The 115343-nt window shown below is 43.1% G+C and carries 112 protein-coding genes and 1 pseudogene (1 of these 113 running past the window's edge); 76 read left to right on the top strand and 37 right to left on the bottom strand.

Going from position 1 to position 115343, the window contains the following annotated elements; genetic code table 11:
• The 3 genes from nirD to cobA form a co-directional block, all read left to right on the top strand.
• Positions 1 to 286 carry the 3' portion of a nitrite reductase small subunit NirD gene (gene nirD, locus AB4375_RS18920; protein WP_017069123.1) on the top strand. 38 nt of this gene lie to the left of the window's left edge, so the window shows 286 of its 324 coding nt (coding positions 39-324); the start codon falls outside the window, past its left edge; its stop codon occupies positions 284 to 286.
• Positions 287 to 409: 123 nt separating this feature from the next.
• On the top strand, positions 410 to 1225 hold the full coding sequence (locus AB4375_RS18915; protein ID WP_017062558.1) for a formate/nitrite transporter family protein: 816 nt from the start codon (positions 410 to 412) through the stop codon (positions 1223 to 1225).
• 277 nt (positions 1226 to 1502) lie between these two features.
• Positions 1503 to 2279, top strand: a complete 777-nt coding sequence (gene cobA, locus AB4375_RS18910) for a uroporphyrinogen-III C-methyltransferase (RefSeq protein WP_017071487.1) — start codon at positions 1503 to 1505, stop codon at positions 2277 to 2279.
• A gap of 51 nt (positions 2280 to 2330) precedes the next feature.
• Here cobA and AB4375_RS18905 read toward each other — a convergent pair whose 3' ends face one another.
• Entirely contained in the window at positions 2331 to 2828 is a 498-nt protein-coding gene (locus AB4375_RS18905) for a DUF4174 domain-containing protein (protein WP_050546503.1), read from the bottom strand.
• A 323-nt stretch (positions 2829 to 3151) separates the two neighbouring features.
• On the opposite strand from AB4375_RS18905, the gene AB4375_RS18900 reads away from it, so the two are divergent.
• From AB4375_RS18900 to AB4375_RS18890, 3 genes are all read left to right on the top strand, one after another.
• Entirely contained in the window at positions 3152 to 3625 is a 474-nt protein-coding gene (locus AB4375_RS18900; RefSeq protein ID WP_010429860.1) for an NYN domain-containing protein, read from the top strand.
• An 80-nt stretch (positions 3626 to 3705) separates the two neighbouring features.
• Positions 3706 to 4371, top strand: a complete 666-nt coding sequence (locus AB4375_RS18895) for a response regulator transcription factor (RefSeq protein WP_017062555.1) — start codon at positions 3706 to 3708, stop codon at positions 4369 to 4371.
• On the top strand, positions 4368 to 5753 hold the full coding sequence (locus tag AB4375_RS18890) for a sensor histidine kinase (protein WP_017064547.1): 1386 nt from the start codon (positions 4368 to 4370) through the stop codon (positions 5751 to 5753). Before AB4375_RS18895 ends, AB4375_RS18890 begins: the two co-directional genes overlap by 4 nt.
• Before the next feature lie 184 nt (positions 5754 to 5937).
• On the opposite strand, the gene AB4375_RS18885 is transcribed toward AB4375_RS18890, so the two are convergent.
• A complete protein-coding gene (locus AB4375_RS18885) occupies positions 5938 to 7242 on the bottom strand; it encodes a dicarboxylate/amino acid:cation symporter (protein ID WP_017069121.1) in 1305 nt (434 codons plus the stop codon).
• Positions 7243 to 7801: 559 nt separating this feature from the next.
• Here AB4375_RS18885 and AB4375_RS18880 point away from each other — a divergent pair.
• From AB4375_RS18880 to AB4375_RS18850, 7 genes are all read left to right on the top strand, one after another.
• Positions 7802 to 9898, top strand: coding sequence for a TonB-dependent siderophore receptor (locus AB4375_RS18880; RefSeq protein WP_017064548.1), 2097 nt, complete (start codon positions 7802 to 7804; stop codon positions 9896 to 9898).
• Between the two features lie 193 nt (positions 9899 to 10091).
• Positions 10092 to 10859, top strand: a complete 768-nt coding sequence (locus tag AB4375_RS18875; protein ID WP_017069119.1) for a DUF3450 domain-containing protein — start codon at positions 10092 to 10094, stop codon at positions 10857 to 10859.
• The gene (locus tag AB4375_RS18870; RefSeq protein WP_017069118.1) at positions 10859 to 12235 is read left to right on the top strand and encodes a MotA/TolQ/ExbB proton channel family protein; all 1377 of its coding nucleotides are present in this window, start codon (positions 10859 to 10861) and stop codon (positions 12233 to 12235) included. The genes AB4375_RS18875 and AB4375_RS18870 overlap by 1 nt, the downstream gene beginning before the upstream one ends.
• Entirely contained in the window at positions 12235 to 12795 is a 561-nt protein-coding gene (locus tag AB4375_RS18865) for a MotA/TolQ/ExbB proton channel family protein (RefSeq protein ID WP_010429842.1), read from the top strand. Before AB4375_RS18870 ends, AB4375_RS18865 begins: the two co-directional genes overlap by 1 nt.
• Positions 12792 to 13196, top strand: coding sequence for a biopolymer transporter ExbD (locus AB4375_RS18860; protein WP_004739212.1), 405 nt, complete (start codon positions 12792 to 12794; stop codon positions 13194 to 13196). Before AB4375_RS18865 ends, AB4375_RS18860 begins: the two co-directional genes overlap by 4 nt.
• A gap of 19 nt (positions 13197 to 13215) precedes the next feature.
• Complete coding sequence (locus tag AB4375_RS18855; protein ID WP_008219721.1) at positions 13216 to 13836, top strand: energy transducer TonB; 621 nt, start codon at positions 13216 to 13218, stop codon at positions 13834 to 13836.
• Positions 13833 to 15011, top strand: coding sequence for a tetratricopeptide repeat protein (locus AB4375_RS18850; protein ID WP_372052307.1), 1179 nt, complete (start codon positions 13833 to 13835; stop codon positions 15009 to 15011). Before AB4375_RS18855 ends, AB4375_RS18850 begins: the two co-directional genes overlap by 4 nt.
• A 129-nt stretch (positions 15012 to 15140) precedes the next feature.
• On the opposite strand, the gene AB4375_RS18845 is transcribed toward AB4375_RS18850, so the two are convergent.
• Complete coding sequence (locus AB4375_RS18845) at positions 15141 to 15461, bottom strand: hypothetical protein (RefSeq protein ID WP_017067850.1); 321 nt, start codon at positions 15459 to 15461, stop codon at positions 15141 to 15143.
• A 343-nt stretch (positions 15462 to 15804) separates the two neighbouring features.
• On the opposite strand from AB4375_RS18845, the gene AB4375_RS18840 reads away from it, so the two are divergent.
• The 9 genes from AB4375_RS18840 (at position 15805) to AB4375_RS18800 (ending at position 22486) form a co-directional block, all read left to right on the top strand.
• Positions 15805 to 16434: a PepSY-associated TM helix domain-containing protein gene (locus AB4375_RS18840; protein ID WP_372052305.1), complete on the top strand. Its 630-nt coding sequence runs from the start codon at positions 15805 to 15807 to the stop codon at positions 16432 to 16434.
• Between the two features lie 71 nt (positions 16435 to 16505).
• Entirely contained in the window at positions 16506 to 17024 is a 519-nt protein-coding gene (locus AB4375_RS18835; RefSeq protein WP_372052303.1) for a DUF2271 domain-containing protein, read from the top strand.
• Between the two features lie 111 nt (positions 17025 to 17135).
• Entirely contained in the window at positions 17136 to 17972 is an 837-nt protein-coding gene (locus AB4375_RS18830) for a DUF4198 domain-containing protein (protein ID WP_136981836.1), read from the top strand.
• 116 nt (positions 17973 to 18088) lie between these two features.
• Complete coding sequence (locus AB4375_RS18825; RefSeq protein ID WP_048608222.1) at positions 18089 to 18424, top strand: hypothetical protein; 336 nt, start codon at positions 18089 to 18091, stop codon at positions 18422 to 18424.
• The gene (locus AB4375_RS18820) at positions 18421 to 19002 is read left to right on the top strand and encodes a DUF6162 family protein (RefSeq protein WP_372052301.1); all 582 of its coding nucleotides are present in this window, start codon (positions 18421 to 18423) and stop codon (positions 19000 to 19002) included. The genes AB4375_RS18825 and AB4375_RS18820 overlap by 4 nt, the downstream gene beginning before the upstream one ends.
• Positions 19003 to 19015: 13 nt before the next feature.
• Positions 19016 to 19951, top strand: a complete 936-nt coding sequence (locus tag AB4375_RS18815) for a metal ABC transporter solute-binding protein, Zn/Mn family (RefSeq protein ID WP_372052300.1) — start codon at positions 19016 to 19018, stop codon at positions 19949 to 19951.
• Positions 19951 to 20685 carry a metal ABC transporter ATP-binding protein gene (locus AB4375_RS18810; protein WP_372052298.1) on the top strand — a complete coding sequence of 245 codons (735 nt, stop codon included), beginning with the start codon at positions 19951 to 19953 and terminating at the stop codon, positions 20683 to 20685. Before AB4375_RS18815 ends, AB4375_RS18810 begins: the two co-directional genes overlap by 1 nt.
• Positions 20685 to 21560 carry a metal ABC transporter permease gene (locus tag AB4375_RS18805; RefSeq protein WP_372052297.1) on the top strand — a complete coding sequence of 292 codons (876 nt, stop codon included), beginning with the start codon at positions 20685 to 20687 and terminating at the stop codon, positions 21558 to 21560. The genes AB4375_RS18810 and AB4375_RS18805 overlap by 1 nt, the downstream gene beginning before the upstream one ends.
• A 2-nt stretch (positions 21561 to 21562) precedes the next feature.
• Complete coding sequence (locus AB4375_RS18800) at positions 21563 to 22486, top strand: ABC transporter substrate-binding protein (protein WP_372052296.1); 924 nt, start codon at positions 21563 to 21565, stop codon at positions 22484 to 22486.
• Positions 22487 to 22600: 114 nt separating this feature from the next.
• Here the strand turns inward: AB4375_RS18800 and AB4375_RS18795 are convergent, their stop codons facing one another.
• Positions 22601 to 22810, bottom strand: coding sequence for a DUF2986 domain-containing protein (locus tag AB4375_RS18795; protein ID WP_017060973.1), 210 nt, complete (start codon positions 22808 to 22810; stop codon positions 22601 to 22603).
• Between the two features lie 97 nt (positions 22811 to 22907).
• Here AB4375_RS18795 and AB4375_RS18790 point away from each other — a divergent pair, with 97 nt between their 5' ends.
• Together AB4375_RS18790 and AB4375_RS18785 are read left to right on the top strand one after the other, a co-directional pair.
• The gene (locus tag AB4375_RS18790; RefSeq protein ID WP_372052295.1) at positions 22908 to 23423 is read left to right on the top strand and encodes a GNAT family N-acetyltransferase; all 516 of its coding nucleotides are present in this window, start codon (positions 22908 to 22910) and stop codon (positions 23421 to 23423) included.
• Between the two features lie 3 nt (positions 23424 to 23426).
• Positions 23427 to 23822: a nitrous oxide-stimulated promoter family protein gene (locus tag AB4375_RS18785; RefSeq protein WP_372052293.1), complete on the top strand. Its 396-nt coding sequence runs from the start codon at positions 23427 to 23429 to the stop codon at positions 23820 to 23822.
• A gap of 108 nt (positions 23823 to 23930) precedes the next feature.
• Here the strand turns inward: AB4375_RS18785 and AB4375_RS18780 are convergent, their stop codons facing one another.
• Complete coding sequence (locus AB4375_RS18780; protein WP_372052292.1) at positions 23931 to 25328, bottom strand: MATE family efflux transporter; 1398 nt, start codon at positions 25326 to 25328, stop codon at positions 23931 to 23933.
• 50 nt (positions 25329 to 25378) lie between these two features.
• Between AB4375_RS18780 and AB4375_RS18775 the strand changes: the two genes are divergently transcribed.
• Complete coding sequence (locus AB4375_RS18775; RefSeq protein WP_017060977.1) at positions 25379 to 26272, top strand: AraC family transcriptional regulator; 894 nt, start codon at positions 25379 to 25381, stop codon at positions 26270 to 26272.
• Between the two features lie 134 nt (positions 26273 to 26406).
• On the opposite strand, the gene AB4375_RS18770 is transcribed toward AB4375_RS18775, so the two are convergent.
• A complete protein-coding gene (locus AB4375_RS18770) occupies positions 26407 to 27558 on the bottom strand; it encodes an MFS transporter (RefSeq protein ID WP_372052291.1) in 1152 nt (383 codons plus the stop codon).
• Between AB4375_RS18770 and AB4375_RS18765 the strand changes: the two genes are divergently transcribed.
• Entirely contained in the window at positions 27530 to 27769 is a 240-nt protein-coding gene (locus AB4375_RS18765) for a hypothetical protein (RefSeq protein ID WP_017060129.1), read from the top strand. The two genes, AB4375_RS18770 and AB4375_RS18765, sit on opposite strands and share 29 nt — an antisense overlap.
• A gap of 57 nt (positions 27770 to 27826) precedes the next feature.
• On the opposite strand, the gene AB4375_RS18760 is transcribed toward AB4375_RS18765, so the two are convergent.
• Positions 27827 to 28852, bottom strand: coding sequence for an AraC family transcriptional regulator (locus AB4375_RS18760; protein ID WP_372052289.1), 1026 nt, complete (start codon positions 28850 to 28852; stop codon positions 27827 to 27829).
• 369 nt (positions 28853 to 29221) lie between these two features.
• On the opposite strand from AB4375_RS18760, the gene AB4375_RS18755 reads away from it, so the two are divergent.
• A complete protein-coding gene (locus tag AB4375_RS18755) occupies positions 29222 to 30826 on the top strand; it encodes a long-chain fatty acid--CoA ligase (RefSeq protein ID WP_372052288.1) in 1605 nt (534 codons plus the stop codon).
• Positions 30819 to 32498: a GMC family oxidoreductase gene (locus AB4375_RS18750; RefSeq protein WP_372052287.1), complete on the top strand. Its 1680-nt coding sequence runs from the start codon at positions 30819 to 30821 to the stop codon at positions 32496 to 32498. The genes AB4375_RS18755 and AB4375_RS18750 overlap by 8 nt, the downstream gene beginning before the upstream one ends.
• 102 nt (positions 32499 to 32600) lie before the next feature.
• Here the strand turns inward: AB4375_RS18750 and trxC are convergent, their stop codons facing one another.
• Positions 32601 to 33035 (bottom strand): thioredoxin TrxC, encoded by a 435-nt coding sequence (gene trxC / locus AB4375_RS18745; protein ID WP_017060125.1) that lies wholly within the window; start codon positions 33033 to 33035, stop codon positions 32601 to 32603.
• Between the two features lie 122 nt (positions 33036 to 33157).
• Between trxC and AB4375_RS18740 the strand changes: the two genes are divergently transcribed.
• The 5 genes from AB4375_RS18740 to AB4375_RS18720 all read left to right on the top strand — a co-directional run bounded on the left by AB4375_RS18740 (position 33158) and on the right by AB4375_RS18720 (position 37167).
• Positions 33158 to 34255 carry a ketoacyl-ACP synthase III gene (locus AB4375_RS18740; protein ID WP_017060124.1) on the top strand — a complete coding sequence of 366 codons (1098 nt, stop codon included), beginning with the start codon at positions 33158 to 33160 and terminating at the stop codon, positions 34253 to 34255.
• Positions 34256 to 34277: 22 nt separating this feature from the next.
• Positions 34278 to 34742 carry a GNAT family N-acetyltransferase gene (locus AB4375_RS18735; RefSeq protein WP_029235379.1) on the top strand — a complete coding sequence of 155 codons (465 nt, stop codon included), beginning with the start codon at positions 34278 to 34280 and terminating at the stop codon, positions 34740 to 34742.
• A 97-nt stretch (positions 34743 to 34839) separates the two neighbouring features.
• The gene (locus AB4375_RS18730) at positions 34840 to 36072 is read left to right on the top strand and encodes a glycosyltransferase (protein WP_372052285.1); all 1233 of its coding nucleotides are present in this window, start codon (positions 34840 to 34842) and stop codon (positions 36070 to 36072) included.
• Between the two features lie 202 nt (positions 36073 to 36274).
• Positions 36275 to 36736 carry a YeeE/YedE family protein gene (locus tag AB4375_RS18725; RefSeq protein WP_010429747.1) on the top strand — a complete coding sequence of 154 codons (462 nt, stop codon included), beginning with the start codon at positions 36275 to 36277 and terminating at the stop codon, positions 36734 to 36736.
• A complete protein-coding gene (locus tag AB4375_RS18720; RefSeq protein WP_016787649.1) occupies positions 36736 to 37167 on the top strand; it encodes a YeeE/YedE family protein in 432 nt (143 codons plus the stop codon). The genes AB4375_RS18725 and AB4375_RS18720 overlap by 1 nt, the downstream gene beginning before the upstream one ends.
• A 163-nt stretch (positions 37168 to 37330) precedes the next feature.
• Here the strand turns inward: AB4375_RS18720 and AB4375_RS18715 are convergent, their stop codons facing one another.
• Entirely contained in the window at positions 37331 to 38206 is an 876-nt protein-coding gene (locus tag AB4375_RS18715) for an endonuclease/exonuclease/phosphatase family protein (protein ID WP_017064569.1), read from the bottom strand.
• Between the two features lie 303 nt (positions 38207 to 38509).
• On the opposite strand from AB4375_RS18715, the gene nrdD reads away from it, so the two are divergent.
• The 5 genes from nrdD (at position 38510) to AB4375_RS18690 (ending at position 45333) form a co-directional block, all read left to right on the top strand.
• Complete coding sequence (gene nrdD / locus AB4375_RS18710) at positions 38510 to 40630, top strand: anaerobic ribonucleoside-triphosphate reductase (RefSeq protein ID WP_102394372.1); 2121 nt, start codon at positions 38510 to 38512, stop codon at positions 40628 to 40630.
• Positions 40631 to 40785: 155 nt separating this feature from the next.
• Positions 40786 to 41253: an anaerobic ribonucleoside-triphosphate reductase-activating protein gene (gene nrdG / locus AB4375_RS18705; RefSeq protein WP_372052284.1), complete on the top strand. Its 468-nt coding sequence runs from the start codon at positions 40786 to 40788 to the stop codon at positions 41251 to 41253.
• A gap of 265 nt (positions 41254 to 41518) precedes the next feature.
• Positions 41519 to 42703 carry an amino acid aminotransferase gene (locus AB4375_RS18700; protein ID WP_017064572.1) on the top strand — a complete coding sequence of 395 codons (1185 nt, stop codon included), beginning with the start codon at positions 41519 to 41521 and terminating at the stop codon, positions 42701 to 42703.
• Between the two features lie 11 nt (positions 42704 to 42714).
• Positions 42715 to 43401: an ATP-dependent zinc protease gene (locus AB4375_RS18695; RefSeq protein WP_229647504.1), complete on the top strand. Its 687-nt coding sequence runs from the start codon at positions 42715 to 42717 to the stop codon at positions 43399 to 43401.
• A gap of 324 nt (positions 43402 to 43725) precedes the next feature.
• The gene (locus AB4375_RS18690) at positions 43726 to 45333 is read left to right on the top strand and encodes an ABC-F family ATPase (protein WP_372052283.1); all 1608 of its coding nucleotides are present in this window, start codon (positions 43726 to 43728) and stop codon (positions 45331 to 45333) included.
• Between the two features lie 137 nt (positions 45334 to 45470).
• Here the strand turns inward: AB4375_RS18690 and AB4375_RS18685 are convergent, their stop codons facing one another.
• On the bottom strand, positions 45471 to 45995 hold the full coding sequence (locus AB4375_RS18685) for a hypothetical protein (RefSeq protein WP_017069094.1): 525 nt from the start codon (positions 45993 to 45995) through the stop codon (positions 45471 to 45473).
• A 98-nt stretch (positions 45996 to 46093) separates the two neighbouring features.
• The gene (locus tag AB4375_RS18680; protein WP_017064574.1) at positions 46094 to 46486 is read right to left on the bottom strand and encodes a YgiW/YdeI family stress tolerance OB fold protein; all 393 of its coding nucleotides are present in this window, start codon (positions 46484 to 46486) and stop codon (positions 46094 to 46096) included.
• Between the two features lie 287 nt (positions 46487 to 46773).
• Between AB4375_RS18680 and AB4375_RS18675 the strand changes: the two genes are divergently transcribed.
• Genes AB4375_RS18675 through modC form a run of 4 tightly spaced genes read left to right on the top strand, consistent with a single transcriptional unit; the run spans position 46774 to position 50857 of the window.
• The gene (locus AB4375_RS18675; RefSeq protein ID WP_372052282.1) at positions 46774 to 48240 is read left to right on the top strand and encodes a cobyric acid synthase; all 1467 of its coding nucleotides are present in this window, start codon (positions 46774 to 46776) and stop codon (positions 48238 to 48240) included.
• Between the two features lie 56 nt (positions 48241 to 48296).
• A complete protein-coding gene (gene modA, locus AB4375_RS18670; RefSeq protein WP_372052280.1) occupies positions 48297 to 49055 on the top strand; it encodes a molybdate ABC transporter substrate-binding protein in 759 nt (252 codons plus the stop codon).
• Complete coding sequence (modB, locus tag AB4375_RS18665) at positions 49056 to 49754, top strand: molybdate ABC transporter permease subunit (RefSeq protein WP_017060110.1); 699 nt, start codon at positions 49056 to 49058, stop codon at positions 49752 to 49754. It begins immediately after the preceding gene.
• The gene (gene modC, locus AB4375_RS18660) at positions 49751 to 50857 is read left to right on the top strand and encodes a molybdenum ABC transporter ATP-binding protein ModC (RefSeq protein ID WP_372052279.1); all 1107 of its coding nucleotides are present in this window, start codon (positions 49751 to 49753) and stop codon (positions 50855 to 50857) included. The genes modB and modC overlap by 4 nt, the downstream gene beginning before the upstream one ends.
• A 311-nt stretch (positions 50858 to 51168) precedes the next feature.
• On the opposite strand, the gene AB4375_RS18655 is transcribed toward modC, so the two are convergent.
• Positions 51169 to 51606 (bottom strand): DUF3069 domain-containing protein, encoded by a 438-nt coding sequence (locus AB4375_RS18655; protein WP_017060108.1) that lies wholly within the window; start codon positions 51604 to 51606, stop codon positions 51169 to 51171.
• Positions 51607 to 51737: 131 nt separating this feature from the next.
• On the opposite strand from AB4375_RS18655, the gene AB4375_RS18650 reads away from it, so the two are divergent.
• Positions 51738 to 52709: a diguanylate cyclase gene (locus AB4375_RS18650; RefSeq protein ID WP_372052278.1), complete on the top strand. Its 972-nt coding sequence runs from the start codon at positions 51738 to 51740 to the stop codon at positions 52707 to 52709.
• A gap of 78 nt (positions 52710 to 52787) precedes the next feature.
• The gene (locus AB4375_RS18645) at positions 52788 to 53798 is read left to right on the top strand and encodes a Solitary outer membrane autotransporter beta-barrel domain (RefSeq protein ID WP_029235232.1); all 1011 of its coding nucleotides are present in this window, start codon (positions 52788 to 52790) and stop codon (positions 53796 to 53798) included.
• Between the two features lie 144 nt (positions 53799 to 53942).
• On the opposite strand, the gene AB4375_RS18640 is transcribed toward AB4375_RS18645, so the two are convergent.
• The gene (locus AB4375_RS18640) at positions 53943 to 55184 is read right to left on the bottom strand and encodes a GGDEF domain-containing protein (RefSeq protein WP_372052277.1); all 1242 of its coding nucleotides are present in this window, start codon (positions 55182 to 55184) and stop codon (positions 53943 to 53945) included.
• A gap of 475 nt (positions 55185 to 55659) precedes the next feature.
• Here AB4375_RS18640 and AB4375_RS18635 point away from each other — a divergent pair, with 475 nt between their 5' ends.
• The 4 genes from AB4375_RS18635 to pntB all read left to right on the top strand — a co-directional run bounded on the left by AB4375_RS18635 (position 55660) and on the right by pntB (position 59605).
• Complete coding sequence (locus AB4375_RS18635) at positions 55660 to 56028, top strand: late competence development ComFB family protein (RefSeq protein WP_017060104.1); 369 nt, start codon at positions 55660 to 55662, stop codon at positions 56026 to 56028.
• A 39-nt stretch (positions 56029 to 56067) separates the two neighbouring features.
• Complete coding sequence (locus tag AB4375_RS18630) at positions 56068 to 56349, top strand: HlyU family transcriptional regulator (protein ID WP_004731023.1); 282 nt, start codon at positions 56068 to 56070, stop codon at positions 56347 to 56349.
• 300 nt (positions 56350 to 56649) lie between these two features.
• The gene (pntA, locus tag AB4375_RS18625; RefSeq protein WP_017069088.1) at positions 56650 to 58197 is read left to right on the top strand and encodes a Re/Si-specific NAD(P)(+) transhydrogenase subunit alpha; all 1548 of its coding nucleotides are present in this window, start codon (positions 56650 to 56652) and stop codon (positions 58195 to 58197) included.
• A gap of 10 nt (positions 58198 to 58207) precedes the next feature.
• A complete protein-coding gene (pntB, locus tag AB4375_RS18620) occupies positions 58208 to 59605 on the top strand; it encodes a Re/Si-specific NAD(P)(+) transhydrogenase subunit beta (RefSeq protein ID WP_372052276.1) in 1398 nt (465 codons plus the stop codon).
• Positions 59606 to 59670: 65 nt separating this feature from the next.
• On the opposite strand, the gene AB4375_RS18615 is transcribed toward pntB, so the two are convergent.
• Positions 59671 to 61128 carry a hypothetical protein gene (locus tag AB4375_RS18615; RefSeq protein ID WP_372052274.1) on the bottom strand — a complete coding sequence of 486 codons (1458 nt, stop codon included), beginning with the start codon at positions 61126 to 61128 and terminating at the stop codon, positions 59671 to 59673.
• Between the two features lie 120 nt (positions 61129 to 61248).
• Positions 61249 to 61491 carry a helix-turn-helix domain-containing protein gene (locus AB4375_RS18610; RefSeq protein WP_372052272.1) on the bottom strand — a complete coding sequence of 81 codons (243 nt, stop codon included), beginning with the start codon at positions 61489 to 61491 and terminating at the stop codon, positions 61249 to 61251.
• 159 nt (positions 61492 to 61650) lie between these two features.
• Here AB4375_RS18610 and AB4375_RS18605 point away from each other — a divergent pair, with 159 nt between their 5' ends.
• Complete coding sequence (locus AB4375_RS18605) at positions 61651 to 62565, top strand: hypothetical protein (RefSeq protein ID WP_372052270.1); 915 nt, start codon at positions 61651 to 61653, stop codon at positions 62563 to 62565.
• Positions 62566 to 62615: 50 nt separating this feature from the next.
• On the opposite strand, the gene AB4375_RS18600 is transcribed toward AB4375_RS18605, so the two are convergent.
• Positions 62616 to 63755 (bottom strand): hypothetical protein, encoded by a 1140-nt coding sequence (locus tag AB4375_RS18600; RefSeq protein ID WP_372052269.1) that lies wholly within the window; start codon positions 63753 to 63755, stop codon positions 62616 to 62618.
• Between the two features lie 168 nt (positions 63756 to 63923).
• On the opposite strand from AB4375_RS18600, the gene AB4375_RS18595 reads away from it, so the two are divergent.
• On the top strand, positions 63924 to 64829 hold the full coding sequence (locus AB4375_RS18595) for a DUF7014 domain-containing protein (protein WP_372052268.1): 906 nt from the start codon (positions 63924 to 63926) through the stop codon (positions 64827 to 64829).
• Positions 64830 to 64976: 147 nt separating this feature from the next.
• Here the strand turns inward: AB4375_RS18595 and AB4375_RS18590 are convergent, their stop codons facing one another.
• Both AB4375_RS18590 and AB4375_RS18585 read right to left on the bottom strand, forming a co-directional pair.
• Complete coding sequence (locus AB4375_RS18590; protein ID WP_372052267.1) at positions 64977 to 65702, bottom strand: hypothetical protein; 726 nt, start codon at positions 65700 to 65702, stop codon at positions 64977 to 64979.
• A gap of 285 nt (positions 65703 to 65987) precedes the next feature.
• Positions 65988 to 66170, bottom strand: a complete 183-nt coding sequence (locus AB4375_RS18585) for a hypothetical protein (protein WP_372052266.1) — start codon at positions 66168 to 66170, stop codon at positions 65988 to 65990.
• Positions 66171 to 67338: 1168 nt separating this feature from the next.
• On the opposite strand from AB4375_RS18585, the gene AB4375_RS18580 reads away from it, so the two are divergent.
• The 3 genes from AB4375_RS18580 to AB4375_RS18570 all read left to right on the top strand — a co-directional run bounded on the left by AB4375_RS18580 (position 67339) and on the right by AB4375_RS18570 (position 69579).
• Positions 67339 to 68346, top strand: coding sequence for a baseplate tail-tube junction protein (locus AB4375_RS18580; protein ID WP_372052265.1), 1008 nt, complete (start codon positions 67339 to 67341; stop codon positions 68344 to 68346).
• A 208-nt stretch (positions 68347 to 68554) separates the two neighbouring features.
• The gene (locus AB4375_RS18575) at positions 68555 to 68896 is read left to right on the top strand and encodes a hypothetical protein (RefSeq protein WP_372052264.1); all 342 of its coding nucleotides are present in this window, start codon (positions 68555 to 68557) and stop codon (positions 68894 to 68896) included.
• 80 nt (positions 68897 to 68976) lie between these two features.
• Positions 68977 to 69579: a hypothetical protein gene (locus AB4375_RS18570; protein WP_372052262.1), complete on the top strand. Its 603-nt coding sequence runs from the start codon at positions 68977 to 68979 to the stop codon at positions 69577 to 69579.
• Between the two features lie 33 nt (positions 69580 to 69612).
• Here the strand turns inward: AB4375_RS18570 and AB4375_RS18565 are convergent, their stop codons facing one another.
• The gene (locus AB4375_RS18565) at positions 69613 to 70173 is read right to left on the bottom strand and encodes a recombinase family protein (protein WP_372052261.1); all 561 of its coding nucleotides are present in this window, start codon (positions 70171 to 70173) and stop codon (positions 69613 to 69615) included.
• 446 nt (positions 70174 to 70619) lie between these two features.
• Between AB4375_RS18565 and AB4375_RS18560 the strand changes: the two genes are divergently transcribed.
• From AB4375_RS18560 to AB4375_RS18530, 7 genes are read left to right on the top strand one after another with little or no spacing between them, the layout of a single operon-like run.
• Positions 70620 to 70922 carry a hypothetical protein gene (locus tag AB4375_RS18560; RefSeq protein ID WP_372052259.1) on the top strand — a complete coding sequence of 101 codons (303 nt, stop codon included), beginning with the start codon at positions 70620 to 70622 and terminating at the stop codon, positions 70920 to 70922.
• Complete coding sequence (locus tag AB4375_RS18555) at positions 70922 to 71200, top strand: hypothetical protein (protein ID WP_372052258.1); 279 nt, start codon at positions 70922 to 70924, stop codon at positions 71198 to 71200. Before AB4375_RS18560 ends, AB4375_RS18555 begins: the two co-directional genes overlap by 1 nt.
• A 2-nt stretch (positions 71201 to 71202) precedes the next feature.
• Positions 71203 to 71532, top strand: coding sequence for a hypothetical protein (locus tag AB4375_RS18550; RefSeq protein ID WP_372052257.1), 330 nt, complete (start codon positions 71203 to 71205; stop codon positions 71530 to 71532).
• Positions 71532 to 72398: a hypothetical protein gene (locus AB4375_RS18545; protein WP_372052255.1), complete on the top strand. Its 867-nt coding sequence runs from the start codon at positions 71532 to 71534 to the stop codon at positions 72396 to 72398. The genes AB4375_RS18550 and AB4375_RS18545 overlap by 1 nt, the downstream gene beginning before the upstream one ends.
• A 2-nt stretch (positions 72399 to 72400) precedes the next feature.
• Entirely contained in the window at positions 72401 to 72691 is a 291-nt protein-coding gene (locus tag AB4375_RS18540) for a hypothetical protein (RefSeq protein WP_372052253.1), read from the top strand.
• 1 nt (position 72692) lies between these two features.
• Entirely contained in the window at positions 72693 to 73190 is a 498-nt protein-coding gene (locus AB4375_RS18535; protein WP_372052252.1) for a hypothetical protein, read from the top strand.
• The gene (locus AB4375_RS18530) at positions 73190 to 73369 is read left to right on the top strand and encodes a hypothetical protein (RefSeq protein ID WP_372052251.1); all 180 of its coding nucleotides are present in this window, start codon (positions 73190 to 73192) and stop codon (positions 73367 to 73369) included. The genes AB4375_RS18535 and AB4375_RS18530 overlap by 1 nt, the downstream gene beginning before the upstream one ends.
• A 182-nt stretch (positions 73370 to 73551) precedes the next feature.
• Here the strand turns inward: AB4375_RS18530 and AB4375_RS18525 are convergent, their stop codons facing one another.
• The 5 genes from AB4375_RS18525 to AB4375_RS18505 all read right to left on the bottom strand — a co-directional run bounded on the left by AB4375_RS18525 (position 73552) and on the right by AB4375_RS18505 (position 77476).
• Entirely contained in the window at positions 73552 to 74109 is a 558-nt protein-coding gene (locus tag AB4375_RS18525; RefSeq protein ID WP_372052250.1) for a hypothetical protein, read from the bottom strand.
• On the bottom strand, positions 74102 to 74824 hold the full coding sequence (locus AB4375_RS18520) for an adenylate/guanylate cyclase domain-containing protein (protein ID WP_372052249.1): 723 nt from the start codon (positions 74822 to 74824) through the stop codon (positions 74102 to 74104). The genes AB4375_RS18525 and AB4375_RS18520 overlap by 8 nt, the downstream gene beginning before the upstream one ends.
• Before the next feature lie 11 nt (positions 74825 to 74835).
• Complete coding sequence (locus AB4375_RS18515; RefSeq protein WP_372052247.1) at positions 74836 to 75102, bottom strand: hypothetical protein; 267 nt, start codon at positions 75100 to 75102, stop codon at positions 74836 to 74838.
• A gap of 8 nt (positions 75103 to 75110) precedes the next feature.
• The gene (locus AB4375_RS18510; protein WP_102277764.1) at positions 75111 to 75353 is read right to left on the bottom strand and encodes a hypothetical protein; all 243 of its coding nucleotides are present in this window, start codon (positions 75351 to 75353) and stop codon (positions 75111 to 75113) included.
• A gap of 185 nt (positions 75354 to 75538) precedes the next feature.
• A complete protein-coding gene (locus AB4375_RS18505; RefSeq protein ID WP_372052246.1) occupies positions 75539 to 77476 on the bottom strand; it encodes a recombinase family protein in 1938 nt (645 codons plus the stop codon).
• A gap of 410 nt (positions 77477 to 77886) precedes the next feature.
• Here AB4375_RS18505 and vxrA point away from each other — a divergent pair, with 410 nt between their 5' ends.
• The 5 genes from vxrA to AB4375_RS18480 are packed head-to-tail and all read left to right on the top strand — an operon-like array spanning position 77887 to position 82279.
• Positions 77887 to 79359, top strand: a complete 1473-nt coding sequence (vxrA, locus tag AB4375_RS18500; protein WP_017065947.1) for a sensor histidine kinase VxrA — start codon at positions 77887 to 77889, stop codon at positions 79357 to 79359.
• Complete coding sequence (gene vxrB, locus AB4375_RS18495) at positions 79334 to 79993, top strand: response regulator transcription factor VxrB (protein WP_017060099.1); 660 nt, start codon at positions 79334 to 79336, stop codon at positions 79991 to 79993. The genes vxrA and vxrB overlap by 26 nt, the downstream gene beginning before the upstream one ends.
• Complete coding sequence (locus AB4375_RS18490) at positions 79993 to 80880, top strand: DUF2861 family protein (RefSeq protein WP_102320802.1); 888 nt, start codon at positions 79993 to 79995, stop codon at positions 80878 to 80880. The genes vxrB and AB4375_RS18490 overlap by 1 nt, the downstream gene beginning before the upstream one ends.
• A 50-nt stretch (positions 80881 to 80930) precedes the next feature.
• Positions 80931 to 82085: a conjugal transfer protein TraF gene (locus AB4375_RS18485; protein WP_017069084.1), complete on the top strand. Its 1155-nt coding sequence runs from the start codon at positions 80931 to 80933 to the stop codon at positions 82083 to 82085.
• A gap of 41 nt (positions 82086 to 82126) precedes the next feature.
• Positions 82127 to 82279 carry a YoaH family protein gene (locus AB4375_RS18480; protein ID WP_004731009.1) on the top strand — a complete coding sequence of 51 codons (153 nt, stop codon included), beginning with the start codon at positions 82127 to 82129 and terminating at the stop codon, positions 82277 to 82279.
• A 546-nt stretch (positions 82280 to 82825) separates the two neighbouring features.
• Here AB4375_RS18480 and AB4375_RS18475 read toward each other — a convergent pair.
• The 3 genes and pseudogenes from AB4375_RS18475 to AB4375_RS18465 form a co-directional block, all read right to left on the bottom strand.
• Positions 82826 to 83314, bottom strand: a pseudogene (locus AB4375_RS18475) (GGDEF domain-containing protein); the annotation flags it as partial.
• Positions 83315 to 84344: 1030 nt separating this feature from the next.
• Entirely contained in the window at positions 84345 to 84656 is a 312-nt protein-coding gene (gene yciH / locus AB4375_RS18470; RefSeq protein WP_008221404.1) for a stress response translation initiation inhibitor YciH, read from the bottom strand.
• Positions 84657 to 84659: 3 nt separating this feature from the next.
• The gene (locus AB4375_RS18465) at positions 84660 to 85028 is read right to left on the bottom strand and encodes a DUF3319 domain-containing protein (protein ID WP_372052244.1); all 369 of its coding nucleotides are present in this window, start codon (positions 85026 to 85028) and stop codon (positions 84660 to 84662) included.
• A 100-nt stretch (positions 85029 to 85128) separates the two neighbouring features.
• Here AB4375_RS18465 and AB4375_RS18460 point away from each other — a divergent pair, with 100 nt between their 5' ends.
• Entirely contained in the window at positions 85129 to 86097 is a 969-nt protein-coding gene (locus AB4375_RS18460) for a tyrosine-type recombinase/integrase (RefSeq protein WP_372052243.1), read from the top strand.
• Positions 86098 to 86240: 143 nt separating this feature from the next.
• Here AB4375_RS18460 and AB4375_RS18455 read toward each other — a convergent pair whose 3' ends face one another.
• Both AB4375_RS18455 and AB4375_RS18450 read right to left on the bottom strand, forming a co-directional pair.
• Positions 86241 to 87236, bottom strand: coding sequence for a D-alanine--D-alanine ligase (locus AB4375_RS18455; RefSeq protein WP_017069920.1), 996 nt, complete (start codon positions 87234 to 87236; stop codon positions 86241 to 86243).
• Positions 87237 to 87415: 179 nt separating this feature from the next.
• Positions 87416 to 87979 carry an SPOR domain-containing protein gene (locus AB4375_RS18450; protein WP_017069919.1) on the bottom strand — a complete coding sequence of 188 codons (564 nt, stop codon included), beginning with the start codon at positions 87977 to 87979 and terminating at the stop codon, positions 87416 to 87418.
• A gap of 216 nt (positions 87980 to 88195) precedes the next feature.
• Between AB4375_RS18450 and AB4375_RS18445 the strand changes: the two genes are divergently transcribed.
• A complete protein-coding gene (locus AB4375_RS18445; RefSeq protein WP_372052241.1) occupies positions 88196 to 90877 on the top strand; it encodes a GNAT family N-acetyltransferase in 2682 nt (893 codons plus the stop codon).
• On the opposite strand, the gene AB4375_RS18440 is transcribed toward AB4375_RS18445, so the two are convergent.
• Positions 90869 to 91756 (bottom strand): LysR family transcriptional regulator, encoded by an 888-nt coding sequence (locus tag AB4375_RS18440; RefSeq protein WP_065584957.1) that lies wholly within the window; start codon positions 91754 to 91756, stop codon positions 90869 to 90871. The genes AB4375_RS18445 and AB4375_RS18440 overlap by 9 nt on opposite strands.
• Before the next feature lie 224 nt (positions 91757 to 91980).
• On the opposite strand from AB4375_RS18440, the gene AB4375_RS18435 reads away from it, so the two are divergent.
• Positions 91981 to 94113 (top strand): TonB-dependent hemoglobin/transferrin/lactoferrin family receptor, encoded by a 2133-nt coding sequence (locus AB4375_RS18435; protein ID WP_372052240.1) that lies wholly within the window; start codon positions 91981 to 91983, stop codon positions 94111 to 94113.
• Positions 94114 to 94471: 358 nt separating this feature from the next.
• On the opposite strand, the gene galE is transcribed toward AB4375_RS18435, so the two are convergent.
• The 3 genes from galE to AB4375_RS18420 all read right to left on the bottom strand — a co-directional run bounded on the left by galE (position 94472) and on the right by AB4375_RS18420 (position 98080).
• Complete coding sequence (gene galE, locus AB4375_RS18430; RefSeq protein ID WP_017060088.1) at positions 94472 to 95485, bottom strand: UDP-glucose 4-epimerase GalE; 1014 nt, start codon at positions 95483 to 95485, stop codon at positions 94472 to 94474.
• An 82-nt stretch (positions 95486 to 95567) separates the two neighbouring features.
• Complete coding sequence (locus tag AB4375_RS18425; protein ID WP_372052238.1) at positions 95568 to 97544, bottom strand: diguanylate cyclase domain-containing protein; 1977 nt, start codon at positions 97542 to 97544, stop codon at positions 95568 to 95570.
• Positions 97544 to 98080 (bottom strand): YfiR family protein, encoded by a 537-nt coding sequence (locus AB4375_RS18420; protein WP_102394476.1) that lies wholly within the window; start codon positions 98078 to 98080, stop codon positions 97544 to 97546. Before AB4375_RS18420 ends, AB4375_RS18425 begins: the two co-directional genes overlap by 1 nt.
• 375 nt (positions 98081 to 98455) lie before the next feature.
• On the opposite strand from AB4375_RS18420, the gene AB4375_RS18415 reads away from it, so the two are divergent.
• The 3 genes from AB4375_RS18415 to AB4375_RS18405 all read left to right on the top strand — a co-directional run bounded on the left by AB4375_RS18415 (position 98456) and on the right by AB4375_RS18405 (position 101029).
• Positions 98456 to 99199, top strand: coding sequence for a 5-oxoprolinase subunit PxpA (locus tag AB4375_RS18415; protein WP_017060084.1), 744 nt, complete (start codon positions 98456 to 98458; stop codon positions 99197 to 99199).
• A 134-nt stretch (positions 99200 to 99333) separates the two neighbouring features.
• Positions 99334 to 100086 (top strand): allophanate hydrolase subunit 1, encoded by a 753-nt coding sequence (locus AB4375_RS18410; protein ID WP_017069911.1) that lies wholly within the window; start codon positions 99334 to 99336, stop codon positions 100084 to 100086.
• Positions 100079 to 101029: a biotin-dependent carboxyltransferase family protein gene (locus tag AB4375_RS18405; RefSeq protein WP_372052236.1), complete on the top strand. Its 951-nt coding sequence runs from the start codon at positions 100079 to 100081 to the stop codon at positions 101027 to 101029. The genes AB4375_RS18410 and AB4375_RS18405 overlap by 8 nt, the downstream gene beginning before the upstream one ends.
• A 180-nt stretch (positions 101030 to 101209) precedes the next feature.
• Here AB4375_RS18405 and AB4375_RS18400 read toward each other — a convergent pair whose 3' ends face one another.
• From AB4375_RS18400 to AB4375_RS18390, 3 genes are all read right to left on the bottom strand, one after another.
• Entirely contained in the window at positions 101210 to 102664 is a 1455-nt protein-coding gene (locus AB4375_RS18400) for an FAD-dependent oxidoreductase (RefSeq protein WP_017060081.1), read from the bottom strand.
• Between the two features lie 532 nt (positions 102665 to 103196).
• The gene (locus AB4375_RS18395; protein ID WP_372052235.1) at positions 103197 to 105635 is read right to left on the bottom strand and encodes an ABC transporter permease; all 2439 of its coding nucleotides are present in this window, start codon (positions 105633 to 105635) and stop codon (positions 103197 to 103199) included.
• Between the two features lies 1 nt (position 105636).
• Positions 105637 to 106311, bottom strand: coding sequence for an ABC transporter ATP-binding protein (locus AB4375_RS18390; RefSeq protein ID WP_017067780.1), 675 nt, complete (start codon positions 106309 to 106311; stop codon positions 105637 to 105639).
• Here AB4375_RS18390 and AB4375_RS18385 point away from each other — a divergent pair.
• The 5 genes from AB4375_RS18385 (at position 106310) to mrdA (ending at position 114352) form a co-directional block, all read left to right on the top strand.
• On the top strand, positions 106310 to 106933 hold the full coding sequence (locus tag AB4375_RS18385; protein WP_017069908.1) for an arylesterase: 624 nt from the start codon (positions 106310 to 106312) through the stop codon (positions 106931 to 106933). The genes AB4375_RS18390 and AB4375_RS18385 overlap by 2 nt on opposite strands.
• 81 nt (positions 106934 to 107014) lie before the next feature.
• Entirely contained in the window at positions 107015 to 108214 is a 1200-nt protein-coding gene (fabV, locus tag AB4375_RS18380; protein WP_372052234.1) for an enoyl-ACP reductase FabV, read from the top strand.
• A gap of 179 nt (positions 108215 to 108393) precedes the next feature.
• A complete protein-coding gene (locus AB4375_RS18375; protein WP_372052233.1) occupies positions 108394 to 110301 on the top strand; it encodes an EAL domain-containing protein in 1908 nt (635 codons plus the stop codon).
• 120 nt (positions 110302 to 110421) lie between these two features.
• Positions 110422 to 112077, top strand: coding sequence for an ABC-ATPase domain-containing protein (locus tag AB4375_RS18370; protein WP_017060076.1), 1656 nt, complete (start codon positions 110422 to 110424; stop codon positions 112075 to 112077).
• A gap of 376 nt (positions 112078 to 112453) precedes the next feature.
• A complete protein-coding gene (gene mrdA, locus AB4375_RS18365) occupies positions 112454 to 114352 on the top strand; it encodes a penicillin-binding protein 2 (RefSeq protein ID WP_372052231.1) in 1899 nt (632 codons plus the stop codon).
• Positions 114353 to 114497: 145 nt separating this feature from the next.
• Here mrdA and AB4375_RS18360 read toward each other — a convergent pair whose 3' ends face one another.
• On the bottom strand, positions 114498 to 115118 hold the full coding sequence (locus tag AB4375_RS18360; RefSeq protein WP_029235437.1) for a DNA-J related domain-containing protein: 621 nt from the start codon (positions 115116 to 115118) through the stop codon (positions 114498 to 114500).
• Positions 115119 to 115343: the final 225 nt, after the last annotated feature.

Below are 115343 nucleotides of genomic sequence, written 5' to 3'. Positions count from 1 at the left end.
CCCAGGTACAGGTGTTTGTGCGTTGGTTGGTGGTGAGCAAGTAGCTGTATTCCGCCCAACGAAAGCTGAAGAAGTATTCGCGATTAGCAACACAGACCCTTACTTCCAGTCAAACGTGTTATCACGTGGCTTGATTGTTGAGCACAAAGAAGAGCTTTGGGTAGCAAGCCCACTTAAGAAGCAACGCTTTAACCTAGCAACAGGTGTGTGCATGGAAGACGAGAACTTCAACGTGAAAGCGTACAAAGCTCGTGTTGCCAAAGGCGCTGTAGAAATCTCTGCTTAATCTTCGGATGAGTAAGATTTGATAGTTCAAGGGTTCTAGTTCTCGATATTGCCTTAACTCGGCAACTAGAGCCTTTTCCTATCCAATTTTAACTTTTAATTTAAACTTTTTAAGGACAACCTTATGTCTCCTGATTACAAACCAGCTGAATTCGTTCAAACGATGATTGATGTGGGTGAAGCGAAAACGAAAACAAGTACTCGCGATCTTCTGATTCGAAGCACTATGGCTGGTATCATCCTTTCTCTAGCGGTTGTTGTTGCTATTACAGCAATGGTTCAAACCGGTATTGGCCTTGTTGGCGCACTTGTGTTCCCAGTTGGCTTCGTCATTCTAAGTGTAATGGGTTATGACCTAGTAACTGGCGTATTCGGCCTTGCACCTTTAGCGAAATTCGACAACCGCCCAGGTATTACTTGGGGTCGTATCCTACGTTGTTGGGGTATTGTTGGTCTTGGTAACCTTATCGGTTCTTTGATTGTTGCTTTCCTTGTTGCAGTATCACTAACGGGTAACTTCTCTTTAGAACCAAACGCTGTTGCTCAAAAGTTCATTGCTGTTTCTACAGGTCGTAGCCTAGGTTTTGAAAACATGGGTATGGACGGATGGATCACGTGTTTCGTACGCGGTATCTTCTGTAACCTTATGGTATGTCTAGGTGTGATTGGCAACATGACTGCACGCACAGTATCTGGCCGTGTAGCAATGATGTGGTTCCCAATCTTCATCTTCTTCGCACTCGTATTTGAGCACACAGTAGTAAACATGTTCCTATTCCCACTGGGTATGATTCTTGGCGCTGACTTCGGTATTGCGACATGGTTGAACTTCAACCTTATCCCAACAATCCTAGGTAACATCGTTGGTGGTCTATTAATGACGTGTGTTCCTCTATACCTAACTCACGCTAAAACTGCGCCTTCTCTAGGTGCTAAGTAATCCTAAGTAGGGTGAAACGTAATTTAGTATGAGATTAAGAGCCCCAACAACATGTTTGGGGCTTTTTTAGTTCGAAAGCCCTTATATCATTGCGCAAATTACTCGCAATAGACTGTTTTGTTATAATTACTTCTATCTTCGTTAGTATTTAGACTGAATATTTATATCAACACCTGATAGTCTAAGGGTTAAGGATTTGGATAAGTCATCATGAATACAGTGACTTATCACATAGATTTAAGCTTGAGATAAAACAAGCAAACCTTCGGAGCGCAGCATGTCAGAAGTATCGTCATCGAATGTTAAAGAAGTAAACAAAGGATTTGTTTCATTGGTAGGTGCAGGTCCGGGCGACCCAGACTTACTTACGCTAAAAGCCGCACGAGTGATTCAACAAGCAGACGTGTTGGTTTATGACCGCTTGGTATCAAAAGATATTTTGGCGATGGCTAATCCAGAAGCAGAAATGCTGTATGTGGGCAAAAAGCTTGATCATCACTGTGTACCGCAAGATCAGATCAACCAACTATTAGTGACCAAAGCTCAAGAGAACAAACACGTAGTGCGTCTAAAAGGTGGTGACTCGTTTATCTTTGGTCGTGGTGGTGAAGAGTGTGAAACGTTAGCTGAGAATGACGTGAGATTTGAAGTGATTCCGGGCATCACAGCTGCTGCCGGAGCAACGGCTTATGCGGGCATTCCGTTGACGCACCGTGATCATGCACAAAGCGTGCAGTTTATTACAGGTCACTTGAAGAAAGATGGCGAAGATATTGACTGGCAATCTCTTGCTCAGCACAACCATACCATCGTGTTTTACATGGGCTTGAAAGAGAGTCCGAACATTCAGAAGAATCTACTCGATAATGGTATGCGAGCTGACATGCCAGTTGCGATCATCGAAAACGGTACACGCCAAGAACAAAAGGTGTTTAGAGGTGGGTTACGTGATTTAGCTGACCTTGCGAGCGTCGCAAAGAGCCCAGCGCTGATTGTTGTAGGCAGCGTGGCTCAGCTCCATGAAAAACTTGCTTGGTTTAACAAACAAGCTTGATCGTTTGACCTTCTAATTGGATCTCTAAGCCACTACTGAGTCCATCAAGAATCAAATACTGCAGCGGCTGCCTTGTCGCTGCATTTCTTGTTGGCGCATCGGCATTTCGTCAATGATATTGGTGATCTGTTTCCAATCTGTTTTGCCACTCCATCGGTGCTTCTCTTTCCCGTCTTTACCAATCAAAACAGCGGTATGTGATCCTTTCGGGATCTCGTAAATACTGGTGACTGCTTCTAAGTTAAACTCTTCTTCTAACCAAGTTGGGACTGTGTAACCACTCTCAGCAATAACCATAATGACGACATCTCGTTCGTCCAATTGACAGTTATTGAGCAACACTTCATTCAGAAACTCTTTAACGATTGAATCTTCCTTTGGAGCGAAATAAATCACACTGCGGTGTGGCAAAGGCTTTGAGTGAGAATAAGCGGGGTAGGCGAGTACTGAATTGATGGTTAAGCTCATGATTATTACCGTGCTGATGGTCAGTAGTTTGAGCAAACTAAACCAGCTACCAGAGTTTGATGGTTGATTTAAAGTTTGCATCGCTTTGGTTGTGTCGATGCTTACGATCGAATTGTGTGTTTGTCGGTGCAGCATTGCCAACCTCCCTTTAAAAACTCTAAGCCTGAGTACGATTTGAACGCTACGTAAAGAAGAAGGTGAAGATCAGAACCACCTAAGAAACGCTCAAAACAAATCCACTTACAATAAGCATAGTTAGGATTACGTAAAGACACTTAGCTTTACGCTAAAGATATTAGATTTACGTTAACGATAGCTGGCAGGTTCATTTTTATTGAGTAAAGCGACTCGCATTTTACAATTGAATAGAATAGGGTATACGGAAAATCTAAAGGTATGAATTTATGGAAAACATAGCAATTTTGGTCGACGTTCAGAACGTTTACTACACGACGCGCGACAAATACCGTTCTAACTTCGACTATAACCAGTTTTGGTATGTTGCCACGGAAGGGCGTAACGTTATTGCAGCTAATGCTTACGCAATCTCAAGCCAAGATCCAAAGCAGCGTCAATTTCATCATATCCTTCGTGGTGTGGGCTTTAATGTGAAGTTAAAGCCGTTTATTCAGCGTCGAGATGGCAGTGCAAAAGGCGATTGGGATGTGGGTATTGCGTTAGACGCGATAGAACTTGCTGAGACGGTTGATACGATTGTTTTGGTATCAGGAGACGGTGATTTCGAAATCCTTGTAGAGCGAATCAAAGAGCGCTTTGGCAAGCCTGTTGAAGTGTATGGTGTTCCCGGGTTAACTGCTCAAAATCTTATCGATTCTGCATCAAAATTTGTACCGATTGAAAAAGATTTTCTTCTATAGAAGAAATCGGGCACTTTATAATTGAAATCAATAATAACGATAATTAGAATGCAAACAGTTCTTATTTATCGGTATGTGTAATGTCTCGCGTTTTAGTTGTTGATGATGATATTCAGTTGTGTGAATTACTGGGTGAAGTGTTAGAAAATGAGGGGTATCACGTTGATACTGTTCATTGCGGTGAATCCGCGCTTGAGTTTATTCAATCTCACCCTGTCGATTTGGTTCTACTCGATGTAATGCTTCCGAACCTAAGCGGCATTCAAGTAGCAAGACGTATTTGTCAGCGTTTTGCTACTCCCATTCTTATGCTAACCGCGCTTAACGACGATGCCTCAATGCTCGATGGCTACCAAGCAGGCGCCGACCAGTACATCGCTAAACCTTTCAATGTTCCTGAACTCTTAACCCGTATTAAGGTGATCTTGCGCCGAGTGGGTTTTGAACGCCAAAGACAATCTTTAGCTTCCTCTAATCACGGCTTGTGTGAACAACTCTCTCGTTTGCCATTAACTGGCACTGAAAAAGACTTGCTTGATTATTTGGTCAAAAATGACGGTATTGTCGTCTCAAAATCTGATCTGCAAATCCATGTACTCAAGAAAGAATTGTGTCCCTTCGATCGTAATTTAGATATGCATATCAGCAATATACGTAGAAAGCTCGTTCAGGCAGGTTTGTCTAAACAACATATAAAAACCGTTCGTGGTAAAGGTTACAGTTACCTAGAGTCGGTCGGAGCATGAGTAAAAAACTGCTGCGTTGCCCTGATTTTATTGCTAAGCGTAAAGACGGACTCACTTTCCAACTGTTCAGTTACCTGACCGTCATTTTGGTGAGTATTTTGATTCTGCAAGGTGTCGCAGAAAGAGCCTTGATGAAAGCGCTGCTTAAAGTGCCAGAATCGGTAAAAGCGGAAATGCTCGACCTTGCTTACCAAGCGAATGTGTTGATCGAAGAAGGGGACATGGATGAACTCGCGGACTGGGGTAATGCTCAGCAGTATTATCTGTTCGTCATTGATAAAGACAATCGTCCGATCACACATCGTCACATGCACCCACATTTTGAATTTAAGCTCAAATACTTAAGAACGTTAGATCACCAACTTAGTGATCGTGTGAGTAAGCCGATCTTCGGCCTACCACTGGATAACGGTAAAACACTGGTTATCCAACTACCGCACCAGTTTCATCCCGCAAAATCTTTTGCGCCATATTCCTATATGCTTAAAGCATTGATTGCATTGGTCGTATTGTCTCTGTTCTCGATTATCATGGCCAAAAGCCTTCAGCAACCGTTGGATAGATTGAGAGAAGCGAGCCGCAGACTGGCTCAAGGTGACTTCACGGTCAGTGTGGTGTCGGAGTTGAACTCCACCACGCGTGAATTCAACGAGCTTGCACACGATTTTGATTATATGACCTTTGAGATTAAATCTCTGGCTGAAAAGCAACGTTGTTTGATTCGTGATGTCTCACACGAGTTAAGAACACCATTAGCAAGGCAAAACCTCGCACTACACCTGCTGCGCAGCAAGGTTGATGATAAAAGCATTGGTTTGCTAGAACGAATGGAAAATGAAACAGAAGAGATGAATAAGCTGGTGGGTGAGATACTTGAATTTAGCCGCTTAGAAACCTCTCGCTATGACTCCAAGTTAAGTTTAATGCACCTTGAGCACTATTGTTCAATGTTGATCGCGCAGATGCAAAACGATTTAAAACCGAATCAAACTTTGATTGGTTCCCTAGAGACGCCGATATCAATGGTGAACGTTGATGAGAGGCTACTGCTTCGAGTCATTGGTAACTTGGTCGGGAATGCCATTAAATACGCGGGTGAGAACGCTCATGTGGTCGTGACGACATACGAACAGGTAATGGATAGACGTTACAGTGTAATATCTGTAGAAGATGACGGTGACGGTATTCCTGATAACAAGATTGCAGGTATATTCGACCCGTTTACTCGTATTGAATCAGCAAGAGACAAACGGTCTGGTGGCTACGGTCTGGGCCTTGCGATTGTTAAAGAAGCGATGGGTGTGATGAATGGACATGTAACTGCTGAGAATAGAGAAGGTGGGGGGCTGAGAGTGAACTTGATGTTCCCAATCGGTGATTAGCTTTCCCTATTGATAATTACCTTAAATTGATAACTGTCCCAACTCAGTAGTACTGACTTAAGCGATACCCAATAAAAACGCCACTGCATCTGCAGTGGCGTTTTTCTTTATGCGCTTTGGTATGGGCTAGGCGTAGCCATTAATTACGCCTGAGCTTGAAGACAAGAGCATAAGATAAGCGAGACTATGCCTGTTGGCGAGCTAGCTTAACTTCTTCTTCTTTCTCACCTGCTGCTGGGTCGTTGAAGCGAGACTCGTCTAGATCGCCTTCAGACTTAGCAACGATGATAGATACGGCACTATCACCTGTGATGTTTACAGCGGTACGAATCATATCAAGAAGGCGGTCAACACCCATGATTAGAGCAATACCTTCAAGCGGCAGGCCAACTTGGTTCAATACCATCGCTAGCATAACAAGACCAACACCAGGGACACCTGCAGTACCAACAGACGCCAGTGTCGCCGTTAGGATAACCATTAGGTAATCACCCATTGAAAGGTCGATGTTGTACGCTTGCGCGATAAACGCCGTCGCAACACCTTGCATGATTGCAGTGCCGTCCATGTTCACAGTTGCACCTAGTGGTACTGTGAAAGAAGCGACTTTGTTGTCTACGCCCATACGGTTCTTAGCCGTTTCCATAGTTACTGGAATTGTTGCGTTCGAAGATGCTGTTGAGAATGCAAACATGATTGCATCTTCCATCTTACGTAGGAACGTAATCGGACTAAGACCTGTGAATCCTTTAAGCATCGCACTGTAAGTCACCAAGCCATGCAACAGCAGGGTACCAGCAAGCACTAAGAAGTATTCTGCTAGGTTCCAAATTGCACCTAAGCCAAGGCCAGAGAACAGTTTCGCCATCAAGAAGAATACGCCGTAAGGAGCAAGGTTCATTAGTAGCGCAACTAGCTTCATGATCACTTCGTTTAGATCAGAGAAAACTGCAGCGATACGTTCACCGGGTTTGCCCGCTGCACTGATTGCGATACCAAACAACACTGCAAATACGATAACTTGTAACGTTTTGCCCTCAGCCATCGCCTGAATAGGGTTGGTTGGGAACATGTCGATGATTACTTGGCCCAGAGAAGGGGCATCCGCTGATTTGAAAGAGCTCGCAGCAGTAAGATCCGCACCAGCTCCAGGTTGGAACAGGTTACCGATAGTTAATGCTAGAGTGATGGCAACGGCAGTAGTACCGATATAAAGTGCAAGCGTTTTGCCACCCATACGGCCAAGAGTTGATAAGTCTTTAAGAGAACTTGTACCGCACACTAGTGAAACGAAGACTAGAGGCACAACAAGCATTTTTAAACTGGCGACAAAGATTTGTCCGCCCACTTCAAAGAGTCCGTTAACGATGTAGTTGTTAACAAATCCGTTGTCTGCAAAAAGGGATTGAATGGCGAATCCCGTTAATATACCTACGACCATACCGAGGATTACTCGACCAGTCAGAGACATAGGTTTCTTGGTATTCATTTAGAACACTCCTTATTATTTATAACTTTGATACCTTTTCAAAGTGAGCAGGAGATTAGCAGTCGGATAATCAATTCGAAAAACAAAAAATGAGTTTGGAATTATAGATGTGATCAAAATCACTGATAATTGTGTAAATTAAACAAATAAAAACAAAATAATTCACTATTAATTTACATATATCGAGGGTTTTATACATAAATTTGTCGTTTCAAAGGTAGTAAATAAGAAGAGATGATTTTCTTATCAATCTTCACGTCTTCAATTGACTGAACAAATACCGTTGTTTCAAAAAATTCGGTGAAGATAACCAGTCGATTTACGTCCATGAGCCTTAACTATTTGTATTGAATGGTTTTGTTGAACTCCTCAAATATGACTCACCGACAGGCCTTTACAAAACTTTACGAATGCAAAGAATGTAAATTTAATGCAAATGGTAATAGTTATCACTTATATTCACTCCCGAAATAATTCAGTGGTACCGGCAACGGTTCAGCGAACACATCGAATAAATAACAAAGTGTTCGTCTAAAAGAATAAAAGCGGAGTAAAGGACATGTTTTCAAAGAGCCCATTGGCTTTAGTGATCGGCGCAGTATTAGCTTCACCAGCAGTATTGGCAGAAACAGTAAAAACAGACGAGCATATGGTTGTTGAAGGTCGTGACTACGGTTATAAAGCCGACACGAACACAACAGCAATGCGCATGGAGGCGACTCAATTAGAGACTCCGGGACAAGTTTTAGTAATCGATGAGCAAATCATCGATGAACAGCGTGCAACAACGCTTGGTGACGTGCTTAAGAATGACGCGAGTGTAAGTGCTGGCGGTACAAGCCGTAACCGTGAACGTTTCTCTCTACGTGGTTTCTCGGTAGAAAGCTCTTCGGGCTTCCTTAAAAATGGCCAGCAACATTGGTCTCACTACCGTCAACCAATCGAACTGCTAGAGCGTGTTGAAGTACTAAAAGGACCTTCTGGTCTTCTTTACGGTATTTCTGCACCAGGTGGTTTGATCAACATGGTAAGCAAAAAGCCAACTTACGATACGCAAGTAAGTGTTAGCCAAGATATTGGTTCTAATGACCATTCTCGTACAACGGTAGACGTAAGTGGCGCTTTGAACGACGCTGAAACTCTACGTGGTCGCGCGATTCTATCTAAAGAAAGCTACGGCTCTTGGAGAACTTATGGTGACGGAACTGAACCACAAACAGAACGTTTTGTTGGTGGTGTATTCGTTGATTACGATGTAACTGAAGACGTGACAGTTTCTGTTCATTACGACAAAACTAACGACGAAGGTAGCGTAGATTCTGGCGCTTTATACACGCTAGACGGCAACCGAGTAGGTAGCGACAAGCACATCTGGGATGCACAGTGGTCACAGATCGAGAATGATGTTGAGAACGTTGGTTTTGATATTGCTGCTAACCTGACTGATACATGGTCATTAAAAACAGGTTTCAACTACCAAGATTTCGAACGTATTGATATGGAAAGCTACCCAAGCTTTTCAAATATGAATCCTGATGGTACGGGCACCGTGACTCAAGGCGGTAACTACCGTCATGATAAATGGCGTTTCAGAACGGCTTACGTTGATCTAACAACAACCGCTGATCTTGCGGGCACAGAGCACCAACTATTATTCGGTGCTAACTGGTTAGGCTACAGCTATTACCGTGGTATGGATCGCTTCAGCAGCGCTGAATACGCACCAGATGCAACAGTACCAGCGCCGTCAGTGGGTCCAACATCGCTAGGTAAGATGAGTACTTACGATACTTGGGGCTTCTACATCCAAGATTTGATTACTATTAATGATGAATGGCAAGTTCTTGCGGGTGCTCGTTTCGACCGTAAAGTAAGTGATGGCGTAGCAGAAGAAAATGTAGCGCCTAAGCTTGGCCTGATTTACCACCCAGCATCAAACGGTAGTATCTACGCTTCTTACTCTGAAAGTTTCGAACCACAAGGTGTTGTGTCTAGCGGAAGCCGCAACTACACCAACGATGGCGAACTTCTTGACGCAGCAACGGGCGTGTCTTATGAAGTCGGTACTAAGTGGGAACTGATGGACGAACGTCTATTCGTTTCTGGTGCGGTATTCGATATTACCCAAGAAAACATTTCAATGGATGTAGAAGACACTTCATCAGGCGATTGGACGAAGACACAAGGTGGCGAACAAGTTCACCGTGGTGCTGAGCTAGCCGCACAAGGCTTTATTTCAGAGCGCTTCTCAATGTCTGGTTCTGCAATGTACTTAGATGCTGAAATCACGAACCATGAAACATATGAAGGTAACCGTCCAGTAGACGTACCTGAGTTTGCAGCAAGCGTTTGGTCTACCTATGCAGCAACAAACGAAGTTGATGTGAACCTGGGTCTTATCTACGAAGGTTCTCGTTACGGCGATAGCGCGAACACATTCAAGAAAGACGGCTACGCACGTGTAGATATGGGTGCTGCATACACGCTTAAGTACGACGATTCTCTTGATTTCGTAGCGCGTCTAACAGTCGAGAACGTATTTGATAAAGAATACCTAGCGGGTGGCGGTTCAACATCTTCAAACCACCAATTTGCTGAAGACGTAGTAATCGGCGAAGGCCGTAACTACATGGCGACTTTACAGGTAAAATACTAATTTGTTAGTAGGGTACTATTGTTAGCCTAAATACTAAGGGGAAAGTTTCGGCTTTCTCCTTTCGTGATTCTGCTATTTCGTAAAATATCCCTAGTAATGCGAGTGACTTTTAATGATAATGAGAGTGCTTATCAATAATAGTATTTATCAATAAAATGTATTTGACCTTCTTCTATAGTAAATGACTACAATTATGAATCTTTTAAAAACTAGCCTAGCGCTTGCCATCAGTTTGGTTGCAACGTCTTCTATGGCAAACAGCTTGGATCAAGCTCAATCAATTCAAAACAAGACCAATAACGCGTCGGCTTCGAGCCAAAAGGTTATTGATAAAAGCTCACAAGCGACTTTAATGCTGCAAGCTGAGATTGAGCGTCTGCAAGAAGAAGTTAAAAACCTAGAAATCTATCACGATCACCTTGCTGCATTAGTTGAGAGCCAAAACCAAGAAGCTCAAAGCATTGAAGAGCAGATCGAAGAAATCAAATACACACGCCAAGGTGTTGTGCCATTGATGTATCAAATGATCGATGGTCTTGAACAGTTGGTAGAGAAAGACGTGCCGATTAAGAAAGAACAGCGTCTAGAAAGAGTAGAAAAGCTACAAGCAATGATGACTCGTGCTGACGTAAGTGACGCTGAGAAATACCGCCGTATCCTAGAGGCATACCAAATCGAGATGGACTACGGCATTAAGTTGGGTGTTTACCAAGGTCGTGTTGCATTGAGCAGCGACAGAACGATTGAAGCTGACGTGTTGCACTTAGGTCGTATCTCTTTGGTGGCTCGTAACCTAAATGGCAGCCAATACTGGTCTTGGAATCAAACACAAAATCAGTGGCAGGAGCTAGATTCTTCAATGAAATCTGAGCTAGATAAAGCTTACGACATTGCAAGCCAACAAGCGGCGCCAAGCCTAATTACTTTACCTGTTTCTTTAACTGTTGCGGAGGTTAAGTAATGAACTTAAAGCCATTAGCAGCATTGCTTTGCATTACGTCTATTTCATTTTCAGCTTTCTCTGCATCAGATACGACGGCTCAGCTAGTTAATAAAGCAAAATCAGAGAGTCGAACTCAAGCTTCTCACAACGTAGTGCGTGAAGCTGATTTCAAAAAGACAGAACAAGAACTGAAAGCGATCAAAGCTCAGCTTGAAGCGAAGCGTACGTCTATCCAAGGTGCGACAGATGTTCTGACTCAAACGTTCAGTGATAACGAAAACAAGCTTGCTCGCTTAGAAGAGAAGCTGCGTTTAGAAACCGGTAGCTTAGGCGAGCTGTTCGGTGTCGTTCGTCAAAACGCAAAAGAACTCGGCGCAGAGCTTAGCTCAACCGTGAATAGTGTTGATCGTGCTGAACACACTGCAACTGTTGATCAAATCATTGATGCTAAATCACTGCCTTCAATGCCACAGCTGACCGGTTTGTGGATGAGCATGGTTGAACAGATCCAAGCGAGCTCTGAGCTTAGCAAATCTCAAATTGCATTCATTAATGGTGAAGGCAATACAAACAAGGTTGACGCTTACCGACTAGGTTCGATTGGTCTTGTGACAGAGCAAGGCTATGTTAGCTGGAACACTCAGCGTGAAGATGCGATCGCTTACCTTAAGCAACCACAAAATGGTCCAACGTTAGCGTCACTTTCTTCGTTAGCGAATGGTGAAGTATCTAACGTGGTTGTCGATCCTTCTCGCGGGTTTATGCTAGAGCAATTAGCACTTACGCCAAGTTTAACTGACCGTCTACAAGCGGGTGGTGTGGTTGGTAAAGTGATTCTTGGCCTACTAGCTATTGGTCTAATCATCGCATTAGTTCGTGGTGTCTCTCTTGCTATCGCACGCCAGAAAATTCGCGCGCAACTTAAGAACCCTGAGCAAGCGGGTGATAACCCACTAGGTCGTGTTCTTGCGATGTACAACAAGGAACAAAACCAAACGGTTGAAGCGTTAGAGTTGCGACTTTTAGAAGCGGTAGTTGATGAGCAGACTCACCTAGAGAAAGGTCTATCGATGCTTAAGCTATTGGCGGCACTAGCACCAATGTTGGGCCTTTTAGGTACAGTAACCGGCATGATCGAAACATTCCAAGTGATCACTCAGTTTGGTAATGGCGACCCTAAAGTTATGGCGGGTGGTATCTCGATGGCGCTTGTAACTACGGTACTTGGTCTGGTTGCGGCAATGCCTCTTCTACTGGCACACAACATTCTTAGCACTCAAGCAGAAAACATTCGCAATATTCTTGAGAAGCAAGGTATTGGTCTTGTTGCTGAGCAGGCTGAAAAGACCGTTGAATCAAACGCTGTTGTTTCACCAGTTGGGACTGCTGCGTAATGGATATTTTGTCGGGTTCTCTATTACCAGCGAGTTGGTTAACGAGTGACTGGCTGCTGTCTTTATCAAGCTTTATGGAGCAGGGCGGTTTCGTCCTGTGGTGGCTAGCGGCTGTCGTCCTAGTGTATTGGGTGCTTGTGGTAGAACGTGTGCTTTATCTTGCGTTCTACTTTCCTAAGCAACGCCAAGCTTGGATAGCGAAATGGCATGAAAGAGAAGATCACTCTTCTTGGCATGCCAAAGCCATTCGTGAAGGTTGGTTAGGGCAAGCGAGTATCTTGCTTAACCAAAACTTGAATTTTATTAAGCTGTTAGTCGCTATTTGCCCGATGTTGGGCTTGCTAGGCACTGTAACCGGTATGATCTCTGTTTTTGATGTTATGGCGACACAAGGCAGCAGTGACCCTAAATTGATGGCTTCAGGTATCTCGTTAGCAACACTGCCAACCATGGCAGGCATGGTTGCAGCGTTAGCGGGCATGTTCGTTCACGCTCGCTTAGCGAAAGTATGTAACCGCTTAGAATTGAAATTAGAAAAATCTTTAAGGAGTCAACGATGAGACTCGGTCGACGTCATTCTAAAAACGAAGAGGCTCAAATAGACCTTACTTCGATGCTTGATATTGTCTTTATCATGCTTATTTTCTTTATTGTGACCAGTTCATTTGTTCGTGAGTCAGGGGTGGAAGTCAATCGCCCACAAGCTTCTAACGTAGTAAGCCAAAAGGATGCAGGCATCTTTGTTGCGATTACTTCTGCAAACGACATTTTCATCGACAAGCGTGTCGTAGATGTTGAACGTGTCCAAGCGACGTTAGAGCACTTGTTGCTAGAACAACCTGATGCTTCTTTGGTTATTCAAGCGGATGAACACGCTTACAACGGTACTGTTGTTAAAGTGATGGATGCCGCGAAAGGTGCAGGTGTTAAAAACATTGCGCTTGCTGCTGATAAGCGATGATCTTGGAGGATCTTCATAAATGATTCGCCTATTTCTTGCTTTACCGCTAGCGGGCGCGTTGGGCTTAGCGCTGTTTTCTTTCATGGCTTGGATGGTCGATAATGGCCACCAACGTTCACCAGACGATAGCGAGACGTTAAGTTTCAACATGGTAATGGTGGAACAAGAACAAGAAGTTCAAAGAAGACAACGTGCAGTCCCTGAAAAACCAGAAATGCCAGAGCCGCCACCGGAAGCGCAAACGTCTCAGTCACAAGCTGAAGTTACGCCTCTGAATTCGATGTCTTCTTTGCCTTCATTGGATTTGAACACATCCATTGATGGCTTAGCGATTAACGCACCGACATTCTCTGATTTTGGGTCAAACCAACAAGCAATGCCTTTGTATCGAGTAGAGCCTCGTTATCCAGCGAAAGCGCTTAAGCGTGGAGCTGAAGGCCATGTGATTATGTCTTTTACTATCGATGAAACGGGACGTCCAATTGACATTCAAGTCACTGACGCAAACCCACGTCGTATGTTTGAACGTGAAGCGATGAGAGCACTTAAAAAATGGAAATATCAACCGAAAGTCGTCGATGGAAAAGCGATAGCTCAGGTTGGTCAAACCGTGAAACTAGAGTTTAAGTTGGCAAAATGATGAAACATATATGGATATTAGTGGGCTTGTTGTTAATGCCCCTTACAACACAGGCACAAGAGCTAACCCAATATACTGCTATTCGTGTTCAAAAGGCGCATAAGCTTGCTCAAGATGAACAGGTTAAACAGGCCATTGACGTACTAGCAGGTTTAGAGCTTTCTAAGGGCTACGACAAAGCGTACGTAGCTCGTATGCTAGGTGTTTTTTACTGGCAAGATGGCAAAACCGATAAGGCGATTAAGCAGCTTACATACGCCGTCGATACCAATTTGCTGGTGGATGAACAAGCTTGGATAACGAAGCGTATGCTTGCGGATCTGTTATTAAACGATCAACAGTTCAAAAACGCGCTTCCACATTACTACGAGTTAGTAAAAACAGCGCCAGAGGCAGAAAAGAAAGACGTGCTTTGGATGCGAATTGCACAAGCGGAATACCAAATCGAAAACTGGTCAAAAGTACTGGTTGCTATTGGTAATCGCGACAAGTTCAATGCGAAATCAGAACTGTCGCCTCTTTCGCTAAAATTGGGTGCACAACTACAGTTAAAGCAATGGAAGCAATCTATTCCAACACTGGAAAGCCTGATTGAACTTCAGCCAGAAAAAGACAACTGGTGGCGTCAACTTGTGGGTATTCAGTTAAGACTAGAACGTAATCGCGATGCATTGAACACGTTAGCACTGGCTGATTTACAAGGTGTTGATCTGAAGAACTCAGATCGCCGCTTGCTTGCACAGCTTTACGCGAAACGTGGTATTCCAGAGCGCGCAGCACAAGAAATTAGTAAGCTAGATGATGCGAACAGCGACGTTCAACTTCTAGCAGAGCAAGCAACCTACTGGCAGTTAGCGAAAGAGTGGGACAGTGCTATTGAAGTATGGACGTTAGCGTCTAAAAAGGACACGCAATATCATTGGAATGTGGCTCAATTACTGGTTCAGCAAGGTTACTACGATCGTGCTCTGGTTGTTTTGGATAAAGTGAAAGACAAGAACAAGCAAGCTGATGTTGCTTTAGCGAAAGTACGTTCATGGTACAAGCTAAAGAATCTTGATAATGCTCTTGCTCAAGCGAAACGTGCGAACAACATTGAGCCTTCTTCTGAGGCAAAAGGTTGGATTAAATATCTGACTCAGCTAAGAACAGTGAGTGATAACGGCAACGTCTAACTGCGAATAGCACAACAGAAGACAAGAGAAAGTAATATAGAGAAAAGGGTGTCATTTGATGGTTCAAATGACACCCTTTTTAATTTTGGCGGTTAAAGCTTTTTGAACTTTATCGTTCCAATGCGGCAGTTAAGGCTCGCACATCGTGCCGCTGGACGTAGCACTTTGAATCACGCCGCTGGTATCAGCAACCCAATTAATGGTGCAGTCACGATAAGGGTTTTTGAATGCGTGTACTGTATAACCATTGTCTAACGGTTTCTTGGTTTCAATCCAAGCATAGTTTCGAGACGCCCAAAAACTGATAGGGCGTGACCGTTCGGTGAGATAACGTTCTTGTACATCGGTTATGTCTGAACCGATGTATTCTTGAATATGTTCTTCCGTGCTGATTATTTGGCTGGTGCACGCCGTCACTAGCGCAGCAAAAGCCAAAACAAAAATACGCATTTCAAATCCTTTTAAGCTTCATTAGCTATCATCAAACCAGTGATCAAATAGTCCCTACTTTCTATCCTTAAAGCTACGACTGTTACCTTAAACCCATCTCAATCAAGCATGTTGAGATTGAGTTTTTTTGAGCTTTGACCCTGTTATCAATAACCTCTAATAAAACGAATCAAATCCCTTTAGTACACGTTAGCAAGAATATGCATACAGTTCGATTACTTCCCATGTAATGTTATGTAAATTTCCTTACGCCACTCGGCAAACGTAAACAATGTAAATTGAATGCCAATACGAATGATTATCAACTAAATTGACGCCATAAAATTTATAGGTATTGGTTTGTATGTCGTTAAAAAGTAGGGCGGTTCAATCATGGGCTCGTCGACTTCATGTTTATATTTCAATGGCGCTTCTGTTCGTTGTTCTTTTCTTCTCAGTGACAGGTATCACCCTTAATCGACCTGAGTTATTTGAATCAACCCAACCCAATATCCAACGGTCTACGTTAACGCTTCCTGCAAGTTTATTTTCAATCCAAGACGGGCGATTAAAAGCCGACGAAACGGCCTTTGAAACATTTCTGTTTGAAGAAGCCAACCTATCTGGCGTTCCTTCAGGTTTAGACATCTACGCCGAGATTGAAGGCGGTGAGTTGCTCATCGGTGAAGTGTCTATGGACTTCAAAGGACCAGGTTACAACGCCTCTGTGTTCGTTGACGTGGCGTCTGAAATGGTGGAAGTCGAAACCACCAATTACGGCGTGATTGCACTGTTGAATGACCTACACAAAGGTCGTAATAGCGGTGAGGCGTGGAAATGGTTCATAGATATCACAGCACTCCTGATGGTCTTCTTTGTACTTACCGGCGTGTGCTTACTGTTACCTAAGAAAAAAACACTCAATACCTCCATTAAATGGACGGTGTTTGGGTCTGCAATCTCATTGGTTATCTATTTTGTCGCCGTGCCTTAACGCTTGGTTCGATTGATAAATCGGATTGAAGAACGAACTTAAGGTTAAACGGATTTAAAAGGTTGTTAAACATGAAAAAAATGAACTGGAGCAAGGCGCTTCTTGCTTTATCTATTTTGCCAAGCCTAGGTATGGCACAAGCGATTCCTGATACGGCAAAACTTGATGTGAGCTTCGAGCTTCCAAAGATTGATACCTCTATGTATGCGCGTCCTTATGTGGCGGTGTGGGTAGAGAACAGCGAACGAAAGTCAGTGAAAACCATTGAGCTTTGGGTCGGTAAAGATGAATGGCTGAAAGATCTGCGCAGCTGGTGGAGAAAAGTTGGCCGTTACGATCGCGAACTCGTTGACGCCGTGACATCCGCAACGCGCCCTGCTGGCAAGTACCGTTTCGTTTGGGATGGTAAGAGCGATGACGGTCAAGATCTAGAGCAAGGCGAATACACGGTTCATATCGAAGTTGTTCGTGAACACGGCGGCCGTAACTATCTTCGTCAAAAAGTATCACTCACAGATTCAAACGCTTCTTATGAGCTAAAGGCAACAGAAGAGACGGGTGAAATTACACTGAATTACGTCGCTAAATAGACAACGCAGCAGTGAACCCCAATTGGTTTAAGAATCAGAACAGAATCGACAGTAGTCATCGTAGGCTCAGATCGAGCGACACGGCTAAAAATTATAAATAATGGAATGAACATGATGAAACAGACAAAAATAAAGGCACTTGCTCTAGCGGGTGTTATGGCGTTCGGCCTAGCGGCTACGACAACAGCACAAGCTCACCCACGCTGGATTTTGCCATCGCACTTCACTGTATCTAAAGAAGGTGGTGATTGGCTAACGTTCGATGTGACGGCGTCTCACGGTACGTTTGTTTTTGATAAGCCTGCTGGCAGCGAAAATGCTCATGTCATCATGCCAGATGGCCGCAGCGAGCGTCCTAACTTCGTTATTCGTGGCAAGCGTCGTTCAATCTTCGACTTCTATTTTGAAGAAGAAGGTACACACAAAGTGGCGATCAACAACCAGCCGTCTTACTACACGCAATACAAAGCGGGTCGCCGTGACACGGTGAAGTGGATTAAAGCAAACAAAGCTGAGCGTGACTCAGTTCTGCCTGAAAAATCACGTGACGTGGTAACGCAGATCGGCTTCACTCGTGCAGAAAGCTACATCACGGTAGGTAAGCCAACGGATTCAGTGTTCAAAATTGAAGGCAAGCTTCTAGAAATGAAGCCTGTGACACACCCTTCAGATATCGTTGAAGGCGAACCTGTGACATTCCAGTTCTTCTACAACGGTGAAATCCAGAAAGACGTGAAAGCGGAGATTACTCGTGAAGGTACGCTTTACCGCAACCACCAAGAGCAGATTGATGTGGTGAGTGATGAGAACGGTGAAATCACGTTTACTCCAGACGTAGCAGGTCGTTACGTAATGAAAGCGAACTACAAAGGTGAGTTGATTGACAACCCACTGGCAGACAAAGCAAGCGCGAACGTTCACCTAACGTTCGAAGCGCTGCTTCAATAGTCTGTGATATCGGGGCTAGATCCCTGATTAAGAATCAAAAAAACTTAAGGGCTCATTTGAGCCCTTTATCGCTCAGTTTACTTCTGAGAATTTGCACTGTGGCTAGGGTACGAACCATGACAATAAAAACAAAACTTAACGCTTTAATGACTCCTTGCTTAGCATTGGGACTTGGTTTCGCTGCATTACCTGCACAAGCACACTTTCCACTGATGAGTTGTTGGTTTGAAGGCAAAACCGTGGCCTGTGAAGCGGGTTATTCAGACGGTAGTAAAGCGATTGATTACGCGGTTGAGATGTACGACTACGAAGACAACTTGATTGCGAAAGAGATGACGGATAAGCGCTCTATCGTTGAGTTTCCAAACCCAGACACTGAGTTCTATCTTGTGTTTGATTCAGGCCACGAGTTTCCTGTTGAAGTGGACGTTGTTGAGATCAGTGAGAAATGATGATTGAAGGTGTACGTGCAGACACGGGTGGCAGAGAGGGCAAATGGGTAGGACTGATCATTGTGTTCATCCTTTGCTTTTCAACTGTCGCAATCCCATTTCATCAGGCTGAATCCCACGTTAAAGCAGTGCTTGATCATCAAATTCTAGTGACTGATGTTGAACAAGAAAACTTGGCGATGCTATCAGAGCTGCGTTTAGCGCATGAAGAAATCCGTGACCTGCGCATGGACTCAGATGGTGAATGGCCGAGTGTTGCATCACTTAAAGATGAATGGGTTGCCCCGTTTGTAGAAGATCAGAGTTGGAAGCGCAAAGGTTCTCATGCTTGGGTACTGGACGAGCGTGGTTATTACTTTTCTACTCCAAGTGAACAAGCTACGCCTACCGATCATGGTTTTGCGGATTCCTTTATTTTAAATGCGAACAGCGTTTCTCCTGAAATCTGGATCTTCTTGGGCGGTGTAGCGAAACAGCCTGATACTTTTGACCAACAAATGCTTGAGTCTGCCGGCTGGAAAATGGTTGTGAATGAATCAGAAATTGAACTGCATCATGAAAGTGATGCTCACAAATAATAAGAGATTTACTATGCGAATTATGACTCTGTTCATGTCGTTACTAGCGGTGTTCATGGCACCGAATGCATTAGCAAAAGAATACAAGGTCGACAGCGACAAGCTGACGATTGGTATCACGCTTCAACCTTACTACAGCTATGTGAAAGCCGTAGTAGGCGACAAAGTGAACATTCTTCCTTTAGTTGACGCTGGTTTCAACCCACATAACTACCTGCCACAACCGAACGACCTGAAACGATTGAGCCAGATGGACGCAATCGTAGTAAACGGCATTGGTCACGACGACTTCGCGCTTAAAGTGATTTCAGCCGCGCAACGTGATGATTTAGTGGTGATCGAAGCAAACAAAGAAGTGCCTCTACTTCCCGCATTAGGCCAGTCTGTTGGTCAAGGTGCCGTGAACCCGCATACTTTTGTTGGCCTATCGACCACGATTCAAAAGGTTTACACCATCGCAAGTGAAGTTTCTAAGCTCGACCCAGACAATGCTGCGTTCTATCGCAAGAACGCGCGCAAATACGCCAAGCAATTTCGTTTTATGAAGCGTGATGCGATGTTGTCATTAGGTGAGCTAGACACATCTGGCATGAAAGTAGCGACAACACACAATGCGTATGGCTACATCCTCCAAGAGTTTGGTGTGGATGTGGCGGCGGTGATTGAACCTGCACACGGTGTTGAGCCAAGTGCTAGTCAACTGCAAGAGACGATCGAAAAGATCCGCGCATCGGGTATTGATGTTCTGTTCTACGAGCTCAACATGCCAAACCGTTTTGTTGACACCATTGAAGCTGAAACAGGCGTTCAGCTTTACCGTTTTTCTCACATGACGCACGGCGAATATGAAGACGATAAAGTGGAAGTTGAGATGAAGAAAAACCTAGAAACGTTAATCGAAGCCATGAAATTTGCGGCGGCGAACCAAGCTAAAAGCGGGAACGCATAATGTTAGGTCCATCAATCTCAATTAATAAACTCGGTCTGCAATACGACAACAACGTCATTCTTGACGAAATTTCACTAGAACTTAAAGCGGGTGAGTGCCATGTAATCATGGGGCCAAACGGTGGCGGTAAAACTTCATTACTGCGCTCTGTGCTTGGCCTTACGCCTTTCTCTGGCCAAATCAATATCCACTGGCCAGAAAAGCAGAGTATTGGTTACGTACCTCAAAAAGCGACCTTCGAGTCTAGCTTGCCTTTGACTGTAATGGACTTCGTACTGCTTAACCAAACACGAATCCCATTGTTTTGGCGTCGTAAATCTAAGCAATTGGATCTTGCACTCGCACAATTAGATCGCGTTGGTATGGTTACTCGTAGCGACCGCCGCATGGGACAGTTATCGGGTGGTGAGCAGCAACGCGTGCTGTTTGCCCAAGCGCTATTAGATAACCCAAGTCTACTGGTGTTGGATGAACCAACCACGGGTATGGACGAGCAGGGCGTTCGTTATCTTGAATCGTTAATTCGTGAATGTGTTAGTGAAGGTCGTACGATCCTTGCGGTACACCACGATGTCACGGCAGTGCGTCGACTCGAAGCGAACGTACATGTTGTGAATCGATTCTTGGTTGATAGTGGCCCACACGAACAAGTCTTACACCCAAGTAAAATCGAGAGCCTGTTCCAGCACTACAGCAGTGGCTCTGCGATGACCAAATCGAAGGAGGTTGCGTAATGGATTGGTTACGACAACTAGCCATTAGTGGCGTGGAAGCGGGCTGGTTATCAGACAGTTTCATGTATGCCTTCATGGTCAATGCTTTGGTTGCAGCGTTACTACTTGGTCCTCTGTTAGGTGGTCTGGGTACTTTGGTGATTGCCAAGCGTCTGGCTTTCTTCTCAGAAGCCGTCGGCCACGCAGCGCTAACCGGTATCGCTATTGGTGTTTTGCTTGGCGAGCCACCAGAAAACCCAATTATTGGTTTGTTTAGCTTCTGTATGATCTTCGCTCTGCTTCTTCACTTTGTAAGAAACAGGACCAACGTTCCATACGATACCTTAGTGGGTGTTTTCCTTGCTTTAGCACTGGCAGTGGGTGCGGCGTTACTGATGTATGTTGCTCGTAAGATCAATATCCACATGCTTGAAAACGTACTGTTTGGCTCGATTCTTACGGTAACAGACCAAGACTTAGCGATTCTCGCAGGTAGTTGCGTGATCATCATCTTGCTCTTGATACCGACATTCAACCGCATTCTCCTAACTTGTATCAGCCCTGATATAGCTAAGGTTCGTGGTTACAACACCAGCTTTTACGATTACTTGTTTGTCATGATGATCACCTTAGTGACAATTGCGGCCGTGAAGATCGTAGGTGCAGTTCTAGTGGGTGCGTTATTGTTGATTCCAGGTGCGACCGCTCGATTGTTAACTAAACGTATGGGGAGCTTTGTTCTCTTGTCGGCATTACTCGCAACCATCGCATGTTTGGTTGGAACCGTGTTGCCTATGGAACTCAAACTGCCAGTGCCATCGGGCGCTTCAATCATAATCGTTTCTGCAACGTTTTTCCTAGCAGCAACGCTATACCGAATTGTAAGAAAGGCGTAATCATGACTTGTTTAATGAATCGTATCGCTAGCTCAGTAAAAGCAACGGCTCAAGTGAGTGTACTTGGTAGTGTATTAATGGCTGGTTCTGTGATGTCACTGAACGTGAATGCAGAAGACATCCTAACCAGTACACCTGTGACTTATGCATTGGCGACAGAGCTAACCAAAGGCACAGACATTACCACCGAATATCTGCCACCAAAGCGCTACGGCATTGATCGTCTGCCAAACTGGTTTGGTACTAAAGGCGCAAGCAAAGTCCTTCAATCCGGCGAAAAGGCGACCGTAGCATTAACGCTGTCATCTATTTGGCAAGCTGATCCTACATTTGTATACGCAAGACAGGGCAATATCCGTTTGGTTGAAGTGGATGCGGCTCAAGCGATTACACCGCGCGCGCAAGGTGTAGCTGCGCTGACGTTATCAAATGGTGAAGTGTCTAAATACGCGTGGTTAAACCCAACCAATCTAACGCGTATGGCGGCGATTGTGGCTGACGACTTTAAGTTGTTGTGGCCTGCGCAAGCTGAAACGATTGATAGCAACTTACAACGTGTAATGTTGGATGTTCGTGAACTGATCAACAAGCAGCAAGCAGTATTGCTCGACAATGACGTAGATTCAGTATTGTTGCTTTCAGAAAGCTTGGAAGATTTCGCCTCTGGCAGCCAACTGTTTGTTGAAGAACGCATGTTCAAAGCTGAACTGGAATGGACAGAGCAGGACAAAGCCAAGCTTAAAGAGATGTTTTCGGAAGATGATGCTCTATGGTTAGTTACAGCGAAAAAGCCAAGCAACTTGATTAAATCATTGGTACCGAATGAGCGTATCTTGGTAGTGGATTCTGTTGATCGTTGGGGCAGAGCGGGAATCAACGCAAAAGCACCGTTTGCCCGTTGGGAAGTGCAGCCATTCAAAGGCTAACCAGCGCGATTAAAAATGGTAGGATCAAAAAAGCAGCCCAATTTGAGGCTGCTTTTTTGTTCTTGTCTGTTGGCTCTGAAAAGAGTGTCAGACAAGAGGACTGCGAGTATAAACTTACTCTGCAGCTTTTGTCTCTTCAGCTTCAACAGTTGCTTCTACTGAACCTTCAGCTTGCTCTTGAGCTGCTTTCGCTTGTTCTTCAGCTTCCATTTTTGCACGGTCAGCTTTAGAGATGTAGCGAGGCTTGTTGCTACTATGCAGTTTAGAATTCGCCTGTTTCTGCTTCTTTTTTAGAATTTGATTGATTTTTTTCTTACGGTTCATTGCTGCATAGCCTTGTATTTAGTTTAGGCGGTGGAGGATAATCATTTTAGCTCTAGAACTCAATATTTACATGGTATTCAGCAAGGAAAATATCACTATGCAGTCAGTCGAGACCGAACGTTTAAGATTAAGAATGATCACACCTCAAGATGCGGCGTTTATTCAACGACTATACAGCTCAGAAGATTTCCTGCGTTACATTGGTGATAAGGAAATCAACAACATTGAAAAGGCTGTCGAGTACATTGAAAACAACATTCTTAAGATGCATGAAGAGAAGGGTGTCTGTTTGTTGATGGTTGAAATCAAAGAAACTTCAACGCCAATTGGTATCTGCGGATTAATAAAAAGAGACACCTTAGCGTCGCATGATATTGGCTACGGGTTTGCTCCTGAGTTTTATGGTCAAGGCTTTGCCCAAGAAGCCGCGGAGGCGATAATTGAACAAGCTAAGCAGAATGCTGATATCGATCATTTAGTTGCCATCATTACCTCTGATAACATTCGAAGTATCACACTACTGACTAAGTTAGGCTTTGTGTTCGAGCGAGTTGAAGATGTGATAAGCGAAAGCGTTAATCTCAACCTGTACGGTTTCTCATTAGGTAATTAAAACATGTTCCAACATAACAATATTCTACAAGGTGAGCTCGCAACGGAGTACAAAACCGTTATTGCGATGGTGCACATCTATTGCAAAGATCACCACGGTGAAGTTCGTCAGAATAACGCGTTATGTGAGGAGTGTGAGCAACTGTTGCGTTACGCCGAAACACGACTGGATAGATGTCCTTATGGCGAAGCAAAACCGACCTGTAATAAGTGTCTGATTCATTGCTATAAACCAGACCCGAAAGAGCAAATGCGATTGGTGATGCGCTATGCCGGGCCAAGAATGCTACTTAAGCATCCGATATTAGCGATTCGACATCTGATTCATGAGAAACGGAAAGTGCCTGAAAAGCCGTTGCCGAATGTGTCGAACCGCCATATCCGAATGAACAAGAAGTAAGTGGCGCTTTAAAGTAATTTCTAAAGAAATGCAAAAGGTCTGATTTCTCAGACCTTTTTTATGTAGATACGTTTTATCTAAGTTTGAATATAGCCAGGTAACTGAAACTTACGCCGCTTGAGGCTCTTCGTAGGTCACCGTTAGGTTGTTGATCCAGCGTCGGCTCAAGTAACGGTGTGAACAGATGGTCAATTTCACGACTTCTTCTACCAACATTAGACCATAGATGTATTTAAAGTCCCATTCAGCGACAAACGCGCCGTAAACACATACTGGAATGCCCACCATCCACATCGCGATGAAATCCATGCGAAGGCAGAACGCATTATCACCACCAGCACGAATAATACCGTTAATGATCACCATGTTGAGCATACGAATGACTACTGCAAAACACATAATAGTCATTGCAGGTGCAGCGAGTGGGTACAATGCATCGGTAGAAAGGTTTAGCCATGACAGAACGTGCTCTTTACCCATAAACAATAGCAAGCCTACAACCGCACCAAAACCAACCACGGCTTTGATGAACGTCAGACCCATACTCATAGCGTCATCAAACTCATCACGACCAAGTGAGTGACCAAGCAACACGGAACACGCTACAGAAATACCAAAGAATATCGAGTAACACAGCGACTCAAAAGGCGCGAGCATAGAGAACACAGCAAGTTCCGTTGTGCCCATGTGACCGAAGATCATTTGGTACGCCATAGTGCCCATTGCCCATAACACGGCATTCATCGTTAGTGGCAAAGCAATACGACGGTAAGACAACCATAATGATGGACGATGTGGTGAACTAGGCGTGGTTAACAACCAGTGTTTACGCATACGCATGTAGCTATACATCAAGCCAACTTGAATCGCGCGAGCGAGTGTCGTCGCCAGTGCCGCACCTGCTACGCCCATAGCGGGAATACCAAAGGCACCTTTGATTAGAACGAAGTTAAGCGCAATGTTGAGTGCAATGGTCACCGCGCCCAATAGTAGTGGGGTTACGGTGTCACCTGATGAGCGCATGCTTGCTTCCACCACGACGACAATGTGAGTCAGCAGTAGAACAGGGAAGCCATACCATAGGTAAGTCGCGCCAAGTTCAATCACGGTTTGATCGCTGGTTTGCAACATCATTAAAAACTGAGAACCAAGAGTGATGATTGCAGTAACAGGCAGCAGAACTTTTAAGCCAAACACCATCGCGATAGATGATACCGTTCGCGCGCTTTTTCGGTCATTCTTTCCCCAGTATTGAGCAACCAATGTTCCGTTTGCTGAGGCCAACCCTGCCATAATCATAATAGCAACGAAGTGCCATTTTGATGCAATTCCCACAGCCGCAGCTGCTTCCATACCATAATCACTGACCATTAGTACGTCAGCAAGGGCAAGAATAGCGACAAGCGCACTTTGCAAAGCAACAGGCAAACCCAGTTTAACGATACGAGGTAAGATGCTCTCTGGCTTGTTATTCATAGATGAGTTAGGGTTGATGTTAGTTGTCATAAGCTCTCCGATTTATGGCAGAACTATAGTGATTTGAGCGAAGTAACAACATGTTTAAAAAACAACAAAACCTGTGCGAATCCGTCATTGATTCAATGAGACCAAAATCAACTTGGCATGATGATGTTTTTCTCGCTGAACAGTGCAAAGAACGTTTTTTGACCGTTGAAGATATTCCAGAGATGAAAAGCTTTGGTGTCTATATGGGCGGCATGGCGAAGCTATATGATGGCTACTGGGTTGAGCGCGAATCCGTTAATGTTCATACGTTGATTTTCACTATGGAAGGTGGCGGCATTCTAACAACCGCAACATCGGTCCAAGCGATTACACCTTATACACTCGTGGTGCTTCCTGCTGAAACCCCATTTCGTTTTGAACTCGATCCTCAATATAATTATTGGAAAATGGCGTGGATGCTGACGCCTGACACCAAGCAATGGCAGCACATAGCAAGTTTAGGACAGGGGATTGTGCCTTTTGGAGAGTGTGAGCAGATCTGGTCATTAATGAACTTGGTTTACTTTGAGATAGGCGGTAGAGCCAGTTACCGTAAGTTACTCTTGAGTGAAATTATCCGAACATTGACGGGGTTTGAGCCTAAGTCGACCAGCACCACTGCACGTGTTCAAGCGCTCTATAACGAAATTGAAAGTAGTCTGCATCAGCCATGGACAGTGGCAGGGATGGCTGAAAGAGTGTTTATCAGTGAAGAGCAACTTAATAGAGTCACCAAGACGCTATTCAACCTCTCACCACGCAGTAAATTGATTCAATTACGCATGGACAAAGCCACCAGTCTACTGAAATATCAAGATTGGTCAGTTTCTATGATTGCTAATCGCTTAGGCTACAAAGATCCTTATAACTTTTCGCATCGTTTCAAAAAGCATTTCGGTTTGTCACCCAGTCAATATCGAAAGAGCCATCGACTTCTTGGTTAGCCTTGCACGATGAAATGAGAAGTGTGGGAGAAGAAGGTTACATATAGGCATGAGTTGAAAAGAGCCCTTCGCTTAGACATAAAGTCTGAACTCGGAGCCCTAATGACACGCATCTAGTGTCTATCTATTTAAGCTTACTCGCCTGCAATCTGTAGGTGAGAGCGCTTTAGGCTAGCAATCAACATGTAGATCGTTGTAGCAAGTAGAGACGCGAACAGGTAAGTGAACAATCCTGCTTGTGAATCCATAAAGCTGTCTGCAACGATTGGTCCCGCAACAGAACCGATGCTGTAGCAAAGTAGCATGATTTGAGTCACTGACACCAAGTAGCTTGGGTCAAGGTTACGGCAACCTAAGTTAATCGCGATTGGGTATAGCGCAAATGTGGCCATGCCTAATACGAACAAGCTCATGCCTAGTACGTAGAAATCGTGATTGATAGTGAGCACACCAATGCTTGCAACCCCTAGCAGGCAGAACAGAGCCATTAATAACACTTGTCCTACGTGGTGAGATAACCAAGTCACGATCGGCTGTACAGCCATACCACCCATGATAACCAAAGCCATCAAACCACCAATGTCTTCGTGTGCAATGTTACGTTGAGCAAGTTCAACTGGCATCAAGCCGTAAATCGCACCTAGCGTTAATCCGGAAACAATGCAGCCAATTAGCGCGCTGTGGCTTAATTTGCTGATCTGCTTTAAAGACAAAGATTGCGCATCGTGGATCTGTGGTGGAGTTGCTTGTCCGTACATCAGCACAATGATCGCACCAAACAGAAGGGTGAACATTGCGATGAAAGGTACGCCACCAGTAATACCTAAGTAACCGATACCAAGCTGACCAACTGCAGAACCGCCGTACAGTGAACACATGTAGATAGCGAGACGTTTTGCGCGTTGTGACTCGTCACCGTTCATTAGCCAAGACTCTACAATCACGAAGATACCTGCAACCGCCACACCAGCCACAAAGCGAGCTAGTAGCCATACTGCTTGGTGTGGGATCAATGGCAATACAAGGATCGTTGCGATGAACACACTCAATGCGATGACGAACGCATCTTTGTGGCCAACACGCGCAATGGCACGTTCAATCAATAATGTACCAGCCAGTAGACCTGCATAGAATGCACTCGCCAACCAACTCGATAGATCTTTGTCTAAGCCATACTCAGACAGCATTAATGGTAATGAACTCATTAAGTAGCCTGAAGCGATCGCGTAAAAAGACAATGCAATAACAGGAACAGTTATGCGAGTTGTTGGTTGGATGTTGTCCAATGCAGGAGCCTCTGATAGTAAAAGAAACGATGAATTTTCCGCGACTATGGGGGAGAAACTGAATTGGGTAAAACAAATAAAAATGGTCGTTAAGATAAAAGAAATTTATCGACCAACTAAACTAAAATACGGTTGCGATATTTGGTGGTTTGGCGAGATTTTATGCGGGCAAAAAGTCGTTAAGCCGTTGTTCATTGGTGGTTTAATTTAGAAAAAGATTGCAGCGTGATTGTCTTTTTATGATTTGGATTGATTGGGATTTTAAGTGTTAGACCGTTTCTTTACGGTATTGACGTGGCGAGTTACCACTCCACTTACGAAAGGCATGACGAAAGTTAGCGCTGTCTGAAAACCCAACGCGCTCAGATATCTCTTCAATGCTCATTTGAGTTGAAGAAAGGTAGTGTCGAGAAAGGTGAAAACGAACGTGGTCCAGTATCTTCTGATAGCTCGTATCCGCTGCTTTCAGGTGACGACGCAGAGTTCGAGAAGACATGCCCAGTTCTGAAGAAATGGATTCTATAGAAGGGTAACATCCTGGCCTTTCAATCAGCATCTGAGAGACTTTCTCTTTGAGGCTACTGGGTGCACTGACTTTTGCCAACATGTCATCACACGATTTTAAGCACATCTGTAAAGTGATGGGGTTGGCGGTAGGAAGAGATGAATACAAGGTGGTTGCGTCGAACTCCCATTCAAGCCGGTCACTATTGAATTCAACCGGGCAGCGGAAAATCTCTGTGTATAGATCGCCGTATTCAGGTTTTGGATAGGGGAAGCGGATCACTTGAGAAGGAAAGGGCTGCTGTAAGACCTCTTCGCACAAACTGTGTATCGCCGAGAACCAGTATTCACAACAAAAGGGCAGTAAAGAATCGAGTTCGATAAGTTGCTCTGCGCGAAAGTAACCAATGTTGTCTTCTACAGACATGGTTTTCCTGAGGACAGGGCCAGCAAGTTGCAGATACTTAAACCCGATTAAAAAGGCATCGAGTAGTGTTTCGCTGCTAAACACCGCATAACCGAGCACGCCGAAATCGCTGAACCTCGCTTGTTGGCCAACTTTAAGCCCCAATCCGTCTTCGTTGGAATTCGCTAACGCATTACTGAACACAGCAAGCTTTTGCGCCAAAGTGATGTGTGTATCGGGTGTGTTGAGTTGGAGAGCATCGATGTTACTGCCTTCGAGCAACTCTTCGATACTGAGAACAGGCGACAGGTAACGATGCAGCAACTGAAGATCCAGAATGCCGAATGCTTGCATGTCGGGTTCGTAAACTGCGGTGTATTCCATAAGCTGCCTCTTGTTGAATATCGATATCTTAACCGAACTTTTAACATTTACGCCTGTTGCTTGTTCTCACTTTCGCAAGCTTGTTCCAAATTTTGGTTTATGTGTGCAAGGTTTTATTGGGCTTACACAGGTCGTGTCCGAATATCACCGGTTTTTGTCTTTTTGAAACCTGTTCGAAATGTTATCGAAATGTTGTTATTTATTGGGCTGCACATTGGAGCGTCTCAAACATTTTGCTCAATAACGACTCTTATCTACATGACACACCAATGTGCAGGCTCGTGATGACAAGAAAGAGACTTATTACAACGATTAGAACGTCTACGGTGACCGTCACAAACAGGTCTAAGCCGCACAAGGAGATCATGGATGCACAATCTTGCTGTTAATTTGGAGCGTAGCGCTTCGCTTTTTCCAACTAAAGCCGCTCTGCGTATGGGATCGGATGAAATCAGTTTTTCTCAGTTAGAACAACTTTCTGGAAACGTGGCTGCTAACTTGAAAAGACTTGGGTTGCAGAACGGAGATAAGGTAGCGTTGTCATGCCCGAACGTGACTTACTTTCCGATAGCCTATTACGGGATTCTAAAAGCGGGTTGTGTAGTCGTGCCTTTGAACGTGCTATTCAAGGCCAGAGAGATCGCTTATCACCTTAATGACTCTAACGCGAAGGCCTATTTATGTTTTGACGGCAGTGAAGAGCTTCCAATTGGTCGCTATGGTTTACAAGGTTTTGAGCAGGCAAACCACTGTGAACACTTTGTCGAGATGCCTATCCCAACAAACACAGACACTACTTTAGAAAGTAATGAGGAGCATGAATCAATCGCTGATTGGTTGGCACAACCTTTTACTCCTTTTGAGTCTGTGGCTTGTCATGGCGATGATACCGCTGTGATCCTTTATACCTCTGGCACGACGGGTCAACCAAAAGGGGCTGAGCTTTCCCACACCAACATGCAAACCAATGCGATGTCGTCACAGTATCTAATGAGATTGGAGTACAGCGACACCACAATGGCTACACTGCCTTTATTCCATAGCTTCGGTCAGACGGTGATGATGAACGCGAGTGTGCTAACAGGGTCCACCATGGTGTTGATTCCTCGTTTTGAACCGTCATTGGTTATTGAACAGATCATTAGCCATAAAGTCAGCGTGTTTGCGGGTGTTCCTACTATGTATATCGCGCTATTAAAGGCGGGAGAAGAGTCTTCTGATAGTTTAGAAAACACAAGCAAACGCTCTGAACAGGTTAAACACAGCTTGAGGTTAGGTGTTTCTGGCGGTGCTTCTATGCCGCTTGAGGTTATACGACAGTTTGAATCTCGTTTTGAATTACCAGTCTTAGAAGGTTATAGGCTCTCGGAAACGGCGCCGGTTGCGACCTTTAATCATATTGATGGCGATCGTTTATCGGGTAGTGTCGGTCAGCCTTTATGTGGCCACCTCATCAAGATTACTGATATACAAGGCAACTCTGTCGCTATGGGTGAACTCGGCGAAGTCTGCATTAAAAGCCCAAGTGTGATGAAAGGCTATTATCAAAGGCCAGAGGCGACAGCTGAATCTATTCGTGATGGTTGGTTCTTAACGGGAGATATCGGTCGCGTCGATGAGCATGGCAATTTGTTCATTGTTGACCGTGTTAAAGACATGATTATTCGTGGTGGGTACAACGTTTATCCACGTGAAGTCGAAGAAGTGTTGATGTGTCACCCCGATGTCGAAATGGTCGCGGTGGTAGGCGAGCATCATGAACATTTAGGCGAGGAGATCCACGCGCATGTGGTTCTTCACGAACATACGCAATGTGATAGTGCCGCCTTGATAGCATGGTGTCGTGAGCAACTCGCCGACTACAAATACCCGCGTAAGGTATTCATTCGTAAAGCCTTACCCATGACAGCAACCGGAAAAATCTTGAAGCGTGAGTTACACCCACTAGAAATAGCGGAGATGGCAAATGGATAGTTATGATTTTATTATTGTTGGCGGTGGTTCAGCTGGGTGTGTGATGGCTTCTCGGCTGTCGGAAGATCCTGATGTGACGGTTTGCTTGTTAGAAGCGGGTGGTAAAGACACCAGCCCATTCATTCACACACCCGTTGGCGTGGTGGCGATGATGCCAACCAAACTCAATAATTGGGCCTTCGAGACCGTAGAACAACCTGGCTTAAATGGTCGTAAGGGCTATCAGCCGAGGGGGAAGACACTCGGTGGTTCTAGCTCTATTAATGCCATGATGTACGCCCGTGGTCATCGTTATGACTACGACACATGGGAAAGCTTGGGCAATGCTGGCTGGAACTATAAATCGTGTTTACCTTATTTTAAGAAAGCAGAGAATAACGAAGTCCACCAAGATGAGTATCACGGCCAAGGCGGTCCTCTGAATGTGGCGAACCTTAGGTCGCCAAGCCCAATGTTGGAGCGCTATTTGACTGCGTGTGAATCGATTGGTGTCCCTCGCAATGAAGATATAAACGGTGCCGCTCAGTTCGGTGCAATGCCGACTCAGGTTACTCAGTTGAATGGTGAACGATGTAGTGCGGCTAAGGCCTACTTGACGCCAAATCTATCTCGTCCAAATCTCACCGTGGTGACCAAAGCAACCACACATAAGGTCTTGTTTGAAGGTAAGAAAGCGGTTGGGGTTGAATACGGCTCGAATGGCAAGCGTTATCAGATCCGATGCAACAAGGAAGTCATTTTGTCAGCTGGGGCTTTTGGGTCTCCCCAGTTGCTGTTGCTATCGGGCGTCGGTTCTAAAGATGAGTTGGCGGTTCATGGCATCGAGCAAGTTCATGAGTTACCGGGAGTGGGTAAGAACCTGCAAGATCATATCGACTTGGTTCGCTCATATAAGTGTAGCGAAAAGCGCGAAACGTTCGGTATTTCATTGCAAATGGCATCTGAAATGACCAAAGCTGTGCCCTTATGGCACAAAGAGCGTCGCGGGAAAATGAGCAGCAACTTTGCTGAGGGCATTGGTTTTCTTTGTTCTGAAGATCATATCGCCGTGCCAGATTTAGAGTTTGTATTTGTCGTGGCAGTTGTCGATGACCATGCGAGAAAAATACATACTAGTCATGGGTTTACCTCACATGTCACCTTGCTGAGACCAAAAAGCCATGGCACCGTGACACTCAATAGCTCTGATCCTTACGATCCACCAAAGATCGACCCTGCGTTTTTCAGTCATCCTGAAGACATGGAGATCATGATTAAGGGCTGGAAGAAGCAGTATCAAATGTTAGAGAGTTCCGCGTTTGATGATATCCGAGGCAATGCTTTCTACCCTGTGGACGCCAGTGATGACAAGGCTATCGAGCAAGATATTCGCAATCGTGCAGACACTCAGTATCACCCGATCGGGACCTGTAAAATGGGACCTAGTAGCGATTCTTTAGCTGTGGTAGATAAAGATCTCAAAGTTTATGGATTGGATAATTTGAGAGTCATTGATGCTTCTGTGATGCCGACACTGATTGGGGCAAACACCAATGCACCAACCATTATGATTGCTGAGAAAGTCGCAGATCAAATCAAACAGCAATACGGGTTTGGCAAGCAAGAATCTAATATTCAAGCGAAAGGCGAAGCTGTAGTTTTATTCAAGAAGTTAAGTGATAACCATAAATAAAACAGTAGGTTAGATAGTCTTGATTTGGTAAGACTCTCTAACCTATTTTTGTGTGCTTACTTAGAATTAAGTAATGCTAAATCAATAGCTTAACCAATAGTATTACTTAGTTAGTGCTTGATTAAGCCACTGATCAAATTGACCTTTTGGCAGTGCACCGTTAATCGTATCAACACGTTGACCGTTCTTGAACACCATCACCGTTGGGATGCTTCTGATTTGATACATAGCCGCCAGTTGCTGTTGAGCTTCGGTATCAATTTTAACAAATCGAACATCGCCAGCGCGCTCTTTAGCAACATCGCTAAATACAGGTGCGAAACCTACACATGGGTTGCACCATGTCGCCCAAAAATCGACAACGACAGGCTGTGAACTGTTCAAAATTGATTGGAAATTCAGTGACGTACCTTCGATTGGTGCACCGTCTAGAAGTGCGTTTTTGCACTTACCACAAGTAGGGCTTTCTGAAATTCTTTCTGAAGGAACTCGGTTTACGCCACCGCAAGAAGGGCAACGTGTGTTGAATGTAGACATAACTTTCTCTTTTTATTGCGTCTCCGTGCCTAACGCGATTTACGAATCATGTACGGAACGCTTATACTGTTTAAAACAAGAATAAGATACTCAAATAAAAACAAACAATAAACAGGTAAATGATGACAAAATTTTACGCTGAAATTACGGGCTGGGGAAAGTGTCTGCCACCAGCCGTGCTATCCAATGATGATTTAAGCACTTTCATTGATACGTCTGACGAGTGGATTCGTACTCGAACTGGTATCGAAAATCGTCGTATCAGTCATGTAAATACCTCTGAGCTAGCGACCGTTGCTGCTCAACATGCAATGGCGTGTGCTGGTTTAACAGCCGAAGATATCGATCTTGTGATCGTAGCGACGTGCAGTCCAGACTCTCTTATTCCAAATACCGCGTCTAAAGTTCAACAGAACTTAGGCATCAAGAGCGCAGCAGCTTTTGACCTTAATGCAGCGTGTACAGGCTTTATCTACGGTGTTGAAACCGCAACTCGATTGATTCAAGCGGGCAACTACCGCAATGCGATCGTTGTGGGTGCAGAGCGTCTTTCATTCTTCATCGACTGGACCAAGCGTGATACTGCGGTTCTATTCGGTGATGGCGCTGGCGCTGTGGTTCTATCACGTACTGAAGAGCAAGTGGGTTTACAAGAAGCTCAAATCGGTTGTGACGCAGAGGGCCGTGACATTCTAGCAGTACCAAAATTCGGTACTTCTATGGACCGCTTTGCTGCTGATAACGGTTACTGGGATTTTGATTTCGTTGGTAAAGAGATCTTCAAGCGTGCAGTGAAAGGAATGGGCGCTGCAGCACATACAGTATTGAGTCGCACTGGCATCTCAACTGAAAACATAGATGTTGTGATTCCGCACCAAGCGAACATCCGAATTATTCAAACTCTGTGTGATATGGCGGGCATTGAACGTGAGAAAGCGTTTGTGAACATTCAAAACTATGGCAACACGTCGGCTGCGACTGTGCCAATTGCATTGTGTGAATCGTTAGAGCAAGGCTTTGTTAAACCGAACTCAAACATCCTTGTGGCGGCATTCGGTGCCGGTTTAACTTGGGGGGCAGGCCATATTAAGTGGGGTAGCCGTGTTGATCCGTTAGGTCAATCGGACGCTAAGCTTCCAGAAGCAGATAGCTCGGCATTAGAACTTCTAGAGAGAGCCATTTTACACTGTAAAACGCGTCCTAATTCTGAGAATGAGTAGCAGCATGGCGCAAGTTCGTTTTATGACAGAAGCCGACCTCGATGGAGCGGCTTTAGTTCACCAAGCTACTTTTGTTCGACAGCAAAACTCAAAAAATTGGTTACAATGTAACTTAAATGCTGCGCCACGCTTTCTTAACTTTGTTGCTGAAAGCGATGGCGAGATTGTCGGCTACATTATTTGGGTTCAAAAGAGTGGGTTTAGGCCTGAAGCTGTTTTGGAGCTAGAACAACTTGCTGTGTTACCGAGTGCTCAGGGGCAAGGATTGGGCAAAAAGCTGATTCTAGACTCTTTGCCTCAAGTGAAGCAGAAGCTATCAGAGCAGGGCTCGACACTAAAACATGTATTAGTGACCACCAGAGCAGATAACTTTGCACAAAAGCTCTATCAGTCGACATTGGGCGCTCAAGTCGAAACCACGATTTCAAACTTTTACTCAGCCGATGAAGTGCTTATGATAGCTCGCAATGTAGGTGAACGAATCTGATCGCTGAGTTCTTAGAACCATTATTATCAGCGGCATAACTCGATTAACGTTTTATTAGGGGCTTCTGTGGCCCTTTTGTTATTTCTTAGGAAGTATTTTGAAGAAAGTTTTAGCAATTGGCTACGTTTGGCCAGAACCGAATTCATCGGCGGCTGGCAGCCATATGATGTCTCTTTTACGTCTATTTAAGAGACAAGGTTGGTCAGTTGAATTTGCAACACCCGCTCAAGAAACCGAGCACATGATTGATCTCTCTGAAGAGGGCATCACAAGCCAATCTATACAGTTAAATTGCGATAGCTTTGACGATTACATTGAAGAGCTGCAGCCCGATGTTGTGATGTTTGACCGTTTTATGATGGAAGAACAGTTTGGTTGGCGTGTCGAGAAAGTATGCCCGAATGCCTTTAAGTTACTGGATACGGAAGACTTACAGTTTCTGCGTAATGCTCGACACGAAGCGGTTAAGAAAGAAACAGATCTGACCAAAGCACACTTGTACAGTGACTTGGCTAAACGTGAAATTGCCGCGATTTTGCGCTGTGATCTTTCGTTGATCATTTCAAGTTACGAGATGGAACTGCTTCAATCTGAGTTCAATATCGATCCCAAACTGCTTCATCATCTGCCGTTCATGGTTGATCTTAATACGCTTCCTGAAAGCACGAAAAGCTTTGAAGAACGTAAGCATTTCATGACGATAGGCAACTTTAGACACGCACCGAACTGGGATGCCGTACTTCAGCTACAGAAGATTTGGCCGAAGATTCGTAAACAGTTACCTGACACTGAACTTCATATTTATGGATCGTATCCGCCGCCAAAAGCAACCGCTTTGCATAACCCTAAAACTGGCTTCCATATCAAAGGTTGGGCGAAAGACGCTCAAGAAGTGATGGAGCAGGCTCGTGTGTGTGTTGCACCTTTACGATTTGGCGCAGGCATTAAAGGCAAGTTACTTGATGCGATGAAGCTACAGACTCCGAACGTGACCAGTGAAATCGGCAGCGAAGGCATGTTGCCACAAGGAGAACTGCAATGGCCAGGTGCGGTTGCTGATGATATCGACGAATTTGTTGAAGCTGCAGTTGCCCTTTATAAAGATGAAGAGAAGTGGCTTAAGGCACAAAGCCGATGTCATTCAATCCTTGAAGCGCACTACGAGCAGAATAAACTGAGCGACACATTGATTGAGCGATTGATTGCGTTAGAGTCGGATCTTGAATCTCATCGACTGGATAACTTCTTTGGTTCGATGCTCAAACACCACAGCATGGCGAGCACGAAGTACATGTCGCAATGGATTGCTGAGAAGAACAAGGTCAAATAGCTGTTCTTTACCAAAGACAGAATAAATCTTAAGCCCTTAGGTTAACACCTAGGGGCTTTTTTCATGCAGGGCGCTTGTTAATTCCAGACTTACAAAACGACACATACTCGCAGTACATTAGCATTGACTAATTTATATTTATTAGTAAACTCTAATTTATAGGTTGTTATGAGTTTATGATGTTTGTGGATAGGAGAGGTTTGTGCTTAGTTTGATTCCTTGGGATGCTTTTTTCGGCGGCATGTTGTTAGGCGTGTCGGCCATTGTTTTAATGTTGGGGATTGGTCGAGTTGCTGGCATTAGTGGCATTGTCAGCCGATTATTGCCAACTGGCACCAGCAACAAAGAACGTAAAGATGCGGATACAGCAAACACCGAAAAACACTGGCGTATCGCCTTTGTTGTGGGAATGGTCGCAAGTGGTTGGCTATTAATTCCGACGGGCTACCAACTTCCGCAGTTAGAAGAGATGAATCTCGCTTTAGTGATTATTGCTGGCCTTCTGGTGGGCTTTGGTACTAAAACAGCGAACGGTTGTACTAGCGGGCATGGCATTGTCGGAATGGCGCGTTTATCTAAACGTTCTATTGTTGCGACCTGTGTATTTATGGGTGTGGCAATCGTAACCGTGTTTATCAAGAATCTGACTGGCTTGGGGGCATAATGAAAAACGCTTCATTTACTATCGTTATCGGTTTGGTCGCAGGTATTCTTTTTGGCTCTGGCATGATCATCTCAGGGATGGTTGATCCTGAGAAGGTACTCGGCTTCTTAGACATTACCGGTAACTGGGACATTAGTTTGGCATTCGTCATGGGTGGCGCGCTATTGGTCTTTGCACCGTTTTATCATCTGGTCATTAAAAAGCGCGCTAAAGCCATCAATGGCGAGCCGTTAGATAGCCGTAACAATCCGTTGATAGACAGAAAGCTGATTCTTGGATCTACAGCGTTTGGCTTAGGCTGGGGGATTGCAGGCTTTTGCCCAGGCCCTGCGGTAACCAGCCTAAGTGGCGGCAACCCGACGGTGTGGGTGTTTATGATAAGCATGCTGGTGGGAATGTGGCTGGCGGATCGTATGAACAAAACGTGTTAGTAGCAAGCTTATAGCTGATTACATTGGCTTTGACGTTATCCGTTCTGAGCTGACCAAGCATAGAGGTTGACTCGCTTTCAGCACGAAAGTCAGTCAGCCTCTTTCTATATTTACTGTTTCTATTATTTTCAGTTATCTACAATCTGCTGTTATCTAAAATCTACTATTTAATAGTTGTTGAAACTGGGCAGTGGTCACTGAGTTTGTAGTCCAGAACATCTTGTGTTTCAAATACCTTCTGCTTTGCAGGAGAAGCATTTAGCGACTCACTCACCACAATATGATCAATAACAGAGCGGAACTGATGTGTGCGATAATTGTTGCGGTTAGAGCGTACCTTACAATCTGCACGGGTCTTTCGTGTCGCTAACTGCGCATCAGTATATTGTGATAACTCTTTCCACATCCAATCTCGTGAGTAAGCGAGGTTATGGTTAAAGTCGCCAAGAATGGCGTAGTCTTCGTTATTGCGCTCTCTTTGCTTTATCCACTTGTTCAGTTGCTGAGCTTGCTCTTTTAAACGAGAGCAATCGCGGTTGGACTTATACGCTCCGCTACAACCTGCCTTTAAATGCACAGACAACATGTGAATGGGTTTAAAGTTTGTTTCTACGACGATATAGCTGGCAAACCTAAGTTTACTGTTGGATGTGGTTTCAAGCGGAAAGTCAGCGTAGTCGGTGAGGGCTACTCCTTTACGAACTGCAAATCCCGTGTATTGGTTCACTTCTTTAAATTGGCGGTTGCTGTTCTTAGATAGCGCCCGGTCAGACATCAATATCTTGTATTGATCACCAGCCACACGCTGAATGGCATTTACGTTATCGACTTCTTGAAACGCAACCACGTCTGCGTCTAAGGATTGAAAATAAGTTGCGAGTTTGTCGAAATCAGCTTGATCACGTTTGTCAGAAAACTTATTCACAGCCTCGTTGGTTGATAACCATTCGATATTCCAACTGGATATGGTCAAAGGTTCAGCAAATGTCTGGCTACTGAGTAAGCAGCCTAACATTATCCAGTTTTGAAGTCGTTTCATGCCAAATATCCCTAATTTTGTCTGCCAATATTGATGAGCCGTTATCCTACAACACTTACCAAAAATTCAACTCTTTTTAGGAGTTTTTTTATTGTTACATTGTTTCTTTTCGACTTGAGAACTAGCGTAATAATATTGAATTGATCTTAGTCAGCGTTCTCTTTTTATTGATCCAAATCAATACTCAAAGTTGGTGGTTCTCGTTAAATACGCCACAATATCTAGTGTTAGTTAAACGATAAATCGCTCTATATAGTGTGTTTGTGGATAAGTCTGTGAATACCTCAAGAGTAAGGAGAAGTGGTGAAATCAATCGTAATCAAGCGTGATGGCTCAAGAGCTCCATTCAGTAGAGATCGCATCCAAGCTGCAGTGGAAGCAGCATCAGACAAAGCCGATAAGGAAATTGCTATTTATGCACTGAATGTGGCATTAGCAGTTGAGTTGAAGCTCGAAGACTACGATGAAGTTCATATCTCTGAAATTCAAACCATGGTCGAGAACGAGCTAATGCAGGGACCATACAAGTCTCTGGCTCGTGCCTACATTGAATATCGTCATGACCGCGACATCGCCCGTGAGAAGCAAAGCGCTTTAACTCGTGAGATCGAAGGTTTGATCGAAGAAAGCAACGTTGATCTAATCAATGAAAACGCGAACAAAGATGGCAAAGTAATCCCAACTCAGCGTGACCTGCTGGCGGGTATCGTGGCTAAACACTATGCGAAAACTCACATTTTGCCACGTGATATCGTACATGCTCACGAATGTGGTGATATTCACTACCACGATCTAGACTACGCACCGTTCTTCCCAATGTTTAACTGCATGCTTATCGATCTGAAAGGCATGTTAACGCATGGCTTCAAGATGGGTAACGCGGAAATCGACACACCTAAGTCTATTTCTACGGCGACAGCGGTAACCGCGCAGATCATCGCGCAAGTGGCGAGTCACATCTACGGCGGCACAACGATTAACCGCATCGATGAGGTTCTTGAACCTTACGTTATGGCGAGCTACGAGAAGCACTTATCGCTAGCGAAAGAGTGGGACATTCATAGCCCAGAAGCTTTTGCTATCTCTCGCACAGAGAAAGAGTGTTACGACGCGTTCCAATCTCTGGAGTACGAAGTAAACACGCTGCACACCGCTAATGGACAAACACCATTCGTGACGTTTGGTTTTGGTTTAGGTGAAAGCTGGGGCTCGAAATTGATTCAGCAATCAATCTTGAAAAACCGCATTGCAGGTTTGGGTAAGAACCGTAAAACAGCCGTGTTCCCTAAACTGGTATTTGCGATCAAAGATGGTTTGAACCACCAGAAGCAAGATCCAAACTACGACATCAAGCAATTAGCGCTAGAGTGTGCGTCTAAGCGTATGTACCCAGACATTCTTAACTACGACAAAGTAGTAGAAGTGACAGGGTCATTTAAAACTCCTATGGGTTGTCGTAGCTTCTTGAATACTTACGAAGAAAATGGTGAGTTGATTCACGAAGGCCGTAACAACTTAGGTGTTGTTAGCTTGAACTTGCCACGTATTGCGATTAACGCAAAACAAGATATGGCTAAGTTCTACGAACTGCTTGATGATAAACTCAAGCTGGCTCGTCGTGCATTAGAAACTCGTATTTCTCGTCTAGAAAACGTGAAAGCACGTGTTGCTCCAATCCTATACATGGAAGGTGCATGTGGCGTTCGCTTGAAAGCAGACGACTCTATTGCCGATATCTTCAAGAACGGCCGCGCGTCTGTTTCTCTTGGTTACATTGGTATCCACGAAGCGATGACAGCACTTTACGGTACTGACGTTCACCTGTACGACGATGGCGAAATGCGTGCTAAAGCGCTTGAGCTGGTGGAGTACATGAAGCGTGAAGTGGAATCTTGGACGAAAGAGACAGGTTACGCATTCAGCCTATACGGCACACCAAGTGAAAACCTATGTAGCCGTTTCTGCAGCATCGACACCAAAGAATTTGGTGTGATTGATGGTGTGACAGACCGTGGTTACTACACCAACAGCTTCCACTTAGATGTGCAGAAGACAGTGAACCCATACGACAAGATCGATTTCGAGATGCCTTATCCTGAAATTTCTAGCGGTGGTTTTATCTGTTACGGCGAATTCCCGAACATGCAGAAGAACATCGAAGCACTAGAAAACGTATGGGATTACAGCTACACACGTGTTCCTTACTACGGCACTAACACACCGATTGATGAGTGTTACGAATGTGGTTACAACGGTGAGTTCGACTGTACAAGTAAGGGCTTTACGTGTCCTAAATGTGGCAACCATGACTCAACCAAAGTATCGGTGACGCGCCGTGTTTGTGGTTACCTTGGTAGCCCAGATGCACGACCATTTAACTTCGGTAAGCAAGAAGAAGTTAAACGCCGCGTGAAGCATCTTTAGTAAGCTCTAAGATTATTAGCTAGCTTACTTAGAAGAGCTACGTTTCAAGAAATATGTTTGGTATCGGCGCTATGTCGATACCAATTCATTTGTTTCAACTCTCGCTACTTTTCGAGTTAAACCATTAAGCCATCACGAGTTTTCAATACTGCCTTATGAATTATCACCAATATCACCCAATCGACGTTGTAAATGGCCCTGGAACACGCTGCACTTTGTTTGTGTCGGGTTGTGTACACCAGTGTCGCGGGTGTTATAACCAATCAACGCAAAGGTTGGACTCCGGGCATTTGTTTACTCAAGAGCTGCAAGACCACATTATCGCTGATCTCAATGATCCACGAATCAAGCGTCGTGGCTTGTCGCTTTCAGGTGGTGATCCTCTTCATCCTGCAAATGTATCTGAAGTGCTTAAGCTTGTTCAGCGTGTAAAAGCAGAATGTGAAGGTAAAGACATCTGGATGTGGACTGGCTATGAGCTCGATGAGCTGGATGATAAACAGAAGCAAGTATTGGAATACGTTGATACCCTGATTGACGGTCGTTTCGAACAAGATAAAGCGGATCCAATGTTGGATTGGCGTGGTAGTTCAAACCAAATTATTCATCGGTTCCGACTCTAGTAGACTTTCGTTAGTTAACGTCAACCTACATTAGTGCAAATTAGTAGCCTCAGCTTCTCTGTTGAGGCTTTTTTATTTTATGACGTTCTAAATTTGTAAATTGATTGAATATTGAACTATATGGAATAGGGAATATTAGATTGCACCAGTCTCAACTAGAGTTATCTCCTAAAAATCAAAACTTTGATGAATTTCTGTTTCTTAAATTGTAAATAAAATGATAACTTGGAGGCCATTACTTGAATTTCAAAGGGTTGTGACTTTCATGTTTTCACATCTACCAAAACCAACTTTAGATCCAATTCTATCTCTTTCTGTTGCTTACCGCGGCGATACTCGTACTGATAAAGTCGATTTAGGCATTGGCGTTTACAAAAACGACCAAGGCGAAACTCCGATCATGAAAGCCGTTTCTAAGGCTCAAGATATCGTTGTTGAAACACAGAAAACCAAAGCTTACGTTGGCCTAGCAGGCTGTGAAGAGTTCAACCAGAGCATGGTTGATCTGCTGCTTAAAGGGACTTCTGCAATGGATCGCGTTGCTGCGATTCAAACACCGGGTGCAAGTGGTGCACTTCGCATGTTGGGTGACTTAATGAAAGTTTCTCAACCAGACACCACGGTTTGGATTTCAAACCCAAGCTACGTTAACCACAAACCGGTGATGGAAGCGGCAGGCTTAAAAGTTCGATATTACAATTACTTCAGTCCTGAAACGAAGCAAGTTGATACTGCAAGAATGTTGGATGACCTTTCAAAAGCGGGTCCATCAGATGTGGTACTACTGCACGGTTGCTGTCATAACCCAACGGGTGCGGATATCGACTTTGAGGCGTGGCAGGAAATTACCAAACTATCGCAGAAAAATGGCTTCTTGCCGTTCGTTGATATTGCTTACCAAGGCTTTGGTGATGGCTTAGAAGAAGACGCAAAAGGTCTTCAACACATGGCTAACAACGTCGAAGAGATGTTGATTACGACATCTTGCTCGAAGAACTTCGGTTTATACCGTGAAAGAACGGGTGCCGCTATCGTGATTGGCAAAAACAGCGAACACGTTGGCAATGCTAAAGGTAAGCTTCTAACGCTTGCTCGTTCAACTTACACAATGCCGCCAGATCATGGTGCAGCTTTGGTTAAAACAATTCTTCAGAATCAAGAGCTAACCTCGATTTGGAAGCAAGAATTGAGTGAAATGCAGCAACGTTTGTTAAATCTGCGCCAAAGTTTATGTGATGAATTGCGAAATACTTATAACACGTCACAATTTGACTTCATTGAAAGCCATAAAGGCATGTTTAGTGTACTAGGCTTTAAAGAAACTCAAATGAATCAATTACGTGAAGAATATGGAGTCTATGGTGTTGGTGATGGACGCATCAATATCGCAGGCCTTTCCGAATCTCATATTCCTTATGTAGCAAAAGCGATAGCAAACGTTTCAAAATAGAAGGTGACTGAATGTATAATTGGAAAGCGATTGTAGTTTTAATGCTAAGTGGTGGCCTGTTTGCTTGTTCGGCTACAACTCAAACTCCTGTTGAGCCAGAGCAAAAGCCTCAAATCGAACAACCTGTTGTGGATGACTCTTCAAAAACTGACGCTACAGAAGGCGAGAAAGTAACGGAACCTACTGAGAAGCCTGAAGAAGTAAAACCAACTGAGCCGGAAGTAAAACCTGCACCTGTTGAAAAACCAGTAGAGAAGGTTAGAAAAACAAGTGATGGCAAACTGATTCTTGGTGAAGAAGAGTGGGTGTTTGTTCCTGGTTTAAAAGAAGCGTTTAAAGCACGTGTCGATACCGGTGCAACAACCTCTTCAATCAGTGCAGTTGATATTGTTGATTTTGAACGTGACGGCAAAGACTGGGTTAAGTTCAAGATTGAACACGACGGAATTACAACTGAAGAGATCAGCTTACCAGTAGAACGCTGGGTTAAGATCAAGCAATCAAGCGCAGAAGGCACACAACGACGCGCTGTGGTTGTAGCTTCGATTCAAATTGGCGATCTAAAAGACAAAACTGAATTTACGCTAGCCGACCGAACGCATCTTTCTTTCCCACTTCTGTTGGGTAGAAGCTTCTTTAGAGATGTTGCGGTTGTCGACGTGAGCAAAAAATACGTTCAGAAGAAAATTACTAAATAACAAGTTCTGCTCGTCATCAAAGCTTTTCGTTTTGAAGAGCTATAGTTTCAAAGGTGACGAGCTTAAAAGACTTTTAGTGTTGATAAATGAAATCCCTACCAGTTCTGCTGGTGGGGATTTTTTTATTTACACCCCATAACGTATGAAAAGCATCTAAATGGTCTATGTTTACTATTCGTTTACTGTTTAGCCTCGACAACGTGATCGAGATCTCTATATAATCCGCGCTTCGATTTTTATTTAATCCATACTTTCGTACTTCTTATTTAGGTTCTTGAAATAGCCTAATAATTATCTGTCAGTACACGCTTAGGAATTAGTTCTTTGATATCTACCGCGAACATCACAATGCAATTTGGCGCAGAGCCGCTGTTTGAAAACATCTCTGCTAAATTTGGTAACGGCAACCGTTATGGTTTGATCGGCGCTAATGGTTGCGGCAAATCAACGTTCATGAAAATCCTAAGTGGCGCATTAACGCCAAGCTCGGGCAACGTTTCTATCACTCCAGGAGAAAAGCTGGGTGTGCTAAGCCAAGATCAGTTCGCTTTCGAACAGCACAGCGTTATCGACGTTGTGATCATGGGCGACAGAAAACTTTGGGAAGTAAAACAAGAACGTGACCGCATTTACTCTTTGCCAGAAATGAGCGAAGACGACGGCATGAAAGTCGCAGAACTTGAAAGTGAATTCGCGGAAATGGATGGCTACACAGCAGAAAGCCGTGCTGGCGACATCCTAATTCAAGCGGGTATTGAAGAAGAGTTCCATTTCGGCTTGATGCAGCAAGTAGCTCCAGGTTGGAAACTGCGTGTGCTATTGGCACAAGCTCTGTTTGCAAACCCAGATATCCTGCTTCTTGATGAACCAACCAACAACTTGGACATTCACACGATCAACTGGCTTGCTGAAGAGCTAAACCAGCGTAAATGTACAATGATCATCATTTCGCACGATAGACACTTCCTGAACTCTGTGTGTACACACATGGCAGACATCGACTACGGTGAGCTACGTGTCTACCCTGGTAACTACGAGTACTTCCTAGAAGCATCTGGCTTGATTCGTGAACAGCTTTTAGCAAGCAACGCTAAGAAAGCGGCTGAAATCAGCGAGCTTCAAGATTTCGTAAACCGTTTTGGTGCTAACGCATCTAAAGCAAAACAAGCAAGCTCTCGTGCCAAGAAAATGGATAAGATCACGCTTGATGAAGTGAAATCATCGAGCCGTATGAGCCCATCTATTGATTTTGGCGAAGGTAAGAAACTACACCGTCAAGCGCTTGAACTTCAAGACCTTGGTCACGGCTTCGATGGCGAAACATTGTTTGCCGGTGGTAACTTGCTGCTTGAAGCGGGTACTCGTCTTGCGGTTATCGGTGAGAACGGTGTAGGTAAAACCACGCTGCTACGTTGCCTAGTTCAAGAGCTAGAGCAAAACGAAGGTATCGTAAAATGGTCTGAAAACGCATCTGTAGGCTACTGCCCACAAGATAGTACGTCTGACTTTGATAACGACCTGAGCATCTTCGATTGGATCTCACAATGGCGCACAGTGAAGCACGATGACCTTATGGTACGTGGCATTCTAGGTCGCCTATTGTTTACTGCTGACGATGCGAACAAAAAAGCGCGTAACTGTTCTGGTGGTGAGAAGAACCGTCTGTTATTCGGCAAGCTAATGATGCAAGACATCAACGTGCTTGTAATGGACGAACCAACCAACCACATGGACATGGAAGCAATCCAAGCCCTGAACGACGCGTTGAAGGTTTACACTGGCACGCTTATCTTCGTAAGCCATGACCGAGAGTTCGTTTCTTCATTAGCAACACACATCATCGATGTAAAAGATCAACAGCTAGTGAGCTTCCAAGGTACTTATGAAGAGTACTTGGATCACCAGAAAAAGATGCTGATGGTTAGCTTATAAAGCAAGTCGCTGGCTCAGGTCGTGAACGACTAAAAGCCAGCGAAACTAACAAACAAAAAAGCCCCGAACATTAATATGTTCGGGGCTTTTCTATGTAATACGTTTAGCTATTTATTACTCAGTAATTGAAATCTAGATTAGAATCCGAATCGAGCCGACATTAAGATTTGGTGGCCATATGTGCCGTTATTGCGCATATCAAGACCAACAGACAGTTGATCAGTTGAATGGAAACGAGCACCGATACCCAAAATTGAACGAGTGTCATCGTTGTCGATCAGTTGACCAAGGCGTGCGTTAACTTCAACGTTTGCCATTAACCAAGCTCTCAAGCCAAGGTTAATTTCTGTTTTGATGTGGTTATCGTCATTCCGTTCAATGTTGTGCAGTAACATTTGGCCAGTAACGTCAGCAAATTGACTGATTGGGCCGTTGAATCCCATACCTACCGCTGCATCCCAATCACTTTCAAATTCTGAATCGATACGAGCAACAAAATGAGAGTTCTGAGTGAACATTGTTGTGACTTCACCACCGAAAGTACTTGGGCTAGTACCCATGCGCAGCTCGAATGTGTTGTAGTTAAAGTTGTTTGCAGACGCAGAGAATGAACAAAGTGCAGCGAGTCCTAAAAGGACAGTCTTATTCGTGCAACTTAGCATGGTGACTCCATATAAATTGTATTTTGCGGCAGTATAATACAAAAAAGCCTGCAATATGCAGGCCAATTATTTGAAGTCGGTATTTTTATATTAATCGCTTATAGAACCTGGATGTGGTCCACTTCGATTTCAGGTGTCTTACCACCTTCATATTCACCGAAGATACGAACTTTTGTATCAGCGGTCAGTGGTTGTGCTAGGCGGATATCATCATCAAGTTCGATTTGAATTTCACTCTGGCCATCAGAGAAGACAAACGTGTCATTCTTAAGTTGACGAACGATCTTGCCATCCACAATTGCTTCTTGCTCTGCGAACATGCTTGTGTCCGCAAGTAGTGTCGCAACAGAAACGGTTTCAATTGGGCCAGTATAAGCAATAGCGCTTTCGTGCTTGCTGTTGACATTATTATTGCTGTTGTGGTCACTAGCCATTGCGAAAGTAGGAGCAAGGATAATAGTAGATGCGATAGCTAATACAGTTTTTTTCATGGTGAATCCCTTAATGTTGTTTTTAGTAGAAACGTTTTTCTGAATTTGAAACGTTTCTTTTCGTTAGTACGTTTTTTGTTTAGTCGCCTGTTATCGTTCACAAGCTTTGTTTCGATGGAGCTATTAAACAACACTGGGGTTGAATCCAGAGTGAGTAACACATTCATTTTCCATTCATTTTATTGAGCATCTACTCGGCAATGACGATAAGATGGAGGCAGAGAGAGATTGCCCATAGCTATAAATTAAGAAATTAAGAAATTAAGAAATTAAGGATTTAAGTACAAATGCGAGCACCATTAAGTGCCCTTATGGTTCAAGGGACAACGTCAGATGCCGGAAAAAGTGTTTTGGTGGCAGGTTTATGCCGTGTTTTGGCAAGGAAAGGAATCAAAGTGGCACCTTTTAAGCCACAGAACATGGCGTTAAACAGTGCTGTGACAAAAGATGGTGGCGAAATTGGTCGCGCTCAAGCGGTTCAGGCGCAAGCTTGTAATATAGAGCCAACCGTTCACATGAACCCTGTATTGTTAAAGCCTAATTCAGATACCGGCGCGCAAGTGATTCTGCAAGGCCGAGCGCTGAGCAACATGGAAGCGACGGGTTATCATGATTACAAGAAAGTGGCGATGGATACAGTTATCGATTCGTTTGACCGACTTTCTGAAGAATATGAAAGCGTGATGATTGAAGGTGCGGGGAGCCCAGCCGAAATCAATCTTCGTGAAAATGATATCGCTAACATGGGATTTGCTGAGAAAGCGGACATCCCTGTGATCATCGTTGCTGATATTGACCGTGGTGGCGTTTTTGCGCATCTCTACGGGACATTAGCTCTATTGTCTGAATCTGAACAAGCTCGTGTAAAAGGCTTTGTGATAAATCGTTTTAGAGGCGATATCGCACTGCTTCAATCTGGCCTAGATTGGCTAGAGGAAAAAACCGGCAAGCCAGTCATTGGTGTTTTGCCATATCTGCATGGTTTTAACTTAGAAGCGGAAGATGCCATTACCTCTGCTCAAGAGTCTGACGGAGAAGCTAAGCTTAAGGTGGCGGTGCCAGTGCTAACCCGAATCAGCAACCATACAGACTTTGACGCGTTAAGATTGAATCCTTCGATTGATTTACGTTATGTCGGTAAAGGCGAACGTGTAAACAATGCTGATTTAATTATCTTGCCGGGTACAAAGTCGGTAAGAGCAGATTTGGATTACCTAAAAGAACAAGGCTGGGATAAAGATATTCAACGCCACCTGCGCTTAGGCGGCAAAGTGATGGGTATCTGCGGTGGCTACCAAATGTTAGGTAACATCATCCACGATCCTGATGGCGTTGAAGGGGAACCCGGCAGCAGCGAAGGGTTAGGGTATCTCGATACTGAAACGACCCTTACACAGCAGAAAACCTTAACCAACGTACGCGGCACCATGACGCTGGATGGCAAAACAGCACAAGTAAAAGGGTATGAAATCCACGTAGGTAGGACTGATGTCAAAGAAACAGCCTTACCGGTTCAGTTAGAATCTGGCAGCCTAGATGGCGCTGTGAATCAAGATAACTCGATTTTTGGTACTTACTTGCATGGCGTATTCGACAACAGTGATGCGTTGTCGCTTATTTGCGAATGGGCAGGTGCCAACGATGTGACCGCGATTGACCACGAACAGCTTAAAGAGCTGGGTATTAATCGAATCGCTGATGCCATCGAAGAGTACTTAAATCTTGATCTGCTTTGGCCAGAGTTAACAGCTTAAGCCGCCATTTAGAAGTTAGCTAAAGAACTTAAACGAACAATAGATAAGTGATAACAATGAAAAAGCGAGTCTTCCTTTTAACCATGGCTTTAACTTCGGCATTGAGTTCTAGTCATCTTTTTGCTGCGGAAAAGCTACGAGTTTACGCTGCATCGTCGATGACCAATGCGGTTAATCTGTTGGTTGAAGAGTTTGAGAAAGACCATTCTGTCGATGTGATTCCTGTGTACGCGAGTACGTCGTCTTTGGTGCGACAAATCGAAAGAGGAGCACCAGCAGACATTTTTATCTCGGCAAATGAGAAATGGATGACGCATTTAGTCGATCGTAAATTTGCTTATAGTGACAATGTCACAAACCTATGTGAAAACGAACTGGTGCTGATTGCTCCTAAAGAGGCATCGGTAACGTTAGACCTATCAAAAGGTGAACAATGGGCTAAACTGCTTACTAATGAAAGGCTTGCAGTGGGTAACACCATGTCGGTTCCTGCTGGTATCTATGCAAAAGAAGCGTTAGAAACGTTAGGTGTATGGGACGATGTGAAAACTCGATTGGCACCAAGTAACAATGTTCGTATGGCCTTAGCCTTAGTCGAGCGCAGTGAAGCTAAGCTTGGCATTGTCTACAAAACGGATGCGTTGCTTTCTAAAGAAGTAAACCTAGTGTCGACCTTCCCATCAGATCTGCACACACCAATACGTTACCCTGTAGCGAAGTTGAGTGATAAAGTTGTGGCAGAAGAGTTCTATACTTTCCTAAAGAGCGAAAAAGCGAAAGACACCTTGAACAGTTTTGGATTTGAAGTGCGTTAAATGATGTATTTATCGGAATACGAATACCAAGCCTTAATGCTGAGCTTAAAAGTCGCTGGGTTTGCAATCTTATGGCTTATCCCTATCGGTATTGGCTTAGCATGGCTACTTGCTAAGAAACAATTTGTAGGTAAGAGCATTGTTGAGAGTATTGTCCATTTACCTTTGGTACTTCCACCTGTGGTTATTGGCTATTTACTGCTAGTGATGATGGGCAGGCAAGGTATCATAGGTTCGTGGCTCAATGACGTGTTTGGTATTGTATTCAGCTTTAGCTGGAAGGGTGCGGCACTCGCTTGTGTGGTTGTGGCGTTGCCGCTGATGGTTCGCTCTATTAGATTGAGCCTAGAAACCGTAGACAGTAAGCTTGAAGAGGCGGCTGCTACATTAGGCGCTTCACCTCTTCGTGTGTTTTTCACGATCACTTTACCCTTGATGATCCCAGGGGTCATTACCGGCACCATGCTTTCATTCGCAAGAAGCCTAGGGGAGTTTGGCGCGACCATCAGCTTCGTTTCAAATATTCCCGGTGAAACTCAAACCATTCCTTTGGCTATGTATACTTTTATTGAAACCCCTGGCGCTGAAATGGAAGCCGCGCGTTTGTGTGTCATTTCTATTGTGATAGCGCTGGGTTCATTGATGCTATCTGAGTGGCTCAACAAAAAGTCAGCACAACGCTTGGGAGGCAATGCATGAGTGCTTTGATCCTCCAATATCAACAACAACTTGGTGAAACGTTCTTTGATATCGACTTGGAATTACCAAGTAGCGGCATTACGGCAATTTTTGGTCGTTCTGGCGCGGGTAAAACCTCACTTATCAATGCAATCAGTGGCCTTAAACAGCCCGATAAAGGTCTGATCAGCGTATCTGGAATCACACTGTTCGATAGTGAAAATGGCATTAATTTGCCGACTCACAAACGCAACGTCGGTTATGTGTTCCAAGAGTCGCGATTGTTTCCACATATGAAGGTGGCAGCGAACCTTAAATACGGTATGAAAAGCGTCGATCAAGCGCAATTTGAGCAAATAGTCTCGCTGTTGTCTTTGGGTTCATTGCTTGACCGATACCCAGCTCGTTTGTCTGGCGGTGAGAAGCAACGTGTGGCGATTGGCCGCGCTTTGTTATCAAAGCCGAGCATTTTGTTGATGGATGAGCCTTTAGCGTCTCTCGACTTGCCTCGTAAGCGCGAAGTGATGCCATTTCTGGAAAACTTATCCGAAACCGTCCAAATACCGATCATCTATGTCACTCATAGCCTAAATGAAATTTTACGCTTGGCAAATCACCTTGTGATTATTGACCAAGGCAAAGTGATTTCGTCGGGTGTGACGGAAGAGGTGTGGGCATCGAGAGCCATGCAACCTTGGCAATCTTTCTCAGAGCAAAGCTCGTTGTTTGAAGCGACATTAGCGGAACACAATGACGATTATGCGCTGTCTCGCCTGATGCTAGGAAAGTCGACGTCGTTATGGGTTCAGAAAGTATCGAGTGAGCTTGGTACGACAGTGAGGCTGCAAGTTAGGGCAAATGATGTCTCTATCACGCTAGAACGGCCGAAAGGGACTTCTATACGTAACATCCTTCCTGTCACCATTAAAAGCGTAGAGACGCACCAACAAGGCACAAATAAGCAGAGTGTCGAGGTCGAGCTAGAGTTAGAGTCTGGGTGCTACCTATGGGCAACCATTACATTGTGGGCGCTGGATGAGTTAAATCTAGAAATCGGGCAGCGTGTTTACGCTCAAATTAAAGGTGTGAGTGTCGCTCAAAGAGATATCGCGGTAACGCATTAAACCTGACAAGGTCAGTTTTTCGATATTGCCGCGATACTGCCTGTTATAGGTTCTGAAAATTCGGTCTTGATTCCATGAATGGATACATGCGTCATTTTTATACGGTATAACTGCCAGTTTTGCGCCACACTATATGAGTGTTAAAGCATATGATTTGTCGAATCATATGAACATTAGCAACAAGAACATACAGACGTAACGATCGACGAACAGAAAATAGCGGATATAAAAAAGCCGCGTGTTTAAAGAAACATGCGGCTTAATTCTAAGTAGTACTGTTAGCGCTTAGCCTAGTTTAGGCGACTAGCGACTTACTTAGTAAAAACTTCTTTGAAATCACGCTTCAAGATTGCATCACGACGCGCTTTCTTGATTTGTTTAACCATGTCTTTTACACAGTTGTGTAGAACTTGGTCTAGCAGTTGAGCACGGTACTCTTCTTTTTCTTCGTCAGACATGTCTTCTGGAAGTTTAAGAGTAGGGAACTCTTCCATCACGTTAACACCAGCGAAAGCTTGGCTAACTGAGATTAGAGCGTGGAACTGCTCGAAGTTGTCTAAAACATTTTGTGCGCTTGCTGGAAGACTATCCCAAGCTTCGCGTACTGCTTCTTCAGACACTTCGTGAATAGAAGTAACCATAAAGTGCATCTCTTTTGGTACTCCATCAAATTCGATAACTTGACGAAGTTCTGGTGAGATGGTGGTTAAATCGATTTCTTGTTGTTCGTTGTTTGTAGCGTCTGACATAGTATTTCTCTTTAAAAAGAAACAATGCTAAAAAGATCTGTAAAAAAGTCAATATAATATAGAGATTAGGGCATGATTTAAGCCCAAATTTGAGCTACTTTGAATATTCAACACTAGATAAAGGTGATGTGATGATAGAAAAGGGATCTTCAATGCGCATATTGCTGGTTGATGACGTTCAACTAGACAGGATGCAACTTGCTATCCGACTCAAGCAACTGGGTCATATTGTAGAAGCTGTCGGTAGCGGAAAAGAAGCCCTGAGTGTTTATTCTGATTTTGATCCTGAACTCGTGTTACTTGATATCAGCATGCCTGATATGGATGGTTTTGAAGTGGCGAATGAGGTTCGAAGCCGATTCCCAGAATGGGTTCCCATCATCTTTCTTAGTGGTCACGAAGAACCTGAGATGATCGCAAAAGCGATTGACGCTGGTGGCGATGATTACCTGATCAAGCCAGTAAACAAGGTTGTTTTGAATTCTAAGCTGATTGCGATGCAACGTATCGCGCACATGAGACGAGAGCTAAAACAAAGCACAGCCAAACTCGAAGAACTGAACATCCTTCTGCAGCAACAAGCCAACGAAGATGGCCTGACCAAATTGTATAACCGTCGATATATGGATACTAAGCTTGAAGAGAGCATAGCGTGGCACGGAAGACGTAATATATCCATGACAGTCATACTTCTAGATGTAGACTTCTTTAAGCCTTACAACGATAATTATGGTCATATTCAAGGGGATAAGTGCTTACAAGGGCTTGCTAATACCTTGAAACAGCTGTTTGTTCGTGCGGGAGAGTTTGTCGGTCGTTATGGCGGTGAAGAGTTTGTTCTGATTCTTAGCGACACAGACAGTGAAGGCGCTAAGTTACACGCGACTCGAGTTAAAGAGGCATTGCATGAGATGAACTACGCTCATGACCACTCAACGGTATCGGATAGAGTGACAGTGTCACAAGGTGTGTTGTCATTTGTACCAGAAGGTGGCGAATCTATTGCGTCTATTTACGAAAAGGTCGATCAAGCGCTTTATCAAGCGAAGCAAAGTGGTAGAAATACCTTTGTACAACGTAACATTTTGGAGCTTGCGCGTTAGTTGGCGAGCTCTTTTAGATATTTGAATTTATACTTCTAATAGCGTTTGAGCTAGGAAGTGCTTTAAGTGATAAAAGAAATGCCACATTCGAAGTCATTTTCTATGACTAACACATCTTGGACGCTTGCGGTTCCTCTATTTTTTACCGCTTTGGCGACCACTGTTAATGCCAATACGCTATCTGATCTTTTTCGAAAGGATCTAGAGCAGAGCTTTGCCACCAGTGTATTGCTCAACGACACCGATGTTTTCACTTTTGGTATCAATAACTTTGACCCCAATAAAGTGTTTAGTTTGGACAATGAAGACATCGGTTCGAATGATTCGGTAAGTCGTCGCCAAAACATCACCTCCCTGAGTTTGCCTTACACATTTGAATTACCAAGTTACATCGAAGACAACCATCAAGAGGTGACGCTACGCTTGTCTGCATTGCGAATCGAGAACGATGTCGAGTACGCGGCAGCAAACAGAAACGATTTTCAAAAAGAGTCGGTAGTGTCTGGCTACGTCGAATTCGCGAATGTGTCCCAGCTAGACGAATATTGGAGCTTCAGCTCTGCAATCGGTAACCACATCTCTTACTACCGCAATGATTATGAATATCGCGCTTCGTTGCTAAAGCCTATTCAAGACCAACTGGATGGCGTATATCTCAATACTGATGCTTGGGCTTACATCATCGAGCCTAAAATCAAGCTGATGTACGAAGATAAGAATGACTGGGGAAAGTATAAATTGAGCACCAGTTGGCATTACTTTAATGGCATCGGCTGGGGCGAGGCGAATAATGGCAATGTCGGTCATCCTGAAGGGTGGTATATCGCCAATGAAGCCAAGGTTTTCTATGATCTCGTGCGTTGGGATAAGAACATCACTTCGATGTACTCGAGTATAAGACGAATTGATATTGGTGGTGACACCGTGGCATCTATGGGCACCACATCTTACTACGAGGGCAGTGTTGGTTGGTTGCTTAACCCAAACCTGTTTAATGAGTGGGTCGATAACGTGGGAATAGGTTTTACGATTAACTACGGAAGTAGCTTAAAAGGTGGCAGCTTGGTTATATTCTTCAACCAAGATTAAGCTCTTTTTTCCAGTTAAGCCCATACGGTCTCAAATCAATGAGGCTCGTTGAACTTGGAAGTGATAGTTATTGAAGCAGTTCGCTATTAATGGCTTAAGCTATTTAGATCTCTAGCACTCAATATCTTTCGCTATCAACCATTGTTAACGGTCAATACATAGTTTGTTTCGACCGGTTTCTTTCGCTTTATACAGCGCTTGGTCAGCAAGCTTCAACACCTCTTCAGGATGTCTGGTGGTTGTGCTATCGGAAAGTCCAATACTCACCGTTACATTCACCACTTCCGATGGTTTACCGTTCTTGCCACGCTTTTTCATACCCACTTCATGATCGTCGGGGCGCTCATGGCTATTCCGAATCGTCATGTCGTAGTTTTGAACTTCGGAAATCAGAGCTTGAAGGTGCTCTTTAACTTGTTCCGAATGTTTGCCTTTGAAGATAATCGTGAACTCTTCTCCACCATAGCGATAAGCTTTAGCGCCGCCTGTGGTTTCCCTCAGAATGCGTGCCACCAGTTTTAACACATCGTCGCCAATGTCATGTCCGTAGGTATCGTTGAATTGTTTAAAGTGATCAATATCGACCATCGCCATCGAATACTTACGCCCCAAGTGCTTCATATCGACTTCTAAGGCGTGTCGACCGGGAATGTTAGTCAGTTGGTCGTTAAAGGCCATATCATGACTAGCAGACATCACATAGACGATGATCAGTGTGCCTGACAACGAGAACATGGTGCTCGAGATGTACTGAACGTCGAAGAAGATGAACGTACAAGAAGAAAGCAGGATAGCGCTATAAACCACAACATCGATAGAGCGGTTATACACCAACACGAGAATGGCAGTAAGGCCAAGCAAGCAAAGGCTATACAGCACTAAAACAAAAGGCAGTTTGGAGAAGTCTCTGACAATAAATAGAAGACCATCACTCCATGATTCAAAACCGCCGGCATGGAAGTGAGAGACGATCAATTGTGCCCAAACCATAAACAGAACAAGAACGATGGCGTAGAGCAGCATCGACTTTGAGTTTACGCCGTTATCAGGGAAGGCATAAACAAGTAAGCAAGTGACAGGTACTAATGCCGCAAGTAACGAGAGCTCTAATAGCGTTGTGCCAGAATTGAGAGGCGTTTGTAAGCGAACTTGGATGATCAGATAAGCGACAAGCATGGTCACCGATACCATCGCCATTCGACCTTGTCTGAACGTATGGCATAGCAGAACCGCAACGCTCAATAAAATGTAAGGGAGGTTGCTAGCAAACCCTAAATTTGAGTCCGTCACGAGAATGACGTTGTCCATACCAACGAGCAAAATTGTTAACAGGACTAAAGGGAAGCAAAATCGAAACATGCTCGACGTTACAAAAGATGATGCCATTTATGTGGTGAGCCTAACTATATTGATGATCTTATTATTTAATACTATGCGTAGGATACGGTTAAACAAGCGATTGCCAAGCTTTTTGCCTAAATTAGAGCAAAAACATAGTCATAGGTCGCTATTGGTGCAATCATTTTTATATGTATTTGAGTTGCTATTAACCTTAGAACGAACTACACAGTATATATGAGAAATTAATTAGTCGTTATAGATACTTAACAAAATCTGCTCTGCTGCTCTTACGTTGGCGCTGTCACTTAAAGGGCTTGATGATCAGTTATTATTGAGTGACCTTTTCATTAAGCGACGAAGATCTGTAATGAAGTCAGAGTAAGATTAAATAATGCCTAAGTTTCAACTATGGACAGTAAAACCTATAACTGAGTTATAGGAAGCTATTAGGAATTGCATGGTTTCAAGTGACTTTAGAAACGACTGCGACTAGAAAAACCGCTACAAATGGAGGTGTGGTATGCAAATTAGTGTTGATGTACATAACTATATGGAAACTCTGGTAGGTCATGTATTGGCTACCGAGGAATATGTGTCTAGTTATACCAACGAACAGTTGGCCGATCTCGCGTGCTTGGCTTTGGGTCAGCTAAAACCTATCTATATTCGTTTTGATATCGATTTTCTGTCAGCATTGCCAGAAGACAAATTGGTGCTCTATAAACGCAATAGTGAGATCGCGGTCAAAAATGCAGAAAGTATGATTATTGACGATCGAAGACGTGAACGTGACGACAATGTGCCTGTTATATTTAGTCAACACAATTTTGACGATGACGTAGAATTGCAATGGTATGAAAAGCCGTTGTTGAACCGTAAACAGTCATGATAGTTTAGGGTGAATACGGTCATTTAAGGAGTAAAAAACGTGGGATTCTTTTCTAGATTATTTGGTGGCAAAGAAAAAACCGAACAAAAAGTAGAGATTGAGCCAGTCGAATATAAGGGTTTCAATATCTATCAAGATGCCATTGCAGAGTCTGGTCAATACCGTGTTGCTGGGCGAATCGAGAAAGAATTCGATGGTGAAATCAAAACTCACCGTTTTATTCGTTCAGATGTTGTTTCAAACAAACAAGATGCCGACGAATTGATGCTCAAAAAATCGCAGATGTTCATCGACCAAATGGGCGACAATATATTTAGCTAGCCAATTAGGGTTAGAATTGATGTTGGTCATAATTTAGAGAGCTTTCAGTGTATATGCTGAAAGCTCTTTTTAGTTTTAGGGACAAAGAACAGCTAGTAGGTTGTTATTAAAAGGATTATTTGCAAGTGGTTTGACCTCTTCGTTCGAGACGGTCGTCATTTATCCAAATGAAGCGCTCAAACTCCATCCAAATCGTTATAAGTAATAACTTTTCCTGTTCTTTGAACAAAACGCTTGAAGTATTAGTTGTCGTTAGATACAAACGAATAAGTCATTCGTGCCAATAGTCAAGGAATAGCTATGCAAATTGGTGTACCAAGAGAAACGCTCGCTGGTGAAACGCGAGTCGCTGCTTCGCCGAAATCGGTAGAACAGCTTCTAAAATTAGGATTTGAAGTTTGTGTTGAATCACAAGCAGGTGCGTTAGCAAGTTTTGAAGATGCAGCTTATGAACAAGCTGGAGCAAAAGTTGTCACCGCAGATGAAGCTTGGAAATCCGATATTATCTTTAAAGTTAACGCTCCGATCGTTGACGAGTCTAAAAATGAAATCGATCTTCTTAAAGATGGCGCAACATTGGTCAGCTTTATTTGGCCTGCCCAAAATCCAGAATTAATGGAACAATTGTCCAGTCGTAACATCAACGTGATGGCGATGGATTCTGTACCACGAATTTCAAGAGCTCAGGCGTTAGATGCATTGAGTTCTATGGCAAACATCGCGGGTTATCGTGCTGTTGTTGAAGCGGCGCATGAGTTTGGTCGATTCTTCACGGGTCAGATTACGGCTGCGGGTAAAGTTCCGCCAGCAAAAGTACTGGTTGCAGGTGCTGGTGTTGCTGGCCTAGCGGCAATCGGCGCTGCGGGTAGCTTAGGTGCGATCGTTCGTTCATTCGATGTTCGTCCTGAAGTTAAAGAACAAGTTGAGTCGATGGGCGCTGAATTCTTGGAAGTGGATTTCAAGGAAGACACCAGTGCTGGTGACGGCTACGCAAAAGAGATGTCTGAAGCATTCAATAAGAAAGCGGAAGAGCTTTATGCAGCTCAAGCAAAAGACGTTGATATCATCATTACTACGGCGCTGATTCCAGGTCGCCCGGCTCCGAAGCTGATTACCAAAGAGATGGTAGACAGCATGAGTGCAGGTAGTGTGATTGTAGACCTTGCGGCGGCCAATGGCGGTAACTGTGAATACACGGTTGCGGATCAAGTCATTACAACGGCTAATGGCGTGAAGGTGGTTGGTTACACTGATATGGTTGGTCGACTGCCGACTCAATCATCTCAACTGTATGCAACGAACCTAGTTAACCTTTTGAAACTGCTTTGCAAAGAGAAAGATGGCAACATCAATATCGACTTTGAAGATGTTGTTCTGCGTGGTGTTACTGTCGTTAAAGAGGGCGAGGTCACTTGGCCAGCTCCACCAATTCAAGTTTCAGCTCAACCACAACAAACTAAGCCAAAAGCGGCCAAACCAGAGCCTAAAGTTGAAGAACCTGTTTCTCCAATTAAGAAAGTGGCGGGTATGGCGGTAGCTGTTGGTGCATTCGCTTGGGTAGCTTCGGTTGCTCCAGCTGCGTTCTTATCTCACTTTACCGTTTTTGTTCTCGCTTGTGTGGTGGGTTATTACGTAGTTTGGAATGTAAGCCATTCTCTGCATACGCCTTTGATGTCCGTGACTAACGCGATTTCAGGCATCATTGTAGTAGGTGCACTGTTACAGATCGGACAAGGAAGTGGCGTCGTCACGTTCTTATCATTTATTGCCGTATTAATTGCAAGTATCAATATCTTTGGTGGCTTTACCGTGACCAAACGTATGCTTGAAATGTTCCGTAAAGACTAAGGAGTAACAGATGTCTGAAGGATTAGTACAAGCAGCTTATATTGTTGCTGCTGTATTCTTTATTATGAGCTTGGCTGGGTTATCGAAACAGGAATCTGCGCGTGCAGGTAACTATTACGGTATCACGGGTATGGCAATCGCGTTGATCGCAACGATCTTTGGCCCTCACTCTGCAGGTATTGTGTGGATCATCATTGCTATGGTGATCGGTGGTGGTATTGGTATCCACTACGCAAGAAAAGTAGAAATGACTGAAATGCCAGAGCTGGTTGCAATTCTGCACAGCTTCGTAGGTATGGCTGCAGTACTTGTAGGTTACAACAGCTACATCGATCCACCTGCTGCTGTTTCTATCAACCCTGCAGATATTCATGCAGAGCACGTTATCCATCTAGTGGAAGTGTTCCTTGGCGTGTTTATCGGTGCGGTGACGTTCACGGGTTCTATTGTTGCGTTTGGTAAGCTTCGTGGCGTTATCTCTTCGTCTGCATTGAACATCCCTCATAAGCACAAGTGGAATCTAGCGGCTATCGTAGTTTCTACACTGCTGATGATCATGTTCGTTAAAGCAGACGGCAGCATGTTCGCACTAATGGTGATGACACTTATCGCATTCGCATTCGGTTACCACCTAGTGGCATCGATTGGCGGTGCAGATATGCCAGTAGTTGTCTCTATGCTGAACTCGTACTCTGGTTGGGCTGCAGCAGCGGCAGGTTTCATGCTTGCAAACGATCTGCTTATCGTAACTGGTGCATTGGTTGGTTCGTCGGGTGCGATTCTGTCTTACATTATGTGTAAGGCGATGAACCGCTCTTTCATCAGCGTTATTGCTGGTGGATTCGGCCAAGAAGTGGTTGTGTCTGATGGCGATGAAGAGCAAGGTGAACACCGCGAAACTTCAGCTGAAGAAGTGGCTGATATGCTGAAAAACTCTAAGTCAGTAATCATCACTCCTGGATACGGCATGGCAGTAGCTCAAGCACAATACCCAGTGCATGAAATCACTGAGAAGCTACGAGCGCAGGGCATTAATGTTCGATTTGGTATCCACCCAGTTGCTGGTAGGTTACCGGGTCACATGAACGTACTGCTTGCTGAAGCGAAAGTGCCTTACGATATCGTTCTAGAAATGGACGAAATCAACGATGACTTCGATGAGACAGATACTGTATTGGTAATTGGTGCGAATGACACCGTAAACCCTGCAGCACTTGAAGATCCAAACAGCCCAATTGCTGGTATGCCAGTACTTGAAGTTTGGAACGCTCAGAATGTTATCGTATTCAAGCGTTCGATGAACACAGGTTACGCCGGTGTGCAAAACCCACTGTTCTTCAAAGAGAACACGCAGATGCTGTTTGGCGATGCTAAGGCGAGTTGCTCTAAGATTTTAGAGCATCTTTAAGTGGAATTGTGAACTTGATATAAAAAGCCCCGAATAAATCGGGGCTTTTTTTGTACAGAGCTTGTTTAGTTCTCTTTAAGTGCTTTTGCTAGTGCAATCAAATCTTTCGGTGAGCTTCCTTTTACATGTTCTGCATGATTGTCAAATACGTCAGCAATTAGCTTAATCTGTATACCTTGCCTAATCTGTCTTATTTCTTCATCTGTTTTTCCTTCAGTCGCTAAAGTGCCTACGACCTGTTGAGCTAATATTCCTGCTTTTAACATCGTCATTTTTTCTTTATTTAAAGTAACTATTTGACGTATTAAGAACAATAGTAGGGCAGATAAAGTACCAATGATAAGAGTTGTAGCTGTGACCAGTGGTAAACGACTTATTAAAACGTCCCACGAACTGAGGTCTTTTGACGCCAATTGAGGAAGAAGCTCTTCAAAACTCATGGCATTTTTGTATAAGTATTTAACAAACAGACACAACGCAGCAAATACGATAGCTGAGGCAGTGTAGTACATAAGGGCTTGCTTACCCGCTTCTTTTGTATGGGCTATCGATTCGTAATTAGTGAGTAATTTTTGTTTTTTGGCCTCGTTTAACTCCGTACGGATTTCGGTTAGCTCATCTCTGTCACTGTTTAGATTATCGAATATGCTTTTTCTTGATTTTCCAAGTTTATCAATTTCCAGAAACAGAGCGGCGGACTTACTCGTCAGTTCGTTTACTTCTGCTGTTTTTGACTCGATGGAATCTTGAGTCTCAACCTCTAAAGCTTTCAGTGAGTCTACGTTTTCTTTGGTTGCAATAAAGGTGTTCTGAGTTAGTTCTTTCTGAATTGATAGTTGTTCAATTTCAGACTTTACTATAGATAATCGTTGCTCTCCTTCTCTCAGTAAGTCTTTGGCTGTTGAAAGAGATGATTGCCAAGATAGGCTTGATTCTGTTCCTGACTGTTTCAATTTTGCGTAAGCGGCTTGGAGTCTTTCAAGGTGACCAACGTTGGCAACAATACTTCGTACTGGTGCTGCTTTTACTGAGTGAAATCTTGCCTTCTTCGGCAAAATGATACCATTCACGTAATCGTAAACAGAAAAAGTTGAAACGGTGTATGATTCCCTTGAACCTGCAACTCCTACCGTTTTATTTTCAGTAATTTTGCTGATTGATTTTTTTTCGAGCCCACGATAAGAAATAAGCCTTATATTTCTAGCTGCTTCGTCATATGGCAAGTGAGATACCGTTACTTCTGCTAGCAAAGTAGGTTCATCGAATAGCACTATATTCTCACTTGCTAGTGCGGAAACCTCATAGTTGCTAGCTACTAATATCTTTCTGCCATGGTCTAGATTGTTTTTATCCGAAGTATCAAAGTTATCGTCACAATGTAGCGATTTTGACTCTTTATTGTACACGCCGAAAAACACATCAATTGATGCTTGATATTCCTCTACAACAGCTTGCACTTGTTTTTCGCTCGGCATGGGTATTCTTGCAGAGAAAAAATCATCTTTATTGTCAGTAAGTTCCATTGACTGGTTAGCCTCAAGTATTAAATCTAGGTATATAATACATCTGTTTTTATTAACGTTATGAAATGCATATATAAATTATGAGAATTTATTTAGAAAATTGCCTCACTTTCTGTGTGTTTAGGAGACCTTACAGGGAATGTTTGGCACATCAAATAGCTCCGCAATTGAGACATCTAGCACCAACGCGAACTCAACAATGTCTGTGTCCATGATTAACCGAATTCCGCTTTCAATTTTCGCTATCGTTTCTCTGCTCATTTCGTAGTTACGAAGTTGGCATTGCGTTGCCAAGTCAGACTGCGTCCATCCTTTTGATTTTCTAAGTTCTTTTATACGTATACCAACAACATTATTTTTCATATCACAGTTACCAAATGTTCGTCTTGCAGAACAAAAGGCTAACCGTTAGATTTGATTTTTATGTTCGGCATTCCGAACAAGCATCTATTTTGAGGGGTATATGAAAATTAAATCGTTATTGCTTTTGGTTCACTGGTTGCGAATCAAAGAGGGGATGGAATGAAAAATTTAACTCCGCTTGCTTTTGTGGCTTTGCTTTCTGGTTGTCAGTCTATGGGGTTAACACCTGAAAACATGGGGCCACCTAGTAATGTTAATTTCGACGGATACACAGACAGGGGCGCAAAACAATACGTTCAGATGCCTGATGTTGCTCAATCACTTAACATGAGTGTTGGCAATTCAATTCAGTTCTCTAAGACATCTTATCGAGATAGTGCTCACGAGCTTAGATACGTAACAGGGAAATCAAACAAGCAGATTACAGGCCAAGCTAGTTTGGAGTCAGTCGGTGGTATTTGTACTTATGGAGATACTATTGGCACATTGAATAAAGACTCATTGGTCAATTATGAGATAACAGCGCCTGATGTGTACTATCAGGGATTGGATGTAAAAGTGGCTTTGGTTGATGTGCCTAGTCAAATCATGAGGCCTTTGGTTAACTGTTATTTTAATTCCAATAGCTTGAATACATTTGTTTCTGGTCAGTGGATAGACTCTGTCACTCCATTGGTTGAGCAAAAACGAGCAGAGTATGCCGAGATTAAATCGATAGAAGACACTCGACTAGCCAAAGAGCAAGCGGAATTAGATGCAGCCATAGCAATGCGAGAAAAGGAACGTAAGCAAAATGCCCACATCACGGAAATGAAAAGGAATGGCGAGTTTCTTGGTATGGTTCAGTTTTGCTCTAAAGAGGGCTATATCAACCGAAGTGATATACCTAAAGTTCGCAAATCACTAGAGGCGAATTATAGAAAAGAGTTCAATCAACCATATGAAGAAAAGTATGTTAATCAGGGTATTGAAGAAGGGACAGTTAAGGTGACGGCAGTGGCAATGTCATCTTATGCTCAGAAATACGACACATGCACAGACGCTAGATATGCGGTTGGATTGATGACTCTTTAAAGAGCTAAGTTAAATGGTCACGGGGCGGTATCTTCGGATACCGCCCTTTTTTATAGATTCACAGTAATTAATGTCGCTAGAGGTGATTTGTTGGCAAGCTTTTCCCAATCGTCGCCTTGTACACCGTCAACGTCACTAAAATCGGGCGATGATGTGATTGCATAGCGAGAGATTAAAGCGGGAACAGGTTGTAGGTTGTTTGAGTCTGTAGCAATGAGATATGTACCTGCCGAATCTGACTCAACGTATGGGCTGTAATGGATTGGTGCAACCGTATCTAGGCCGTCAAACTTGTGATTAGAACCGACTAATAGATATTCGCCAATCGCTTTACTGTCAGTTACAAGTCTTAGATTCGTACCATCAATAAGATTGTCATTGCCAACTTGACCACTCGCGCGAATTGCAGACGTGACTTTAGGCGAAGCTAGAACGAACGTAGCGGTAAATGTTGTGTTTTGATGGATTTCAGCACCAAGCTCTAGGGCGCGTGCTATTAATGAACGGCCTTGTTGATACAGCTCGCCATTGCTTAAATTGATGGGAGTGCCTTTCTTAGCTACTGTGATAGTTTTCATAATGATATCGCTGTTAATTTCATCTGAAATTGATGTGGAAAGCAAATCCTCAACCGCGCTAGAGCCGTCTAGATTGTTGCCTTGCATATCATGGAGCAATTCCCATGTAGTAGGGCTTTTAACGCGACGTGATTTGATATCAGATTGCCATCTATCCATGATGAAACGTGAGCTTTGAACCTCTCTTGAATCGTCTTCGTCAGCGTCAGTAACTAGACGTAGGTCGCCCGAAAGCACTTTTCCTAGTAATTCTGATTCAGTAAGACCTAAGTAATCACCATCGACAACAACACCAAAAACATAATCAAATTCTGAAAAGTGTTCACCTACTGTCATGCTGTCTGAGCCGACTGGCAAACCGTGGTCTTTAAATGGGTACTTACCTGTACTAGTTCTATGACTGCCTAGAGTCTCACGCGTCTCTGAACCGTCTTGTGAGACCATTTCATATCTAACACCGTATACCGTTGCGCGTGGTTGTGATGTTGGCTGTATGCCACAGATATCTTTGAAAATCTTGTCGTTAATCTTGCGAGTCAATCCAACTAGAGTAGGCCGACCGTTTTCGATGTTGGCTGATGTGTTGGACTCGGCTAAAAGTTGTTTAATCATTTGTAACTCCTGTTTTACATGTATTTATGCAAACAGGTCTTTAAGCTCGGGTTCGTCATGAAAATCAACATAAATGCTGCAAATCAATTAATTTGCTAGCCTAAGGCGCTTTCAGCTAGTTTGTGATTGTATATAATGTCAACTATTACAATTTCTTAGGTTTCATTTATGTTCAATTTCAATGTATTTTCTCGCAGGCAAAAGCAAAACCTCAATACACGCAAAGACCTTAAGCCTTTAAATCCTGAATTTAGAAATCGTTTTTTTATGATGCTACAACAGGAGAATTGGGGAGTCTCAATTCAGCAGCTAGTCGAAGAGACAAGGCAGAAAATGATGATGAATCTTGGTCGAGGAATTGGAAACTCGAACGGTTCAGCTTTTTACGACTACACATCAGACATGTTCGAGTTTCTTTTTTCTTGTCCTGATGAGCATTTCTTAGATGCTTTAGAATTCATGCTTGAAACTCAAAGTGGAAGAGGGCTTGTAGGAAATAAACACTTTGTTGAACGCATTAATCAACTATTTGACCTAGATGACTTGCCATATAAAGTTACGCTTGGAAGGATTGACTCTACTGAGGGTAGGAATGAGCAGGGTTATACGACAGTTAGTTACGATTTTACGTACCCAAAGGTGATAAGAAAAGATAGTGAAGTATTGAATCAATTGGCAATTGAACCTGCTTTGCTCCTGCTCAATAGGCCAGAACTATCTAATGCAAATACTGAATTCCTATCTGCACTAGAGGATTATAGGCACGGAAAATTTAGAGATTCTGTGACAAAGTGCTGTAGTGCATTCGAAAGCGTTATGAAAGTCGAATGCAAAAGGCGAGGGATTCACTTAAGTGGGAAAGAGGCTGCCAACTCGCTTGTGATAAATCTCATTAAAGATACTGGTATGCCGACCTTTTTCGAGCAGCCGATAATGCTGATAGCTACTATACGTAATAGGTTGGGGATTGCACATGGCTCTGGAGATGAAGACAAGCAAGTCTCCGAAAGTATCGCCTTGTATTCAATTAACGCTACTGCTTCTGCAATGCTTTTGGTTACTGGTGATAGTTGATTGTGTGTTGCGTCTATATCAAACAGGCCGTTAGGCAGTGCGTGTGTAGCAGTATTTTTGATGTGTTGGGTTTGTGATTAGACCGCTTAGAATGCGTTTGGCTGGTGGATGGATATAAAAAAACCGCTAGTAAATAGCGGTTTTTCATTAGTCATTCCGTTTTGCTAATTCAGCTTTCAATGCTTCGATTTCAGCTTGCATATCCATAATGGTATCAATGACTTGGTTGGTTTTAGCAACTGATGCATTAACAACTTCAATTACTTCATTAGTTTTTGCTGTATTTTCTTCTAGAGTTGCGTCTAACTTTAGTTTTCTGATGCCACCGCGCATTTCATTTTTCTCCAATTCCATATGATGAGTAAACGACTCGTAATCATTTCTTTTACTAAAGTCGTGATATCGACCATACGCACCGCCTTTAGCGCGTGATTCATATATTACTTCTGAGTACTGCGTTAATTCACGCTGTGAACCTTTGACCGTCTCTTTTAATAGATGGATGTCGCCTTCAATACGTTTTGTTTGACGGTCATAGTTAATATTTGTTAGCCAGATTTTGAGCACACCGCCTGTATCAGAAACGATGTGTTTCCAATCTTGCTTGGTTGAAAATGTATCTTTGTAGAACTTATTAACGCGACGTGATATTTTGTTATAACGTGATTTGTTCAATTTTGCAGAAATCCCGATATTGGATAGCGATTTCATTAATTTGGTGTTTTTTTCGCTGATGAATTCTGATTCTAGTTTAGTTGTGTTATTTTTAATAACTAATGATTTGATGCCATAGAATCGAGCAAATTCACCGTCTTTTAGTTTATGTGTGAAAAGTTCGCCATTGGCGAAAAGTGTATGGTTTTTAATTGTCATTGGTTTACGTCCGTATAAAGCATTCCAATTCCTTTGAGACGCCCACTCGTAAGTGGGAATCAAACCAATGAGCCTGTATGACTGACTAGAGAAATACGGCAACGATGACTGACTAGGAAATCGTCTCAAAGGAATCGGTGTGGAGTCGTCCACTGCTATTTATTATTTTCGCTTATTAAGCGGGGATGTTTACCAACAAAGTAATTATCTCACGGTTTTTTATAATGGTAAACAAACTAAGTTTTTAACTTATACTAGTATTTAGTGTTGTAAAAAGTGACGGTTTTAATATTCAAGGTCACTACAGGTTTTTTCAAATCGGGCTTTAATCCCTGTCTTGATTTCTTCACGGTAACGCTCTTTAATTCTTGAGACGTTATTTTTACTTAATCCGATGCGGTCAGCGATTAAGGCGGTCGGGAATCCTAGCTTATGTAATTCGATAGTTTTGCGAGTTGTGGCTTTCATTTAAATTTCCTTTTCTGTTCGTACTTGTATTTAGTGTGCTTAAAAGTGACAAAAATAGAAAAAGACGACACTTTGGTATCGGAAAACGTAGATAGGGCGGTGTTTAATCCCGTAAGGAATACCCTTACTAAGCGAATGCCCATGTAATTATGGTGAGTAGGCATTCAATGAGAGTATCGAAAATCCAAAAACTCCACCACTTTGCCCCAAAAACTCCACCACTTTGGTATCGGCAAACGTAGATAGGCCGGTGCTCAATCCCGTAATTAATATATAAGACCCGTGACGTTTTATTCATTCATATGTGATTTTGCGCTGGCGCGCACTCTCTCACCGACTGGCGTCGGCTCAATCGTTACCATGTTTTAAAGACTTTATTCACACTGCGTTGAGCGTAGCGAAACAGCGACGTAGTCGCACAAGACGTAATCAACCTCATACCAACGCACTGGTTTGTGGTATTTCAAAATTCAAATATAAAGTTTCTTATAGAAAGGACTTTAAGTTTGAAAACGTAATTATGCCGAAAGTGATTCAACTCCAATACGTTAAGCACGTTTTAGCGACTGCGTCGCACGGCTGAAGCCGTACCATTTCATAATAATTAGATGTAATTGAGTTACGAATCAATCACGTTAAACGTACTAGCCGTAGGATACTTGGTGGATTGCGTCGAACGGACTAGCCACGTATTAGCCCTGTGCCAAATCCATTCTAAGTAGTGTATTACCCAATCTTGACTCAACGTACTGACCACGTTTTGAACTTGCTTAGACAGCGGCCTACGCATAAATAAAAGTGTTCGAATGAACAAATGCTAGTGCTAAGGGCGTAACTTTCGGGTTGCGTCCTTTTTTATACAGGTAAGAAAACATTAAGAAAACACGTTGCTAAATATAAGCATGAAAGGAGAGAGCATGCTTATTAAAAGAAACCAAGGCCGTCAACCATTAGACGAAACCATAGTTAAACAAATTAGATTATTACGTGATAAAGGATATACGTGCCAGTCCATAGCTGATTATTTGAATATAGCTAAAAGCACTGTTTCGAATTACTCACGCAAACAAAAGGAATAAAAAATGATAGTACTAGCAATCGTTCATTTAATCGCCCTTATTTCTATAGGGCAAACCGTATACCACATAACGAGACTCAAGGAGTCAACATGGCAAATGTAAAAGCAGATACCGATAAATTAACGTCAGAAACAACTCCCATGGAGTTAACGATTACCAAAGGCATTCAAGCTTATCAATACCCACTAACTATAGCGGGCGAAGCTGACCGACATTCAAGCTACTTGGTTTTCTATGCTGTAGAAGCGATGGGGATGACTGATTTAATGACTCAAAGCATAGATAAGCGTGCCGTCGGTTCTCTATCTGGTAATTTTAGAGAAAATGAAACTACATTGGCAGTGATACAGCTTTATATGCCGAACATGAACGAGAATATATCTCATAGCTACGACACTACAGGTACGGGCATAGTTGATGACTTCATGTTGAACTATAGCAAGAACAAACAGTCAGGTGATGGTATATCGGCTCAATCAGCGTTAAAGGCAGGGCTTGATACAGCGATTGATAAAATTAATGTTGGATTCGAGAAGATAACCCAAGAATACAGTATGAAATCGTCAGGCAAGATTCTTGGTTCTCGCTCGGCTCAACTGTATAGAACTAGTCAGCCTCGACAGCAGACATTCTCATTCCAGTTAAGGCCGCGCAATGTCAGTGAGCTAAAGCATGTTGGTAATATTCTTAGAGCATTCATGGTTTACAGTAGTGCGTCTAAAACAACTAGAACTACGCTGATAGACAACCAAAATCAATCATACAGCGCATTAGAAACACCGCCATTATGGTTTATCGAAGAACGATACAACCAACGCACTGGCGAAGCTGGTGTAAATGCTGCCACTAGATATACCCCTAAGTTCGCAATGGGCCCCGCTGCCATCACGAATATAAGAATGAACAAAACGCCCGACCAACTTTACGAAACATTCGACCAAACAGCAGGAGACCCGATTGCCATTGATTTAGAAATCACGCTTACTGAACTACGCCCAAACTACTCTGACTATTATGAGCAGTTAACAAAAGGGCTAGGGAAGCCTGAACATGCATCACATGGTGGTAATGCATTTTTTAAGAGCTTTAAAAGCTAGTAATTAGGCTGAATTTTAGCCTAATTCAAACTTAAAGTTTCTATATATAGCTTGAATTATACCGACCTTTGTATTGCTCGTATCTATCTGTTTTTATTGTAAAATAAATTAATTTTACGATTTTGTTTACCATCTTGTTTTTGTGCCTGATAATAGCTCCATCGAAACAAAGGTTAAAACTAAAACTAAAACTAAAAGGTGAATAAAAATGAGCGAATCCCGCACTCCACAGCAAAACGAACTAATGGATAAGTACTACAGACCTGTTAACGGTAGTCAACAACGAAGTTACGAAGCTCGAACTGATTTAGAATCACACATGATGAATATTATTTCTAAATTAGAGTATTCTATTGACTTGTTCGATGATGCAATTTTCACAGCAACAGAAGAACTCGAAAGCATGGATATGGATGGTCAGCGCAAAGAAGATTTGTTAGAGGTTCTACATTTGCTTGAGTGTGATAAGGGTGATTTCGAAAACCAAAAAATCTGTATAGAAAGAGGAATGGAAGAACTGCGTGACCGATTTGAGGTAGAAACCGATTAACCATATCAGAACCCGCTTAACCACATAAATCAGAACCCGCTTAATGCGGGTTTTTAATGCAAAAATTAAAGGAATTAATAATGAGTAATGCAAACACAGCACTAAACCACCTACAAAACAAAAAAATCGAAGCAGCTAGATGCGGGTATCTGGATGCGAGCTATTATAAACAAACAGTAAATCATAACTCTATTATGGATATCGCACTGAATGATGAAATAGTAGGCAATGATTTATCCGAAGCATTAGAGCGTGTTATTTCACTGGTAGATACTACGAATTTCATATATGAGGGTTTTAATGCATTTGATTTTTATGTGAATCATGATGTGACGGATTTCTTGAATCATCGTGATAATCACTTGCTCTCATATAATATAATCAGACTCGACGACGCTGTATGCAAGTATGAATACAATCTTGGTAGTCTAATTGAAATCAACGATTTGAGTCAATTGTCTAGTGAATCTAGAAAACGAGTTCTACATATGATTAGTGCGTTGGAGTCTGTTGAGGAGCATGTAAATGGAATTAAAGATAGTCTTAATAATTTGAAATCAGAGCTGTCATTCGATGATTGGAAAAAACTCTTACATTTTCTTGATGAGCTGACAGACGATATGATTGAGTATCATATGGAAGTTTGGAATAACGAAATGAGAAAATTAGAAAACCCCGCTTAACGCGGGTTTTTATTTCCAAAAAGTGCTTGAGAGTTATGTAGTTGGTGTGGGTTTAACAGCTCGCATAATGGTAGCGCGACTTACATTCATATCCTTGGAAATTCTACTAATTGAATCACCATTACTGAACCTTGCTTTGGCTTCTTGTTTTTGAACGGCTGAAAGTAGGGGTGTTCTACCGCCCTTCTTGCCTGTGCGCTCGCGACCTGATTGTAGTCTATCCACTATAATGCTGTGCTCAAGTTCTGCAAATACACCTAGTAATTGAGTCATTGCTTTTCTCATTGCGTCGTCGGCTGATGTATCAACCTGACCATCTAGGGTTTTGACTTGCGCGCCTTTTGCTTGAATGCGGGTGATTGCGTCAAGAATGATATTAAGTGAGCGACCCAATCTATCTAGTTTGGTTACAACAACCGTGTCACCGTCTCTAACAAAATCAATCAATTCGTCTAGTTTAATTTTGTTGTCGTCCGACTTTCCCGATTGCTTGCCGTGAAAAATGCGAATGCAACCTGCCTCTGTCAGTGCGTCTAGTTGCGCTTCTAGGTTTTGGTCTTGCGTCGATACTCTGGCGAACCCTATAAAACTCATTCTCAAATCCTGTTCAATACTTTGTAGTTATGAGCATAAAGCCTACGCGTGTTCATAACTTTAGTAAAGTGCATTGTGAGCATGTTCAGAATAAAATTAGAGTTATGAACGCGGCTGTCAAAAAAGGCAAATAAATAACAATGTGATTCGGGTTTCGTCACCCGTCACAACCTCTAGTGCCGACCCCCTCGCTTAAAGCGGGTCGGCCTTCTTCGTTTACGTTTTCATTTAAAATCAGTTTTTGCCCCGACCTAATCAGTCGGGGCTTTTTTGTATCCGAAAAGTTGAAAATTTAACACCACTAAATAGATGTATATGAAGAACAACGAGCGAGAGTGACATCTATAGCTCATAACAGGTTGGCACCGTCCCTGTTCCTTAAAATCGGTGCATAAATTTGAGTGGGTTCGGGTCTGATTTCCCGCGTCTTTTAACAGGATAAGAACATGACAGACAGAAAAGAATACATGGCAAAATATTATGAAAAGAACAAAGCGATTTTGTGCGAGGTCGCGAAAAAGAATCGCGAATCAAAGAAGACGTACAACCAACTTTTACAAGAGCTTACAGATAGTCGAATCAAACTAGAGGTAGTAATGCTTCAAGAGGTATTGAAAGGCGTTGATATCAAGCCTGACCATATCGCGCTTTTATGGAAAGAGTACCAACAAAAAACGAACGCATACGTTGTAATGTCAAACGTTGAAGACCACAAGCAGCCGTTCATTGATTGGATGGAGTCACGATAATGGCTGCATTAAGAGAGTTACAGAAAGTCGCTAAGATTTGGAAAACTAAAGTACTTTTCAATGAGCAAGAGCAACTACATTTCATTCAAAAAGATGACCATTTTTTCATTGAAAGTAAGAATGAAATTCTGATTTGGTCGAAAGGCGACGGTTTTCATTCAAAGGTTGATGCGCGTGATTTTCATAGTGCGGTTAAGCGTTATCGTGACGAAGTTGAAACCACTAGACCGAAACCAACAGAGAGTGCCAGCGAGCTATTCAATCAATTAAAGGGGTAAACATGCTGAATCATTTTGCAGGACAAAACGAGATTACAAGAAAAGAAAATGCTGATGAATTTGTTATGCCTGATGAGCTTGAGAACGCTTGTAAGACGTTTGTTCAAGCATGTATTGACTATCGCATTTCAAAAGCAAAGAACGGTAAGGGCGACTCGCCTGATTTCATTGCATCACTGATGAGTGACAAGTTGGTAACACTCACGAATCTAACGGGATTATCGAATAAGGTTACGACTACATTTGCGCGAGAGGTTGTGATTGACCACTTTAATCAACTAGCAGAGCAACAGGCCAAACAAATGAACGAATACGAAAGAGGGAATTTTTGATGAAAGTTTTAAAAATCGGTGAGTTCTCACCGTCACATACAGACGTTGTATACGAGAATCGTCAAAGTGCGGAACAGCGTGATATGACACGTACAATAGGACGTTTCAATTCGTCTACTTCTGATATAGCATTTCTAGCCGACAAAGGGATTGGCACAAAGTACAAAGCTTTGTTTGAATCGGGCTTTTCTTTAAATCTTGGTTCGGTGAATGGTGCGCTATACGTCGCTGATATCAATGATGTTATCAAGATGAACGAGCATAAACGCGATTATGAAAGTATGAGTGCATTAAGCGAAAGTATTGAGGAAGTTGAATATTTTCCATTCGATGAGTTCTTAACAAGCCTGAACGAAAGTCAAACTGATACATTGCTTGACTTAGATTTTACTCATAAAGACTTAGGTGAATATAGCTATACAGTAGGACACGTGACGTTAGACGGCAAATTTACTCTACGACCTGAGATAGCAAAGTTAATTAACTCTGATTTCACTATCGTTCAACATGATTCAGATGAGCCGAGCTTTGATATCGATTTGACGACACTTACGGCAAAAGAGGTTGTTAACATTATCAAGTTCTTACGCAAGGTCGATAAAGCCGAAATCAATGAGAGTGTACAGGTTGACGCATTAGCAGAGGTTCAAAAGCTTTTAAGCGCTCTACGAGTTGGTAAGCGTCACGGCGATGATGGTGCAGTTCAGACAGCGTTAGACGAATTGAACGCGATTCTAGATTCATATAGAGATGCTAATCCACCAGCCAAAGGTGTTGAGTCTGTTAAAACTGAAATCAAGAAAATCATAAAAGACCGTGACATTGTCACTGAAAGTCTTAGTTGGCTACGTAAAACAGGGTGGTAAGAATGATTATTAAAAACACAACTACAGGCACAGCGTGGAAATTGCCTTCTGATGTTAAGTTGCCGAAAGGTCAGTACGTTGATATGTCATATGTCGAGACACTGCATGATGAGCTAAAGGCCGATATCAAGCGCGATATTAAAGCGAATGACGCTAAACCACATATGAATGAAGCTCTAGGTATGCGCCACACGTTTATTGTTGAAAAGCAATCGGTATACACCAAGGATGCACGTACAGCGCCACAAGCGTGCCACAAGCGTGCTAAAGGTAAAAAAAGCAAGGGGGCATAAGATGGCAATCACTAAAGAAAATGCTAAGGAAATGCAACGTTTATCTACTGAAAGCAGGGTGGCAAACGTAAAGGCGCGTGATGCTTTCAATGATGCATTAACCAAAGAGCCAGAGCTTATCGCAAAGCTGATTAGCTCAAACTCAGAACAGTTAGCTAGTACGAAACTGGGCGGTGAATGGTTGCTAAACTCGGCACAAAGTATATTGGTGAACTCGATTCTTGAGCAACAAAAGCAAGCGCATAAACTTGAGCTTGAACAGTTAAAGGCCGACCTGAAAACTACTGATACCATTGAAATCAAAACTCACCCTGATTTGACTGATAGTAAACGCGCTTGGTCATTTGATGAGCTAGTGAATACATATGTTATGAGCAATACAAGCAGTAGAGAGCTACTGGCCTTGTTTAGTCAAAACAAATCAGATGAGCCACCAATTGATGAACAAAACCGCTTGTTGTCCATTTGGCGCGCTTTCAATTTCATTGGGGGTGAATAATGGATGAGAAGCCAGAAAGTAGCATTCCACAAGTGCTAGAAAAAAATGCATATCAGCCTGATATCGGTGAGCAAAAGGAAGTAGAGCAAGAGATTGTTTTTATTGGTACTTTTAGCGATATGCTCAAAAAATATGGAAGTGCAGAACAGAGCAGGGAAAAGAAAAAATGGAAGTCTTAATTTTGGTTTGCTGTCTTATCAATCCTGCTCCTGATACGCCTAATGGAAAGATTGAAAGCAGCATTATAATCAATAGCTTCAATGATAGTTCTTTTGAAGTGAAGCCGGTGTGTTATGTGGTCGAAGATGAAAAACAATGTAAAACTAAGAGTAAGAAGCCGACCTAATCAGTCGGCTTTTTGTTATGTGTTTGATTTTATGTATAAAAATGCACACGTCCAAAGCATAAAGCAAACTGCCGATATATTCATTGCAAACTTTAATCGATGTAGTTTTATTTCTCGGATGTATATCAGTTTCATATGTTCAAAAGAGAGTTCTAGCTCAATTTCGTCAGGCGTATCGGGGTATGACTGAGCGAAATTAGCCACATCCTTATTGGCCTTGATTACCCCCCTGTTTAGGAGTGAATCCAAAAAACCAAAGCGATAAAGCCCACCACTGTAGAATGAGCCTTTGCAGGTGCTTTCATTTACAATGTGATTGGCGGGGTTGTCTATAGCGGATATCGTTCTCACCAATGCACAAATCGCAATGAACCAAAGACCAAAAAAGGTAAATGTAACGGCTTGGTGCTCCAGATTTCCTGATAGTTCGGTCAATATATCCCATATGTAAGATATCTGCGAAAATGGAACTAATAACCCCGCCAATAGTGCGCCAACTTTAACGTCAGTAGCTCGAATGGTAGCTTGACAATCAGCTATGGCGGCACTGATGAACTGAGCTTTACTATCCATTCTTTTCGACCCATTCATTCATTGAGGTGCTGATTACATTGCCATGATAACAGCCTCGATTGTAATTTCTCTCAAGTAGACCTTTATTTTGGTCGTTTAGGTTGCTGTAAAAATCGTCTGAGACCATTATTTCGCGGTCTGTCCATGTCTTGTTTCCGTAATCACACAGCTTGGCGGCTTCACTAACTAAACTGCCAAGCCAAACTACTTCGTTGATGCCGCTACCTTTGTAGCCAGATTTTATGAGCAGAGAGCTTCCCCAAGCAGCTCCTATGCCAACAGTTAGTTCTGAGTATTTCTTTTTTCTTAGTTTGATGTTGAGTGCATCGATAAGAGACGATATCTCGTAAGCGACCCTGAATACTCTATCTATATCTGGCATGTAAGGGGTGTCAAATATACCCCAAACACAATCACCCTCTATGCTAATCTCGCTAACCTTTGGGTGATTCTTCATAATCGCTACCAACTCAGAAATGTAGGTCTTATAAATCTTGGCAAGCACGGGCTTAGTATGCTTTTCATTTATTGCCTTAGAGCCTCTGATATCAACAAATAAAGCAGAGCACTTCACATTAAAGCCGTTAGTGAAGGTTAAATCATCGCGGGATGGTATCGAATCCTTGTCTTTGTAGTCAGCGTCGGCTCCTTTTAGGATTTCGTCAATTCTGTCTCTACTTTTCTCAAAGTCATACGCGCTATATTCTGCTTTCATTCACTATCCTTTTAATCTTCGCTTCGGTATGAAGCGTGTACGCCATCTTGATAACCCATTGCAAAGGCAGCGTGAGGGCTTTTATGGCGAACTGTTCCTGCCTGACTTTCTGGGAGAGAGTCAATATCAATATCAAATCGCTCCGAGCGGGTTAATCCTGCTTGGTAACCGCGTTCGTAAGCACAGCCGCTGCATTTATGGCGACCTGCGCCGCCTTGGTCATGAGGTAGGGATTCGAAGAAAGGCCATTCTCTATGGGCGCTATTACAAATAGTCATAATTACTCCTAACGCTTTTTATTGGATTGAGATAGAACAGAGGCAGCGAACTCTTTTGTTTCGTCGCTGTATTTGTCGCTTTGTAGAACTGCGGAGGCTTTGGATTCCATATCCTTGCCAGTCTGCTTGCTTTTGTCTGCTTGTGACATTGCGCTGGCGGCCAGTGACTTCTTAATCTTTGATGCGCTAGGGTCGGAAAGGGTTTGGGCTGCTTTAGATGCAACCTTTTTAGATGTGGTTTTCTTGTTCATTAGAGCCTCCAGTGCTGACGATTTAGTAACCATATATTATCTGAGGGCAATCTTGGTTTTTTCAAGAGGGTAAAGGCAAAAAGTTCAACTTCTTCAATTGCTTAAATCACATTTCTATCAATAGTGATGTTTGAGTTACTGTTACTGGATAGTTAAAGCCCGACTGATTAGGTCGGGCTTTTCTGTTAAAATTCTATACGTTTGCAATCAAAATGATTGATGAGTTCGGGTTCATTGAACTCTCTATAGATTGCTGTCTTATGTTGTTTCGTATAGTGTCGTGTCGTGACAATGCATTCAGCTTTTGTAAAGCCGTACTTTGATACGTCAGCGTCTTTAAAGTCTTGCCATTGCGTTGTTGTAGCTCCTGCTTTCATGATATCAGCGCGTTTCCATTCATAAACATTACCCTGTAACAAATTAAAGAATTCTTGTTCTAAATCCCTTACATGGCGTTTACGTTCGATTGCTAAAAATGGGTTTGTAACGTCTTCAAAGTAGAGGTCTAAAGAATCTAGTTCAGACTCTGTAACCCAGTTAACAAGCTCAGGCGTACTGTTTCTTACTATTTTGATGGTTTCTTCGTCATGAACCTTGATAGGGACAAAGTAGCGGTCATGCAGACGCTTGCCGTCTTTCCTGCGTAGCAAATAACGATATATGATTGAACCATCCAATAATTCAATAGTAATCATATGACGATGGTCGATTGTGATGCGCTTTAGAACTAGTTTTAAAATGTCTTTGATTTCTTGCTTTAGCTCGTTATCGCCATGCACGTATTCAGTGATTTTATCTTGCTGTGCTTGGTAGTCTGCCATTGCGTCATGAAATGATGTGATTGCGTCATAGTCAATGGCACAAGATGCTGTTTTGTTTTTCTCTACTTCAATCTTTTTCTGAATGTTGTCTAGTTCTGCTTTTAAAGTATGTATTGTTTGGACGGCATTATCACCTGCGCTATCACCTAGCAAGATGAACCTTTCAACTGCATTTTCATGCTGTTTCTTCTTCTCGCTAAACTCAAGCTCTAGTCCATCAACAACGGTCGTGTCTGACGCTTCATTGCTGAATATATGTGTATCGATAGCGTTTAATACGATGTTGTCGATAATGTCTTGGCGTAGAGGTTGGTAGCATTTCTCTAGCTTGTTAATGCAAGAGTAATAGTTGATATCTTGTTTTGTGTTTCGGGAAATGCCGACAGATGAGTTACAGCAACCACAGTAAAGTTTTTGCATACCTGCCAAAATGCTTACGTGCTTGCGTTGAGAGTTACTTTCCTTTGTTAGTCGGTCTTTGATGGCCCTTACTTTGTAGTATTCTGATTCAGTAGCTAGGGCAGGGTAATAGGATTTTAAAGTGTGTTTTTTTCCTTGGTGGGTGATGTGTAAGTCACCAAAAACTGTGTGACTTCTGAACATTTTACCAACCGCTGAATAACTGAGTTCTAGACCTTGTTCTAAAGCGAACTTTTGTAGACGTGCAACCCCATAACCTTGCATAGCTTTCTCAAACATGATTCGAGCTAAAGCAAAGTGCTTACCTTTCTGAATAACGCGGTCTTTGATTTCAATCCAGAAAGGGTGACGACCGATTCCGATATCATAAGCTGTGCCGTTGTCTGGTTTTTCGTTTGATAAGAATTGTTGTATGCGGTGCGACGCGTATGTATTGGTCAAATAACTTTTTTTTGCACTTTCCTCGTTAGCTGTCTTAAAGGCCAGTGTCTTTAGGACTGATGACATAACACAATCGCGTTTATAAAGATGATTATCAATCGTGGTAAGAATGCATACGTTTGAGCCAACAATGCTGTTGTATAGATTTTCCGAGTCAGTAAGCTTTTGACGAGAAAGGCGGTCTAACGCACGCATCACAATGATATCGCCATCTTTTATCAAGCCTCTTTCGATATCTGACACCAATCGACCTAACTCACCGTGTGATACGTTCTTACCTTTGTATGATGATACGCCTTCGTCATTATAAACTAGGTCTGAAATGGTAGTTTTGTACTCATTTGCTAAGTTTTCTAGTAGCTTACTATCACCTTGCAAGCTCATGGATAGACCATCTAATTGCTTGCCAGAACTGACTCGCGCGTAAGGTATCAGTGCCATTTTTAGTCCTTTTTGGGTGTTATGTAAGGATTGTACACTGAAATTAAAAGGCTATATAGGAGAGTAGTTAGCTTTTGGTGATGCTAAAAAGAGTTGTCTAAGTATCTTAGAACATCTATAGAGATCACCTCTAAACAATCTGTAACAACTCGATAAGGAGCTCATTTGAGCTCCTTTTTTTATCTTACGAAAGCGACTCTATGTGTGATCTCAGTTGATACGAAGTTGACGAAGCCTGATACAAAACTTGTCGCAATTGAGGTTTGGCTTGCCAGTCAGCCTACTAGTACGTATGTACAATGTGGCCGTAATATATTGGCCTTTATCTCTGTAGCTCGCCATTCTCAAAGTTTTTCATGCGGTTAAAAATTTATCTTTGATAGCGAATGGTATATATTTGGTTGATCTATATGAATTTGCGTTGGTTTGTGATCATCAAAAGAACATTTACTCTTCTTATCGCTACGTTGTCTGTGTCTGCAAACGCATTTGCTGACTCTTTACCTGAGCGTATCGATAATTTCACCAAACTCTTTGATCATGAAACGGCAATCGAATCTTACGATATTCGAGTGCTACAGGCTGATTATCCAACACGTTTGATCATGCCGTCTTCTATGCTGCCACAAACAGCAGAGTACCCGTTAAAAGACATTCAGCGCTTGTACCAGTTATCAAAAACCTGTAGTGGTAAACTGCCGTTAAGCCCTTTGATTACTGAGCCTTTAGTTTTTACTCGTGCAATGTGTAAAGGCACCAAGCTTTCTGACCGTTGGTTTAGCCGTAGTGGTTTGATTCACCCTGGCGGCGGTTCTTATGCGGCACGATACGTTGAGAAGTACCCAGAAAAATTCGACTCTCTGAAGCGCTTTATGCATATTCAAGAGCGACCAAACACCGAACACGATGAACTACTGTCTCGCTTGCAACAAATGGATAGCGAAGCGATCACCGCGCTGTTAGCGGGTGCCAGTATGTTTGTTGAGCTTGATGAGATGTGGGTAAAACGCGGCGACAGATATTACCTGTATAAAAAATCAGTCTGGAACGAAAATGCCACGCTTGCTGGGTTATCGTTTAGCTTGTCTTCAGAAGGTAAAAGCTGTTTTGTCCAGCGTGGTAATGTGTGTTGGGAAATAGAAGATCATTCAGAGCTTCTGCAAGTCGCCATGTTTATCTTGGTTATTGCCAACATCATGCTTGTCTTAGGTTGGGCGATTTACCGCTGGAACAGCAAGAAACAAGAGATGAAGAGTCGCATGCTGGTTCTTCAAATCCTAACGCACGAATTAAGAACGCCGATTGCGAGTTTGTCATTGACGGTGGAAGGGTTCAGGCGTGAGTTCGAACACTTACCAGAATCGGTATATGATGAGTTCCGTAGGCTGTGTGAAGATACACGCCGTTTAAGACAGTTGGCGGAAGCAAGTAAAGATTACCTGCAATCAGATAATCAACCGCTCGCAACAGAGTGGGTGCCAAGTGTTGAAGAGTGGCTCCAATACAAAGTTGAAGAAGACTTTGCGCCGGGGATTGAACTCCGTGTAAACAAAGATATAGCTGCAAAAGTGAACGTATATTGGTTGGGAACGTGCATCGATAACCTAATCAGAAATGCCGTGAAATACGGTGTGGCTCCAGTAATTCTAGAACTGAATACTTCTGACAAGAAGCTGACATTCAAAGTTATAGATAATGGAGACTTGTCTCGCAAAGATTGGGGGCAACTAAGAAAGCCATTCGTAAGTAAGAGTGGACTCGGTTTAGGTCTGACGATAGTGGAATCTATGGTTGGAAAAATGGGCGGTCACATGACGCTTATCGGCCCCCCAACAACATTTATTTTGGAGATACCTTGTGAAACAGACATTGCTTCTCGTTGAAGATGATAAAAATTTAGCTGACGGTTTATTAGTTAGCCTTGAGCAAGCTGGATATGAATGTTTGCATGCAGAACTGATCTCTGAAGTTGAAGGCTACTGGGAACAAGCGGATCTAGTGATTCTAGACCGTCAACTTCCTGATGGCGACTCAGTAGATTCACTTCCAGGTTGGAAGAAAAAGAAAGATATCCCAGTTATTTTGCTGACGGCTCTCGTGACAGTAAAAGACAAAGTAGCGGGCCTAGATTCAGGTGCAAACGACTACTTAACAAAGCCATTCGCAGAGGCTGAGCTATTTGCTCGAATTCGTGCTCAACTTCGCCTGCCAGATTCTGAAGAACAAGATGCATCAAAAGTTATCGCTCAGAATCTTGTTATCGATAAAGCGACACGTGAAGTGTTTTTCAATGAACAGGAAGTAACGTTAACGCGCACTGAATTTGACCTTCTACTGTTCTTGGCAAGTAACCTTGGACGTGTGTTTACACGTGATGAACTGCTTGACCATGTATGGGGTTACAACCATTTCCCAACAACACGTACGGTAGACACGCACGTTCTGCAACTAAGACAGAAACTGCCGGGTCTAGAAATTGAAACGCTGCGTGGCGTTGGTTACAAGATGAAAGCGTAATGAGAATAGCCTTACTTCCACTATTAATGTTTTCTTGCGTAGCGAATACCGCGCAAGCAACGGATTGGTTTAAGAGCAGCGATGCTCTGACTCAAGTTCATAAACATCTGCTAGATAATGATTTACCTCAGATGTTTGACTCATTAGTGGAAGTTTGGCAAATCAACTCGTCTCAATCACGAGAAGATCACCTCAATGAACTGTTCGATCAAGCATTGAACAAAGATTGTGGTAAAACTCTCACCAGAAAAACACTCCCAGATTGGATTAGTTCAGTCGTCGTTAAAAGACACATCATTCAAAGCCCTGGCCGAGATACCTTTCGTGTATCGATTAATGTTGAATCCGAAAACAACATTCAAGACATTACCTTCGAGAAGTGGGTCGATAAGATCGTTTCTTCGGACAGTGAGTTAACCAAAGACAGTGAAGTGGTTAACAACGAATCGGTGAGTCTATACCGCAAGCGTTACAATTTAGCCTCTCAACTTGAATCGGGTTTGTATCGTTTAAGTGTGAAAGGCGATGGTGGAAATTCTTGGAGTACTTGGATTATCCTTGGTGAAGTTGCAATGCGCCAGCAAGTTCGCTGGTCTTCAAAAGACACCTGGCGAATCGATAAAAAAGAACTTCTGAACCCTTATTGTCCTCTTCCTAAACTCGAAATTGGTTTGTACGATTATGTCGATGAACACTATGAGCAGGTGTGGGGCAAGAGCTATGAATCTGATTATCCAATGAACCTTACTGGTGAAGAACTTCCTAATGATCGCTATGTTTTAGCGGTTTCAATGGTGCATTCACGCTGGCAAGGCGACATAGCGATAGAACAAGCACAAACTATCAGTAAAACTTATGATATTTCTAGCGAAGAAGAGTTAAAGTAATTTAAAATTGTGCCGTTAACTATGTAAGGGATCTAACAAAGATAAACGGCATGAAAAAAACTACAAAACTACTCGCAGCGTCAATTGCATTCGCCAGTCTTCCTCTTTCAGCAGCAAACTACGCCATTGAAGCGCGTGGTGATGCGATGGGTGGTGTTGGTGTTGTTTCAGCAAACTTCCTAACTGCTCCATTCTATAACCCAGCACTTGTTGCGATTTATCGTCGTAATGATGACATGGGAATGATCACGCCAAGTTTTGGCGGTAATTATAATGACCCTAATAACTTAGTTGATGATATCGATAATTTAGTTGACAGCATTGAGTCAGGTACTGTGACTGGTTCTGATCTAGATGCTCTTAATGGTGATAGCCTGAATGTTGATTTAGGTGGTGTTGTAGCATTCGCTCTACCAAATCAGTATATTGCAGCAAACGTATTTGCAAAAGCATACACTGAATCATTTGTAACCCCTGATACATCTAGTGACGCTGCTAATAGTGACTTGGTTAATGCTGAGTTAACTGCTGTTAAAGCTGTTTCTATTGGCATTATGGAAGCTGGTATATCATTAGCAAAATATCAAACGTTCATGGGACAACATTTGTCGTTTGGTATTTCTCCAAAACTCCAAAGAATCTATACGTATAACTACATTGCCTCGGCACAAAACTACGATCTAAGTGATGTTCGAGAAAACGACACCGCGGAAACTACATTTAATATTGATGCAGGTGCGCTTTGGTTTTACGGCCCATTTAGAGTGGGTTTTTCTGCAACGAATATTATAGACCGTGAGATTGAAACTAAATCTGTTAGCCAACAGCTAACAAGCAGCACAGGGGCTACAAGAACAGTAACATCGAGTCATTCTTATAACCTGGGGCCTGTCTACACTGTTGGTGCGGGGATCGTTTCTGATTACTTTACGTTGAGTGTTGATTATGATTTGAATGAAGCAGAGAAGTTTACTTCGTTCGAAGACAACGAACAGATGATTCGTGTTGGTACTGAAGTCGACCTGTTACGTCAGCTTAAGCTAAGGGGAGGGTATTACAAGAACCTGGCTTACTCTGATTCAGAAGGAACAGTGACAGCTGGTGTTGGTATCTCGCCATTGAACTTGTTTCAGCTAGATCTAAGTGCTAACTACACGAATGAAAATGCAATGGGTGCATCCATCAATTTCCTTGCTAGTTACTAACAGTCCTTATATAGTTCTGCTCCTAAATAAAGGAGCAGAGCATGCTAAACGACTTACCAACCCTTTCTCACGAAGAACAACAGAAAGCTGTTGAACGAATTCAAGAAATGATGACCCAAGGCATCAGCACAGCGCAAGCTATCAAAATCGTTGCTGAGCAAATTCGTGAAGAAATGAGTAATAAAGAAGAGTAGGGCATCAGCCCTTCTTTTTTAACCCTTAGTGCACTATAACTAAATATATTACCCTCTAGTATATTATCTCGTACATACCAACTCTTTAGCTACCCTGAATTCCCGACCTATCCAAAACCATTAAATTCCTTTTATTCAGTAAGTTATGTCGGAGTGATCCACTTTTCAGGCATTTCTTGGCTTTGGGTTGTAATTAAATTACAGTAAGTTCTGAAAGTGAAACAATCGCCATCTCAGGTGTCAGTATTTGTGTCACCTTACCTAAGTGGCTAAATATATGGTGTTTTTACGGCTAGTGAGTTTGTGACTTGTATTTTGAACGGATGAGAATCCATGAATGTTCAGAAGCAGACAAATGATGATTTCATCGAAGAACAGAGTGAGACAATCCACAGCGGTAATGTTGAAAACCGATATCGCGAATGGCTTACCACCGCTTAGAGCAAGCTTCGTTGCCACATATGTGCTTTACAGAATAAGTATTTAAAAAGCTTACGAGGCGTAAGGTGTTGTGTAGAAGTCGATTAAGGAATGCGGCGCGTATCAATTTGAGAATGCTAAATTGATGTGTTTTCTATTGGGGAATGATAAGTCTAAGCGATAGAACTTGTTAGAAATAGGGTCGCTTTGAGCGCTGTAGTTGTCGTCGTGGTTACGTATGTAGAATCGAAACCTTGGCTCCTCTTGACCTTCATATTCTATATTGATGGTGACCGAATCGAACGTGGAGAGATCGAGCCCTTTATTTTGGGTCGATATAACGAACTCAATTTCACAGAAGGGTAAGCTATAGGTTTGTTCAAAGTCACACTGTAACTCAATTCCATCTTCTAGCTTATGTAATGAGCCTACGGTGCCACCATCGTGGTCTCTGTCTGTGTTAACGCGTGTAGGGTATTTGTCGGGTGTAATAATGTAGCTCTTATTCATGAGCGTATTAAAAGAGATCAACGACACTAGCGTGATTGCTAGGCAAAAATACGTGCCCAGCGACAGATATATGCCTAAATAGCGTTGTTTTTGTTCGGTATTTATACGAAAGGTAACGTTTTTAAGGGGATAATAATTTAACTGTGTAAATATACAGTTATTATTTGGGTTCTTTATTTTGTGTTCCATAGGACCAAGCTTTACCTGTACAGCTAGCTACAGTGTCACTTTACTTATTGATTACATGTGTCGATAAACATTATAAGCTTTCTAATCTCAGGCGGTAACACCATTGCGACTTCAAAGCAGGCATATCAGTTAGAGAAAACAAGTAAAGAAAAACTAAGCGCAATGGGTTTAAAGTAACTCTTAGGTTTATTACCAAAGCTACCTAAGTCCAATTGAACGTAATTTCAGGGCAAACCGTGATTATGGATCTCCCAAGTATCGGTGTTGTGTACCAGCAATAAGTGTAATGAATCTATGCAAACTGAACACAAAGTACTAACTCTAGAGAGAATCGTTAAGAAGGTTTGAAAAATCTGTGTGCGGGTCTACATAAGACACACGAACTTTATTAGTTGATGGATTTAAACGAGAGCTAAGCATGTGCAGTTGATAAGAAACATTGGTCGCGTGTGTGAAATCTGGAATAGAAACAACAGCAATGCTTACAAGAATTGCACACAGCGCAGCGAACCGTTAGTGCAAACAGAGAAGTGGCATATAAGTTAAACCAGACGGACAAAGTTTCGCGTCAATTAGATTTTCTGAATGAAGATTGAATTGTGTAGACGCTGGCCGTACATATAATTATTAGATTTCAAATGCGATAAGAAAACTCTGAACGGCGCAAGAAGCGTGAGAGTCAGTTGGAACAAGGATTTTAAGGACAAAAGATGAGAATACTACCTTTAGAATTAACTACACGTATTATTAACTGCGTATTATGTACGTTATGTTAAATGGTGTTTGGTATTTATAAGGCAGGTATCTTTGTGTGATGCCCTGCCTTTGTATTGTGCCGATATTCTCTAATTTATACTGTGTATTTAACCATACTAGCTATTTACCATAAAATACCTAATAACCAGTGATAATAATCTTCGATTTTAACCCTGGTATTAGTTAGAGATTAACCGCCAGCAAATTTAACTTTGTAGCCTTTCTTTTCAAGGTGCGCTTTGATCTTGTCGCGCGCGTCACCTTGAATTTCGATGTTGCCATCTTTTACTGAGCCACCGCAGCCGCAAACTTTCTTGAGTTCTGCTGCCATTAGTTTTAATGGTGCGTCATCTAGGTCTAAGCCAGTTACGACAGAAACGCCTTTGCCTTTACGGCCTTTGGTTTCTTTTTGGATTCGAACGATACCATCGCCTTTAGGACGTTGGACTTTCTCTTCTTCAGGCTTAATGCGACCTGTTTCTGTTGAATATACTAGGCTCATAATTTACTTCTTTTGTTGCTCTGCTTTTTGTTTTGCGAGTAAGTAAGCTTCTATATGGCGTTGGATTGCAACCTTGCCGCCTTTGATTAAGCGACCGTTAAACATGCAATACCACGCATTAGGCTCACCGGTGTCATTCTTGATTTGGTAGCCGTTGAAGTTTTCAGTCGAGCCACCAGTTCCTCTCGACTTATTTAATGATATGAATTCTTTTGGGTCAATAATAGATGCGGTATCAATCCACCAATCAATACTCTTTTTCACGGCAGCTAGGTTGCCCTGAATAACGTTGTTTTTTAACTTAGCACGCCAAACTGTGTTGTTAGCATCTATCGATTGAAGATGGACGCTTCGGTAAATTGAATTAGCCATATCTATTAATCATCTTTCTGTTTTCACTGCATTAATCATAAGTATACTAATAATGATATCAAGCATAATATGGTAAAAACACCTGTCGAGGTATGGTAATTTGAGAAAAAAAGTCCCTATTTTAACTGACTCTGTGATAATCAATTCATTTGTTGAAAAATTAAACAGCAACGCGACAATAGAAATTATAGATGAGTTGACAGGATTTCAATACTCTCGCAATTCACTGTTGGGCATTTACAGTGATTGGAATCGCTATCATGCGTTCTGTACCAAACATCGTATTAACACACTTCCCGCATCTATAACCGCTGTTCGTCGTTTTCTTGAAACGGAGTCTAACGATAGAAAATACGCATCGCTAAAACGTTACACTGCAACGCTTAGCATGTTACATACTGTGTTGAGCTTTGCTAACCCGATCAAGCACAGGCAAGTTCGCTTTACCCTACTCCACTTACAATCTCAAATGGCCGGTGACGCTAAACAAACCAATGCTATGACATCTGTGCATCTCACTGATTTGAATACGTTACTCTCCCATGAGAAAGCAAACCTGAAAGAGATCAGAGACATTGCTATTTATAACGTGATGTTCGAGTGTGCTTTAAAGCGCTCAGAGCTTAAGTTGTTATCGATGAGTGATGTTGAGTACGTTGAAGATCATTACCAAGTAACAGTCAAAGATTCGGCTTATCAGTTGTCACAAATAGCCAGTGTTGCACTTCAACGTTGGCTTTCGTTTACTGGTATACAAGATGACTTGCCAGTATTTCGTGCGATAGACAAGCATGAGAATATTGGTTTGCAGCCTTTAGATGATTCGTCCATCTATAGGATATTGAGAAGAGCTAGCGACTTACTTCAACTGCCAGAAAATCACCATTTCTCTGGAAATTCGATTCGTGTTGGTGCTGCACAAGAGTTGTCGAAAAAAGGTCTTAAGGTTAGAGAGATTCAGGACTTTGGTCGCTGGCTTAGCCCTGCCATGCCAGCCCAATATGTGGGTTTCACGGGAACGGCTGAGAGTGAGAAGATGAAGTTTAAGGCGCTAATACCTTGGCAATAAACGGTTCGTAATTACTTGGATATAAGTTGTGGCTAAATGATAGATTCGTAAAAAACGGCTAGCTTTAAAAACAAAAAGTGCCTTGGCGAAAGCTTAAGGCACTTTTGGGTTCAGCTCTAAGTGAACGAAAACGAGTTAGAAACCTAAGAAAGGCTTGTTCTCACGCAGTTTTCTAAGAACTGGCTGAATTTGTGGCCGTCATGCTCAACCATTTTAGGGAACATGGAGATTGGCGTCATACCTGGGAAGGTGTTGACTTCGTTCAGGTAGATCTCGTTGTCTTGCGTTAAAAAGAAGTCGATACGAGACAAGTGACGAAGCTTCATCTGGGTGAAGACTTTTCGTGCGCTGTCTGCAATCAATTCACGCTGTTCGTCAGTTAAATTATTTGCTTCAACTTCAGTGATCGAGTGGCTGTCTGCACTGTACTTCTCTTCGTAAGAGTAAAATGCGCCATTCGGTGCAATCACCTCACCCGGCTTGCTGATGTGTAGCTCGCCATCGATTTCATAAGCAGCAATTTCTAGCTCTCTAGGCACCACTGATTTCTCAACCAATACTTGGTCCGAGAAAGTGAACGCCTTGTTGATAGCCTCGCTTAAATCTTCTACTTGGTTAACTTGGTAACAACCTACAGAAGAACCTTGACGAGCCGCTTTCACAAACACTTTCCCCCACTTTTCAAATGCTTGAGTTGCTTGTGAGTGAGCTTGATCATTGTTGTCTGATAAGAACAGGTACGGCGTGTTTGGAATACCAAGTGCGTCGTACCAAAGCTTTGACGTGATTTTGTTAAAGCTGTTGTTGCTTGCTTCTGGACCACAACCTAGGTATGGAATTTTAGCCATTTCAAACAGTGATTGAATGTCACCTGTTTCACCTGGGAAACCGTGTATGCAAGGCACAATGAAATCGACTTTAGATGCTAAATTGTCACCGCGTAAGGTTTGGTCGTTAATATCAAGATAAACCAATTCACCTGAATCAAGACACCAGCCTTCGTTCTTAATTTCAACTCTTACAACGTTAAAATCTGCAACGCTATTAAGTTGATCAAAAAGGTAATTGGCTGAAACTAAAGATACTTCATGCTCTGAAGATCCACCGCCGCAAAGTAGAAGGATGTTTGTGGTGTTCATGGGTAAATTCGGTCCTTGAAACTAGGAGTACTGACTTCAATGATAAACAAAAGTCGAGATAGGTACAGTGTTTTGATTGTTAAAATTGCGTTCGAAAGATCGAGCGATTAACTATTAAACAAAACAGCGAGTCTTAAAACAAAAGAAGGAGCATTTGCCCCTTCTTTATGAATCAAAACTTAGTTCAACTTGTTAAGCGTTGGGTATTCAGAGTTCTTGATGTCATCAATGCTCTTAACGAACGGCTTCAAGTTTTGGAAAGTGTTCGGCAGTGTTGAGATTGCCTTTTTAGCTTCTAAGCGTGTTGCGTAGTCACCATAAAGTACCGTGAACCACTTAGTGCCGTTAACCATTTTGTAGTTTTCCCAAACTGGTTGAGAAGTCGTAGGTAGCATTTTCACGAAAGAATCGACTTTACTTTGGCTGCCAACAGCAACAACTTGAACTGTGTAACCAAAACGTTGGTTCATGTCTTGTTGTTTCTTGGTTGGGCCTGTCACTACTGCAACTGGCTTAGCTTGAGTCGTTTGAGCGACTTTCTGTTCAACAGGTTCGGTTCTGATCACGTTGACAACATTTTCTTCAACAACGCTTGTTTGCTCAGATTGAGATACAACTGGAGCTTCAACTTTTGCCGTTTTGTACTCTTCTTGATAACTATCTGAAGTGACATTGGTAACGTAGTCGTCAGATACACATGCAGCCAAGAGCAGTGGCAAAGTCACAATTGCAAATTTTTTCATGGAAAGCTCTATATCCTTAATAATAATTACTATAAATCATGCCGATACGTCGGTTTAGAATCAAGTTAACTTTGGGATTATACACCATTAGTGGGTGACCTATTTCACAAACTTTATGCAGGGTTTGCTTATTCATCTGAATTCGGTGAATTTGCCATCAACCTGTGAGTGCAAAGTAAGTTACGATGAACTTACGTGCATTGCTAGGATATGTCTATGAATCATCTTGATCCCCTACTTAAACCCCGTTCAATCGCTGTTGTTGGTGCTTCTCAACGAGAAACACGCGCAGGATATATTGTTATGAACAATTTGTTGCATGGGGATTTTAAAGGTGTGGTGATGCCGGTTACGCCGAAATATGATTCAGTGGCCGGTGTGCTTTCTTACAAGAACATTTTGTCGTTACCGATTGTTCCTGACCTCGCAATCTTGTGTACCAATGCGACCCGTAATGTCGCTATTTTTGAAGAACTGGCTGAGAAAGGTATAGCCTCTGTCATTGTGCTTTCTTCAGACATGCAGCAAGAAAGCGATAATGGTGAGACGTATGATGAACGATGCCTAGCGATTGCCAAAAAGCACAACATTCGAGTGTTGGGTTCCAATAGTTTGGGGGTGATTGTTCCTTGGTTAAATTTGAACGCCTCATTCTCTCCAGTGACAGCATTACCCGGTAAGATCGCCTTTGTTTCTCAGTCGGCAGCTGTGTGTACCACTATTCTCGATTGGGCTAATGACAAAGAGATCGGTTTTTCGGCGTTTATCTCTATAGGCAATGGTAGCGATATCGAATTCTCGGAGTTATTGGATTATCTCAGTACCGACTCTCACACCGAAGCGATATTGCTTTATGTAGACAGCATTACTGATGCGAGGCGCTTTATTTCTGCAGCGCGTGCGGCTTCGCGTAACCGACGAATTTTGGTGTTGAAAGGCGGTCGAACGGCGAAAGGCAGAGCCGCAGCAATGGCTCACACTGGCGGTGCCGACACATTAGATATTATTTATGATTCCGCAATCCGACGCAGCGGCATGCTACGAGTTAAGAACTTACATGAACTGTTTGCTGCGGTAGAAACACTGACTCATTCAGTACCATTGCGAGGCGAGCGCTTGGCTATTGTTACTAATGGTGGCGGCCCTGCGATTATGGCTGTGGACACCCTATTTGACCGCGGTGGTAAGCTCGCAGAGTTTTCAGAAGAGACACTTGATAAGTTGAACAAGGTTTTGCCATCGAGTTGGTCTCATAGCAATCCTATCGATATTGTCGGCGACGCTGGTGATCAACGTTATATCGACACTATAAACATCTTACTCGATGGCGATGAAGCAGACGCGATTCTTATCATGCACAGCCCTTCAGCGGTCGCACATTCCGCTAAAACGGCAGAACGAATTATTGAAGCGATTAAGAAGCACCCTCGCCACAAGCGCTTTAACATCCTGACGAATTGGTCTGGTGAGCTAACAGCAAGGCCCGCACGAAAGCTGTTTACCGAAGCGGGTTTCCCAACTTATCGGACCCCTGAAAGCTCTGTGGTCGCATTCATGCACTTAGTCGAGTACAGACGTAACCAACGTCAGTTAATGGAAACGCCGACCACTGCAGAAAAATTACACATTGAAGATCTAGCAGATGCGAAAGGTTGGATAGAAAGAAAACTACTGGATAAAGATACAGTTAGCCTTGATACTCACCAAAACAGTCAGTTTTTCAAGAGCTTCAACCTCGATGTGTTACCAACTTGGATCGCTTCTGACCCAAGTGAAGCGGTACACATCGCTGAAACGATCGGTTATCCCGTCGCAGTAAAATTACGTTCGCCGGATATTGCACATAAGTCAGACGTACAAGGCGTGATGCTCAATTTGCGAAACAGCAGTGAAGTTGCCAATGCGGCTCAGGCAATTCTCGATCGTTCTCAATTATCCTTCCCTACAGCAAACATCCACGGCTTGTTAATTCAAGGTATGGCTAAGCTCGCGGGCGGCCAAGAGTTGCGTATTAAGGTTACAACAGACGAAACCTTCGGCCCAATCATATTACTTGGACAAGGTGGTTCGGAGTGGGATGAGTCGATTGATGCCGCAGCTGCTTTTCCACCGCTCAACATGACACTGGCGCGTTACTTGATTATTCGAGCGATAAAAAGCGGCAAGATTCGTCTACAAAAACTCCCAAACCCCATCGATATAGAAGGTTTGTCTGAGTTATTGGTACGTATATCGCAAATGGTAGTGGATTGCCCTGAAATACATGATTTGGATATCCATCCAGTACTGGCCAATGGTGACAAGTTCACGATATTAGATGCCGATATCATCTTGAAAGCGTACGAAGGCGATCCACAGGAACGTCTTGCGATTCGCCCTTATCCGGTCGAGCTTGAAGAACGTATCCAGCTAAAAGATGGAACCGAAGTGTTGTTACGCCCTATTCTTCCCGAAGATGAACCGCTTCATGCTGACTTCATTAACCGTGTGTCTAAGGAAGATCTCTATAAGCGTTTCTTTAGTGATGTCGGTGAATTCAATCATGAGGCGTTGGCGAATTTCACTCAGATTGATTTCGATAGAGAAATCGCCTTTGTGGTCGTTCGCGAGGAACAAGGCGTTCCAGCGATCATCGGCGTGTCCCGTGCGCTGATTAACCCTGAGAACACAGACGCCGAATTCGCAATATTGATTCGTTCTGACCTTAAAGGTGTTGGTCTAGGTCGCATTCTTATGACCAAGGTTATCGATTACTGCCGTGCGAAGCAGACCAAGCAGATGTCGGGTATGACGATGCCAACCAATAGAGGGATGCTGACACTAGCTCAAAAGCTCGGTTTTAAGCTAGATATCAGCTTTGAAGATGGTACTGCAGATATGGTGTTACCGTTACTTTAACGCCCATGTCTTTTTAAGATGTTGGATACACCAAGACTTGGCGTCGCCCATTTTGTTGCGTCGCCAAGCCATAACAATATCGATCGGTTGTGGTTCTGTACCGGAGATCTGCTGTAGTACGCCAGATTCAATCAAAGGTTTAGCGACACTATTCGGTAAGGTGCCAATCCCTAGTCCTGATGTCAAAGCCTCTACTTTCGCAGGAAAGCTTGTCACGGTTAAACGTGGCTGTTTCTCTAGAATATTGATGCTTAGTGCTGGCTGATCGCGTGCGGTGTCTGCAATGGCAATAACCCTGTAACTTTCTCTCGCCTTCTGATCGAATTCACCAGAACGATTGTGAACATAGTGGCTTGATGCCGCGACCCACACCATCTCCATTTTACCAATTACGTCACTTTTCATATCGTTTGGAATTGTATCGAGCTTAGGGCATATCAATAAGTCAGCACGACCATCTGTGAGAGATTCCCAACAACCCGCTAAGATTTCCTCTTGCAAACGAACGCGTGTTTTACTGATTTTTCCTAGTTCATCTACCAGTGGGAAAAAGTTAGCAATCGGGATAATGCCATCAAAGGCGATGGTCAAATCGAGCTCCCAACCATTGGCTAGAATGCTTGCCTCGTTAACAAGACGTTCTGTAGCTCCAAGAATGATTCTACCTTGCTCAAGTATCAACTGACCCGCTTCCGTGAAATTTGCACGGTGGCCTGAGCGGTCAAAAATCATGATGTCTAGATCTTGTTCAAGCTTCTGTATTTGATAGCTGAGTGATGAAGGCGCTCTGTCCATTTCATTGGCCGCGGCGGCGAAACTTCCACGTCGGTCGATGGCGTCTAGGATGTGTAACGCTTCAAGTGTTATTGGACTATGCATAGCTTTCCTACTTTATAAATGAGACTTGAATCACAAAAACAGAAGCATTCAGGCTGTGAATGGAACTGTAAAAGTCTTTTTAATACAGATATTTAAGAGTATTAATTATGAGTTAGTTGATAAAATTGAAAATTATTTAAATGCAAATAATAGTAATTATCATTTAGATCCAATATTATATTTCGCAAATCAAGATAATACTATGGAACTAAGGTAACTATCAGATGTATAAGCAATCCCTGCTCTCTGCTTCAATCGTTTTAGCGCTTTCATCAACATCAGCCTTTGCTGAAGATTATGCCCTATTTGACGAGGTTGTTGTATCTTCGACTCGTACTAATCAACAACTTGAAGATGTTGCTGCGTCGGTAACTGTGATTAACGATAAAGATATCGAAAAAAACATGGTTACGGATGTAGAAGACTTATTTAAGTACACACCAGGTGTCACGGTGACTACGAATTCTCGCCAAGGGATTCAAGGTATTAACATTCGTGGTATGGAAGGTAACCGAGTAAAGGTTATCGTTGATGGAGTATCACAAACTAGCCAATTTACTCCAAGTGGTACTCAGTCATATAACTTCATTAACTCTTCACGCATTGATGTCGATACGGATATGTTGAAGTCTGTCGAGATTGTTAAAGGTGCGGCTTCTTCTCTGTATGGTTCTGACGCGATTGGTGGTATTGCTGCGTTCGAAACAAAAGACCCGAGTGACTTTTTAAAAGACAAAGACTTCGGTGGCCACGCGAAGTTCAACTACTCTTCATCTGATAATACCTTTAGCGAATCGGTTGCTTTAGCAAATCGTATTGGCGACCTAAAAACGTTAGTTGCTTATACTCGCAGAGACGGTGAGCAAACTGATAACTTTGGTACACCTGATGAGCAAGATACTCAGAACAACAACTTGTTGGTTAAGCTTCAGTACCAATTAAACGAACAACACCGTTTAGAGTTTTCTGGTAACTTCATTGAGAATTCTGGTGATACCGATTTAAATAGTGCAAGTTACACCGACTACACTGGCGAAGACACAACTAGCCAACAGCAAATCGGTATCAAACATATTTGGGATGCTGACCTAGCGTTTGCAGATACTATTACTTGGCAAGCTGACTGGCTGAGCAAAGAAGAGAATGGCGTAACTAATCGTACTTCTAATGGCGGTATGTTCCTACCTCCGGCAGGTAATGTTCAGAAAAAGGACTATATCTACGAGGATGAAGGTTATCAATTTGATGTGCAATTCGATAAGTTCTTCATGACGGGTAATGTAGAAAACTACTTTATCTATGGCGCTTCATATTCGGACAAAGACATTAAAAACGTTAATAACGAATATAACTCCATCAGCGCAGACCAAGTTATTTTCTACATCCCTGCCGCATCTGAAAGAAAATATGGATTCTTTGCTCAAAATGAAATGACGATCGGAAATTGGATGATTACTCCGGGTGTTCGTTTTGATGGTTTTGAAACTGATCCAGGTGATACAAGTCAAAACCCAAGTGGTAACCCAGAAGAGTCTTATGCAAAATATTCAGACTCAGCTGTTACCGGACGTTTGGGTACAACTTACACGCTTAATGATGAAAATAAGATCTTCGGTCAAATCAGCCAAGGCTTTAGAGCTCCTGATTTCCAAGAGCTTTACTACTCATTTGGTAATCCTGCTCACGGTTATTTGAATGCCCCTAACCCTGACTTAGAAGCTGAAGAAAGTATTTCATACGAGTTAGGTTGGCGTCATAACACAAATTATTCATCAAGCGAAATCGCTATCTTCTACAGCGATTATGATAACTTTATTGATAACGTAGCAGTTAGTGGCTCAGCCACTCCGGCCGATCCAACAATATATCAGAATGTAAACATTGATGAAGCCGTAATTAAAGGTATCGAAGCGTCAAATACACAGTCTTGGAATAGCTTCATGCCAGTGAAAGGTGTTAGTACTCGTGTTTCTGCAACGTATACTGAAGGTGAAGATGGCGAAGGTAATCCTCTTAACAGTGTAAACCCTTGGAACGCTGTCGTTGGTTTTAACTATGATGCTCCTTCAGCACTATGGGGTACATCACTTAACATAAGCTACACAGCAGGTAAGAAGTCTAGTGATATCAACAGCGATGGTTTGAATGATGAAATTCTACCAATTGATTCAGCAACTGTAGTTGACCTAACAGCATACTACTTGCCGATGAAGGATCTTACGCTTAGAGCAGGTCTCTTCAACGTTACGGATGAAGAGTACTACTCGTGGAATGACGTTCGTGGATTCTCACAAGAAGATAAAGATTACACGCAAGCAGGTCGTAACTGGTCAATTACAGCTAAATACGAATTCTAACTCGTTAGAAAACTTAACGACAGAATCTGATACAGCAGAAACTAAAAAGCCAGCTTAATTGCTGGCTTTTAATTTATTTCACTAAAAAATTGTATAAAAAAGGTAATAAGTGAAATTACTTCTCTGCCATCTCTTTTTTAACCATTACTGCAGCAGCAACGATGAAAGTGATGATTAGGCCTAGTTCCATGATTAACTCCAAAGAAAATTAACATTAAACATATAATTCGCGAGCATAATAACACAGCGGATACAGAATGATACTTTTTAACCACTAATTTACTTTTTATTCGATTAAGATCAAAAAAGATGCCCGAAAGCATCTTTTAATTTTTGAATCATTCACGAAACCACTAGGTTAACCAGGGAATCCATTCGGGTTTGTTGACTGCCAGCGCCATGTATCTTCGGTCATTTCAGCCAATGTGCGGCTTGCATTCCAGCCCAGTTCTTTCTGAGCTTTAGCTGGATCTGCCCAACACTCTGCGATGTCACCAGGACGGCGTTCAACTAGCTTGTAAGGGATCTCTTTACCGCTTGCTTGTTCGAATGCTTTAACCATGTCTAACACACTTGAACCGTTACCCGTACCAAGGTTGTAGATATGAAGACCGTCTTTGCACCCTACTTTCTCAAGCGCTGCGATGTGGCCATCAGACAGATCCATTACGTGGATGTAATCGCGAACGCCAGTCCCGTCTTTTGTTGGATAATCGCTACCAAATACAGATAGGAATTCACGGCGGCCCACTGCTACTTGAGAGACAAATGGCATTAGGTTATTTGGGATACCTTGCGGGTCTTCACCTAGCTCACCACTTGGATGTGAACCTACAGGGTTAAAGTAACGCAGCAGTGTAATGCTCCAATCAGGATTGGCTTTTTGGAAATCGGTTAAACACTCTTCAACCATTAGTTTACTACGACCATATGGGTTGGTAGCGCTTGTTGGGAAGTCTTCAGTAATTGGCACACTTGCAGGATCACCGTATACCGTTGCTGAAGAGCTAAATACCAAGGTTTTTACACCCGCATCACGCATTGCATCAACAAGAACTAAAGTGCCGTTTACGTTGTTGTCGTAGTATTCAAGAGGCTTTTCCACAGACTCTCCGACGGCTTTCAGACCAGCAAAATGGATAACCGCTTCGATGTTGTGTTGCTTCATAGTTTCAGTCAAAAGCGCTTTATCACGAACGTCACCTTCAATGAAGTTGGGACGAACGCCCGAGACTTTTTCGATGCGCTCTAGAACGCTTGGTTTGCTGTTGTATAAGCTATCAAAAAGTACAGGTGTCATACCTGCGTTGATCATCTGGATACTTGTATGGCTACCAATGTAACCCATGCCACCTGTAACTAAAACATTCATGCTTAGCAGACCTTTTAATTAAAAATATTCAACCTATCACTTATGATACAACAACTTAGGGTGAGCTCACAAACACCGGTGCCTATTTACCCTCACGAGCGAACACAAACTGACCTTTTCCTTTGCGTTTCGCTTGGTACATAGCCTCATCAGCAACCTTTAGAATCACGTCAATATCACGCTCTGAGCCATCAACTAAATTGATACCTAAGCTCGCCCCAACATGAAGTGAACGCTGTTTATAATTCACTTCTTGCCCGATCAGATCCAACAATCGCTCGGCTAACTTCGCTAATAAGACTTTGTTTGTCTGTTTAATAATAAGAACAAATTCATCACCCGACAAACGTGCAACCAAATCCCCCGCTCTTACCTGAGATAATAACCGGTTTGACACTTCTTTAAGGATTTCGTCACCCGCATCGTGACCATAGTTGTCATTCACTTCTTTGAAGCCATCCAAATCCAAGTAAATAACCGCAAAATGCTGATTTGAATAGTGGCTCGACGTGACAACATCATCCATAACCTTATACAGCTGCGCTCTATTCGCTAACCCGGTTAATGCATCGTGATGAGCCAAGTGTTCGAGTCTTTCCATCTCTTTAACGTTGGATAAATCAGACAGCGTTAATACCATATCAAACTCGTCTTTCTCGTTGTCTGAGGCAATTCGATTCACTTTGACAAACATTGGAACTAACGTGCCGGACGCGCTTTTCTCCCACACTTCGCCTTGCCATTGACCATAGTTGTCTAACGAACTGCGAATTGTCGGCATCAATGATGAAAATTGCTGCCACGAAAATACTTCAAATGGTGTTTTGCCCACCAGCAGATCAGAGTGATAACCGAGAAGTTGTGTGATCGCCGGGTTAACCATGGTTATCACATTGGATGAGTTGAGCACGATCAAGCCGTCTTTACTGTTTTCGAAAACACCCGCAGCGATACGCTGGCGACTCATGGCCGTTTCCATCCCCGTGACATCTTGGATTGCATAAAGAATACGACCGTGCTTTGGCAACGAACGGCTACTCACACGAAGCCAGCGTTTTGAGTGAAAGAGATCGGTGGTTTCGAGTAGTTCGTCATTGAGCTCAATCTTAGCGTCGATAACCTCTTGTAAGAGCCCAGTTTGCTTTGTCGCGATCAACTCTTGGATCAACAAATTTTCAAGAAACGCTTCGGTACATTTAAAAATGTCACGAGTAGCAGCGTTCGCATGAACGATGAACCCTTTTTCATCGGCTACCAACAACGAGTGCTGAACAGTTTCAATTACCTCATTTGCAAACGACTTTTCTTCTTGTAGTTTATCGAGCGTAAAATTGATTTGGTTGTCACGATGTTGAAGTCTTTCGAGCATGGTATTAAAAGCTCGAACCAGATCCCCTATCTCATCGTGGTTCGTTGCGACTAATTTTGGTTGTTCTGAACGACGTTCAACAAAAGCTTGCATCGCCTCATTAAGGTCAAACATTGGATCGATAATCAAGCGTTGAACCAATTTGACCAATCCCCCGCCTAAGATCACAAGAAACAGCAAGTAGACGGCCGCAACCTTGAAAATATTCGTTAAGATCGTATTAAACGTTTCTTTTGATATTGTCACTCTCAAGTTAGCGATCACAGCGTCATCCAGCGTCACCGGAACAAGCAAAAAGATGAAATTCTCGGAGATTGCAAATTGGTGATCCGCGATGTCATTTAATTCATCGGTATTCGGCCTTGGAACCAGCGTATTACTGACTTGATAACTCGCAAAAAGCTGTTCATTAATGTCATAGAGCTTCACCCTGACGATATCTTTATCCGCAACGAAGGCTGACAAAATCTCCTGAGCCGAAGATTTATCCTCAAATAGAATCGCGGCTTGTAGGTTATAAGCAACACCTTGTGCTAACACTTTAACTCGCTGAATAAGACTCTCTTTCTCTCGCTCAAAAGTGACAGTGTAATTAATTGATTGAATCGTCACAAAAGTAACTGCGATGAAGATGACAATCGGTAATATCAGCTTGTTTTTAATCGATATGTTATTAATGAAAGACAACATTATTGGCCCTCCACTATAGCGATTCGTAACAGGTTTGAGCCAATGACGTATTCACCGCGTCTTGCATTCACTAAGTTGATCTTAGGCTTTAGCTTATTATCGATGTGCGTTAGCTCAATGACTCCTCCCATGTCCGTAAAGTTTGGGATATCGCTAATCGTCACAGTATGTGGTGAGTGGGCTTTACGGCTAAATTCATCATTATCGAGATCAGATAGATAAGTGATATCACACTTAGGAGTCACCAATTGATGTACTTGAATAGCGAGAGAACGAATAGATTTCCCTTGTGTAATCGACGTCAGTGCTTTGCTTACCTTCTCATCGCCAATCACACAGAAGTTAACCGTATTCATGGTGCTCTCGTCGTTCCAACGAATAAAGTTGGCAATTCTAAAAAGGTACACCGCTTTCACTTCATAAGGCTTGAAACTAGCCGCCGATGTATTCAAAGGCACAATAAACATAGCTATAGTGGCAAGGCTGAGTTTCGTAAAACCGAGCTTAATACGGTACTTGAGCCACTTAGAATTCATGAGAGATCCTCACATATACGGACTCTTGGTTGACACAAATCTCGGTAAGTTTTTGTGTCACTTTCGAAGCCGTTTCCATTTCGACATCTAACATAGACAACTCTTCAAGGCTCATCGACATGAGCTGGTCTAGAGAGTTTTCTTGAGCAGAGACAAAAACAGGTATCGTTAATGCTAGTCCTAAGCAAACCTGGCGCGATATCATGTGCTCACCTAATATACAGATAGATATTAATCCTTTAATCAATAGTTCAACTATATATGAAATGCCATACTGGTAAATTTTCGGTGTCGAAAATTTGAGTCAGGTCACTGTTTATTTATGGCATTTATAAGACCGTCATTACTTACCTCAACGTAAAGGATTAGCACCACGTGACAACGAAGATTTTGCTTAATTGCGACATGGGAGAAAGTTTCGGCAATTGGAAGATGGGCGATGATGAGTCGGTCATGGAATGGGTCGATATGGCAAACATCGCTTGTGGCTTTCACGCGTCTGATCCGCACGTTATGTCCAAAACCATAAAACTGGCGCAGCACTATCACACCCAAATTGGTGCTCATCCCGGTTATCAAGATCTCGTTGGTTTTGGTCGCCGTTCTATTCCACACACCATGGACGAAATCAGTGAGCTGGTTTGTTATCAAGTCGGTGCATTACAAGCCCTTTGCCGCTATCACCATACCACTGTTGGCTATGTGAAACCTCATGGCGCTCTTTATAACGATATGATGGCAAACATTGATGTGTTCAATGCGGTAGCCCAAGCCGTCGCTGAGTTTAACATCCCGTTGATGATTCTCTCTTCATCAGACAATCAACAGTATTTGGATATTGCTGACGACCATGACTTGCCTCTCTTGTTTGAAGCGTTTGCCGACCGTGCTTATTTAAATAACGGACAATTAGCGCCACGCACTCAAAAAGGCTCGGTTTACGTCAATCAAGACGATATCTATAACCAAGTTATGCAAATCATTAACTATGGTTCGGTTACGACTTTAGAGGGCGAAAGACTGCCTATTGAAGCTGATACTATCTGTGTTCATGGTGATAACCCTCAATCCATCGCATTAATTAGAAAAATCAGACAAGACCTCAACGCTTTTAATTAGTATGAAGCGTGTGATTGGTATGACGCATGGTCTAATCGCTCGTGAGATCTAATTGACTTGTATTGGCTTGGACACGGAAGTGAGACACGCCAAGTAAGCTAAAAAAGGCAAGATAACAAACGTATGGAAACGAAATGACGACGAATCAGATTGAATTCAATATAGCGCCAGTCGCGGAATGCAGCGTTTTGGTGACGTTGACGCTATCGCCTTCAAATAATCAATCTAGCGCCGAATATGCGCAATACATAGCTCACTTTTCCGATGCCATTCGCCAAAACTTAGCATCGGTGTTGATGAATGTGACACCGGCTTACCAAACAATATTGGTCGACTACCTCCCTTATCGAATATCAGAACAGCAGCTCATTGAACAGCTCAATAATTTGTTGAGTCATGCTCTGTCGTCCTTTTCTAGTGTTAGTAAAACTCGCGATACGATTGAGCTTCCTGCCTATTACTCACCAGAAACGTCGCTCGATTTAGACCGATATCAAAACAAAGGCCTGTCGCTCGACCAGATAATTCAACATCACACCTCACAGACATACAGCGTCAGTGCGATTGGGTTTACGCCTGGCTTTGCCTTTATGTCGGATGTGGTTAATGAGCTTGCCTTGCCCCGTCACTCCACACCCCGCTTAATTGTGCCCAAAGGCAGTATCGCCATCGCGGATACGAAAACAGCTGTGTACCCTTCGGATTCACCGGGCGGTTGGAATATTATTGGCAATTGCCCACTTCCGTTGTTCGATCATAGCCAGTTGAAGAACGCCGATATCACGCAAAGACCACTGTCTCTGCTTAATGTTGGTGATACCGTCCGTTTCATAGCGATTTCAAAAAAAGAATTTGTAGAGTTGGGTGGAGGCATCGTAAATGGCTAAGACAAAAACTAAACCAACACTGACAGTGATTAAGCCCGGCCCGTTGAGTTTGATTCAAGACTTTGGGCGATTTGGTGTTGCTCATCTTGGATTAACGCAAGGTGGACCGGTTGATGACTACTCTTATAGCTGGGCTAACCATCTATTGGGCAACCCAGTCAACCAAGCGGCGTTGGAAATCACGCTTGGGCAATGTGCGTTGAGAATCGATTTTGATTGCGAGATGGCACTATGCGGGGGTGATTTACAAGCGAAACTCGATGGTAAACCACAGGCTAACTGGAGCACTTTTCAAGCTTTTAAGGGGCAAGTTCTCTCATTTGGTTTGCCTAAAAATGGTCTAAGGGCGTATTTAGCCATTAAGGGCGGTTTCGATGTTCCATCAACTCTTGATAGCTGCTCTACAGTCACTCGTGAAAAGATTGGTGGATTAACGCAAGATGGCGAGCCATGCCAGCAAGGGCAACAAATCGCTTTTACCCAACACCAACTCTCTCATCCATTTAAAGCGTTGAGTGTTACCTTCCGATACACGCCTGATTACAATCTACCCGTGAACCTACGAGTGATTGAAGGCTATCAAAGCGAGCGATTCTCCGAGTCAGCAAGAGAGATTTTGTATAACGCGCAGTATCACGTTGACCAAAACTCTAATCGGATGGGTTATCGACTCAGTGGCGAACCCGTCGACTCGCCTGACATTTCGCTATTGTCAGAAGGCATTGCCCTAGGTGCGATTCAAATTCCACAAGATGGACAGCCTATCGTGCTGCTTAATGATAGACAGACCATAGGTGGTTATCCGAAGATAGGATGTGTCGCCAGAATCGATTTACCACGCTTGGCGCAAGCAAAACCTGGACATGCGATATCGTTCAGCAAGGGCGATCGCTTGGGCTTACAAGATGTTTGGTGCCAATGGGCTCAGTTTTTCGGCTATTAGTTTTTGCGATGTGTTATGTGCTAAATGCTATGTAGCTGAGAATAATCAACTAGGAAGATGTCATTTAGATGAGGTTCGGTATCTAAGCAGATGTTGAAATGAAGATTCGGCTTACCTATTACAGTAAGCCGAATTGAAGAAATTAAACGCAGTCGATGATGATAGACTAATTATAGGCTATTAAGCGTGATCTTGACCTGACACCTTGGCAAGCGCTTCTGGGTATCCACGTTCTTGTGTCAAATCTATCGCTCTGTTTTCAATATCATTTAGATTAAGTGACATTGTCACTGAGTGTGTGTCTTCAATAGATGCCGCCTCTGATACATCAAACCATTGCTCAGCGACCTTTTGTGCCGCTTCTAATGTTGAAGAAGCTTTTACTACTTCAAGTCGAGCATAGCGATCCCCACAGAATGAAACGTCTGAAGCTCTTAAGCTTGGATCGGTTCCCGGAATCTGTTGTGCACCAAACAAAGGTTTACCACCGACCAATGCAGAACTGAAACTTGGGATGAACTGAGACATATGCGTTATTGCCGCGCGAGTTCTTAATTCAAGCTGATCTTCACTCCAACCCGATACGATTTTCTTAAGCAGCTTCGAAGGCAACTGTGGCTGTGACGAGTCTGTTGACGATGAAACAAGCCCACCCTCAAACAGAGTAATCCCTTCTGTCATGCCGTGAAGTTGGAACACACCATCAGCATACGGCGTTAATTGCGCCATGCCTTGCGGTGTGCCTCTCGGGCCATGGAAGATAACTTCTGGCCACTCTTCCTTACATTCTTGCGAATATGGCCACTCTGTAACGTATGCAGCTTTAAACTCAACAAGTCTTTGCTGCTTAGAGCCAACAAAGTCATCTACGATACCCGTTTCAAACCCACTCGCATTAATCAAGTAATCGGTCGTTAGTTGGCAGCTTTGGTTTTCGGCATCGGTATAAGTCAAAGACCAACCTTGACCTGTCGACTCAACAGATTGTAATCGGCTGTTGGTTAACACAGTACAGTTAGCTTGTTGCCCCAAAGAGAGTTGAGCGGTCGCAGAAAGTCGGAATACGCTCCAGCCATACTCTTGGACCATCGCAACAGGATACTTTAGGGTCTCTAAATCCGTATGCTTGGCGAAAGGAATACACCAATCATCAAGCGATGTTGGTTTCAGAGGCTGTGTTTTCGCAGAAAGTGCTAATAAATCTTCTTTGCTGTACAGCTTATAATACTCTTCCGGATCACCGAGCACTTGGTTGCTTTTATCTTGTTTAACAAGATCGGCATAAGCGCTTTTGATTATCTTGAGACGAGGAAGCAGATCCAACGGCTCTCCACCATCACTGTGCGGAACGGCGATGATTGTCGGACGAATATTGATCGTATGAGGGAATAAGCGGACGGTATCAATTGACTGTGTGAGCAATTGAAGACACTGCTCTACAGAAATATCTCGATACAAATTGCCGCCAGCGTGCAGGTGGCAAATTGGTGGACCATTAACCAAACTCGGCCCTTTTTCTAAGATAGTGACCTTAAAACCCAACTCACTAAAGTGAATCGCGCTCGTTGTTCCGGCAATACCACCACCAACAATGGCAATAGAAGGTTGATTTGTATCCGTTTTGTTGTGGTTCATCGTGTTCTGTAGAATAAGATTAACTGCCTCTATTCTACTTTTGTTCTGCGATGAATTAAAACACATTTTTATCAAGGTCTTAGATAGGCGGGATTTAATATCTATGTAAAAAACATAAATAATCTCTTGACTCAATAACTCCAGATAGGGTTTTAAAGGTTATTCTAACAGTCAAATTTGTCCTAAGTGACGCCACATAAAGGCTGCCTCAGTACTCTTAAAACATAGCGGTTAACTTATCCCTAAAGTTATCCACCGTTTTTGTGGATAACTGTTGATAACGTTCTTGCTAAGTTGCGCAAACCCTTTGTTTACAGGGACTAACCGCTGTTCATTAAATCGGCATTATTGGGTAATTAGTTTTAAAAAATGCTAAAAACAGTGGAATCTAAGGTGCGATATTTTTTACTTATGCTACCGGTTGGTTAAATAAAAAACGGTCTAAAGCGACGTATTATAAATAGTGCATGACTAAGTATAAATAATCTCACTTTTAGACCGTTTTAAGCGCTTGGCTAGATCTCGCTAACGACTAGCCAAAATCCTTGTTTACTGGTGCCAACAAACGTTTGATTAAGCTATTCACTACCGCGGCTAATGTGATGAACGTTAGCACCGGTAGCGCTATCCACAACATCGGGTGAAGTGAAGGTTGTAACTCAAAACCAAAGTTCATCACTCCTGCCACGCTGAGCTCAGAACCAAGGGCTGCAATTGAGCCTGCGACTAACGCCATTAAACCGTACTCACACCAAATAGTATTGAGAATTCGCTTCTTACTCGCGCCTAATGTTCGATACAAGCGTATCTCTTGTTGTCTTTGAGATAAGCTCAATCGCAATAGAGTGAAGATAAGCAACAGCCCCGCCACCACACCTAACGCCGCAAGTACGGTAATCGACCAAACAATCTGCTTAAGCAACTCTTGGATCTTGCTACCCATCTTACGAATATCCATCAAACTCACGGTTGGATGATTTCGAGAGAGTTCGTTGAGCATCTGATTGTGTTGTTCTTCTAATCTGAAGCTCACTAGCCAAGTAGAAGGGATTGAACTCAAGACATCTGGAGTAAAAATGAAGTAGAAGTTCGGCTTCATTTCTCGCCACTCGACTTTGCGGATGCTATTCACCTTGGCAGAAACATTCTGGCTGTTGATTGTGAATGACAGCTCATCGCCAATCTTTAGATCCAGTTGCTCCGCGACATCCGATTCTACAGATACGCCATGCTCTTGTGTCCAGCTGCCTTCTAATACTTCATTGTACTTAGGTAAGCTATCTCCCCAAGTGAAGTTGATCTCACGGCTTAGTGCGTCTGTTTCTCCAGAGGTATCACTGTATTCCGATGCTTCGACACCGTTTATCGTCGTCAGTCGTCCTCGGATAATTGGAAACGCTTGAGTACGCTCTACTTCGTTTGCATCAATCGTCTCGAGATAACTGTCTTTTTCATAGCTTGCAATGTTAAGTGCAAACGCATTTGGTGCGTTCTCGGGTAAGGTTTGCTGCCAATCTGACAGTAAATCACTTCTTACCAACCAGATGATAGACAGCAACATCAGTGAAAGCGCTAAAGAGCCAAATTGAATCCCCGTTGCTAAAGGTGTGCGATTAATTCTGCTCAATGCTAAACGCATAGACGTAGATGTCGGTAACTTGCCAACCAAACGCAGAACAAGCGTACTAACGACCGCAAGTACTAAGAACAGGCAAGCGATACCCGCTAGAACTATCCATACCAATAGATTGTCGCCATACATCAGCATCATTGGAATAATCGGTACCAGTAACAACAAATATTTCTTGTAGCTTTCATTGGACTGGTGACTTGATTGGATAACGCTGATTGCCGAGGTATTGACCAAGCCAATTAACGGGATACCAAGAGCAGGAACACCAATTAAGATGCTTGATAAAATCGCCAAGATTGCAGGTTCAATACCATAGCTAGGAAGTGGCGTTGGTAATAAGTCACCCAGAGGTATACGAAGCACAAACTCTAAGCCGATACCGATAGTTATTCCCAGTACTGCACCGATAACCACTAATAAAGATACCTGTACAGACAACCATTTAACGATCCACTGCTTGCTTGCACCCAAACTCTTAAGCATCGCGATGGTTTTACGGCGACTCGCAACATAATGTTGGCAAGTGAGTACCAAAGTGGTCGCAGCCATGATCACTACGATAGCTACCGTTAGTGATAAGTATTGAGTGGTGCTTTCGAACATGTCGTTGGTACGACTGGCTGAGTCTTGTGTACGCCAGCGGTCACTTGGTGTCAGTTCGATACTGTCTTGTGCGGCTTTGAGTTTCGATTCATCACCATTTAAAAACAATCTAAAGCTAACGCGACTGCCCGGTTGAATCGCTCCCGTGGCATCGATATCACTTGTATGAATCAGCACAGCTGGCATTTGTTGGAATGGGTTAAAGCTTAAGCCTGGTTCTTGAGTGATTCGTCCAGTTATCGCTAAATCGGCATCACCAATAGTGACATTGTCACCAATTTCAACCTCTAACTGTGCAAATATACGCTCGTCTAGCCAAAGTTCACCCGGCTCAACATGGTTACTTGATGCTTTATCAGCGCCCTCTAAGATCATTTCACCGCGTAATGGGTAATTACTTTCAACTGCTTTTACCGTCACTAACTGCATTGAGTTATCACTGAATGCCATGGTTGAAAAACGAGTCAACTGAGATCTTTCTAATTGTTCAACTTGAGTGAGGTCTAACAAGGATTGCGGAATTGGGTTTGCTGAGATAAACACGCTATCAGCAGTAAGCGCATCTTTGCCCTGTTTAACAATTACCTGCTCCATACGTTCGGCCAACGCCGACAATGCAAATACACAAGCAATAATAAGCGTTAAAGCGATTGAAACTGGCCACAACTGGCCGTGTCGAATCTCTTCGATACTCCATGAAAACAGGCGTTTATTCAGTCCGTTTGATGAATTCAATTTAGACTTCCTCTATCTGACCGACATGCATCTTGAGTGTTCTTTGGCAACGTTGTGCAAGCTTAGGATCGTGTGTCACCAAAACTAAAGTTGTGCCGTGGGATGAGTTCAATTCAAACAACAACTCGACAATTTTGGCAGCAGTTTGTTGGTCTAGGTTGCCTGTGGGTTCATCGGCAAAAAGAATTTTTGGCTTAATCATAAATGCGCGCGCCAACGCGACCCTTTGTTGCTCACCACCCGATAGTTGAGACGGCAAGTGATCAAGCCTGTCTTTCAAGCCTACTGATTCAAGCAGAGCAGTCGCGCGTTCGATGTCTTCGTCTGCTCCCTTCAACAAACAAGGTAACGTGACATTTTGCAGCGCAGAAAGGCTTGGAATTAACAAGAAGCTTTGAAATACAAACCCTACCGATTCACTGCGGATCTTAGCCCTTGCCTCATCATCAAGCTGTGAAAGTGGCTGTCCTAATAAACTGATTTCGCCTTTCGTTGGTACATCAAGACCAGCTAACAGCGTCATTAGGGTCGATTTACCTGCACCAGACGTGCCTACGATCGCGACCGTTTCGCCTTCACGAATATCGATATCAACGTGCTCTAGGATTGTTAAATGTTCTTGATTAGTAGACACTGTCTTGGAAACAGCTTCTGCTTTAATGATGGATGTATGCATGACTCGACTAATTTCCTTTTTATTTTTTATTTTATTTTCAACCGCTTCTTTAGCTCAAGGCTCTGCGTCAGCTCAAGATTCAAAGTTATTGGTACTTGGCGATAGTTTGAGTGCTGGTTACAACATGGACATCAAACAGAGTTGGCCAAGTTTGTTGCCAGACGCGCTAGCAAAACATGATAAAGCGGTTACCGTGGTTAACGGGAGTATTTCTGGTGATACAACGGGCAATGGTTTAGCCCGCCTACCACAATTGCTTGAAGAACATGCTCCAGACACCGTTCTTATCGAACTTGGTGCGAATGATGGACTTCGTGGTTTCCCACCTAAGCTGATGTCTGCAAATCTTGAGCAGATCATTGAGCAGATAAAAGCTGCGGGCGCCAAACCGATCATGATGCAGATTAAAATTCCGCCAAATTACGGTAAGCGTTATAACCAACAGTTTGAGTACGTTTTTGCGGCTTTAGCTGATCAACAAAATGTGCCGCTTCTGCCGTTCTTTCTAGAACATATCATCCTTAAACCTGAGTGGATGATGAACGATGGCTTGCATCCTAAACCAGAAGCTCAACCTTGGATCGCTGAATTCGTCGCCGAAGAATTATATCAGTATCTTTAAGTTTTAATGGTCTAGCTCAATAAATTTTACACAGCTTTACGTTAGCCTGAGTGCATATCACCGTTAACTGTAAGGTTATTTATGCTGATCGAACCTGTTATCAAGGGTGTGGTAGCCAAAAGCGCTCACCCTCTTGGCTGTCAAGAATCCGTAAAGCAACAAATCAAGTTTGTTAAGAGTGCGCCGCAAATCAAAGATGGCCCTAAACGAGTACTGATCATCGGCGCTTCCTCTGGATTCGGCCTTGCCGCTCGTATTGCCCTTACCTTTGGCGGCGCAAAAGCTGACACTATCGGCGTCTCATTCGAGCGCGGTCCAAACGAAAAATCCCTAGGTAGTGCTGGTTGGTACAACAACATCTACTTCAAAAAAGAAGCCGAACGAGAGCAACGCACTGCTATCAACATCGTTGGCGACGCATTTTCGCAAGAAACACGCTCACAAGTTGTCGAAGCCATTGAAACCTACTTCGAAGGTGAAGTGGATCTGATTATCTATAGCTTAGCTGCAGGCGTTCGTCCTAAACCAGATTCCGATGAGTTTTGGCGCTCTGCCATCAAACCTATTGGTGAAAGCGTAACTGGCGCAACCATTTCTCTGGAACACGACAACTGGGTCACCAACACGCTTGAAGCCGCGACGGAAGAAGAAGCCGAAAGCACACTCAAAGTGATGGGAGGCGAAGATTGGGAACAATGGATAGATGAGCTCATCAACGCAGAATCTATTGCTCCGGGTTGTAAGACAATCGCGTTTTCTTATGTGGGTCCAGAAGTCACACATCCTATCTATTTAGACGGTACATTGGGACGCGCTAAGATCGACCTTCACCAAACCAGCCACGCTCTTAATCTAGAGTTAGCTAACTTTGATGGCAACGCTTACGCGGCGGTATGTAAAGCCCTAGTCACTAAAGCGAGCGTTTTCATCCCTGGATTAAGCCCTTACTTACTTGCTTTGTATAAGGTGATGAAAGAGAAAGAGACCCACGAAGGTTGTATCCAACAAATGCAGCGTCTGTTTGGCAGTAAACTTTATGGTCAATCCAAAGTACCACTTGATGGTGAGCGATTGATCCGTATGGATGATTGGGAATTAGACCCAGAAACCCAAGCGCACGTAACTGAACTGCTAGAAAAGATGGACGAAAATAACTTCCAAACCTTAGGGGATTACCAAGGGTTTAAAGAAGAATTTCTACAATTAAATGGGTTTGCTCAACCATCGGTAGATTATAGCCAGAAACTTAATACAGAAGATTTTATAAAGTTAAAGCCTTAATCTAAAATTATCTCATTACTGAGACCCGGATTCACATTTGAAAACCTCTGCATAATTGCGGAGGTTTTTTCGTGCAACATTTCTTATACTTATTAAACGTAAGGTTCATAGTTTTCTTTGGTTCATCATAATTAACACAGGATGTGTTGATGCATTTAGCATAATTGACTCGGAGTCATATGAAGAAAATAAAAACTCTCGATTTAGATATCCCAGACGATATGGAGCACGGTTGGCAGAATATTGTCGACCTCTTAGCTCAAATTACTCAAGTGCCCGCAGCACTAATCATGCGTGTTCACGCCAATTACATTGAAGTTTTTTCAACCAGTCGTAGCGAGAACAACCCATACAACAAAGGTGATTCTGAAACGCTGGGGAATGGGCTGTACTGCGAAACAGTGATGGAAACTCAACGACAGCTTCTTGTGCCTAACGCGCTTGCCGATCCTAAGTGGGACAACAACCCAGACATCAAACTCGGCTTAGTCTCCTATTGTGGTATTCCATTACTTTGGCCTAACGGTGAACTGTTTGGCACCATTTGTATCTTGGACTCGAAAGAGAATCACTACACCCCTACTTATATCAAACTGTTAGAGAGCTTTCGGACTTCGATTGAATCTCAGCTTAAAACCCTATTCCAACACGCCAAGCTTACCCAAATGAATCGCGACCTAAAAAACCGCGTTTACAATCGCACTAAAGATCTCGCGAGCCTTAATTACTCGTTGAATCAAGAAATTGATAAACGAAAAGCGGCTGAACAGAAGATTAACTTCCAAAAGAATCACGACCTCGGCACCGGCTTTTTAAACCGAAACGCATTTGAATCTCGCTTAAACCACAAGCTACTGTCACAGAGAAGGCTGACAGACAGCTCATTTGCAGTCGTTCATATTGGTTTTACCAACGGTAGACGCATACAAGCACGCTACGGCTATAACGCGTTAGACCAAGTGCTTGTTGAATACCGAAAACGCATCGACTGTATTTCTGATATCGATGTATTAACTGCACGCCCTACTTCGGTTGACCTCGTATTGGCGTTTAGCGTTAAAGATTTACACCATCGCCTTGAAGAACTTTGCCAGACGCTCGTTAAAGTTGGTCATTCAGAATTCGACATCGAAAGTGACAAAGTGCATTTGCACGCGTTTATTGGGATTGCAATTACGAACGACGAAGATGACGCGGAAAGCATTCTGCAGAAATCTTCTGAAGCGATGTTAGCCTGCAAAGATTCAGGACAAAAGTTCGCTTACTACTCTCAATCCCATACCGAAGAACAAACTCACATTAATAAGATCGAAGGCTATTTGCTTCAAGCCGTTCGTAATGATGACCTTATGCTCTACTTTCAACCCAAAGTTAGCCCGTTGACGCATCGCTGGGTCGGTGCTGAAGCTTTGCTTCGTTGGCGACATCCTGTTTTGGGTGATATCTCTAACGAAACCCTGATCCACATGGCTGAACAAAACGGTTTGATTTTCGAAGTGGGCAGCTTTGTTTTACGCAATGCGATTGAAAAAGCCAAAGAGTGGTCCGAATACGTTGAAGATTTCAAGATGGCTGTGAATGTGTCTGCAATTCAACTCAAGAACGTACACTTTGCGGAACAAGTGGTTCACCTACTCGAAACCTATCATTTAGAGCCTCGTTTCTTAGAACTTGAAGTTACGGAGAGTGGACTGATAGCAGATGAAGTGGTTGCCAAGAATACCTTGGGATCTTTGCACGATATTGGCGTTACATTGTCACTAGATGACTTCGGTACGGGCTACGCCTCCTTCAGTTATCTGAAGAAGTTCCCATTCGACACCATTAAGATTGATAAGAGCTTTATCGACCAAATACTCAACTCACACGAAGACTCGGAAATTGTTCGTTCTATTGTCCAAATTGCCAAAAAGCTCGACTTAAAAGTGACGATTGAAGGCATAGAAACGGAGGTTCAGGAGCAATTTATTATTAACGAAGGCTGCGATGTGGGTCAAGGTTACCTTTACGGAAGACCAATGCCGAGCCAAGAATTCGAACACAGCTTAATCAATCAAAACTATTTGGGGACAACTCGTTACGCTTAAAGCGAAAAAGAGCAGTTAGTTTTGGATTTAGGCCTACTTTCTCTTTACTCTAAAGGTGGTGATTTTTATAATCGCCGCCTTTCTGTTTTTATCTTTCCCCTTATATAGGCATTCCTCGTTATGGATCAGTTGACTGCAAAGCTTAAAAAGCTCGAAAAACAAAACTACCGTGCATATCAACAAATTAAAGGTCAATACGACTTTGCTGATTTTGAATTACACATCGACCACATCCAAGGTGACCCATACGCGTCAGCTTCTCGTTTTCGTGCAACGCGCGCGTGGTCTTTGACCGGGTTAGATTGGCTGAAAGAAAAATCTTACGAATACCAAGTAGCCGCTCGTGACTTTATCGCACGTAGCTTCTCTGAGTTCGCGAAACAAGAGTCGACCGTTTCTATCGCGCTGACGGGGCAAACCGTATTAGACAACACAGCTGTTGTATTCACAGACCACGGCATCGAAATTCGTTTCCGTATTAATTTACCAGCTGATGGTCGTAGCATTCTTGCTAAGAAAGCGAACAACATCATCACTTTCTACTTACCGAAGTTTATTCGTCGCGCGACGCTTGAGCGTGAGTTAAACATCGATGCAATGATCAAACATTGTGAAACGATTGAAGACCAAGAAGCGCTGCGTGCTCAATTGGATGAAAACAACCTAGCCGCTTTCGTTGCAAACGGCAGTGTGTTACCTCGTATCGCGGGTAACTGCGACCTTCCAATGAAAGACGCGGTACCTTTCGCGGCTCCAGAATCATTGAGTGTTACGTTAAATACTCCAAACCAAGGTGACGTGACCGGCCTAGGCATTCCAAAAGGCATTACGCTGATCGTTGGTGGTGGTTTCCATGGTAAATCGACACTGTTGAACGCCGTTGAACGTTCTATCTACAACCATATTCCTGGTGACGGTCGCGAAGGCATTGTAACTGCGATTGATACGATGAAGATCCGCGCTGAAGATGGTCGATGTGTGCACAGCTTGAACCTGTCAAACTACATCAACCATTTACCAATGCAGAAAGACACATCTGACTTCAGCACACAAGATGCGTCAGGTTCTACGTCTCAAGCGGCTTGGTTACAAGAATCGATTGAAGCCGGCGTTCAAACTCTACTTATCGATGAAGATACGTCAGCGACTAACTTCATGATTCGTGACGAGCGTATGCAAGCGCTAGTGTCAAAAGGCGATGAGCCAATCACACCACTTGTCGACCGCATTGGTCAGCTTCGTGAAGAGATGGATATCTCTACCATTGTTGTAATGGGTGGCTCTGGTGATTACCTAGATGTCGCGAACACTGTGATTCAAATGCACGACTACCAAGCGGTAGATGTGACTGAAAAAGCAAAAGACGTGATTGCTCAGCACCCTACTCAGCGTACTAACGAATGTGAAACTGCTTTAGAAACGTTTGTACCGCGTTCATTGAACCGTGCTTCACTGATGAACATTCTGACTGACGGTAAATTCCGTGTTAATGCTAAAGGCAAAGAGTCACTGCGTTTTGGTAAAGAGTTTGCAGACCTTTCTGCGCTTGAGCAATTAGAATCACCGTCTGAAGTGAATGCGATCGGTTGGGCTTGGTTCCAATTCGCACAAACTCCAGGTTGGTCAAACAACCCTGCTAAAGAGTTTAACGCTATTTTAGAAAACGAATGGCACGCTAACATGCCTAACTACGGTGACCTAGCGAAACCAAGAACGTTAGATGTGATGGCTGCTCTGAACCGTATGCGTAAATCTCAGTTCAAGCCTTCGAACTGATTTCGTTAAATATCGGATTTATTGTGCTTCTAGGTTTTTGAAGTTTTAATCTTCTAATTTACTAAAGCTTCTAAGCCACTAAATAAGCAAATTAACCTTCTACGGCTCTCATTCTGAGGGCCGTAAATTTATCTAACCTCTTTTGACCTAACCTCTAGTGTCGTCAAAACTCTTGAACTTTATAAATTCATAAAACCAATCTTTACATCAATTACTTATCATCTTTTGTAATGAGAAAATTAAAGGCACTGTTTACCGCCATCTAATGCTGTCGATCCCTAAAAACATGACACAGCTTTTACAAAACCCTAGTGATATTCAGATAAAGTCCCGATTCGATAAGTGTAACCAAATGTAACAGACCCTTGAGGCTTCAATGAATCATAAACGCGTTAAGATGCGTGACCATAAAATCGAAGTGAACCTATTCAAAAACCGCGTAATCGTCGCGTTTTGTGGGATCTTGATGTTCACTCTTGTCTTAGTCGGCAATCTATACCGACTTCAAGTTGAAAATTTTAAAAGCTATCAAACTCGTGCCGATGGCAACAGAATCAAAGTATTACCTATCGCCCCTACTCGTGGACTTATTTACGACCGTAACGGCGTGTTGCTTGCAGAGAACAAGCTTGTCTTTGATCTAACCATGATTCCTGAGCAAACCGATGATGTCGATGCAATGCTCACCAAGCTAGACAAATATGTCCCCCGTGATGCAGAGCAGATCGCTCGTTTCAAAAAACGCTATCACAACACCCGCCGTTTTAAATCTGTGACTATTCTAGAGAACTTAACGGAGGAAGAGATCGCCAAGTTCTCCGTGCACCAGTACCAGTTCCCCGGCTTATCTATCGATACCAGCTTAAAGCGTTTTTACCCGAATGGTGAGGTGCTTACCCATGTTCTTGGTTACGTGGCGCACATCAATGATAGCGATCTCAGAAAGCTTGAAGAACAAGGGATAGAAGCGAATTATCAAGCTACAACAATCATAGGAAAACTGGGTGTTGAACGTTATTACGAAGATATTCTGCACGGCACCAAAGGTTATCAAGAAGTCGAAGTAAACAGCCGTGGGCGAATAGTCCGAACCATTGAGTACGTGCCGCCAGTAGCTGGTAAAGATATCGTGTTAAATATTGACCTTGAGCTGCAAAAATACGTCTTTGAGCAACTTGATCACCGAACTGGAAGCGCGGTTATTCTCGATCCGAAAGACAACAGCGTGTTGGCGATGGCATCAAGCCCGAGTTACGACCCTAACCTATTTGTCGACGGCATTTCGAGTAAGAACTACCAACGTTTATTGAATGATCCGGCTCACCCGTTGGTTAACCGCACCACTCTAGGCGTTTATCCTCCTGCCTCAACCGTTAAACCATTTATGGCTGTGGCAGGACTGCAAGAACATGTCATCTCTGAAGATACCATCCGTAACGACCATGGCGTTTGGAGAATTCCTGGCTCTAAACGAAACTCCAAATCGTGGCGTGACTGGAAACGTTGGGGTCACGGACCTGTCGATGTCACTCAAGCCATTGAAGAGTCGGTAGATTCATTCTTCTATCAAACCGCTTTCGATTTGGGTATTGACCGAATTTCAAGTTGGATGAACCGATTTGGATTTGGTGAACCGACAGGCATTGATATCTATGAAGAAAGTACCGCCAACATGCCGACTCGAGAATGGAAGATGATGCGTTATCGCACCCCTTGGTATCAGGGTGACACAGTTCCGATTGGTATTGGCCAAGGTTATTGGACATCGACACCTATGCAACTTGCTAAAGCAACATCAGTATTAGTTAATCATGGTAAGGTGATGCCCCCTCATATCTTGAGAGCAACCTTAGATCACGGCGAAGATTTCAGTACACAACAACTTGTCGAACCGGAGCCAATGCCCTCAATCACCGAAGTGCCGGATAGAATTTGGGATGTACCAATCAACGCGATGCGACTCGTGAACCACGGAAGTAGAGGCAGCGGCAGACGTGCATTTAAGGGAACTGACTATACGAGCGGCGGAAAATCAGGAACTTCACAAGTCTTTGATCTTGCGAAAGATCAGGTCTACAACTCGAAGAAACTCGCTAGGCATTTACTTGACCACGCGCTTTACACGGCTTTCGCACCGTATGAACACCCTGAATATGTCGCAACTGTGGTCATTGAACACGGTAACGGCGGTTCAAAAGTCGGTGCGCCTTATATCCGTAAAGTACTCGACTATGCCTTTGAACATAAAAGTGGCGAGAGCAAAGATCACTCCTAACACCAATAACTTAAGTCGCTACAGCACATAACGTAGTTACCCAAAACATACCGTAATAATGACAAAGCCCCACTTGTGTCACTCACAATGTGGGGCTTTCTGTTTTAGGGTTCTAAGCAATTAGACAGCTAAAAATGCCTGTCGATTATGAGCTTCTTAATACATGCCATGCTTCACAGAGCGTCTGAAATTTTGCGGTGTTGCCTTCGTCTCTGTCCGGATGCCATCTCAATGCCAGTTGTCGCCAACGTTTTCTAATTTCATGGTGTGTCGCGTCTAAAGGTAACTCAAACAGGTTCAATGCTCGACTTCGATCCATATCGAGTTCATCACCACCCACATACTTTCTATACCGAGTCCAAAATTCGTTCAACAGCCTTTTGACTTCACCTTCATCCGCTTCATAGTTAACCCAATTAATGTAGTATTCTCGAAGTGGGTCTTGATGATCGATGCTGTGACTGCTTCCGTGATAACGACCATTCATCAATTCGATGTCCATCGCTTGGACTTGGAGCCAACCATCTGGGTGTAAGGTTTCTTGAAGCTGATAAAGCGCATTCATGATAAGGAAGTTCTTTTTAAACAACTCTTTCTCAGGCACAGCATCCAACACTGGCACAAACCCAAGATCGTTCAGATGAGCTGCCAATGTGTGTACTTTCCATCCGCTTGGTTTTTGCTTGAGCACTTCCATTATCGGCCAAAGCAATGGGTTTTCCATATGGCAATGAAAGTTTGCTCTCACATCTTGATAATTCGACATAGTTGACTCAGTTAGCTTCTCTGAATTAATGGATTTCTAGAAATGTGGATACTATAAGTAACCTGTTTCGCATCCGTTGCGTATCTTCTTTAATTGAAAGCGATTTTCTAAGATTTGTCGAGCTTAAGGACAAACAACTTTCTAACGTTTGGCTTAAAGGCACCTTTTATCGTCAAAACTGAGTACCATTTCGTTGAATACAACCATTAGGGCGTGTTGACCTTT

Source organism: Vibrio sp. 10N.261.51.C6 (assembly GCF_041471785.1).
Classification (GTDB): Bacteria; Pseudomonadota; Gammaproteobacteria; order Enterobacterales; family Vibrionaceae; genus Vibrio; species Vibrio crassostreae_C.
Note: the sequence above shows the minus strand (reverse complement) of the source record. Positions and strands in the feature narration are given on the sequence as shown.

What these genes read in the sequence shown, in the direction of transcription:
- AB4375_RS18915 (WP_017062558.1), top strand. Translation starts at nt 410, where the DNA reads ATGTCTCCTGATTACAAACCAGCTGAATTCGTTCAAACGATGATTGAT.
- cobA (WP_017071487.1), top strand. Translation starts at nt 1,503, where the DNA reads ATGTCAGAAGTATCGTCATCGAATGTTAAAGAAGTAAACAAAGGATTT.
- AB4375_RS18905 (WP_050546503.1), bottom strand. Translation starts at nt 2,828, where the DNA reads ATGCAAACTTTAAATCAACCATCAAACTCTGGTAGCTGGTTTAGTTTG.
- AB4375_RS18900 (WP_010429860.1), top strand. Translation starts at nt 3,152, where the DNA reads ATGGAAAACATAGCAATTTTGGTCGACGTTCAGAACGTTTACTACACG.
- AB4375_RS18895 (WP_017062555.1), top strand. Translation starts at nt 3,706, where the DNA reads ATGTCTCGCGTTTTAGTTGTTGATGATGATATTCAGTTGTGTGAATTA.
- AB4375_RS18890 (WP_017064547.1), top strand. Translation starts at nt 4,368, where the DNA reads ATGAGTAAAAAACTGCTGCGTTGCCCTGATTTTATTGCTAAGCGTAAA.
- AB4375_RS18885 (WP_017069121.1), bottom strand. Translation starts at nt 7,242, where the DNA reads ATGAATACCAAGAAACCTATGTCTCTGACTGGTCGAGTAATCCTCGGT.
- AB4375_RS18880 (WP_017064548.1), top strand. Translation starts at nt 7,802, where the DNA reads ATGTTTTCAAAGAGCCCATTGGCTTTAGTGATCGGCGCAGTATTAGCT.
- AB4375_RS18875 (WP_017069119.1), top strand. Translation starts at nt 10,092, where the DNA reads ATGAATCTTTTAAAAACTAGCCTAGCGCTTGCCATCAGTTTGGTTGCA.
- AB4375_RS18870 (WP_017069118.1), top strand. Translation starts at nt 10,859, where the DNA reads ATGAACTTAAAGCCATTAGCAGCATTGCTTTGCATTACGTCTATTTCA.
- AB4375_RS18865 (WP_010429842.1), top strand. Translation starts at nt 12,235, where the DNA reads ATGGATATTTTGTCGGGTTCTCTATTACCAGCGAGTTGGTTAACGAGT.
- AB4375_RS18860 (WP_004739212.1), top strand. Translation starts at nt 12,792, where the DNA reads ATGAGACTCGGTCGACGTCATTCTAAAAACGAAGAGGCTCAAATAGAC.
- AB4375_RS18855 (WP_008219721.1), top strand. Translation starts at nt 13,216, where the DNA reads ATGATTCGCCTATTTCTTGCTTTACCGCTAGCGGGCGCGTTGGGCTTA.
- AB4375_RS18850 (WP_372052307.1), top strand. Translation starts at nt 13,833, where the DNA reads ATGATGAAACATATATGGATATTAGTGGGCTTGTTGTTAATGCCCCTT.
- AB4375_RS18845 (WP_017067850.1), bottom strand. Translation starts at nt 15,461, where the DNA reads ATGCGTATTTTTGTTTTGGCTTTTGCTGCGCTAGTGACGGCGTGCACC.
- AB4375_RS18840 (WP_372052305.1), top strand. Translation starts at nt 15,805, where the DNA reads ATGTCGTTAAAAAGTAGGGCGGTTCAATCATGGGCTCGTCGACTTCAT.
- AB4375_RS18835 (WP_372052303.1), top strand. Translation starts at nt 16,506, where the DNA reads ATGAAAAAAATGAACTGGAGCAAGGCGCTTCTTGCTTTATCTATTTTG.
- AB4375_RS18830 (WP_136981836.1), top strand. Translation starts at nt 17,136, where the DNA reads ATGATGAAACAGACAAAAATAAAGGCACTTGCTCTAGCGGGTGTTATG.
- AB4375_RS18825 (WP_048608222.1), top strand. Translation starts at nt 18,089, where the DNA reads ATGACAATAAAAACAAAACTTAACGCTTTAATGACTCCTTGCTTAGCA.
- AB4375_RS18820 (WP_372052301.1), top strand. Translation starts at nt 18,421, where the DNA reads ATGATGATTGAAGGTGTACGTGCAGACACGGGTGGCAGAGAGGGCAAA.
- AB4375_RS18815 (WP_372052300.1), top strand. Translation starts at nt 19,016, where the DNA reads ATGCGAATTATGACTCTGTTCATGTCGTTACTAGCGGTGTTCATGGCA.
- AB4375_RS18810 (WP_372052298.1), top strand. Translation starts at nt 19,951, where the DNA reads ATGTTAGGTCCATCAATCTCAATTAATAAACTCGGTCTGCAATACGAC.
- AB4375_RS18805 (WP_372052297.1), top strand. Translation starts at nt 20,685, where the DNA reads ATGGATTGGTTACGACAACTAGCCATTAGTGGCGTGGAAGCGGGCTGG.
- AB4375_RS18800 (WP_372052296.1), top strand. Translation starts at nt 21,563, where the DNA reads ATGACTTGTTTAATGAATCGTATCGCTAGCTCAGTAAAAGCAACGGCT.
- AB4375_RS18795 (WP_017060973.1), bottom strand. Translation starts at nt 22,810, where the DNA reads ATGAACCGTAAGAAAAAAATCAATCAAATTCTAAAAAAGAAGCAGAAA.
- AB4375_RS18790 (WP_372052295.1), top strand. Translation starts at nt 22,908, where the DNA reads ATGCAGTCAGTCGAGACCGAACGTTTAAGATTAAGAATGATCACACCT.
- AB4375_RS18785 (WP_372052293.1), top strand. Translation starts at nt 23,427, where the DNA reads ATGTTCCAACATAACAATATTCTACAAGGTGAGCTCGCAACGGAGTAC.
- AB4375_RS18780 (WP_372052292.1), bottom strand. Translation starts at nt 25,328, where the DNA reads ATGACAACTAACATCAACCCTAACTCATCTATGAATAACAAGCCAGAG.
- AB4375_RS18775 (WP_017060977.1), top strand. Translation starts at nt 25,379, where the DNA reads ATGTTTAAAAAACAACAAAACCTGTGCGAATCCGTCATTGATTCAATG.
- AB4375_RS18765 (WP_017060129.1), top strand. Translation starts at nt 27,530, where the DNA reads ATGCGAGTTGTTGGTTGGATGTTGTCCAATGCAGGAGCCTCTGATAGT.
- AB4375_RS18760 (WP_372052289.1), bottom strand. Translation starts at nt 28,852, where the DNA reads ATGGAATACACCGCAGTTTACGAACCCGACATGCAAGCATTCGGCATT.
- AB4375_RS18755 (WP_372052288.1), top strand. Translation starts at nt 29,222, where the DNA reads ATGCACAATCTTGCTGTTAATTTGGAGCGTAGCGCTTCGCTTTTTCCA.
- AB4375_RS18750 (WP_372052287.1), top strand. Translation starts at nt 30,819, where the DNA reads ATGGATAGTTATGATTTTATTATTGTTGGCGGTGGTTCAGCTGGGTGT.
- trxC (WP_017060125.1), bottom strand. Translation starts at nt 33,035, where the DNA reads ATGTCTACATTCAACACACGTTGCCCTTCTTGCGGTGGCGTAAACCGA.
- AB4375_RS18740 (WP_017060124.1), top strand. Translation starts at nt 33,158, where the DNA reads ATGACAAAATTTTACGCTGAAATTACGGGCTGGGGAAAGTGTCTGCCA.
- AB4375_RS18735 (WP_029235379.1), top strand. Translation starts at nt 34,278, where the DNA reads ATGACAGAAGCCGACCTCGATGGAGCGGCTTTAGTTCACCAAGCTACT.
- AB4375_RS18720 (WP_016787649.1), top strand. Translation starts at nt 36,736, where the DNA reads ATGAAAAACGCTTCATTTACTATCGTTATCGGTTTGGTCGCAGGTATT.
- AB4375_RS18715 (WP_017064569.1), bottom strand. Translation starts at nt 38,206, where the DNA reads ATGAAACGACTTCAAAACTGGATAATGTTAGGCTGCTTACTCAGTAGC.
- nrdG (WP_372052284.1), top strand. Translation starts at nt 40,786, where the DNA reads ATGAATTATCACCAATATCACCCAATCGACGTTGTAAATGGCCCTGGA.
- AB4375_RS18700 (WP_017064572.1), top strand. Translation starts at nt 41,519, where the DNA reads ATGTTTTCACATCTACCAAAACCAACTTTAGATCCAATTCTATCTCTT.
- AB4375_RS18695 (WP_229647504.1), top strand. Translation starts at nt 42,715, where the DNA reads ATGTATAATTGGAAAGCGATTGTAGTTTTAATGCTAAGTGGTGGCCTG.
- AB4375_RS18685 (WP_017069094.1), bottom strand. Translation starts at nt 45,995, where the DNA reads ATGCTAAGTTGCACGAATAAGACTGTCCTTTTAGGACTCGCTGCACTT.
- AB4375_RS18680 (WP_017064574.1), bottom strand. Translation starts at nt 46,486, where the DNA reads ATGAAAAAAACTGTATTAGCTATCGCATCTACTATTATCCTTGCTCCT.
- AB4375_RS18675 (WP_372052282.1), top strand. Translation starts at nt 46,774, where the DNA reads ATGCGAGCACCATTAAGTGCCCTTATGGTTCAAGGGACAACGTCAGAT.
- modA (WP_372052280.1), top strand. Translation starts at nt 48,297, where the DNA reads ATGAAAAAGCGAGTCTTCCTTTTAACCATGGCTTTAACTTCGGCATTG.
- modB (WP_017060110.1), top strand. Translation starts at nt 49,056, where the DNA reads ATGATGTATTTATCGGAATACGAATACCAAGCCTTAATGCTGAGCTTA.
- modC (WP_372052279.1), top strand. Translation starts at nt 49,751, where the DNA reads ATGAGTGCTTTGATCCTCCAATATCAACAACAACTTGGTGAAACGTTC.
- AB4375_RS18655 (WP_017060108.1), bottom strand. Translation starts at nt 51,606, where the DNA reads ATGTCAGACGCTACAAACAACGAACAACAAGAAATCGATTTAACCACC.
- AB4375_RS18650 (WP_372052278.1), top strand. Translation starts at nt 51,738, where the DNA reads ATGATAGAAAAGGGATCTTCAATGCGCATATTGCTGGTTGATGACGTT.
- AB4375_RS18645 (WP_029235232.1), top strand. Translation starts at nt 52,788, where the DNA reads ATGCCACATTCGAAGTCATTTTCTATGACTAACACATCTTGGACGCTT.
- AB4375_RS18640 (WP_372052277.1), bottom strand. Translation starts at nt 55,184, where the DNA reads ATGGCATCATCTTTTGTAACGTCGAGCATGTTTCGATTTTGCTTCCCT.
- AB4375_RS18635 (WP_017060104.1), top strand. Translation starts at nt 55,660, where the DNA reads ATGCAAATTAGTGTTGATGTACATAACTATATGGAAACTCTGGTAGGT.
- pntA (WP_017069088.1), top strand. Translation starts at nt 56,650, where the DNA reads ATGCAAATTGGTGTACCAAGAGAAACGCTCGCTGGTGAAACGCGAGTC.
- pntB (WP_372052276.1), top strand. Translation starts at nt 58,208, where the DNA reads ATGTCTGAAGGATTAGTACAAGCAGCTTATATTGTTGCTGCTGTATTC.
- AB4375_RS18615 (WP_372052274.1), bottom strand. Translation starts at nt 61,128, where the DNA reads ATGGAACTTACTGACAATAAAGATGATTTTTTCTCTGCAAGAATACCC.
- AB4375_RS18610 (WP_372052272.1), bottom strand. Translation starts at nt 61,491, where the DNA reads ATGAAAAATAATGTTGTTGGTATACGTATAAAAGAACTTAGAAAATCA.
- AB4375_RS18605 (WP_372052270.1), top strand. Translation starts at nt 61,651, where the DNA reads ATGAAAAATTTAACTCCGCTTGCTTTTGTGGCTTTGCTTTCTGGTTGT.
- AB4375_RS18600 (WP_372052269.1), bottom strand. Translation starts at nt 63,755, where the DNA reads ATGATTAAACAACTTTTAGCCGAGTCCAACACATCAGCCAACATCGAA.
- AB4375_RS18595 (WP_372052268.1), top strand. Translation starts at nt 63,924, where the DNA reads ATGTTCAATTTCAATGTATTTTCTCGCAGGCAAAAGCAAAACCTCAAT.
- AB4375_RS18590 (WP_372052267.1), bottom strand. Translation starts at nt 65,702, where the DNA reads ATGACAATTAAAAACCATACACTTTTCGCCAATGGCGAACTTTTCACA.
- AB4375_RS18585 (WP_372052266.1), bottom strand. Translation starts at nt 66,170, where the DNA reads ATGAAAGCCACAACTCGCAAAACTATCGAATTACATAAGCTAGGATTC.
- AB4375_RS18580 (WP_372052265.1), top strand. Translation starts at nt 67,339, where the DNA reads ATGGCAAATGTAAAAGCAGATACCGATAAATTAACGTCAGAAACAACT.
- AB4375_RS18575 (WP_372052264.1), top strand. Translation starts at nt 68,555, where the DNA reads ATGAGCGAATCCCGCACTCCACAGCAAAACGAACTAATGGATAAGTAC.
- AB4375_RS18570 (WP_372052262.1), top strand. Translation starts at nt 68,977, where the DNA reads ATGAGTAATGCAAACACAGCACTAAACCACCTACAAAACAAAAAAATC.
- AB4375_RS18565 (WP_372052261.1), bottom strand. Translation starts at nt 70,173, where the DNA reads ATGAGTTTTATAGGGTTCGCCAGAGTATCGACGCAAGACCAAAACCTA.
- AB4375_RS18560 (WP_372052259.1), top strand. Translation starts at nt 70,620, where the DNA reads ATGACAGACAGAAAAGAATACATGGCAAAATATTATGAAAAGAACAAA.
- AB4375_RS18555 (WP_372052258.1), top strand. Translation starts at nt 70,922, where the DNA reads ATGGCTGCATTAAGAGAGTTACAGAAAGTCGCTAAGATTTGGAAAACT.
- AB4375_RS18550 (WP_372052257.1), top strand. Translation starts at nt 71,203, where the DNA reads ATGCTGAATCATTTTGCAGGACAAAACGAGATTACAAGAAAAGAAAAT.
- AB4375_RS18545 (WP_372052255.1), top strand. Translation starts at nt 71,532, where the DNA reads ATGAAAGTTTTAAAAATCGGTGAGTTCTCACCGTCACATACAGACGTT.
- AB4375_RS18540 (WP_372052253.1), top strand. Translation starts at nt 72,401, where the DNA reads ATGATTATTAAAAACACAACTACAGGCACAGCGTGGAAATTGCCTTCT.
- AB4375_RS18535 (WP_372052252.1), top strand. Translation starts at nt 72,693, where the DNA reads ATGGCAATCACTAAAGAAAATGCTAAGGAAATGCAACGTTTATCTACT.
- AB4375_RS18530 (WP_372052251.1), top strand. Translation starts at nt 73,190, where the DNA reads ATGGATGAGAAGCCAGAAAGTAGCATTCCACAAGTGCTAGAAAAAAAT.
- AB4375_RS18525 (WP_372052250.1), bottom strand. Translation starts at nt 74,109, where the DNA reads ATGGATAGTAAAGCTCAGTTCATCAGTGCCGCCATAGCTGATTGTCAA.
- AB4375_RS18520 (WP_372052249.1), bottom strand. Translation starts at nt 74,824, where the DNA reads ATGAAAGCAGAATATAGCGCGTATGACTTTGAGAAAAGTAGAGACAGA.
- AB4375_RS18515 (WP_372052247.1), bottom strand. Translation starts at nt 75,102, where the DNA reads ATGACTATTTGTAATAGCGCCCATAGAGAATGGCCTTTCTTCGAATCC.
- AB4375_RS18510 (WP_102277764.1), bottom strand. Translation starts at nt 75,353, where the DNA reads ATGAACAAGAAAACCACATCTAAAAAGGTTGCATCTAAAGCAGCCCAA.
- AB4375_RS18505 (WP_372052246.1), bottom strand. Translation starts at nt 77,476, where the DNA reads ATGGCACTGATACCTTACGCGCGAGTCAGTTCTGGCAAGCAATTAGAT.
- vxrA (WP_017065947.1), top strand. Translation starts at nt 77,887, where the DNA reads ATGAATTTGCGTTGGTTTGTGATCATCAAAAGAACATTTACTCTTCTT.
- AB4375_RS18490 (WP_102320802.1), top strand. Translation starts at nt 79,993, where the DNA reads ATGAGAATAGCCTTACTTCCACTATTAATGTTTTCTTGCGTAGCGAAT.
- AB4375_RS18485 (WP_017069084.1), top strand. Translation starts at nt 80,931, where the DNA reads ATGAAAAAAACTACAAAACTACTCGCAGCGTCAATTGCATTCGCCAGT.
- AB4375_RS18480 (WP_004731009.1), top strand. Translation starts at nt 82,127, where the DNA reads ATGCTAAACGACTTACCAACCCTTTCTCACGAAGAACAACAGAAAGCT.
- yciH (WP_008221404.1), bottom strand. Translation starts at nt 84,656, where the DNA reads ATGAGCCTAGTATATTCAACAGAAACAGGTCGCATTAAGCCTGAAGAA.
- AB4375_RS18465 (WP_372052244.1), bottom strand. Translation starts at nt 85,028, where the DNA reads ATGGCTAATTCAATTTACCGAAGCGTCCATCTTCAATCGATAGATGCT.
- AB4375_RS18455 (WP_017069920.1), bottom strand. Translation starts at nt 87,236, where the DNA reads ATGAACACCACAAACATCCTTCTACTTTGCGGCGGTGGATCTTCAGAG.
- AB4375_RS18450 (WP_017069919.1), bottom strand. Translation starts at nt 87,979, where the DNA reads ATGAAAAAATTTGCAATTGTGACTTTGCCACTGCTCTTGGCTGCATGT.
- AB4375_RS18445 (WP_372052241.1), top strand. Translation starts at nt 88,196, where the DNA reads ATGAATCATCTTGATCCCCTACTTAAACCCCGTTCAATCGCTGTTGTT.
- AB4375_RS18440 (WP_065584957.1), bottom strand. Translation starts at nt 91,756, where the DNA reads ATGCATAGTCCAATAACACTTGAAGCGTTACACATCCTAGACGCCATC.
- AB4375_RS18435 (WP_372052240.1), top strand. Translation starts at nt 91,981, where the DNA reads ATGTATAAGCAATCCCTGCTCTCTGCTTCAATCGTTTTAGCGCTTTCA.
- galE (WP_017060088.1), bottom strand. Translation starts at nt 95,485, where the DNA reads ATGAATGTTTTAGTTACAGGTGGCATGGGTTACATTGGTAGCCATACA.
- AB4375_RS18425 (WP_372052238.1), bottom strand. Translation starts at nt 97,544, where the DNA reads ATGTTGTCTTTCATTAATAACATATCGATTAAAAACAAGCTGATATTA.
- AB4375_RS18420 (WP_102394476.1), bottom strand. Translation starts at nt 98,080, where the DNA reads ATGAATTCTAAGTGGCTCAAGTACCGTATTAAGCTCGGTTTTACGAAA.
- AB4375_RS18410 (WP_017069911.1), top strand. Translation starts at nt 99,334, where the DNA reads ATGACGACGAATCAGATTGAATTCAATATAGCGCCAGTCGCGGAATGC.
- AB4375_RS18405 (WP_372052236.1), top strand. Translation starts at nt 100,079, where the DNA reads ATGGCTAAGACAAAAACTAAACCAACACTGACAGTGATTAAGCCCGGC.
- AB4375_RS18400 (WP_017060081.1), bottom strand. Translation starts at nt 102,664, where the DNA reads ATGAACCACAACAAAACGGATACAAATCAACCTTCTATTGCCATTGTT.
- AB4375_RS18385 (WP_017069908.1), top strand. Translation starts at nt 106,310, where the DNA reads ATGACTCGACTAATTTCCTTTTTATTTTTTATTTTATTTTCAACCGCT.
- AB4375_RS18390 (WP_017067780.1), bottom strand. Translation starts at nt 106,311, where the DNA reads ATGCATACATCCATCATTAAAGCAGAAGCTGTTTCCAAGACAGTGTCT.
- fabV (WP_372052234.1), top strand. Translation starts at nt 107,015, where the DNA reads ATGCTGATCGAACCTGTTATCAAGGGTGTGGTAGCCAAAAGCGCTCAC.
- AB4375_RS18375 (WP_372052233.1), top strand. Translation starts at nt 108,394, where the DNA reads ATGAAGAAAATAAAAACTCTCGATTTAGATATCCCAGACGATATGGAG.
- AB4375_RS18370 (WP_017060076.1), top strand. Translation starts at nt 110,422, where the DNA reads ATGGATCAGTTGACTGCAAAGCTTAAAAAGCTCGAAAAACAAAACTAC.
- mrdA (WP_372052231.1), top strand. Translation starts at nt 112,454, where the DNA reads ATGAATCATAAACGCGTTAAGATGCGTGACCATAAAATCGAAGTGAAC.
- AB4375_RS18360 (WP_029235437.1), bottom strand. Translation starts at nt 115,118, where the DNA reads ATGTCGAATTATCAAGATGTGAGAGCAAACTTTCATTGCCATATGGAA.